General features: G+C 36.9%; 106 protein-coding genes, 1 riboswitch and 2 other annotated features (1 of these 109 only partly in view). Of the genes, 79 read left to right on the forward strand and 27 right to left on the reverse strand.

Annotated features, from left to right (window positions below; genetic code table 11):
- The 5 genes from AB5M32_RS00490 to AB5M32_RS00510 all read left to right on the forward strand — a co-directional run.
- On the forward strand, positions 1–681 hold the 3' portion of the coding sequence (locus AB5M32_RS00490; protein ID WP_010719929.1) for a KDGP aldolase family protein. Its footprint begins 60 nt before the window's first position; the window shows 681 of its 741 coding nt (coding positions 61–741); its start codon lies off the left edge, out of view; it ends in the stop codon at positions 679–681.
- Positions 682–700: 19 nt separating this feature from the next.
- On the forward strand, positions 701–1,705 hold the full coding sequence (locus AB5M32_RS00495) for a sugar kinase (RefSeq protein ID WP_178286703.1): 1,005 nt from the start codon (positions 701–703) through the stop codon (positions 1,703–1,705).
- 1,320 nt (positions 1,706–3,025) lie between these two features.
- Positions 3,026–3,601, forward strand: coding sequence for a TIGR00730 family Rossman fold protein (locus AB5M32_RS00500; RefSeq protein WP_063626655.1), 576 nt, complete (start codon positions 3,026–3,028; stop codon positions 3,599–3,601).
- Complete coding sequence (locus AB5M32_RS00505) at positions 3,601–4,041, forward strand: nucleoside 2-deoxyribosyltransferase (protein ID WP_010719926.1); 441 nt, start codon at positions 3,601–3,603, stop codon at positions 4,039–4,041. The genes AB5M32_RS00500 and AB5M32_RS00505 overlap by 1 nt, the downstream gene beginning before the upstream one ends.
- A gap of 22 nt (positions 4,042–4,063) precedes the next feature.
- Entirely contained in the window at positions 4,064–4,768 is a 705-nt protein-coding gene (locus AB5M32_RS00510; protein WP_010719925.1) for a deoxynucleoside kinase, read from the forward strand.
- A 742-nt stretch (positions 4,769–5,510) separates the two neighbouring features.
- Here AB5M32_RS00510 and AB5M32_RS00515 read toward each other — a convergent pair.
- Entirely contained in the window at positions 5,511–5,936 is a 426-nt protein-coding gene (locus tag AB5M32_RS00515) for a hypothetical protein (RefSeq protein ID WP_178286700.1), read from the reverse strand.
- 396 nt (positions 5,937–6,332) lie between these two features.
- Here AB5M32_RS00515 and AB5M32_RS00520 point away from each other — a divergent pair, with 396 nt between their 5' ends.
- From AB5M32_RS00520 to AB5M32_RS00555, 8 genes are all read left to right on the forward strand, one after another.
- Positions 6,333–7,730 carry a glycoside hydrolase family 1 protein gene (locus AB5M32_RS00520; protein ID WP_178286698.1) on the forward strand — a complete coding sequence of 466 codons (1,398 nt, stop codon included), beginning with the start codon at positions 6,333–6,335 and terminating at the stop codon, positions 7,728–7,730.
- Positions 7,731–8,095: 365 nt separating this feature from the next.
- Positions 8,096–9,172 carry an ABC transporter ATP-binding protein gene (locus AB5M32_RS00525; RefSeq protein ID WP_178286696.1) on the forward strand — a complete coding sequence of 359 codons (1,077 nt, stop codon included), beginning with the start codon at positions 8,096–8,098 and terminating at the stop codon, positions 9,170–9,172.
- Positions 9,172–10,059 carry a carbohydrate ABC transporter permease gene (locus AB5M32_RS00530; protein ID WP_010719920.1) on the forward strand — a complete coding sequence of 296 codons (888 nt, stop codon included), beginning with the start codon at positions 9,172–9,174 and terminating at the stop codon, positions 10,057–10,059. The genes AB5M32_RS00525 and AB5M32_RS00530 overlap by 1 nt, the downstream gene beginning before the upstream one ends.
- Positions 10,056–10,874, forward strand: coding sequence for a carbohydrate ABC transporter permease (locus AB5M32_RS00535; protein WP_178286694.1), 819 nt, complete (start codon positions 10,056–10,058; stop codon positions 10,872–10,874). The genes AB5M32_RS00530 and AB5M32_RS00535 overlap by 4 nt, the downstream gene beginning before the upstream one ends.
- Entirely contained in the window at positions 10,858–12,156 is a 1,299-nt protein-coding gene (locus AB5M32_RS00540) for an MBL fold metallo-hydrolase (RefSeq protein WP_081127816.1), read from the forward strand. The genes AB5M32_RS00535 and AB5M32_RS00540 overlap by 17 nt, the downstream gene beginning before the upstream one ends.
- A 24-nt stretch (positions 12,157–12,180) precedes the next feature.
- Positions 12,181–13,461 carry an extracellular solute-binding protein gene (locus AB5M32_RS00545; protein ID WP_178286692.1) on the forward strand — a complete coding sequence of 427 codons (1,281 nt, stop codon included), beginning with the start codon at positions 12,181–12,183 and terminating at the stop codon, positions 13,459–13,461.
- A 478-nt stretch (positions 13,462–13,939) separates the two neighbouring features.
- Positions 13,940–15,490, forward strand: coding sequence for a bifunctional UDP-sugar hydrolase/5'-nucleotidase (locus tag AB5M32_RS00550; RefSeq protein WP_178286690.1), 1,551 nt, complete (start codon positions 13,940–13,942; stop codon positions 15,488–15,490).
- A gap of 405 nt (positions 15,491–15,895) precedes the next feature.
- Complete coding sequence (locus AB5M32_RS00555; RefSeq protein ID WP_178286688.1) at positions 15,896–16,531, forward strand: hypothetical protein; 636 nt, start codon at positions 15,896–15,898, stop codon at positions 16,529–16,531.
- 63 nt (positions 16,532–16,594) lie between these two features.
- On the opposite strand, the gene AB5M32_RS00560 is transcribed toward AB5M32_RS00555, so the two are convergent.
- On the reverse strand, positions 16,595–16,810 hold the full coding sequence (locus AB5M32_RS00560) for a hypothetical protein (RefSeq protein ID WP_178286687.1): 216 nt from the start codon (positions 16,808–16,810) through the stop codon (positions 16,595–16,597).
- 117 nt (positions 16,811–16,927) lie between these two features.
- Between AB5M32_RS00560 and AB5M32_RS00565 the strand changes: the two genes are divergently transcribed.
- Positions 16,928–19,003 (forward strand): LTA synthase family protein, encoded by a 2,076-nt coding sequence (locus AB5M32_RS00565; protein WP_063626671.1) that lies wholly within the window; start codon positions 16,928–16,930, stop codon positions 19,001–19,003.
- A gap of 502 nt (positions 19,004–19,505) precedes the next feature.
- Positions 19,506–20,417 (forward strand): helix-turn-helix domain-containing protein, encoded by a 912-nt coding sequence (locus tag AB5M32_RS00570; protein WP_010738334.1) that lies wholly within the window; start codon positions 19,506–19,508, stop codon positions 20,415–20,417.
- Between the two features lie 113 nt (positions 20,418–20,530).
- Here AB5M32_RS00570 and ndk read toward each other — a convergent pair whose 3' ends face one another.
- Positions 20,531–20,974 (reverse strand): nucleoside-diphosphate kinase, encoded by a 444-nt coding sequence (gene ndk, locus AB5M32_RS00575; protein ID WP_010719910.1) that lies wholly within the window; start codon positions 20,972–20,974, stop codon positions 20,531–20,533.
- A 219-nt stretch (positions 20,975–21,193) separates the two neighbouring features.
- A riboswitch (M-box (ykoK) riboswitch) is annotated at positions 21,194–21,368 on the forward strand.
- A 346-nt stretch (positions 21,369–21,714) separates the two neighbouring features.
- Between ndk and mgtA the strand changes: the two genes are divergently transcribed.
- From mgtA to nhaC, 7 genes are all read left to right on the forward strand, one after another.
- The gene (gene mgtA / locus AB5M32_RS00580) at positions 21,715–24,363 is read left to right on the forward strand and encodes a magnesium-translocating P-type ATPase (protein WP_178286685.1); all 2,649 of its coding nucleotides are present in this window, start codon (positions 21,715–21,717) and stop codon (positions 24,361–24,363) included.
- Between the two features lie 314 nt (positions 24,364–24,677).
- Entirely contained in the window at positions 24,678–25,349 is a 672-nt protein-coding gene (locus tag AB5M32_RS00585; RefSeq protein WP_178286683.1) for an HAD family phosphatase, read from the forward strand.
- Positions 25,350–25,426: 77 nt separating this feature from the next.
- Positions 25,427–25,662, forward strand: a binding site (T-box leader).
- Positions 25,663–25,700: 38 nt separating this feature from the next.
- Positions 25,701–25,938: a binding site (T-box leader), on the forward strand.
- Positions 25,939–26,000: 62 nt separating this feature from the next.
- Entirely contained in the window at positions 26,001–27,074 is a 1,074-nt protein-coding gene (locus AB5M32_RS00590; protein WP_178286681.1) for a methionine ABC transporter ATP-binding protein, read from the forward strand.
- 1 nt (position 27,075) lies between these two features.
- Positions 27,076–27,756, forward strand: coding sequence for a methionine ABC transporter permease (locus AB5M32_RS00595; RefSeq protein ID WP_368024228.1), 681 nt, complete (start codon positions 27,076–27,078; stop codon positions 27,754–27,756).
- A 13-nt stretch (positions 27,757–27,769) separates the two neighbouring features.
- Positions 27,770–28,606 carry a MetQ/NlpA family ABC transporter substrate-binding protein gene (locus AB5M32_RS00600; protein WP_178286677.1) on the forward strand — a complete coding sequence of 279 codons (837 nt, stop codon included), beginning with the start codon at positions 27,770–27,772 and terminating at the stop codon, positions 28,604–28,606.
- 74 nt (positions 28,607–28,680) lie between these two features.
- Positions 28,681–29,916 carry a M20 family metallopeptidase gene (locus tag AB5M32_RS00605; protein ID WP_368024229.1) on the forward strand — a complete coding sequence of 412 codons (1,236 nt, stop codon included), beginning with the start codon at positions 28,681–28,683 and terminating at the stop codon, positions 29,914–29,916.
- A 372-nt stretch (positions 29,917–30,288) separates the two neighbouring features.
- Complete coding sequence (gene nhaC / locus AB5M32_RS00610; RefSeq protein WP_368024230.1) at positions 30,289–31,701, forward strand: Na+/H+ antiporter NhaC; 1,413 nt, start codon at positions 30,289–30,291, stop codon at positions 31,699–31,701.
- Between the two features lie 69 nt (positions 31,702–31,770).
- On the opposite strand, the gene AB5M32_RS00615 is transcribed toward nhaC, so the two are convergent.
- Complete coding sequence (locus AB5M32_RS00615; protein ID WP_034699754.1) at positions 31,771–32,214, reverse strand: DUF305 domain-containing protein; 444 nt, start codon at positions 32,212–32,214, stop codon at positions 31,771–31,773.
- A 131-nt stretch (positions 32,215–32,345) separates the two neighbouring features.
- The gene (locus tag AB5M32_RS00620; RefSeq protein WP_010719900.1) at positions 32,346–33,683 is read right to left on the reverse strand and encodes an amino acid permease; all 1,338 of its coding nucleotides are present in this window, start codon (positions 33,681–33,683) and stop codon (positions 32,346–32,348) included.
- Between the two features lie 348 nt (positions 33,684–34,031).
- Between AB5M32_RS00620 and AB5M32_RS00625 the strand changes: the two genes are divergently transcribed.
- From AB5M32_RS00625 to AB5M32_RS00680, 12 genes are all read left to right on the forward strand, one after another.
- Positions 34,032–34,919 carry a hypothetical protein gene (locus tag AB5M32_RS00625; protein WP_010738325.1) on the forward strand — a complete coding sequence of 296 codons (888 nt, stop codon included), beginning with the start codon at positions 34,032–34,034 and terminating at the stop codon, positions 34,917–34,919.
- A gap of 270 nt (positions 34,920–35,189) precedes the next feature.
- Positions 35,190–35,783, forward strand: coding sequence for a YitT family protein (locus AB5M32_RS00630; protein ID WP_010719897.1), 594 nt, complete (start codon positions 35,190–35,192; stop codon positions 35,781–35,783).
- 403 nt (positions 35,784–36,186) lie between these two features.
- A complete protein-coding gene (locus AB5M32_RS00635) occupies positions 36,187–37,395 on the forward strand; it encodes an ammonium transporter (RefSeq protein WP_178286674.1) in 1,209 nt (402 codons plus the stop codon).
- A gap of 29 nt (positions 37,396–37,424) precedes the next feature.
- Positions 37,425–38,855: an amino acid permease gene (locus AB5M32_RS00640; RefSeq protein WP_010738322.1), complete on the forward strand. Its 1,431-nt coding sequence runs from the start codon at positions 37,425–37,427 to the stop codon at positions 38,853–38,855.
- Positions 38,856–38,877: 22 nt separating this feature from the next.
- Positions 38,878–39,804, forward strand: a complete 927-nt coding sequence (gene glsA / locus AB5M32_RS00645) for a glutaminase A (protein WP_010738321.1) — start codon at positions 38,878–38,880, stop codon at positions 39,802–39,804.
- 262 nt (positions 39,805–40,066) lie between these two features.
- Positions 40,067–41,515, forward strand: coding sequence for a hypothetical protein (locus AB5M32_RS00650; RefSeq protein ID WP_178286673.1), 1,449 nt, complete (start codon positions 40,067–40,069; stop codon positions 41,513–41,515).
- Between the two features lie 213 nt (positions 41,516–41,728).
- Positions 41,729–42,850 (forward strand): glycerate kinase, encoded by a 1,122-nt coding sequence (locus AB5M32_RS00655; protein WP_053766158.1) that lies wholly within the window; start codon positions 41,729–41,731, stop codon positions 42,848–42,850.
- Positions 42,851–43,199: 349 nt separating this feature from the next.
- Entirely contained in the window at positions 43,200–44,696 is a 1,497-nt protein-coding gene (locus AB5M32_RS00660; protein WP_178286671.1) for an Lsa family ABC-F type ribosomal protection protein, read from the forward strand.
- Between the two features lie 86 nt (positions 44,697–44,782).
- A complete protein-coding gene (locus AB5M32_RS00665; RefSeq protein ID WP_010738316.1) occupies positions 44,783–45,340 on the forward strand; it encodes a histidine phosphatase family protein in 558 nt (185 codons plus the stop codon).
- 440 nt (positions 45,341–45,780) lie between these two features.
- Complete coding sequence (locus tag AB5M32_RS00670; protein WP_178286669.1) at positions 45,781–46,857, forward strand: DUF871 domain-containing protein; 1,077 nt, start codon at positions 45,781–45,783, stop codon at positions 46,855–46,857.
- Positions 46,844–47,740 carry an N-acetylmuramic acid 6-phosphate etherase gene (murQ, locus tag AB5M32_RS00675; protein WP_010738315.1) on the forward strand — a complete coding sequence of 299 codons (897 nt, stop codon included), beginning with the start codon at positions 46,844–46,846 and terminating at the stop codon, positions 47,738–47,740. The genes AB5M32_RS00670 and murQ overlap by 14 nt, the downstream gene beginning before the upstream one ends.
- 13 nt (positions 47,741–47,753) lie before the next feature.
- The gene (locus AB5M32_RS00680) at positions 47,754–49,742 is read left to right on the forward strand and encodes a glucose PTS transporter subunit IIA (RefSeq protein WP_053766156.1); all 1,989 of its coding nucleotides are present in this window, start codon (positions 47,754–47,756) and stop codon (positions 49,740–49,742) included.
- Between the two features lie 687 nt (positions 49,743–50,429).
- Here AB5M32_RS00680 and nrdI read toward each other — a convergent pair.
- Entirely contained in the window at positions 50,430–50,879 is a 450-nt protein-coding gene (gene nrdI / locus AB5M32_RS00685; protein WP_010719884.1) for a class Ib ribonucleoside-diphosphate reductase assembly flavoprotein NrdI, read from the reverse strand.
- A 208-nt stretch (positions 50,880–51,087) separates the two neighbouring features.
- Between nrdI and AB5M32_RS00690 the strand changes: the two genes are divergently transcribed.
- The gene (locus AB5M32_RS00690; RefSeq protein WP_010738312.1) at positions 51,088–52,512 is read left to right on the forward strand and encodes a basic amino acid/polyamine antiporter; all 1,425 of its coding nucleotides are present in this window, start codon (positions 51,088–51,090) and stop codon (positions 52,510–52,512) included.
- A gap of 162 nt (positions 52,513–52,674) precedes the next feature.
- Here AB5M32_RS00690 and AB5M32_RS00695 read toward each other — a convergent pair whose 3' ends face one another.
- Complete coding sequence (locus AB5M32_RS00695; RefSeq protein ID WP_010719882.1) at positions 52,675–52,995, reverse strand: multidrug efflux SMR transporter; 321 nt, start codon at positions 52,993–52,995, stop codon at positions 52,675–52,677.
- Between the two features lie 471 nt (positions 52,996–53,466).
- Here AB5M32_RS00695 and AB5M32_RS00700 point away from each other — a divergent pair, with 471 nt between their 5' ends.
- The 4 genes from AB5M32_RS00700 to AB5M32_RS00715 all read left to right on the forward strand — a co-directional run bounded on the left by AB5M32_RS00700 (position 53,467) and on the right by AB5M32_RS00715 (position 57,185).
- Positions 53,467–54,153 carry a DUF969 domain-containing protein gene (locus AB5M32_RS00700; RefSeq protein ID WP_010719881.1) on the forward strand — a complete coding sequence of 229 codons (687 nt, stop codon included), beginning with the start codon at positions 53,467–53,469 and terminating at the stop codon, positions 54,151–54,153.
- A 1-nt stretch (position 54,154) separates the two neighbouring features.
- Positions 54,155–55,099 carry a DUF979 domain-containing protein gene (locus tag AB5M32_RS00705; protein ID WP_010719880.1) on the forward strand — a complete coding sequence of 315 codons (945 nt, stop codon included), beginning with the start codon at positions 54,155–54,157 and terminating at the stop codon, positions 55,097–55,099.
- 55 nt (positions 55,100–55,154) lie between these two features.
- Entirely contained in the window at positions 55,155–55,799 is a 645-nt protein-coding gene (gene pcp / locus AB5M32_RS00710) for a pyroglutamyl-peptidase I (protein ID WP_010738311.1), read from the forward strand.
- Positions 55,800–55,889: 90 nt separating this feature from the next.
- Entirely contained in the window at positions 55,890–57,185 is a 1,296-nt protein-coding gene (locus AB5M32_RS00715) for a hypothetical protein (RefSeq protein ID WP_178286667.1), read from the forward strand.
- 153 nt (positions 57,186–57,338) lie between these two features.
- Here AB5M32_RS00715 and pnuC read toward each other — a convergent pair whose 3' ends face one another.
- Entirely contained in the window at positions 57,339–58,097 is a 759-nt protein-coding gene (gene pnuC, locus AB5M32_RS00720) for a nicotinamide riboside transporter PnuC (RefSeq protein ID WP_010738309.1), read from the reverse strand.
- Between the two features lie 284 nt (positions 58,098–58,381).
- Between pnuC and AB5M32_RS00725 the strand changes: the two genes are divergently transcribed.
- The 5 genes from AB5M32_RS00725 to AB5M32_RS00745 all read left to right on the forward strand — a co-directional run bounded on the left by AB5M32_RS00725 (position 58,382) and on the right by AB5M32_RS00745 (position 62,284).
- Positions 58,382–58,762: a VOC family protein gene (locus AB5M32_RS00725; protein WP_010719876.1), complete on the forward strand. Its 381-nt coding sequence runs from the start codon at positions 58,382–58,384 to the stop codon at positions 58,760–58,762.
- Between the two features lie 92 nt (positions 58,763–58,854).
- Positions 58,855–59,373 carry a hypothetical protein gene (locus AB5M32_RS00730; protein WP_178286665.1) on the forward strand — a complete coding sequence of 173 codons (519 nt, stop codon included), beginning with the start codon at positions 58,855–58,857 and terminating at the stop codon, positions 59,371–59,373.
- 77 nt (positions 59,374–59,450) lie between these two features.
- A complete protein-coding gene (locus AB5M32_RS00735; RefSeq protein ID WP_010738307.1) occupies positions 59,451–59,630 on the forward strand; it encodes a hypothetical protein in 180 nt (59 codons plus the stop codon).
- Positions 59,631–59,682: 52 nt separating this feature from the next.
- A complete protein-coding gene (locus tag AB5M32_RS00740) occupies positions 59,683–60,246 on the forward strand; it encodes a GNAT family N-acetyltransferase (protein WP_178286663.1) in 564 nt (187 codons plus the stop codon).
- Positions 60,247–60,532: 286 nt separating this feature from the next.
- Positions 60,533–62,284, forward strand: coding sequence for a collagen-binding domain-containing protein (locus AB5M32_RS00745; RefSeq protein WP_368024231.1), 1,752 nt, complete (start codon positions 60,533–60,535; stop codon positions 62,282–62,284).
- Positions 62,285–62,449: 165 nt separating this feature from the next.
- On the opposite strand, the gene AB5M32_RS00750 is transcribed toward AB5M32_RS00745, so the two are convergent.
- Together AB5M32_RS00750 and AB5M32_RS00755 are read right to left on the reverse strand one after the other, a co-directional pair.
- Entirely contained in the window at positions 62,450–62,965 is a 516-nt protein-coding gene (locus AB5M32_RS00750) for an LURP-one-related/scramblase family protein (protein ID WP_010719869.1), read from the reverse strand.
- 23 nt (positions 62,966–62,988) lie between these two features.
- On the reverse strand, positions 62,989–63,858 hold the full coding sequence (locus AB5M32_RS00755) for a Cof-type HAD-IIB family hydrolase (RefSeq protein ID WP_010719868.1): 870 nt from the start codon (positions 63,856–63,858) through the stop codon (positions 62,989–62,991).
- A gap of 124 nt (positions 63,859–63,982) precedes the next feature.
- Here AB5M32_RS00755 and AB5M32_RS00760 point away from each other — a divergent pair, with 124 nt between their 5' ends.
- The 4 genes from AB5M32_RS00760 to AB5M32_RS00775 all read left to right on the forward strand — a co-directional run bounded on the left by AB5M32_RS00760 (position 63,983) and on the right by AB5M32_RS00775 (position 67,044).
- Positions 63,983–64,663: a uracil-DNA glycosylase gene (locus AB5M32_RS00760; RefSeq protein WP_010719867.1), complete on the forward strand. Its 681-nt coding sequence runs from the start codon at positions 63,983–63,985 to the stop codon at positions 64,661–64,663.
- 152 nt (positions 64,664–64,815) lie between these two features.
- Positions 64,816–65,796 carry a phosphate acetyltransferase gene (gene pta / locus AB5M32_RS00765; protein ID WP_010719866.1) on the forward strand — a complete coding sequence of 327 codons (981 nt, stop codon included), beginning with the start codon at positions 64,816–64,818 and terminating at the stop codon, positions 65,794–65,796.
- 257 nt (positions 65,797–66,053) lie between these two features.
- Positions 66,054–66,527 carry a tRNA (adenosine(37)-N6)-threonylcarbamoyltransferase complex ATPase subunit type 1 TsaE gene (gene tsaE, locus AB5M32_RS00770; RefSeq protein WP_010719865.1) on the forward strand — a complete coding sequence of 158 codons (474 nt, stop codon included), beginning with the start codon at positions 66,054–66,056 and terminating at the stop codon, positions 66,525–66,527.
- Positions 66,520–67,044: a GNAT family N-acetyltransferase gene (locus tag AB5M32_RS00775; RefSeq protein ID WP_034699781.1), complete on the forward strand. Its 525-nt coding sequence runs from the start codon at positions 66,520–66,522 to the stop codon at positions 67,042–67,044. Before tsaE ends, AB5M32_RS00775 begins: the two co-directional genes overlap by 8 nt.
- A gap of 165 nt (positions 67,045–67,209) precedes the next feature.
- Here the strand turns inward: AB5M32_RS00775 and AB5M32_RS00780 are convergent, their stop codons facing one another.
- Positions 67,210–67,743: a 3'-5' exonuclease gene (locus AB5M32_RS00780; protein WP_010719861.1), complete on the reverse strand. Its 534-nt coding sequence runs from the start codon at positions 67,741–67,743 to the stop codon at positions 67,210–67,212.
- Positions 67,744–67,934: 191 nt separating this feature from the next.
- Positions 67,935–68,687, reverse strand: coding sequence for an exodeoxyribonuclease III (locus AB5M32_RS00785; RefSeq protein ID WP_368024232.1), 753 nt, complete (start codon positions 68,685–68,687; stop codon positions 67,935–67,937).
- Positions 68,688–68,801: 114 nt separating this feature from the next.
- Between AB5M32_RS00785 and AB5M32_RS00790 the strand changes: the two genes are divergently transcribed.
- From AB5M32_RS00790 to AB5M32_RS00805, 4 genes are all read left to right on the forward strand, one after another.
- Complete coding sequence (locus AB5M32_RS00790) at positions 68,802–69,722, forward strand: Gfo/Idh/MocA family protein (protein WP_368024233.1); 921 nt, start codon at positions 68,802–68,804, stop codon at positions 69,720–69,722.
- 71 nt (positions 69,723–69,793) lie between these two features.
- Complete coding sequence (murB, locus tag AB5M32_RS00795; protein ID WP_368024234.1) at positions 69,794–70,714, forward strand: UDP-N-acetylmuramate dehydrogenase; 921 nt, start codon at positions 69,794–69,796, stop codon at positions 70,712–70,714.
- A gap of 107 nt (positions 70,715–70,821) precedes the next feature.
- Entirely contained in the window at positions 70,822–71,406 is a 585-nt protein-coding gene (locus AB5M32_RS00800; protein WP_010719856.1) for an N-acetyltransferase, read from the forward strand.
- A 281-nt stretch (positions 71,407–71,687) separates the two neighbouring features.
- Complete coding sequence (locus tag AB5M32_RS00805; RefSeq protein WP_349700135.1) at positions 71,688–71,990, forward strand: bacteriocin immunity protein; 303 nt, start codon at positions 71,688–71,690, stop codon at positions 71,988–71,990.
- A gap of 223 nt (positions 71,991–72,213) precedes the next feature.
- Here the strand turns inward: AB5M32_RS00805 and AB5M32_RS00810 are convergent, their stop codons facing one another.
- Positions 72,214–73,053: a hypothetical protein gene (locus AB5M32_RS00810; protein WP_010719854.1), complete on the reverse strand. Its 840-nt coding sequence runs from the start codon at positions 73,051–73,053 to the stop codon at positions 72,214–72,216.
- 237 nt (positions 73,054–73,290) lie between these two features.
- Between AB5M32_RS00810 and AB5M32_RS00815 the strand changes: the two genes are divergently transcribed.
- Positions 73,291–74,802: a flavocytochrome c gene (locus AB5M32_RS00815; RefSeq protein ID WP_010719853.1), complete on the forward strand. Its 1,512-nt coding sequence runs from the start codon at positions 73,291–73,293 to the stop codon at positions 74,800–74,802.
- A gap of 210 nt (positions 74,803–75,012) precedes the next feature.
- Positions 75,013–75,546 (forward strand): isoprenylcysteine carboxyl methyltransferase family protein, encoded by a 534-nt coding sequence (locus AB5M32_RS00820; protein WP_178286652.1) that lies wholly within the window; start codon positions 75,013–75,015, stop codon positions 75,544–75,546.
- Positions 75,547–75,649: 103 nt separating this feature from the next.
- Here the strand turns inward: AB5M32_RS00820 and AB5M32_RS00825 are convergent, their stop codons facing one another.
- The 6 genes from AB5M32_RS00825 to AB5M32_RS00850 all read right to left on the reverse strand — a co-directional run bounded on the left by AB5M32_RS00825 (position 75,650) and on the right by AB5M32_RS00850 (position 80,823).
- Positions 75,650–76,633, reverse strand: a complete 984-nt coding sequence (locus tag AB5M32_RS00825) for an NAD(P)H-quinone oxidoreductase (RefSeq protein WP_096709321.1) — start codon at positions 76,631–76,633, stop codon at positions 75,650–75,652.
- Between the two features lie 3 nt (positions 76,634–76,636).
- On the reverse strand, positions 76,637–77,284 hold the full coding sequence (locus tag AB5M32_RS00830) for an SDR family oxidoreductase (protein WP_368024235.1): 648 nt from the start codon (positions 77,282–77,284) through the stop codon (positions 76,637–76,639).
- Positions 77,285–77,804: 520 nt separating this feature from the next.
- The gene (locus AB5M32_RS00835; RefSeq protein WP_010719848.1) at positions 77,805–78,437 is read right to left on the reverse strand and encodes an ECF transporter S component; all 633 of its coding nucleotides are present in this window, start codon (positions 78,435–78,437) and stop codon (positions 77,805–77,807) included.
- Between the two features lie 16 nt (positions 78,438–78,453).
- Positions 78,454–79,005, reverse strand: a complete 552-nt coding sequence (gene coaC, locus AB5M32_RS00840) for a phosphopantothenoylcysteine decarboxylase (protein ID WP_010719847.1) — start codon at positions 79,003–79,005, stop codon at positions 78,454–78,456.
- An 85-nt stretch (positions 79,006–79,090) separates the two neighbouring features.
- Positions 79,091–79,837, reverse strand: coding sequence for a phosphopantothenate--cysteine ligase (locus AB5M32_RS00845; RefSeq protein WP_178286648.1), 747 nt, complete (start codon positions 79,835–79,837; stop codon positions 79,091–79,093).
- Positions 79,834–80,823: an acryloyl-CoA reductase gene (locus AB5M32_RS00850; RefSeq protein WP_178286646.1), complete on the reverse strand. Its 990-nt coding sequence runs from the start codon at positions 80,821–80,823 to the stop codon at positions 79,834–79,836. The genes AB5M32_RS00845 and AB5M32_RS00850 overlap by 4 nt, the downstream gene beginning before the upstream one ends.
- A 240-nt stretch (positions 80,824–81,063) precedes the next feature.
- On the opposite strand from AB5M32_RS00850, the gene AB5M32_RS00855 reads away from it, so the two are divergent.
- From AB5M32_RS00855 to AB5M32_RS00885, 7 genes are all read left to right on the forward strand, one after another.
- Positions 81,064–81,606, forward strand: a complete 543-nt coding sequence (locus AB5M32_RS00855) for a helix-turn-helix domain-containing protein (protein ID WP_010719844.1) — start codon at positions 81,064–81,066, stop codon at positions 81,604–81,606.
- A 17-nt stretch (positions 81,607–81,623) separates the two neighbouring features.
- A complete protein-coding gene (locus AB5M32_RS00860; protein ID WP_010719843.1) occupies positions 81,624–82,709 on the forward strand; it encodes an ABC transporter ATP-binding protein in 1,086 nt (361 codons plus the stop codon).
- Between the two features lie 13 nt (positions 82,710–82,722).
- Positions 82,723–83,529: an ABC transporter permease gene (locus AB5M32_RS00865; RefSeq protein WP_010719842.1), complete on the forward strand. Its 807-nt coding sequence runs from the start codon at positions 82,723–82,725 to the stop codon at positions 83,527–83,529.
- The gene (locus tag AB5M32_RS00870) at positions 83,529–84,356 is read left to right on the forward strand and encodes an ABC transporter permease (RefSeq protein WP_010719841.1); all 828 of its coding nucleotides are present in this window, start codon (positions 83,529–83,531) and stop codon (positions 84,354–84,356) included. The genes AB5M32_RS00865 and AB5M32_RS00870 overlap by 1 nt, the downstream gene beginning before the upstream one ends.
- The gene (locus AB5M32_RS00875) at positions 84,353–85,432 is read left to right on the forward strand and encodes a PotD/PotF family extracellular solute-binding protein (RefSeq protein WP_010719840.1); all 1,080 of its coding nucleotides are present in this window, start codon (positions 84,353–84,355) and stop codon (positions 85,430–85,432) included. Before AB5M32_RS00870 ends, AB5M32_RS00875 begins: the two co-directional genes overlap by 4 nt.
- 398 nt (positions 85,433–85,830) lie before the next feature.
- Entirely contained in the window at positions 85,831–86,181 is a 351-nt protein-coding gene (locus AB5M32_RS00880; RefSeq protein WP_178286644.1) for a hypothetical protein, read from the forward strand.
- Entirely contained in the window at positions 86,178–86,453 is a 276-nt protein-coding gene (locus AB5M32_RS00885) for a hypothetical protein (RefSeq protein ID WP_053766137.1), read from the forward strand. The genes AB5M32_RS00880 and AB5M32_RS00885 overlap by 4 nt, the downstream gene beginning before the upstream one ends.
- A gap of 78 nt (positions 86,454–86,531) precedes the next feature.
- Here the strand turns inward: AB5M32_RS00885 and AB5M32_RS00890 are convergent, their stop codons facing one another.
- From AB5M32_RS00890 to AB5M32_RS00900, 3 genes are all read right to left on the reverse strand, one after another.
- Positions 86,532–86,789 (reverse strand): hypothetical protein, encoded by a 258-nt coding sequence (locus AB5M32_RS00890; protein WP_178286642.1) that lies wholly within the window; start codon positions 86,787–86,789, stop codon positions 86,532–86,534.
- A 444-nt stretch (positions 86,790–87,233) separates the two neighbouring features.
- Entirely contained in the window at positions 87,234–87,338 is a 105-nt protein-coding gene (locus AB5M32_RS00895) for a putative holin-like toxin (protein WP_014834224.1), read from the reverse strand.
- Positions 87,339–87,645: 307 nt separating this feature from the next.
- Positions 87,646–87,750, reverse strand: coding sequence for a putative holin-like toxin (locus AB5M32_RS00900; protein ID WP_014834224.1), 105 nt, complete (start codon positions 87,748–87,750; stop codon positions 87,646–87,648).
- A 333-nt stretch (positions 87,751–88,083) separates the two neighbouring features.
- Between AB5M32_RS00900 and AB5M32_RS00905 the strand changes: the two genes are divergently transcribed.
- Together AB5M32_RS00905 and AB5M32_RS00910 are read left to right on the forward strand one after the other, a co-directional pair.
- On the forward strand, positions 88,084–88,716 hold the full coding sequence (locus AB5M32_RS00905; RefSeq protein ID WP_368024236.1) for a MarR family winged helix-turn-helix transcriptional regulator: 633 nt from the start codon (positions 88,084–88,086) through the stop codon (positions 88,714–88,716).
- On the forward strand, positions 88,716–90,512 hold the full coding sequence (locus AB5M32_RS00910) for an ABC transporter ATP-binding protein (RefSeq protein WP_368024237.1): 1,797 nt from the start codon (positions 88,716–88,718) through the stop codon (positions 90,510–90,512). The genes AB5M32_RS00905 and AB5M32_RS00910 overlap by 1 nt, the downstream gene beginning before the upstream one ends.
- Before the next feature lie 377 nt (positions 90,513–90,889).
- Here AB5M32_RS00910 and AB5M32_RS00915 read toward each other — a convergent pair whose 3' ends face one another.
- Complete coding sequence (locus AB5M32_RS00915) at positions 90,890–92,206, reverse strand: cell wall metabolism sensor histidine kinase WalK (protein WP_034699804.1); 1,317 nt, start codon at positions 92,204–92,206, stop codon at positions 90,890–90,892.
- 4 nt (positions 92,207–92,210) lie between these two features.
- Positions 92,211–92,885, reverse strand: coding sequence for a response regulator transcription factor (locus AB5M32_RS00920; protein ID WP_034699806.1), 675 nt, complete (start codon positions 92,883–92,885; stop codon positions 92,211–92,213).
- Positions 92,886–93,026: 141 nt separating this feature from the next.
- Here AB5M32_RS00920 and AB5M32_RS00925 point away from each other — a divergent pair, with 141 nt between their 5' ends.
- The 3 genes from AB5M32_RS00925 (at position 93,027) to AB5M32_RS00935 (ending at position 96,104) form a co-directional block, all read left to right on the forward strand.
- The gene (locus AB5M32_RS00925; protein WP_010738282.1) at positions 93,027–94,529 is read left to right on the forward strand and encodes an ABC transporter permease; all 1,503 of its coding nucleotides are present in this window, start codon (positions 93,027–93,029) and stop codon (positions 94,527–94,529) included.
- A gap of 18 nt (positions 94,530–94,547) precedes the next feature.
- A complete protein-coding gene (locus AB5M32_RS00930; RefSeq protein ID WP_010738281.1) occupies positions 94,548–95,207 on the forward strand; it encodes an ABC transporter ATP-binding protein in 660 nt (219 codons plus the stop codon).
- Positions 95,208–95,396: 189 nt separating this feature from the next.
- Positions 95,397–96,104 (forward strand): hypothetical protein, encoded by a 708-nt coding sequence (locus tag AB5M32_RS00935; protein WP_368024238.1) that lies wholly within the window; start codon positions 95,397–95,399, stop codon positions 96,102–96,104.
- A 118-nt stretch (positions 96,105–96,222) separates the two neighbouring features.
- Here AB5M32_RS00935 and AB5M32_RS00940 read toward each other — a convergent pair whose 3' ends face one another.
- On the reverse strand, positions 96,223–98,160 hold the full coding sequence (locus AB5M32_RS00940) for an ABC-F family ATP-binding cassette domain-containing protein (RefSeq protein ID WP_034698765.1): 1,938 nt from the start codon (positions 98,158–98,160) through the stop codon (positions 96,223–96,225).
- A 222-nt stretch (positions 98,161–98,382) separates the two neighbouring features.
- Between AB5M32_RS00940 and AB5M32_RS00945 the strand changes: the two genes are divergently transcribed.
- Both AB5M32_RS00945 and dinB read left to right on the forward strand, forming a co-directional pair.
- Complete coding sequence (locus AB5M32_RS00945; protein WP_010719828.1) at positions 98,383–99,039, forward strand: redox-sensing transcriptional repressor Rex; 657 nt, start codon at positions 98,383–98,385, stop codon at positions 99,037–99,039.
- Between the two features lie 194 nt (positions 99,040–99,233).
- Positions 99,234–100,340 carry a DNA polymerase IV gene (gene dinB, locus AB5M32_RS00950; RefSeq protein ID WP_368024239.1) on the forward strand — a complete coding sequence of 369 codons (1,107 nt, stop codon included), beginning with the start codon at positions 99,234–99,236 and terminating at the stop codon, positions 100,338–100,340.
- Between the two features lie 73 nt (positions 100,341–100,413).
- Here the strand turns inward: dinB and nrdG are convergent, their stop codons facing one another.
- Together nrdG and nrdD are read right to left on the reverse strand one after the other, a co-directional pair.
- Complete coding sequence (nrdG, locus tag AB5M32_RS00955) at positions 100,414–101,016, reverse strand: anaerobic ribonucleoside-triphosphate reductase activating protein (protein WP_207430720.1); 603 nt, start codon at positions 101,014–101,016, stop codon at positions 100,414–100,416.
- A 246-nt stretch (positions 101,017–101,262) separates the two neighbouring features.
- The gene (gene nrdD, locus AB5M32_RS00960) at positions 101,263–103,452 is read right to left on the reverse strand and encodes an anaerobic ribonucleoside-triphosphate reductase (protein WP_010719825.1); all 2,190 of its coding nucleotides are present in this window, start codon (positions 103,450–103,452) and stop codon (positions 101,263–101,265) included.
- Between the two features lie 371 nt (positions 103,453–103,823).
- Between nrdD and AB5M32_RS00965 the strand changes: the two genes are divergently transcribed.
- The 11 genes from AB5M32_RS00965 (at position 103,824) to AB5M32_RS01015 (ending at position 115,330) form a co-directional block, all read left to right on the forward strand.
- Positions 103,824–104,591, forward strand: a complete 768-nt coding sequence (locus AB5M32_RS00965) for an ABC transporter ATP-binding protein (protein ID WP_010738276.1) — start codon at positions 103,824–103,826, stop codon at positions 104,589–104,591.
- Positions 104,581–106,644: an ABC transporter permease gene (locus tag AB5M32_RS00970; protein WP_178286626.1), complete on the forward strand. Its 2,064-nt coding sequence runs from the start codon at positions 104,581–104,583 to the stop codon at positions 106,642–106,644. The genes AB5M32_RS00965 and AB5M32_RS00970 overlap by 11 nt, the downstream gene beginning before the upstream one ends.
- A gap of 290 nt (positions 106,645–106,934) precedes the next feature.
- On the forward strand, positions 106,935–107,084 hold the full coding sequence (locus AB5M32_RS00975) for a teichoic acid D-Ala incorporation-associated protein DltX (RefSeq protein WP_178286624.1): 150 nt from the start codon (positions 106,935–106,937) through the stop codon (positions 107,082–107,084).
- A 10-nt stretch (positions 107,085–107,094) separates the two neighbouring features.
- A complete protein-coding gene (gene dltA, locus AB5M32_RS00980) occupies positions 107,095–108,612 on the forward strand; it encodes a D-alanine--poly(phosphoribitol) ligase subunit DltA (protein WP_178286623.1) in 1,518 nt (505 codons plus the stop codon).
- Positions 108,609–109,814: a D-alanyl-lipoteichoic acid biosynthesis protein DltB gene (gene dltB / locus AB5M32_RS00985; RefSeq protein ID WP_010719821.1), complete on the forward strand. Its 1,206-nt coding sequence runs from the start codon at positions 108,609–108,611 to the stop codon at positions 109,812–109,814. Before dltA ends, dltB begins: the two co-directional genes overlap by 4 nt.
- 69 nt (positions 109,815–109,883) lie before the next feature.
- Positions 109,884–110,117 carry a D-alanine--poly(phosphoribitol) ligase subunit DltC gene (gene dltC / locus AB5M32_RS00990; RefSeq protein ID WP_010719820.1) on the forward strand — a complete coding sequence of 78 codons (234 nt, stop codon included), beginning with the start codon at positions 109,884–109,886 and terminating at the stop codon, positions 110,115–110,117.
- Between the two features lie 2 nt (positions 110,118–110,119).
- Complete coding sequence (gene dltD / locus AB5M32_RS00995; RefSeq protein WP_368024240.1) at positions 110,120–111,391, forward strand: D-alanyl-lipoteichoic acid biosynthesis protein DltD; 1,272 nt, start codon at positions 110,120–110,122, stop codon at positions 111,389–111,391.
- Between the two features lie 238 nt (positions 111,392–111,629).
- The gene (locus AB5M32_RS01000) at positions 111,630–112,712 is read left to right on the forward strand and encodes a M42 family metallopeptidase (protein ID WP_010719818.1); all 1,083 of its coding nucleotides are present in this window, start codon (positions 111,630–111,632) and stop codon (positions 112,710–112,712) included.
- Positions 112,712–113,509 (forward strand): DUF975 family protein, encoded by a 798-nt coding sequence (locus AB5M32_RS01005; protein WP_368024241.1) that lies wholly within the window; start codon positions 112,712–112,714, stop codon positions 113,507–113,509. The genes AB5M32_RS01000 and AB5M32_RS01005 overlap by 1 nt, the downstream gene beginning before the upstream one ends.
- 65 nt (positions 113,510–113,574) lie before the next feature.
- Positions 113,575–114,315 carry an MBL fold metallo-hydrolase gene (locus tag AB5M32_RS01010; RefSeq protein ID WP_178286619.1) on the forward strand — a complete coding sequence of 247 codons (741 nt, stop codon included), beginning with the start codon at positions 113,575–113,577 and terminating at the stop codon, positions 114,313–114,315.
- Positions 114,316–114,325: 10 nt separating this feature from the next.
- Positions 114,326–115,330, forward strand: coding sequence for a lipoate--protein ligase (locus tag AB5M32_RS01015; protein ID WP_010719815.1), 1,005 nt, complete (start codon positions 114,326–114,328; stop codon positions 115,328–115,330).
- The last annotated feature ends 13 nt before the right edge of the window (positions 115,331–115,343 follow it).

Here is a 115,343-nt window from a genome sequence, read left to right on the forward strand (position 1 = left end):
GTTGAAAATGCGGTGGAGTGTTATGAAGCAGCTGAAGGACATATTTTGCTGGGGGTGCTTTCAAAAAACTATGAAACAGACGAAGCAGCGATTGCTGACATGAAAAAGTATCAAGCAGCAACGAATAATGCGCTATCAGTTGGCTTGGGAGCAGGTGATCCAAACCAGAGTCAAATGGTGACTCGTTTGGCAAAAGTCTTGCAACCACAACATGTGAACCAAGTATTTACTGGAGTGGGTGCTTCACGAGCTGTGTTAGGTCAAAATGAAACAGTGGTCAATGGATTAGTTTCACCAACAGGTAAAGAAGGGTATGTCAATATTGCAACCGGTCCTTTAAGTTCTCAAGGTACAGCAGGCGTAGTCACGATTGAAACAGCGATTCGCTTACTGCAAGATATGGGAGGAACATCAATCAAGTATTTTCCAATGAAAGGGTTAGCACATCAAAAAGAGTATGAGGCGGTAGCGCAAGCTTGTGCCACTTATGATTTTGCATTAGAACCAACAGGAGGAATTGATTTAACCAACTTTGAAGAGATCCTTCAAATCGCTGTCGATGCCAAGGTGAAAAAGATTATTCCTCATGTCTACAGCTCGATTATTGACCCTGAAACGGGCAATACGAAGCCAGAGGATGTCCGGACATTACTCCAAATCATGAAAAAAGTTGTCAGCTAAGATGAAAAAAGGTGAGAAAATGAAATTTGGGGCATTTGGAGAAGTGATGTTGCGATTGACACCTCCAGAACACTTGATGCTAGAACAAACCCATACATTAAGACTGGCATATACCGGAACAGGTGTGAATCTAGTTGGTAATCTAGCTCATTTTGATATGGAGAGTTATCTATTGACGGCTCTGCCCGATAATCGCTTAGGCAGTGCTGCATTAGCTAACTTAAAAAGTATCGGTGTTGAAACGAAGTATGTAATCCAACAAGAACAACATATCGGTACCTATTTCGCAGAAATGGGGTATGGTGTTCGTCCTACTGAAGTTACTTACCAAAATCGAAAACATAGTTCTTTTGGATTGTCTCAAGAAAATGACTATGAATTACAGGCGTTTATTGAAACAGTAGATCTTGTGCATATTTGCGGGATCAGTTTGAGTTTGTCTGATCAGTGTGCCGAAACAGCGATTTCTCTTGCCAAGAAAGCTCATGCTCAGGGAAAAAAAGTATGTTTTGATTTCAACTTTCGGCCAACATTGAACCAGGAACAAGATCAAAGAAACATCTTGAAACAACGCTATGAGGAAATTTTACCTTATTGTACGATTTTATTTGGCTCGATCCGTGATTTGACGGAATTATTAGAATGGCGAACAAGCGATTCAACGAAAAATCCTATCGCCTATATCCAATCCTTTTTAGCTTATTATGACATCGAATGGTTTGCTGGTACGAAACGAACTAGCAATGAAGGAAGAAAACAATTAAAAGGATATTTGATCACCGTCACAGAAGACGTTGAAACACCTTTTTACGAGTTATTTGTTTTAGACCGAATTGGTGCAGGGGATGCTTTTGCGGCTGGGATATTATTAGGATATGCGGAAAACTGGTCATTGACTAGAACCGTCGAGTTTGCAACAGGAAATGCTCGTTTGGCTCATGCAATCCAAGGAGATGTTCCGCTCACAACTAGAAAACAGGTTCAACAATTACTAGATGCGCCAGATGTCGATTTGATTCGCTAAGAAATAGTCTTGCGATGAATGGACGAAATAAAATGCATCGGAGCGTTAAAAAAGTCTTGAAACGGGAATCAGTGTTTCAAGACTTTTTGACATCGTCTGAAATATTAAAAGTTAGCTTTTAGTAGATAGCGGATCAGCCAAGAGTTGAATAAGCTGATGGTAAAAATCCAGAAATGATTGGATAGAGTTGCAACTGTAGCGGTCGTTTTAGATCGCTAACTTTCTCTGTTGTTTTTAGGGTCTAAAAGAAGGAGAAATATTTTTGACAAAAATCTGGGAGAAAAACAGTACAGTTTTTTGTAGGTTTTCGTTTTCTCTTGACTACCACGTAAGCGATCAGTATTATAAGGAACAGATAGAAACAGCCAAATAAAAAAAGGCACCTCCATTTCTAGTGGCAGCCAGAAACAGAGGTCTTGAAAAAGTCAACCACATTGACCAATCAAGTTTGCCATAGTCAATGGAAACCATCAACTTCGTTTATTGTATCGAATCTCAAAGGAGAAATCTACCTTTTTTGATGAGAAAAATAGATGAACTACATGTGTTTTATTTACTGTGCCATAAATGGATTGGATACGATGTGTCCAGTCCATTTTTTTATCCAAAAACATACACCTGAGGATAACGAGTAAAATGAAGATAGCAAGTGCAACAAATAGGGGAGAGTTTACTTGGGCGAGTAAAGTGTGTCAATGTTGGTTTTGGCTTTTTCAAGGAACATAAAAAAGCACATGTTTTAGAATAAAAGCATTTGGCTGTTTCTATCGTTTTTCAAGATCAGAACAATAATTAAGTGAGCCGTCGTACCATGAGATAAAACCGATATATTGAAGGAATGTAGATTTTCTTTCAAGTATTGGCTTATTTTTTTGCTATTAGATAAAAAGTTGGTCTTTCTTATTGGTTGTCAAAATGTGATGAATATCAGAAAATAGAACAATTCAAGAAAGCATTTGATTGGGGAGTTCATATACATAAAATTTTTAGCGAAACATTTACAGATAATGAAACATAACAATTATTTTATCAAATTTTTTGCGAGAAAAGAATGATGCTAGATTCTCGTTAAATGAGTGAATGTTATTGTCAGAACACGATGAAAGCAAGCTTTCTTAATTAAGAAAGTCGTTTCAAATTTAAACATTTATGTTATTTAATATTTTTTTAAAATAAAAAAGATTAAAAAAGTTTTCGCCAACAAACACTAGATATAGTGTTTTTTTCTTATATACCACTAAAAAATCACAAAATCTAGTCTTTTATTTTAAAAAAACAAGTGTAAAATGAAGTTAGACTTTTGAGTTGGGATGTGTTTTTTTGAAACTAACAGTTTTTTGTGGCTCCCGTTTTGGTAATAAAGAAAGCTATAAATTTATTGCCCAAACGTTAGGAAAATATATGGCTCAAGAAGAGATTGAGCTGGTTTATGGTGGATCAGAATCGGGTATCATGGGAGTTTTCAGTCAGACTTTACTAGAAAACAATGGGAAAGTCACTGGTATCTATCCAACAGGGCTTTTTGATTCTGAGTTACCGAATACAAATGTAACAACTTTTATTCCTACCGAGACAATCGACGAACGAAAAGTATTGTTATTTGAACAAGGAGATGCTGTTTTGATCTTTCCTGGAGGATTGGGAACCTTAGAAGAGTTTTCTCAACTTTTATCTTGGATGGCCATTGATTTAACAGCGAAGAAACCAATTGGTATTTTAGATATCGGAGGATATTATGAAGGTTTAAAGACGTTATTAGAAACGTTTGCCAAAGAAGAATTTATGGATGCCAAATGGCTGGATTACGTCTTTTTTTCAAATAACCCATTAGAACTAGTCGATTTATTACGCGCAGAAGTAAGTGAAACACAACAATTATTAGAGGAGGCAAATTAATGAGTCAAATTTATTTAGCAGGTCCATTCTTTTCAGAGGAGCAAGTCGAGCGTGTTGCTCGTATCGAAAAAGCATTGGAAGAAAATCCAACGGTGACTGGTTTTTATTCGCCAAGACATCATCAAGAAAGTAATTATGAAATGTTTAGTGCAGGTTGGGCACAAGAAGTTTATGAAAAAGATATGGCAGAATTAACAGCAGCTGATTACGTAGTAGCTATTTTAGATTATGAACATCAAATCATTGATCCAGGGACAGCTTATGAATTAGGGGCAGCGACAATGATGAAAAAACCAATGATTGTTTTCCAAGAAGAGACTGTTCCAACTAATTTGATGATTACTCAAAGTTTGCATACTTATTTAAAAACAGTTGACGAAGTACGTGACTACGATTTTAAAACATTACCAGTAACGAAATACGTAGGCGAGTACTTATAGAAATAGAAAGAGGAAGGATTGCATGTCAGTGATATTAATTTCAGGAACGATTGGTGCAGGAAAAAGCAGTTTGACAGATATGCTTGCGAAAGAAATCGACTCAAAACCATTTTATGAAAGTGTTGAGGACAATGAAGTGTTACCACTTTTTTATTCAAATCCAGAACAGTATGCTTTTTTATTGCAAATTTTCTTTTTGAATAAACGATTTTTAGCGATGAAAAATGCTTTAGTGGATGATGATAACGTGTTAGACCGTTCGATCTATGAAGATAGCCTGCTATTTCATTTAAATGCAGATCTAGGTCGAGTGACCGATATTGAAGTGCAACAATATGATAATTTATTAGATACGATGCTTAACGAGTTAGACGATGTTGCGCCTAAGAAACGTCCAGACTTGATGGTTCATATCAAAGTGTCCTTGGATACAATGTTGGATCGCATCAAAAAACGGGGTCGTGATTATGAACAGCTGGAAAGTGATGAGACACTTTATGACTATTATCGCTCTTTAAACCAACGTTATGATCAATGGTATGAAGATTTTGATGTTTGTCCGAAGATTCAAATCGATGGTGACCGCTTCGATTTTGTTGAGAAGCCAGAACATGCAAAAGAGGTCATTGAACAAATCCAACAAAAATTAGCAGAATTAAGCGATGTAGAGGCAGGGAAATACTTTACTGAGAATCAACATGCAAAAGGACAAGGACTGGGTCAGTAAACAGTCATAATGTTCCATTTTAAAAAGATGATGACATCGTTCATTTTAAGAAACAAGCTGGAAAACCTCCAAGATAGTCGAAACGATTTGGCGGTTTTTCAGCTTGTTTTTGATAGAGCGGTTCCTGAAAAGACATGATTCGAAAGAACACAGTTCGATAGTAATCAATTTATCAAGGAAAAAGCTGTTTTTGGCTAAGTGAAAAAGATAGTAAAAATAGATCAAAAGATTTGAACGTGTCTTTTGACATCTTCAAATCTTTTGACCTATTGGTATCCTGCCATACTTATACAAAATAAGGCCGAGACTTTATTTAACAGTTAAAACATCCACATGTCTTTCTTTCGTATAGGATTCAAATGACTTAAATGAATCTTTTACAGTTTTATGACAGTGATCGCAAATACTTAAGCTTCCTTGATCACTAAATTCGGTATGAATATTTTTACTGGTTGTACAAGTACAATAATCATGACTATCAAATATACTCATTTTTTTCTCCTTTATCACATTGTGCTTACCCAATATACCAGAAAGAAATGGCAGAAACAAAAAAATTAAGAGAAATTAACAATTTCTCTTAATTCCGGTTAATTCCTAGCGAGTGAGCCATGTCAGCTCTCGTTTTTTTGTACGAAGTGACAAGAAAACAGCCAGAACAGTTGCAAGTTTTTTCAAAAATAAAAGCTGTTCTAAAAGTTTTTCCTTTACTGATCAGGTCAAGTCGGTCTTTTTAGGTCTTTTACAAACTATAAATATTTCCGTCCTGATCTTCGATTCGGTAGTTTCCGATCTTTTTGAAGGTAACGGATACTTCTTTACCATCTTCTTTACCAGAGATGGTATAAGTGTCTGCTTCGGTCTTGATCTTGATATCATTAAGTACTGTTTTTTCTTGAGAAGTACTTGCGGTATCTTTTTCAGTTCCTGTATAGATACGTGTCCATTCCATTTTATGATCGCTAAAAATGATTTGCCCACTGACTAAATTCATGTCTTTGCGGACTTTTAATGAATAGTTACTGTTACTGATATCCTCTTTTTCAGCTTGTAGAGTCGATGAATCTGTCGTTTGGTCTGCTGAGTTACCAGATCTACCGAATAGGCTGCATCCTGATAAAGTAAAACAGCTGACAAGCGAAAGAACCATGATGACTAATTTCTTCAAAATATTTCCTCCATTGTATGATACAGCTTTAACTACAAACGGTGTGAATCCGCTAGTCAACCAAGTTGGCTGGGTTTCTGTCGTTGCGTTTACTGTGACTAATAAATTAGTATAGCTTCTATTATAAGATTTAGGAATACTAGCTTTTGTCTATTCCATTGAAAAAAGGTGTTTATGTCTCTTCTATTCAATCTCATTTCTTTACAGATGTCAACTCCCCTTCAAAAGGACTGGTTTGCTTAGTACAGCAAATGAAGTAGGGGTGTACGAGTCGTTTCAACTAAATAAAACGTTTGCTAAATTAACTTGTAACTGGTGTAAACGTTTGCTATATTGAGTAGGGAACAAGTATTATTTAGCAAATAAACTGAACTCTTTAATAGAAGGTGTGAGTGGATGACAAATTATCAATTTCCAAGTAATTTTTGGTGGGGATCAGCCGCAAGTGGCCCGCAAACAGAAGGTCGTGTTGCTGGCGATGGTAAAGGAGAGAATATTTTTGATTATTGGTTTAGCCAAGAACCAGAAAAGTTCTTTGATCAAGTAGGTCCTGAAAAAACATCACAAGTGTACACGAAGTATAAAGAAGACGTTCAATTAATGAAACAAACTGGACACAATAGTTTTCGTACTTCGATCCAATGGAGTCGCCTGATTCCTGAAGGGACTGGCGAAGTGAACCAACAAGCTGTTGATTTTTACCATGCGTATTTCGATGAATTGATCGCTAATGGCATTGAACCATTTGTGAATTTATATCATTTTGATATGCCGATGCCTTTGCAAGAAAAAGGCGGATGGCTCAATCGGGAAACGGTTGAAGCGTATGAAAGGTATGCTAAGATTTGTTTTGAATTATTTGGGACGAAAATCAAAAAATGGTTTACACATAATGAGCCAATCGTGCCAGTTGAAGCTGGGTATCTTTACCGTTGGCATTACCCGGAAGAGTCCGATATGAAAAAGGCGATCCAAGTAGGCTATCATGAAGCGCTGGCTTCTGCATTAGCCGTCAAAGCATATCATTCCATGGCATTAGATGGCTCAATCGGAATCATTTTGAATCTAACACCAAGCTATCCTCGGGATGAAAACAACCCAGAAGATGTCAAAGCAGCTAAATTAGCTGATGCCTTTTTTAATCGTTCGTTTCTTGATCCAGCAGTTAAAGGTGAGTTCCCACCAGAATTGATCGCCATTGTGAAAGAATTAGACATGGTACCAGCGATGCAAGAAGATGACTTAGCGATCATTAAAGAAAATACCATTGACTTATTAGGGATCAATTATTACCAACCAAGAAGAGTCAAAGCGAAAGAAACACCGATTGATCATGAAAATGGACCAATGCCAGAAGATTATTTTGATAATTATGAAATGCCAAATCGTAAAATGAATCCTTATCGTGGTTGGGAAATTTATGAAAAGGGAATTTATGATATCTTAATCAATGTTCGAGACCATTATGGTAATATTGACTGTTTCATTTCTGAAAACGGTATGGGTGTTGAAAATGAAGCACGTTTTATCGAAGAAGATGGGATGATCCACGATGATTATCGCATTGAATTTGTCCAAGAACATCTAAAATATGTTCATCAAGCAATCGAAGAAGGTGCTAATTGCTTGGGGTATCATATGTGGACGTGTATGGATAACTGGTCGTGGACCAATGCTTACAAAAATCGTTATGGATTTATTTCCGTTGATTTAGCGAATGATGGTAAACGGACGATCAAAAAATCTGGTCACTGGTTTAAAAAACTATCTGATACCAACCAATTTACAATATAAAAAAGTCAACGTTCCTCTTGCTCCGTTTAATAAACGGTCAAGAGGAATATTTTTGTTTGTTTGAAAAATTAGAATACAATGAAAACGCTTTTGAATGTATATAAATAAAGAATGTTATTTGATATCTTTATAAAGTAAGTATGCTTTTTAAGTGATTTTTTTAGTTTTTATCAATTGTAACCGTTTCTATATGGTTAAAATACGAACGTTATCTTTTTTGGAGGAAGTGTAAGCAGATGGTTTTCTTTTCAAGATATTTACACAGAATTAAATCAATCTACACATAGAAGCGTTAGCATTGATTATAAGGTAGAAATTATTAACACCTGTAAAAAGAAATTTTATTACGTGAGGGGCTATGAAAAATGATTGAGGTTATCAATCTGAAGAAAGTATTCGATAATGGGTTTGAAGCACTGAAGTCTGTTGATTTTCAAATCGAAAAAGGGGATTTGGTTTGTTTGCTTGGCCCTAGTGGTTGTGGAAAATCAACGATTTTGAATTTGATTGCGGGGTTATTAAGCCCTAGTCATGGGGACATTCGTTTTAGTGGAGAGTCGGTGGTACGAACGGAACCGAAAGATCGGAATATTGGTTTTGTATTTCAAAATTATGCTTTATACCCGCATATGACTGTGGTTGAGAATATTATGTTTCCATTGACGGTTGGCGAAAATAAAATCAAAAAAGCAGAAGCTAAAAAAATATCACAGGAATATATGAAACTAACGAATATCGAAGAACTCCAAGATAAAAAACCAGGGACTTTATCAGGTGGACAACAACAACGTGTGGCTATTACACGAGCCTTAGTCCAGAAACCAGAAGTTTTATTATTAGACGAGCCCTTAAGTAATTTGGATGCACGCTTGCGATTAAAGATACGAGAAGAAATTCGTCGTTTGGTAAAAGAAGTTGGAATCACTACGATTTTTGTGACGCATGATCAAGAAGAAGCACTTTCGATTAGTGACAAAATCATTTTACTGAATGAAGGTGTGATTCAACAAAATGATATTCCGCAGAATTTATACTTAGACCCGGCTAACCTGTTTGTTGCCAATTTTATCGGTAACCCGATCATCAATACGTTACCGGTCGAGGTCAATGTTCGTGAAGGGAAAATCAGCCATACGGATTTTCAAATTCCTCTGACGAAACTGGAATCCGCTCAATTAAGAAAACCATTAGTGGATGGAAAATATATCTTAGGGATTCGACCAGAAGACGTTTTTCCAACGACTAACGGATTGTTCGAAGTACAAGTTTCTGGAGTTGAATTGATCGGACGTGAACAGATTTTGAATTTTTCGCTCGCTGCGAAACATCTGAAATCGATCGTTAGTATTGAAAAGCTCATCGAAGAAGATACGGTACTCTCTTTTGATTTCCAGTACCATAAAATGTTTCTTTTCGATGAAGAAGGGGAGCGGGTGTACTAATGTTCAAAAAAGCATATGATCCAGAAAATCAACCGAAAGCTTGGTTCTTCTTACTGCCATCATTGGTCATTATTGTTTTGTTCAGTATTTATCCGTTGTTCCGTTCACTAGCGATGAGCTTTCAAAAAGGCTCCTTAATCAATCAACAATTTGCAGGAATTGAGAATTATCAGCGTGTGTTGTCAGACCCAGTCTTTATCAAAGCATTAAGAAACACCGCATTGTTTGCTTTTACAGTTGTTCCTATTTCATTGCTCCTTTCACTGGGAATCGCTTGGGTGATCTTTGAAAAAGTGAAACATAAGACTTTTTTTGAAACGATTTTTTTCATGCCTTATGTGACAAGTACGATTGCTATCGGGATCGTCTTTCGCTATTTTTTCAACGGGTCCTATGGGCTCATTAATTATTTGCTGAATTTTTTAGGATTTGAATCAATCAATTGGTTAGATAATGTTTCGATGAGTATGACAACGTTGATCATCTTTGGGGTTTGGACCAGTCTCGCATTCAATATCATTATCTTATTGGCTGGTTTAAGAAATATTGACGAAGAGCATTATAAAATCGCTCGAATGTTTGGAGCAGATGCTTGGGAGATTTTTAGTCGGATCACGTTTCCTCAATTGATCCCAACGATCACCTTCTTGTTGACTGTCAATATCATCGGAGCGTTTAAAGTCTATACTCAAGTCTATGCTTTGTTTGGTGGGCAGCCAGGGATCGCCAAAAGTGCTACGACAGCGGTCTTTTATATTTACGATAAATTCCACATCGCTGGTCGACCAGGGATCGCTATGGCGGCGACGGTCATTTTGTTCCTCGTCATTTTACTGATCACATTTATTCAAAATAAATTGTTGAAGAAAGTAGGGAGAAGAGGATGAAAAAAGTTGTTACAGGACTCTCATTGCTATTTATCGGAATTTTAGGGATCGTAACGATTTTTCCATTTATTTATATGATTTTAGCTGGGTTGATGACATATAGTGAGGCAACGAGTATTCCACCAACCTTACTGCCAACATCATTTCAATGGGGAAATTATACGGAGGTATTTGAAAAAGCACCATTTTTACGTTATTTCTTCAATACCGTCTTTGTTTCGTTAGTAACTACGATCGCTACAGTCATCACATCTGTTTTAGCGGCTTTTGCGTTAACAAGTCTGGAATTTCGTTTTAAAAAATTGATTATCGGGATCATGATCTCATTACTAATGGTTCCTTATGAGTCCATTATTTTTACGAATTATAATACGATTTCACGAATGGGATTACTAAACAGCTATGGTGCATTGATCATTCCTTTCTTGACCAGTATTTTTTATATTTATTATTTGAACGGGTATTTAAAGAGTATTTCCAGTACCTTTTATAAAGCAGCTAAAATCGATGGTGCCAGTGATCTAGAGTATATTTGGAAAATTTTAGTGCCGATGTCTAAACCAGCATTAGTCACGGTGGGTATCTTGACGTTTATTTCAAGTTGGAATTCATTTTTATGGCCACTGCTTGTGACGAACGAGAAAAAATTCCGCCTGTTAAATAATGGTTTAGCTGCTTTTACCTCTGAAAGTGGGAGTGACGTTCATTTACAAATGGCGGCGGCGACGTTAACAGTTATCCCGATTTTGATTATTTATTTGATTTTTAGAAAAGAAATTATACGAGGAGTGGCGAAAAATGGAATCAAAGGATAAAACAGTGATTACTTTCCATAGTGGAATCTTAACGATCGGTGGAACGATCATTGAAGTTGCCTACCGCGATTCACACATCTTTTTTGATTTTGGCACAGAGTACCGTCCAGAATTAGACTTAGCTGATGAATCTTTAAATACATTGCTTGAACATCGATTGATTCCTGACTTGAATGGATTATATGATCCAAGGCTGTTTGATCAAGTACAGCACATACAAGCAGGAGAAAGAGAGCCGTATCAGCATACAGCCGTTTTCTTATCTCACGCTCATTTGGATCATTCAAAAATGATCAATTATCTTGATCCAGCAATTCCTTTATACACTTTAAATGAAACGAAGCAAATCTTACATTCCCTTCATCGAAACAATGATTTCTTGATTCCTTCTCCTTTTGAAAAAGAAGGGTTTGTACGTGAAATGAATGGGTTATCTCCTTATGAAACTGTTCAGATTGGAGAAATCAGTGTGGAGATTCTACCAGTCGATCATGATGCGTATGGTGCAGCTGCTTTACTAATCAAAACGCCTGACCGATTCTTGACTTACACTGGTGACTTGCGTCTTCATGGATATGACCGGCAAATGACAGAAACGTTTTGTCAAAAATCATTTCAGACTGACTTATTGATGATGGAAGGCGTCAGCATCAGTTTTCCTGACCGAGAAATAAGCGAACAAACGCCAATTGCTACGGAAGAAGAGCTAGTTCAGCGCTTTTGTGAACTGGTCGATCAATATCCTAATCGTCAAATTACTTTCAATGGGTACCCAGCAAACCTTAAACGCTTTGAAATGCTGGTGAAACAATCCCCGCGAACGATGGTTTTAGAAGCGAATATGGCTGCATTAATGAAAGAAGTTCTAGGAATGGATGTGCCCTATTACTATTTAACGGATAGTCCAGTCATTCCGATTCTTCAGTCAGAATTAGAATATCCCTACGAAGTTTTACGCAACGATGAAACAACTTTTGTTTGGCAAGTCGTTGATAATATAGAAAACTTGCAAGGAGGAGGTTTATACATTCATAGTGATGCCCAACCATTGGGAGATTTTGATCCACAATATGCTGTCTTTTTAAAGATTTTAGCTGAAAAGCAAGTTGAATTTGTTCGATTATCGCTGTCTGGACACGCATTTCCAGCTGATTTAGCTGAAATCATCGACAAGATACAACCAAAAGTGTTAGTGCCGATCCATACGTTAAAACCCGAGAAATTAGTCAATCCTTATGGAGAAAGAATTTTGCCAAAACGTGGCGAACAAATTATTTTATAAGAGAAAAGGGAGAGTAAAAAGAAGATGAAAATGAAAAAATGGGCTTCTGTGTTTGTGGCTGCAGCAGCAGTATTTGCGTTAAGTGCTTGTGGAAAGAATGAAAAGGTAGATAGTTCAAGTGAGGATATCGTAACAGAAATCAATGAAAAGACAACGATCAACTTCTGGCATGCGATGAATGGTGCGCAAGAAGAAGCATTAACTAAACTTACAGATGACTTCATGAAAGAAAATCCTAATATAAAGGTAGAGTTGCAAAATCAATCGCAATATTCGGATCTTCAAGCAAAAATCAATTCGACATTACCTTCACCTAAGGATCTGCCGACAATCACTCAAGCTTATCCAGGATGGCTATGGAATGCTGCTCAAGATGAGATGTTGGTTGATTTAAACCCATATATCGAAAATGATACGATTGGCTGGAAGGATCAGGAAGAAATCCGTGATTCATTATTAGAAGGTGCTAAAATTGATGACAAACAATATGGTATCCCTTTTAACAAATCAACGGAAATGCTTTTCTACAATGCAGATCTATTAAAACAATATAACGTTGAAGTGCCGACGACACTAGCAGAATTAAAAGAAGCTTCAAAAACGATCTATGAAAAATCAGATGGGCAAGTGGTGGGTGCTGGGTTTGATTCATTGAATAACTACTATGCGATTGGTATGAAAAATCAAGGTGTTGATTTTGACAAAGACTTAGCTTTAGATGGGAAAGAATCACAAAAAGTGATCGATTACTATGCTGAGGGCGTCAAAGATGGTTATTTCCGAATTGCTGGATCGGATAAGTACTTGTCAGGTCCTTTTGCAAATGAACAAGTGGCAATGTTTGTTGGCTCGATTGCTGGAGAAGGTTATGTGAAAAAAGATACTGAAGGAAAATTTGAGTATGGCGTTGCGCCACGTCCTGAAAAAATCAATTTGCAACAAGGAACGGATATCTATATGTTCAGTAGTGCCAGTGCTGAAAAACGCACAGCTGCTTTTGAATATATGAAATTTTTAGCGCAACCGGAAAACCAACTGTATTGGGCAAATATGACTGGTTATATGCCAATCGTTGAATCGGTTCTTGAAAGTAATGAATACAAGAATTCTACAGAAACAAAAGTACCACAATATTTAGAAGCAGCTACTTCTGATCTATTCTCGATCCCTGTGATTGAAAACGCAGATCCTGCTTATAATGAGGTACGTTCGATCATGGAAAACATTTTATCGAATACGAATCAAGATACGAAAAAACTGATAAAAGATTCTGTTCCTCAATTGGAAGATGCTTGGAATCAATAAACAATCGAACGAAAGAACGTTCAGAACGTTAGCTTGTTTGCTTTAGGCGGTTGAGACAAAAGTGTTTAACATCAAGAAATAAGAAGGAGTTTCCGAAATTTTCTTCTCAAATTTTGGGTCAATTTCGGCTTATTTTTCGAAGATGCTGCTTTTGTCTCGCTGTGAACAAGAGGCTGTGAGAGAAGCGTTTAGCTCCGAGCGAATAAGAGAGGATTTTTTAAAATAGTTCCTCATATTTTAGAAAATCATCGCTTATTGTTGAGGAGTTGCTTCTTGAACGCCGTTTAGCAAGAGGTCGTGAAAACATCGGGTAGCTCTGATGACAATAAGAAAGAATTTTTTGAAACAGCTTCTCATGTTTTGAAAAATTCAGGCTTATTTCAAGGAGCTGATGTTTGAACACCGTTTATTCGTTTTTAGAGATACTAAAAGAGACTGAGGCAAGTTTTGGTTCAGTCGCATGAAATGGGAGACAAGTATGAAAATAACATTGTTAGCAACTAGTGACGTCCATGGGTATATCTATCCAACGAACTATGCGACGGATCAAGAACAACCTTATGGCTATGCAAAAATTGCCAGTAGGATCAAACAAATCAGAGAAACTAGCCCAGACCCTCTTTATGTCATTGATAACGGTGACTTCATTCAGGGGTCACCTTTTAGTTACTACTTAGCAAAACAACAAGATCACCACGTCTCAGAATTAACGAATGTCTTAAATGAAATGGATGTGGATGCTAGTATATTAGGAAATCATGAATTTAATTATGGCTTATCTTACTTAGAACAAGCTATCGCTAGTTATCATCATCCTGTCTTATCTGCTAATATTTTAACGAGCAAAGGCGATCCTTATTTTGGACAGCCCTATGTGATTATTGAAAAACAAGGGATCAAAGTGGCGATTTTAGGGTTGACCACGCAATATATCCCCCATTGGGAACAACCTGAAACAATTAAAGACCTACAATTTGTTTCTGCAGTTGAAGCAGCGAAACAGTATGTACCTAAACTTAGAGAATTAGCAGATATAGTGGTTGTAGCTTATCATGGTGGATTCGAGAAAGATTTAGAGACTGGCGAACCCACTGAAGCATTGACTGGCGAAAATGAAGGCTTCCAACTACTCCAAGAAGTAGCTGGGATGGATGCGTTGATTACTGGGCACCAACATCGAGTGATTGCTGCGAAGGTAAATGGTGTGCCGATTATCCAACCGGGCTATCGTGGCGAATTTTTAGGTAAAATCGAATTATCCTTGGAACGAACGGTTAATGGTTATCGTGTTTCGGACGGAAAAGCAGAACTGATTTCCTTAGTAACTGACGAGGCAGATGAAGACATTCTTTCACTTGTTCAAAAAACAGAAAATGAATTGCAAACATGGCTTGATCAACCAGTGGGAGAGGTACAAGGAGACATGAAAATCACTGATCCGATGCAAGCACGAATCGTGGAACATCCTTATATTGAGTTTATTAATCGGGTGCAAATGGCTGCCAGCGGAGTATCGATTTCTGGAACGGCTCTGTTCAACAATGAAGGTCAAGGATTCAATGAAACTATTACAATGAGAGAAATTATTACCAATTATATTTATCCTAATACTTTAACAGTTCTTAAAATTACAGGGCAGGATCTAAGAGATGCCTTAGAACAAACAGCAAACTTCTTGGCAATAGAATCAGGCGAGATCGTATTTAATCCTGCGTTCATTGAACCTAAACCACAGTATTATAATTATGACATGTATGAGGGCATTGATTATGAGATCGATTTACGTCAACCAGTAGGGCAAAGGATCACTAAATTAGCCAGAGCAGGCAAACCGATTCATCCTGAGGAAGAGCTGGAAGTAGTCATGAATCAGTACAGAGCGGTCGGTGGTGGGAATTATCACATGTTCTCTGCCGATAAAATCATTCGTGAAATCCAAATCGATATGACTGAACTGATTGCTGATTATTTAAGAAAACATCAACAAATTCATGCTGAAGTAAATCATAACTTTCGGGTAATCAAGTAAACAAGGGGGACAGAAATTAGTGAAATCTGTCTATTCAAGTCTATTCAAGAAAAGAGCAAGCCAAAACGAAGGTAAATAAATCGAAGCATGCAATTAACAAAATTGTTTATCAAAACTAATCCAAAAGGTAATTGTTGTAAATGATTAACAGTCTCAAGTGTTGTAAGTTTCAGGTTATTTTCAATGTACTTATAACGTTTTTTTGGTGAAAGTATGTTCTTAGAAACCTTCTAAATTTGCTTTACTATAAATTTAGTTACAACTTTTTTTATAAAACGATCCATCAGTATGGGTTATTTATAAAAAAAATTCCGTTATTTAATATCTTTTTTTACTTTTTTGTCTTTACTCTTCATTTTTTGTATATAATGGAATAGGCAAATTTGAATGGGAGTGGAGAAAGGTATGAGAAAAAAACGTCCTTTTCTTCTCTTTTGGTTAGTTGGTTTTTTCTTACTGCTTTTTTTATCAGCCGCAGTTTCAGGAAAAATGACAGCAGATATCGCTCAACTAGAAACAGAAAAAATCATTGCAAGTAAAGAATCAGTAGATAAATTTAAAAAAGAATTTTCTACTTATTGGTGGAAGGATTACAAGATAGTAGCCAACTATGATAAGGGAGAATTAGAGCTTTATTTGCCAAAAGACAAGGAAAGTAATCAGTTTATCAATATTGATGATGTCTTAAGTGCTATTTCGTTAAGACAATATCAATTCAACGATAAACATTTGACCGTCTTACTTTTAACCAATGACGGAGAAAAACTAGCTCGATTAAAGAACGGAAAAGTAATAACCAGCTATTCAGATAAGGTGAATCGTGAGGTTGTTAGTACCCGTCTGAAAGATTGGATAAAAATGAATAAAGAAGTCAAAGAAAATTCTGATACGACTCAGGTTGAGCCGACTCAGGAAAGTTCTTCTGAACGTTCGGAAACAATTCAAAGTACGACCCAAAGTAAGTCCAAGACGCAATCGAGTCGTACAACTAAAAATAGCACAAAAAACGGCAAAGCAAGTCAGCAACAGAAGGCAAAGTAACACGAGTATTTTAGTAAGAGTACGCAAACTGTGAAATAGATGGGGCAACACGTCTTTTCCAGCTCAAGTACTGAAAGGTGCATGATAGTCATTCGTTTGAAATGATGGAAGTTCATTTGTTTTTACTAAGTTACTGTTTTTTGCTGAATCTTTGACTGATTGTTCTTGCTTCATTCGATAACTAGAACTATTGTAGTTCAGGTTAACCAAAACAAAAACAGCTAACAAAAACTCCTCAGGATGGACATATTTAGTCTGAGGGGTTCTTTTTTTTGGCATAGATATCCATAATTGCTCCCTTCATTTCTAAAAAAAATCTTAAAATAACCCTTTTTTTAGGAAATTTTCATTTTTTAGGAGCAGAATAAAAAAAAATAAAAGAGAGAAGTGATACTTGTGACACATTTGAAAAAATTGTGCCAAAATCGTTTGCTGATTGTTTTGACAGCTAGTTTTTTCTTTTGGCTGAAAACGATCTTTGCCTATTACGTTGATTTTTCATTGGGCGTTGAAGGCAGCATCCAATACTTTATTCTGTGGATTAATCCAATTGCAACGACATTGTTGTTTTTTGGTTTAGCATTATATATAAAAAAATTGAAACCCGCATTGATTGTTCTTTTAATCATTGATATTTTAAATACGCTTTTGCTTTATTTGAATATTATTTTTTATCGAGAATTTACAGATTTCGTGACCGTAAAGTCTATTCTAGGCTTTTCTAAAGTTTCACAAGGTTTATCAGGAAGTTCCTTTGCATTAATGAGACCTCATGACATTTTGTATTGGTTGGATATATTAGTATTTGTAGGACTCATCATCTGGATGTTTGTTAAAAAAATACCAGTAAAAAGTCCTGCAGTCTCTAAACCAGTGGCGATCGCAGTTACTTGTCTGTCAGCGTTGATTTTTTCAGGAAATTTAGCGCTTAGTGAAGCAAATCGTCCCCAATTGTTGCAACGGACGTTTGACCGTTCTTACATCGTCAAATATTTGGGAATCGATGCCTATACTATTTACGATGCTATCAAAACAGGGATGACAAGTAGTGTTCGTGCGCATGCAAGTAGTAATGGTGTGGAAGAAGTGAGAAAATACACCGAAAATCATTATGCTGCTCCTAATCCAGCAACATTTGGCGTGGCTAAAGGGAAAAACATCATTGTCCTGCATTTAGAAAGCTTCCAACAATTTCTAATCAATATGAAGGTAGATGGTCAAGAAGTAACGCCATTCTTAAATAGTATCTATAAGAATCAATCAACGATCAGCTTTGACAATTTCTTCCATGAAGTTGGACAAGGAAAAACAAGTGATGCAGAAAATATGTTAGAGACGGGAACTTTTGGTTTACCACAAGGTTCTTTGTTTACCGAGCTAGGTTCAGATAACACGTTCCAAGCTGCTCCAGCAATCTTGGCGCAACAGCAAGGCTATACGAGCGCGGTTTTCCATGGGAATGTCGGGAGCTTCTGGAACCGAGATCATGTGTATAAAAATTTAGGCTATGACAACTTCTTTGATCGTTCTTATTTCAATAGTTCAGATGAAACGTTGGGATATGGTATTTTAGATAAGGACTTATTCAGAGAATCAGCTAAATATTTGGAACATTTACAACAACCGTTCTATACTAAGTTTCTTTCGGTAACTAATCATACGCCATACTATACAGACGATAAACATTTTAATTTCCCATCATTGAAGACTGGCAATAGCAGAGTAGATGATTACGTCCGGACAGCTCATTATTTAGATCAATCGTTGGAACAATTCTTTACGTATTTGAAAAAATCCGGTATCTATCAAAATTCGATGTTTGTCATCTACGGAGATCATTTTGGAATATCCAATACGGATAATAAAGACTTGGCGAAAGCCTTAGGAAAAGACCCTACTACTTGGGATGATTTTGATAATGCTCAAATGCAGCGAGTGCCATTGATGTTCCACATTCCAGGTTATAAAAAAGGTGAGATCAATCATGAATATGGTGGCGAAATTGATGTGTTACCTACCCTGTTACACTTAGTAGGAATCAATGATAAAGACTATATCCATTTTGGTACAGATTTGCTTTCACCACAGCATGATCAGTTGGTTGCCTTTAGAAATGGTAATTTTGTGACACCTAAATATACCGTTTTAGATGGAAAAACTTATGATAACCAAACAGGGGAAATCATTGATCCTAAAAAAGCTGGTATCCAAAAAGAAGTGGAAAAAGATCAGAATCAAGTCAAAACGGCTTTAAGTTTATCTGATAAGTTGAATCAAGAGAATCTATTACGTTTCTATGTACCAGATAACTTTAAAACGATTGATCCTAAAAAGTATGATTATAAAAATGATGCAGAGAAAAATGAAACCATTGAAAAACAAAAAGGAAGCAAGTCCACGAGTGTTTATTCTAAAAATGGAAATAAAACAACGACTAACCTTTACCCTGCAGAAACAGATGAGAATAATTAAATGAATAGTTGATAAAACTTCCAAAAAAGTCGATTTGTTTTCACTTTTTTGGAAGTTTTTTTTATATAATTCGTAAACTTTTTTATTTTAGCGTATGTAATTAGTGAAGGAAACAAATTTTTTACAGCGATTCTTTTGGAAGTGAAAAATCCGAGGAAATTTGGATAGGTGTAAAAAATGATGGCTGAATTCAGTTGAATCAAATAAAAATAGAAAAGGAAAACAGGATAAACTTGTCAGCTATAGGTTGACCGAAGAATAAAAATCAGAAACAACAAGGAGGGGAAACGTTTAATCAAAACAACAACTGGCAATGAACGAACATGTACATATAGAAGCACAGATCCAAGCAGCTAATTTATTTTTCAACACTTTGGCTAAACATTTCTTATCATACAAACGGTCATGTGATACGTGTTGTAGAAGTGTTACAAGAAGGATGAAAGATCAACTGTTTCGTACATGGCACTCACTCAGTTATTGGTTTTGGTAACGATCAATTATGTATGATGGAGAATTAATCAAGCAACTTCGAGTGAATCGAAAGTTGACACAAACACAGTTAGCAAAGGGAATCTGTTCCAAAACATCTCTAGTAGGAATCGAAAATCATACCGTAAAGAAGATCTCTTTTTGTACACTAAAAGCCTTCTTGGAACGCTTAAATATTTCTTTGGCCGAATATGAATGGTTACGTAATCAGCTTGAAGAACCCAAAAAAACGAAGAAAAGTCGGCATCTTTTAAATAAAATCCAAGAAGAGAACTTTGATCCTTATAAGGAAATCGCCAACAACCGAAAGCAATATAAAAAAACAGCTGATTTATACTATTTAATGTTAAATCTACAGATGTTTTGGCAGACGAATGGAAAAATGGAGTTGCAATTAGAATTTCTAGGATATGAGTGTCGTACGATTGAAGAATACTTTATGAAAATCAGGGAATATGGTCATTTTGAGTTAGACATTCTTTCCAAGTATCCCTATATTTTCAGTGATTCATTTCTAGACAATCATTACTTGAAAATCAAAAAAAGAATGCGACAAATGACCGATTCTTTGAATGAAGACTATTTATTTACATTTTTAATGAATCTCACGCTTTATTATATCGATAAAAAACGTTTCAAAAAAGCGCGTAGTATCAACCTTGATATGTCTCGCAGTTTGGCACACAAAGAAAAATCAACAATCATTTATGAAAGTTTGATGACAGAATACTACAGAAAGCTGATTGCACAAGCCTTAGGTGAGCCACTTTCAAAAGAGCTGAATACTTTTTTTACGGTCATCGAATATACCCTAGGCAAGAAAGAGCGCAAACGTCTTGAAGAGAAACTCTTGGAAGTGATAAAAGAGGAAGAGAAAAAAATGATGCTGTTTGAACAGATTGCCAAGATAGAACAAGAATAAGTAAGACAAGTGAATAAGAGTAGAAAAGACCTTGCAACAATCATTGACTAAACGAACTGTCAGGTACTTTTCTGCTCTTTCACTCAACTATCAGTAGGAGCAAATCTGTTTGGTCATTCAGGATGAACGATCTCAGATTTTTGCTTTTTTGTATCGAATAATGGGAAAAAACGATTGATTTCATTGGTTGCAGCATCTCTTGAATCAGATGCATGAATGATATTTTCAGTTCCAGGTAAGGCATAATCTCCACGAATCGTTCCAGGAACAGCATCTACAGCTTTAGTTGCACCGACCATCTTACGGACGATATCGATGACATCCTCTCCAGCTAAAACAAGATAGACTACTGGTCCCGAGGTCATATAATCAATCAATTCATCGAAAAAGCTCCGACCGCTTAAGTGATGATAATGCTCTTGTGCGAGTTCTTTTGTCATTGTTGCAAACTTCATTTCAGTAATTGCTAATCCTTTTTCTTCAAATCGTTGGATGATCCGCCCAATTAAATGACGTCTGACACCATCCGGTTTGATAATGACCAATGTACGTTCCATCTGATACACCCCTTTTTTTGTTATACCTTTATTATACTGGTGTCTGAGTAAACCCACAATCAAAGTGAAAAAGCTGATCAACATGCGGGCTATTAAGTACAATAAGAATTTTCTAACCCCATCAAGCAAAAACAATTTATTTACCATAAATGTTTGGAAAAAGCAAAAAATAAGTTTGACAATCGGTGCATAAGTTGTTATATTTACGAAGGAAAACTAAATAGGATTTGTTAGGTGAGGCTCCTATACAAACACAGGCTACTGCCCAAAAACGTCGAGAGACGCCAATGGGTAGAACAGGAATTGTCGAGACAAGGCTTTTCATAAGGTAGCTAAAAGCAAGGAATTGCTTTTTACGTTGTACAGTGTCAAAACTCAACGATGAGATCAAAGAAGCTTTTTTTATGTGCTTTTTCGACCTTTCGCTGAATTTTTGATGAAAGGTCTTTTTGTGTTGAAACAATCCTAACAAACAAAAAATGGAGGTGGTTTCGTTGGGAAGTTGATGCTTTTAAAACGAAAGAGAAACAAGAACAATTCTATCAAGTTAAAGGAGATGAGAACAAATGGATGACAGTCCTGCGAAGAAAATAATGCGAGAGAAATTGCTGGCTGAGGCTATTATCTATCTGTTTTCAGCCCCTTTAAATACAGCATTTTCTCCATTACTCAACTAACTAAAAATAACCCAGCTTAAATAAGTGTTGCTTATATTTACTGGGTCTAAGGAGAAAAATGAGATGGAAAAAAAGAGAGATACACAAAAAATGTATGCTGCATTTGCAGGAAAGACAAAACAAGAATTATTGAACTTCTTTCATTCGACTGATCAAGGAATGAAAGACGAACAAATTGAAGAATCAAGAGAAAAATATGGTGAAAATTCAATCTCTTATGGGAAGAAAACACCTTTTATTGTAGAAGCTTTAAAAGCTTATATTACACCATTCACCTTGGTATTGATTGCACTCGGAGTGATTTCATTTATCACAGAATACGTGTTAGCCGCTCCTGGGGATAAAGATTTATTTGGAGTAATTATCATCTTTACGATGGTCATCGTCAGTGGAACGATGACGTTGGTTCAATCTGTTCGCTCTAACCAAGCCGCAGAAAAATTAAAATCATTGGTAAAAGTAACCGCAGCAGTTAAACGTAACGGTGATTATACTGAGATTCCAATGGAAGAAATCGTTTGTGGAGACCTTGTTCGATTATCAGCAGGTGATATGATTCCTGCAGATATGCGTCTGTTGTCAGCCAAAGATTTATTTATTTCACAAGCTGCCTTAACTGGTGAAAGTTACCCTGTCGAAAAGCAAGCGATTGTTTACGATGATGAGACTTTGAGTGAAACTAGTTATGAAAATTTGGCTTTTATGGGAAGTAACGTTATCAGCGGGAGTGCTGAAGGTATTATTGTATCTGTTGGTAATGAAACATTATTTGGACATGTGGCTCAAACGCTCTCTGAAAAACCGATCAAATCAAGCTTCGAAATTGGTATTCATAAAACATCCATGTTATTGATCAAATTCATGGCTTTAATGGCACCAACAGTTATCGTTATCAATGGGTTGACTAAAGGGGATTGGCTGGAAGCTTTTCTATTCGGTTTATCTGTAGCAGTCGGTCTTACACCTGAAATGTTACCAATGATTGTTACTACGAACTTAGTTAAAGGTGCTAGCGTGATGGCGAAAAAAGGAACGGTCATCAAAAATTTGAATGCGATCCAAAACTTTGGTGCGATCGACGTGTTATGTACGGATAAAACTGGGACATTGACTCAAGATAAAATCATTTTAGAATACCACATGGATTGTTCAGGTAAAGAAGATGATCGTGTTTTACGCCATGCGTATTTAAATAGTTACTATCAAACAGGATTAAAAAATCTGTTGGATGTAGCAATTATTGATGAAGCCAAACAAACGTTAGCAACCGATAAAATCAATTACCGCAAAGTGGATGAAATTCCATTTGACTTTGAACGTCGTCGGATGAGTGTCGTTGTAGAGGACACCGCAGGTAAAACACAAATGATTACCAAAGGTGCGATCGAAGAGATGTTGAGTATCTCTAATTACATCGATATTGATGGGATCGTTAGTCCATTAACCAATGAAAAAAGAGAATCAGTTCTTGCAAAAGTGAGAGATTTAAATGAAGATGGTCTACGTGTAATCGGGGTGGCCCAAAAAACAAACCCAAGCGTAGTTGGCGAATTTTCAGTGAAAGATGAGTCAGATATGGTATTGATTGGATACCTTGCTTTCCTTGATCCTCCAAAAGAAACGACGAAACAAGCACTAAAAGCATTGAAAGATCATGGTGTCGCAGTCAAAGTCTTAACTGGTGATAATGAATTAGTCACTCGTTCGGTTTGTCGTCAAGTGGGTCTGGAAATTAATGAATTGATCACTGGCGAAAAGATTTCAGAAATGGATGATCGCGAATTAGCACAAGTTGCTGAAAATCATGAAGTATTTGTTAAATTGAATCCTCAACAAAAGGCTCGTTTAACGACAGCTTTACGTCAAAATGGCCATACCGTGGGCTTTTTAGGTGATGGTATCAATGATGCACCGGCAATGAAAGTAGCGGATATCGGTATTTCGGTTGATACAGCAGTAGATATCGCAAAAGAATCAGCCGATGTGATCTTACTAGAAAAAGATTTAACGATTTTAGAAAGAGGTCTTTTATCTGGTCGAGAAACATTTGGGAACATCATGAAATACATCAAGGCAACTGCAAGTTCAAACTTTGGGAATATGTTCTCTGTCTTAGTTGCCAGCACATTCTTACCATTCTTACCAATGTTGCCACTGCAAATTCTCTTTTTGAATTTGATTTACGATGTGTCTTGTATCTCACTTCCATGGGATAAAATGGATAAAGAATATCTACATGAGCCTAAAAAATGGGAAGCATCAAGCATTGGGAAATTTATGGTGTATTTTGGACCTACGAGTTCGATTTTTGATATCACTACCTACTTATTGATGTACTTTATCATTTGTCCAGCAGTTGTAGGTGGAGATTTCCATACATTAGATGCACAACAAAAGATCATATTTATTGCGTTGTTCCATGCAGGTTGGTTCGTTGAATCATTATGGTCACAAACATTAGTCCTACACGCACTACGGACACCAAAGATTCCATTTATCCAAAGCAATGCGACATTTGCGATGTTTACGATTACGACATTAGGAATCGTTGTAGGTTCGATTCTGCCATTTACAGGCTTTGGTGCAGAACTAGGTTTGATGCCGTTACCAGGAACTTACTGGACTTGGTTAGTCGTAACGATTTTAGCTTACTTGACATTAGTGACAATGGTCAAAAAATTCTATATTAAAAAATTCGGCGAACTATTGTAATGGTTGATGAATACCATTTAAAAAGAGGTTGTGAAGTCATCGGGTAGCTCCGAAGACAATAAGAAAGAATTTTTTGAAACAGTTTCTCATGTTTTGAAAAATTCAGGCTTATTGCAAGGAGTTGATGAATGAACACCGTTTACCCATCCGTTCTCACCTCTAATCATGAGTTCGGGGCACTTCAAAAGTGCCTCGGGCTCATTTTTTTCTATACCTTTCATTTTATTATGAAAGGAAAATATGATTCGTTCTGTGCAAATAACAATGAAACATGCTAAACTATGGATATTGTTTTCTGAAAGGAATAGTGAAAAATGAAAGGCGCAATATTTGATTTAGATGGACTATTAGTTGACACGGAGAAAACCTATCGTGATGGTTGGTTATGGGGATTCCAACAGTATGATTTAGCGATTCCCAAAGAAGTAGTAGATGCTTGGGGAGGTAAAAACTGGAAGCAAAGTTTTGACATTTTAGTGAAAGCAGCTGGAAGCCCTGAAAAAGTTCAAGAAGTTCGTGCTAAGCGTGAAGAATATTTTTATCAACAGCTTCATAACGGTGGGATACAATTAAAACCCTATGCGAAAGAAGTTTTAGCTGAATTAAAAAAACGTGACTTACGACTTGGATTAGCGACAACGACAATTACTAAAAGAGCGACTGATATCTTAGCCCAATTTGATTTGGCTAATTATTTTGATACGATGACATTCGGTGATGAAGTAAGTGAAAACAAGCCTTCACCTGTTCCTTACTTAACCGCTTTAGAAAGAACAAAATTAGTTGCTTCAGAAGCATTTGCAGTGGAAGATTCTTTAGTTGGAGCTACTTCTGCTTCCCGAGCTGGGATGGGCGTTGTTTTAATTCCAGATACTAGTTTTGAACGAAATTATACAGCAGAAGAAAAAGAAAAATTAAATTTACTTGCTGAAGGAAACGACTTACGAACTGTTATTGAAATGTTAGATAAAAAAACAACAAAATAATTCAATCATTTTTTTTGTAAACTTCTTCCTTGACTTTTAATTATGAGTACGGTAAATTATTCGCAACAACTAAATAAGTATATTCGTTGATAAGGAAAGTAAACTTGAACGATTTCTTAGAGAGGCTCTGTTTGGTGAAAAGAGTCAAATCCGCAAAGTTGAAAATGGCCTTGGAGAATAATTTGTCGATAAGTAGATAAATTCGGTCGTCGTTCAACCGTTAAACTGAACCCCAATCTCTCAGGAATGAGACGTTGGCTAGAGGGAAGGAAACTTCCGAATAAAGGTGGTACCACGATTCGTCGTCCTTTTACTAACATTTTTTGTTGGTAAGAGGATTTTTTTATATATTTTTTTGCAATGATGTAGTAAGTACAGTTGGAAATCTTTTAACAGAGAGCTTCGGGAGCTGAGAAGAAGCAAAGAGGAACGATTGGAAAATGGCTACTGAGCATTTTACCCCAAGCATTTTGTGAGGCGGTAACGGCTGCGACCGGTATCTCGCTAGAGTATGTTTGTACTTGAAGAGGAGCGACATGTGAATGTGGCTTGAATATGAGGTGGTAACACGCAAAAAGGCGTCCTCAAGGAAATGATTGAGTTCATTTTCTTGAGGATGCCTTTTTTATTATACAACAAGGAGGAGAACGAATGATTGAGTTAAAAAATATCAGTGTCCATTTTGAACAAAAAGGAAAAAACATTCCAGCTGTCAATGAAGTGAATTTATCGGTGTCCCAAGGAGATATCTATGGCATTGTGGGCTATTCTGGGGCAGGAAAAAGCACATTAGTTCGTGTGATGAATTTCTTACAGAAACCAACGAAGGGGGAAGTAATCATCCAACAGACGAATTTAAGTGATCTCACACCAAGAGAATTAAGAAAAGAACGGAAAATGATTGGTATGATTTTTCAACATTTCAACTTAATGGAAAGTCGCACAATTTTTGATAACGTTGATTTCTCCTTAAAGTATACTGGGAAATCAAAACAGGAACGTCGTCAGAAAGTAAGTGACTTACTGGATTTAGTAGGGTTAAAGGAAAAAGCTTCTGCCTATCCCAGCCAATTATCTGGTGGACAGAAACAACGAGTAGCGATTGCGAGAGCTTTAGCAAATGATCCCAAAATATTGCTTTGTGATGAAGCGACGAGTGCCCTTGACCCAAAAACGACTCATCAAATTCTAGCTCTGCTCAAAAAATTAAATCGCCAATTAGGATTAACGATCGTCTTGATCACCCACGAAATGCAAGTAGTGAAAGAAATTTGTAATAAAGTGGCGGTGATGGAAGCTGGACGAATTATCGAAAGTGGAAGTAGTGTTCAAATTTTTAGTCATCCAAAAGAAGAACTAACGAAAGATTTTATACGTACAGCGACTCACTTAGATCAAGCATTGGAAAAGATTACTGGACAGCAAGGCTTTGCAGAAGAGCTTACGGATAAATGGCTAGTTGAACTGAGTTATGTGGGGAGCCAAACGAATGAACCATTGATTGCCCAGTTGTATAGCAAATACCAAGTAACAGCAAACATTCTTTATGGCAATATCGAATGGCTGCAAGAAACACCGATAGGTAGCTTGGTGGTAACTTTAGCGGGAGATAGCATTCAAAAACAAAAAGCTCTAGATTATTTGATCCAATTAGGTATCAAAGTCAATCTCTTACAAAAACATGAAACACAAGAAAGAATCAAACTCGTTGAAGGAGGCGTTTAAGATGAACGAATGGCTCAAAAGCTATCTGCCAAATGTTTATTTGATCCCAGATGAATTCATTGAAGCGACAAAGCAAACACTATATATGACTTTCTGGTCTGCTTTGATTGGGGGAATCTTGGGCATTATATTAGGGGTGGTTTTAGTCGTTACCCGCCCTAAAGGATTAATTGAAAACCGCTTATGTTTTGAACTTTTTGATAAGGTGATCAATATCGTACGATCCATTCCATTTATCATTTTACTCTCTTTACTTGCATTGACGACTCGTTTTATTGTCGGAACAACAATTGGAGCAACGGCAGCACTAGTTCCTTTGATTGTCGGCATCGTTCCTTTTTTTGCTCGACAAATCGAAAATGCCTTGCTTGAAGTTGATCCCGGTGTTATCGAAGCTGCACAAGCAATGGGAACGAGTCCATTGGGTATCATTTTTCGTGTTTATTTACTGGAAGGACTACCTAGTATCATTCGTGTCTCAGCTTTAACGATCATCAATGTTATTGGCTTAACCGCAATGGCAGGTGCTGTAGGAGCTGGTGGTTTAGGAAATTTAGCTATTTCTCGGGGCTATAATCGATTTCAAACAGACGTAACGGTTGTTGCGACATTATTGATTTTGGTATTGGTGTTTTTAAGTCAATTTATCAGTAATTTTTTAATTAAAAAAATATCACATTAATGGAGGAGAAAAAATGAAAAAAGTGATTCGATTTGCTGTAGTGACATTCGTCGCATTATTTTGGTTGGCAGGCTGTAGTCAAGGAAAGGCAGATACAAAAACAAAAGAAACAACTGTCAAATTAGGGGTGATTGGTGAAGATACAGATGTTTGGGACGATGTAAAAGCACGTCTAAAAAAGGAGAATATTGAATTAGAATATGTAAAGTTTACCGATTATAATCAACCAAATGCGGCCTTAGATGATGGCTCAATTGATTTGAATGCCTTTCAACACCAGTTCTTTTTAGATAACTATAATGAAGAACATGGCACAAATCTAGTTTCAATCGGAAACACCGTAAATGCCCCATTAGGAATCTATTCCAATACGATCAAAAAGATTGAGGAAGTAAAAGAAGGTGCAAAAGTAGCCATCCCTAATGATGTAACCAATGGGGGACGCGCTTTACTTCTTCTTCAATCAGCGGGGCTGATCAAAGTTGATCCATCGAAGGGACAGACTCCGACGATTTCTGATGTGACAGAAAACGATAAAAAACTTAAGCTCACAGAATTGGATGCTTCGCAAACAGCACGTGCGCTAAACGATGTGAGTCTTTCGGTCATCAATAGTGGGGTAGCAGTCGATGCAGGGTTCACACCAACGAAAGATGCAATTTTCTTAGAACCAGTGGATGATCGTGCCCGCCCTTATGTCAACATCATTGTTGCCCGAAAAGAAGATGAAACAAACCGTACGTATCAAAAAATCGTTGATACTTATCAAACTGAAGCAACTGCTAAAGTCATTGAAGAAACGTCAAAAGGTTCGAGTGTTCCAGCATGGAAAACCTTTGGTCGTAAATGAGCATCATCAGAAAGTACAGCTCAAATTAACTAGAAATTTTTATCGGAAGCCAGCATACAAGGAGGAATTTTTTTATGACTACATCAACTATTTCAACGAATCGATCCAGTTTATTGAAAGAAGCGATCCAAGAAAGATTACCAGAATATCAAGCACTTGCCTTGGATATCCATCAACATCCAGAAGTGAGCAATTACGAATTTTATTCATCTGCTGCATTGATTCGCCAGTTAGAAAAAGAAGGCTTTACAGTTGAAAAGGAGGTCGCTGGACACCGTACAGGATTTGCTGCTAGCTATCGCTCAGATAAACCAGGTCCGACGATTGCATTTTTAGCTGAATTTGATGCACTTCCTGGAATTGGACATGCGTGTGGACATAATCTTTTTGGAACGTATTCCGTATTAGCCGCGAGTATCATTAAGAAACAAATTGACGAAATTGGTGGTGAGATCCGAGTGTATGGAACACCAGGGGAAGAAGGAGGAGAGAATGGTTCAGCGAAAGGGAGCTTTGTTCGTGAGGGATTATTTGACGATGTGGCGGCTGCTTTATGTGCTCATCCAGCTTACCGTTACGGAAAAACAACCGAATCGCTAGCTAATGATCCAGTTGATATCAAATTTTATGGAGTTGCTTCTCACGCTGCTGCAGCACCCGAAAAGGGAGTAAACGCATTAGAAGCACTGATCCAAGTTTTTAATGGTATCAACGCACTACGATTACAATTACCTAAAGATGTCAATATCCATGGGATCATCACTAACGGCGGAGTTGCTGCTAACGTCATCCCTGAATATGCTGCAGGACGTTTTTATTTACGTGCTGGCAATCGCCAAACATTAGATATAGTCTTTAAAAAAGTGGAACAAATCGTGAAAGGGGCTGCGTTAAGTACGGGCACAAGCTATGAATTTGGTTTGTTTCAAAATGCGGTAGATCATATGATTCCGACACCTTCTTTCGATGAGTTGTTTTTTACACATGCAAAAGCAGCTGGAGTTCCAGAAACGGAAATCGATGTAACAGAAAAGACCAGCTTAGGGTCCTCTGATGTAGGGAATGTCAGTCAAGCGATTCCGACGATTCAACCAACTATTTCGATTTCAGATGAGTATATCGCTGGACATTCGGAAGAGTTTAAAGCAGCCGCAAAAAGTGAAAAAGGGTTGGCATCGATCGCCATTGCAGCAGAACTATTAGCGGCTACCGCTTTAGATTTATTAGAACAACCAGCTTTATTGACAAAGATTCAGGAAGAACACCAACAACTTTTAGAAAAAAGTCAGTTAACTGGTTCGACTTTTTAAATAAATAATGATTTATGATTTGAAAAAAATAGTCATTTTGTATTGACAAAAAATCTCGCAGAAGGTAAACTTCATGAAAGTCAACTTTTCACATAGTAGCGTTTCAGGTGTTTTGTTCAGAAAGTCGGTGGTAGCTGCGAACCGATCAAGCCGAAATGTCGAATTACATGAAAAGGAATAAAAACTAAATAGTTAAATCAAAGTGAAAAACAGAACTGTTTTTAATTAAGGTGGTACCGCGGAGTCATTCGTCCTTAGTTGAAAATAGTTCTTTTTGTTTGATTAGAGGGGGAAATGCCCATGAATTGTGGCGGAGTCATTCGATATCTATTCTTTTTTAGTACTTCGATTAACTAAAAAAGGAGAATGATTATGAAGAAAAAAGGAAAACCGAGTTTTAAAGAAGCTGTATTTGTCTTATTGGTGATTGTGGCAAGTATAGCAATTGGGGTTGTCGGATTAAAATTATCACCAAACATTACGATCTTAGCAGCAATTGGAATGATCATGCTTTACGCTGTAGTGAAAAGATACCCAACAGAGTGGTTACATGAAGGAATTATCAATGGAATCAAACCGGGAATCATTCCGATTTTTATCTTTATATTAGTCGGCGCACTGATTGCGGTGTGGATCCAAGCAGGAATTATCCCGACACTTATGGTTATTGGTTTTAAATTGATAAGTGTCAAGTGGTTTGTTCTTTCTGTATTTGTTGTTTGTGCTATCGTCGGTAGTGCAGTAGGGAGTGCTTTTACTGTCATGTCAACGATTGGGATCGCATTTTTCGGTATTGGTACGACATTAGGAATTAATCCAGCGTTAGTCGTGGGATCAATTGTTTCAGGTGCTGTTTTTGGAGATAAAATGTCTCCTTTGTCAGAGTCAACCAATCTAGCCGCAGCAATCGTTGATGCCGATCTATTCAAGCACATCAAACATATGATGTGGTCTACGGTTCCAGCTTTTGTCGTTTCCTTCTTTTTGTTCATGGTTCTTGGACACACAAATAGAGAAACTAGTCTAACGGCTATCCGAGAAGTCACTGATATCCTGGAAGCAAACTTTACAATTTCTTTTTGGTCGTTGATTCCCTTGTTCTTAATGTTATTATGTGCTTGGAAAAAAGTACCAGCTATCTTGACTATTCTGTTAAATATAGCTGTGGCGGTGGGGATGATCTTTATTCAGAATCCGCAAACCTCTCTTAGTAGTTTAGCGACAGTGATTGAATCTGGATTCGTTGCAACTACTGGCAATCAACAAATTGATTCATTACTTAGTCGTGGTGGGATCGAAAGTATGATGCCAACTGTTTCTTTGATCATTTTAACATTATCACTTGGTGGATTACTCATTGAATTCGGTTTGATTTCAACTGTTATGGATGTCGTTTCTAAGAAAATGACCAATACACCAAAATTGATTTTCACCACATTGATGACAAGTATTGGTGTCAATCTCTTTATTGGAGAACAATTTTTATCAGTTATCTTACCTGGGAATGCGTTCAAAGAGACTTACCAGAAAGCTGGGTTTGACCCAACTGTTTTAGGTAGAACGTTAGAAGATGGTGGCACAGTGATCAATTACCTTGTACCTTGGGGAATTGCGGGCAGCTTTGTAGCTAGTACCTTTGGGATTCCAACCCTCACATACTTACCATTTGTCTTTTTCAGTTTACTCTCACCAGTTTTTTCAATGGTTAGCGCCTTTACTGGATTAGGGATCGAAAAAATAGACGAAAAGCCGAATGGAACGCTTGGTATCGATACAAACGAATAAACTCTCGGAATATTTGAATCAAAAAAACGCTCAAAACAGCAATGTTTCGGGCGTTTTTTTACGATATACTTATTTTTGTTCTTCAATCAACTTCTTCATTTGTTCGATTTCTTTTTCTTGCGCTTCGATGATGTCGTTTGCTAATTTCTTGACTTCAGGATCTTTCAAATTGGCACGTTTACTGGTTAAAATAGCAATCGAATGATGAGGGATCATGGCTTTCATCCAAGCGACATCACTGACTGTTGTTTGACTACGGACCATAAACAAAGAACCGGCAAATACTAAGACACTTACCCCTAAAATGATTTTGTTCAATGTTTTATTCTCATACATTTTCCACATAAATAAGAGCATGATGATCGCCATTACAGCGCCCATCATCAATGCCATGAACACCCGTGTACGACTAAAGAAAAGATGATCGATCGAGTAGACATTCAAATACATCATACCAAACATGATGACGGTCGATACCCCAATCATTAATAAAAATTTCCAATACTTTTTCATTTAAAAACACTCCTTTTATTTTTTCCCCAACTTTTATCTTCTCAGCTTACAAAAAAACAAGCAACTAAATTGTTTGGTACAACTTAGTTGCTTGTTTTTAGCTTAAGGAACTCAAGCTATTTATAGGGCTATTAAGCAAAGATATCATTTTTCTTGCGGTAGCTAAAGAAAATCACCAAGTAAAGAAGGGCAGTCAATAATGTCACACCAATTGAATTAGTGAAGAAGATTCCCACAAAGATCAATCCTAAAACTACGATTGCTAATAAGTTTACCCCTTTTTCAAAAAGAGAACCTTTCTTTAATGCAAGGATAAAGGCTGCAATACTGATCATAAGCCAGATGACTAAGACAGTGTAGGAAAGAGAACCAGCCAAATAGCCAAATAGTTTGTCACCAACAAAGTAAGAAAGAACAACGCCTAAATATAAAACACTTGCGCAAAATAATACGGAACGTTGTGGAACATGGTGTTTATTCAAAACAGATAGTTTTTTTGCTGCACCTTTTTTGTCTTTTAAACGGAAATACAGCAAACGTGAAGAAGCATATACACCTGAGTTGATGGAAGAAAAGAGCGCTAAGATGATCACAAAGTTTACAAGATCAGCGGCAAATGGAATATGCATTTTTTCAAATACCATCACAAATGGGCTAGCAGATGAGTTTGCCAAGGTATCCCAAGGGAAAATGATTAACAACAAGAACAATGGAATGATATAAAATGAAATGATTCGTCCCATTACTCCACGAATTGCCTTAGGAATCGCTTTTTTGGGATTGTCTGCTTCACTTACTGTGATCGCAATCAATTCTGAACCACCATAAGAATAAATAACTACGAGTAACGAGTTGACGATTCCTTTCATACCATGAGGGGCAAAGCCACCATGATCCGTAATACTGTTTAGTGTAGGAAAGACCCCAATGTCAAACATTTGATGACCTACTAGGTATATCCCGAAAATAATCAACAATATGATTACGCTGATTTTAGCAAATGCCAACCAATACTCAGTTTCAGCAAATAACCGCACAGAATATAAATTAATCAACGTTGTCAACACGGCTAGAATTAAGACAAAGGTCCAAGGTGGAATCGTTGGAAACCATAATTGTAAGAAGGATGCTGCCGCTACAGCTTCGGCAATAATATTGATCGTCCATAATGAATAGTAAACCCAGTCGATAAAGTCAGCAGAATGGGCACCTAAAAAAGGTCGAACAAGCCCCGATAATCCATGCTGGGTATCCCCGTCATCTAAAACTAATTTACCAAGACCATTCATTACGATGAATAAAACAGCCCCACCAATCAAAAAAGCAATCAAGACACCAGGACCGGCAATCCCAATAGCTTCGCCACTTCCTTTAAATAGTCCCGCACCAATAGCACCCCCCAGTGCTAGCATCGTGATGTGTCTGGAACTTAGTTGTTTTTTTAGTTTGTTTGTTTCAGTTTTCTCCATAAGCAACCCCTTTTCTAAGACTAAACTATTGACGACGAAACAATCGTAGTCAAATGATTGATAACTATATTAAGTAGAAAAATAACTTTTTATATCATAGCAAATTATCTGACAATTTCAACAATTCTGTAAATAAAAATTTCTACTTTAATGAAAACATCATATGTTTGTCATAAATTTCCTATGTAAGCGTAAAACTTGATAGTAGGAGCAAACCCTAATAAGAGAGCGTTTTGTTTGTCTTTTCCTAAGGGAAGAAATTATGATAGCAAAAAATCACTAATTTTCATGTTACTATTGAATTAATCAAATGAACCATAATGGTCATAGGAAAGTGAGGAAACCAGAATGTCAAAATTGCCTATCTTATTGGTTGCAAAAGATAAAGCGTTGTATTTTTTACCCTCGATTGATTCATTAGATGTCATTTCGGGAAAAGATTTATTAGATCCAGTGTATTTTAATTTTTTCCACCCCAAATTGAAAGAATATGAATTGATCGTTTTTTTAGATTATGGATTCGAAACGGAAATAGCTGCGAAGATCCGCCCTTATACAACAGCTAAAATCGTTTTATACTTTTGGAATCATTTGAAAGAAGAGGAACACTTTCGAATGCTTCAACAAGCACAAAACGAATCGGCCGTCGATGAAATATACCATTTTGACCGGATAGAGGCGCAAAAACTTGGATTACGCCACAATAGTTCATTTTATTCTAAAAAGATGAAGATTCCTCAGGTGGAAGTCACTTCTGATTTGTTTTTTGGTGCCACTGATAATGGTCGTAAGGAGCTAGCAGAGAGCTATCGCAAGGAATTTGAACAGCGTGGACTTACAACCAATTATTATATTTTACCTTCACGAGGAAATGAGCAGGCGAATTATCTTTCTTACGCAGATTATTTAGCATTGACCGCACAATCACAAGGAATTTTAGAACTCATGAGAGCAGGACAAAAAGGAGTCACTTTACGAACTTTTGAATCTAGTTTTTTTGAGAAAAAGTTAGTGACTGACAATGAAGCAATTAAAAGCTACTATTTTTATAATCCTCAAAATATCTTTTTACTTCAGGAACGAAATTTGGATGAATTGCCGGAATTCCTGCATTCACCTTTTCAGCCAGTTGATCCGAACATTTTAAACTTTTTTGATGTCAATAATTGGGCTCAAAGGTTCTTATGGCTAGATAAAGTAGACTTTGAAAAATATGAGTATCATAAAGAAGATTAAGAATGTATGGGTGAAAAAGCTGGAAAAATTTTTTAGAAAAACATTCGTTCTTTTAACGATGTAAACCTTTTCTCATTATACCAGATAAATCGCTTCCTTTTACGTTAATTATTTCAGTGGTAGCCGTAATAGTTGATAGTTATTTCTTCCTATTTAATAGTAAAATAGGCTCCATAGGTTTAGTTGGCGTATCAGATATGATAAATGTATCGTCATTTGTTTAATATCTGATCGTTAAACAAGCGGATCTTTTGGTTTGATGGAGGAAAAATGAATAGATTAGAACGAAAAAAAATAATACAAGTGATTTTAGGGACAAGTATGATTGCATTAGCGATCACATTATTGATCACTGCACATAAAGGCGCAGATACGATCAGTGTTTTTTTATTAGGAATGTTGACGTTGATCGATATTCCCTTTTGGGTAGCTAGTTTGTTGTTTAATGCAGTAGTGTTAGGAATCGTTGCTATCTTCAATCGAAAAGAATTAGGGATCGGTAGTTTAATCAATGGTTTTGGATTGGGATTACTGATTGGACAGATTGAACCATGGCTAAATAAACTTTCAGTTAACATGACTGGCTATTCGATCATGGCAGTTCTTTTAGCTCCTATTTTATTTGGGGTTGGAGCGGGATTATATGTTTCTTCAAATAAAGGATCTGCCGCACTAGAAGCACTGACTCAATTGCTTTATAAATTTACGGGATTCAGTTTAACTTTTATTCGGATCGGTTTAGATGCACTAATGGTCGTTGTAGGCGTATTATTAGGTGCCCCTATTGGTATCGGAACACTTCTATGTGTACTAGCGATTGGACCAATCTTTGGATTAACACTAAAGCAATTGAATAGAGTTTAAACGTGTGAAGCAATTCTGTGCAAATCGAACATCATATTTATATGTATTACATAGAAAGAGTCGGATTGATATCCAGACTCTTTTTTGTTTTGTTTACTAATGATTCAGTTTAATGAAAAAAATAAAGAGAAAGTTTATTTTTGTTCAAAAAGTTGAACGATAACAAAATAAAAAAACAAAAAACAGCATTATTTTTGTGCGAATTTTCTCTGGAAATCCATCAGACAGCTAGATAAAGTGATTAAAAAAACGGATACATATTAAATAAGGTAAGACTTTTAAGAAGTAATTAGACCAATATTTTAGTTTATTTCGGATTTGACGATACAAAACGCAAAAAGATAAACAAAAAACAGATGTTAAAATTTCTTATACTCAAACCATAGAAAAGAGGTGAAAACGAATGAATCATTTACCTATCAATACAGGTGATACAGCATTTATGATTTTATGTACCGCAATGGTTTGCTTGATGACTCCTGGCTTGGCATTTTTTTATGGCGGGCTGGCACGGAAAAATAACATCACAACCATTATGGCACAGTCGTTTCTTTCAGTAGGAATAACAACTTTGATGTGGATATTTGGTGGTTTTGGATTAGCTTTCGGTAGAGATATCGGTGGACTAATTGGTAATCCAGCTGACTTTTTTTTAATGAAGCATGTCTCTAACGCACCTAATTTATTACATGGAGCAACGATTCCTTTTTTGATGTTCTTTTTATATCAATTGATGTTCATCGTAATCACCGTTCCATTGATGACGGGGGCCTTTGCTGGAAGATTGAATCTTAAAGGTTATGTTTTGCTTTTGATTTTTTGGAATCTTCTGATTTATTTCCCTGTTTGTCACTGGATATGGGGAGGCGGATTTTTAGCACAATTAGGCTTCCGAGATTTTGCTGGTGGTGCTGTCATCCATACAACTGCAGGTTTCGGCTCGCTGGCATGTATTTTGACACTTGGACAAAGAAAGATCCCTACTTCTGAACGATCAGGACATAGTAGTTTGATGGCAGCAGCTATTGGAACAGGTCTTCTTTGGTTTGGTTGGTTTGGATTTAATGCTGGAGGGGCACTCCGAGCAGATTACCAAGCGGTCAATGCTTTTGGTTCAACTTTTGTTGCGTTGGCATTTGCGATGATGACGTGGTTGATCTTAGCGAAAATCAGAGGGAATGGTTTTGATTTTGTCGACATTTTAACTGGTTCTGTCGCTGGACTTGCAACAGTTACACCGTGTGCAGGCTATATCAATCCAAGAAGTGCCATCATCATCGGAATCATTGCCGGAATTGTTTGTCAGTATGCTGTTGCATTTCGTAAGAAGAAAAATTGGGATGATGCACTTGATGTATGGGGTGTACATGGCATGGGTGGTTTTACTGGAACCATCTTAATTGGGCTTTTTGCTACAAATGCTCATTTGCTCTCTGATTCACACAGCTGGTTCCTATTAGGTGTTCAAATCATCGGTGTTTGTCTAGTTGCCTTATACGCTTATGCGCTCACAGCAGGTATCTTAAAGAGCATCATGTGTCTAACGATCATCACGACGACGAAAGAAGAACAAGAAGAAGGATTAGATTTCACGTTTTTTGAAAATAAATAAATTAAATATAGTAGAAAAGAGGAAGTTTCATGCAAGAAAGCAAAGCGAAAATTCCTGCGAAGAAATTAACATTTTTTGGCTTTTTAGCCATGACGATCTCAATGGTTGTTTCACTTTATGAGTACCCAACATTTGCGACATCGGGCTTTAGTTTGGTTTTCTTCCTGTTGTTAGGCGGTTTGTTATGGTTTATTCCGGTAGCATTATGCGCGGCTGAAATGGCAACTGTTAAAGGCTGGGAAAAAGGCGGTGTCTACACTTGGGTAAGTCGCACGCTAGGTAAAAGATTTGGATTTGCTGCTATCTTTTTCCAATGGTTTGAAATCACAGTTGGTTACTTAACGATGCTGTATTTCCTGACAGGAGCATTATCTTATGCAACAGGAATCTCTGCTATCCAAAATAATAAGTTTTTGAAATTAGCGATTCTTTTAATTATTTTTTGGGCTATTTTATTGTCTCAATTAAGAGGGACAAAATATACTTCATTGATTGCTCGGATCGGGTTTATTGCAGGGATCTTGTTACCAGCACTAGTTCTATTCGGATTAGGTATCCACTATGTGGCTTCTGGCGCACCCTTACAAACGACACTATCAATGAAAACATTGATACCTGATTTTTCAAAATTACCAACATTAGTCGTTTTTGTTTCATTTATTTTAGCGTATATGGGGGTAGAAACTTCTGCTAGTCATGCAAATGAAATGGAAAATCCTAAAAAGAATTATCCACTAGCGATGTTCGTATTAGTTATATTAGCGATTATTTTGGATACATTTGGTGGATTGACAGTGGCAACAACTGTTCCTCAACAAGGATTATCACTCAATACAGGGGTTATTCAATCTCTTGAATTTTTATTGCGACACATTGATCCCAGTCTTGCTTGGATTGCAAAAATTCTTGCTATCTTAGTGTGCTTAGGGGTTATTGGAGAAATTGCATCATGGGTCACTTCACCATCTAAAGCCTTACATGTGGCTGCCGAAGAAGGTTTATTACCCGCACATTTTGCGAAAGAAAATGCTTATGGTGTACCGGCAAACTTAATGATTGCTAATGGGATCGTTGCATCCATTTGGGCAACTGTCTTTACATTAAGTGGTGGCGGAAATAATTTATCGTTCCTTGCAGCTATGTCACTAACAGTAGTTATCTATTTGATGCTGTATTTTATGTTTTTTATTGGCTATTTAAAATTAGTTTACAAAGATGATTCATTAGAACGGGCTTATCAAGTGCCAGGTGGAAAAGTTGTCAAAACCATTGTCGCTTGTTTAGGATTATTGACTTCACTATTTGCTTTTTGTATTTCTTTTGTACCACCTTCAAGTATTGCTGCAGGCCAACATGGAATCTATGAAACGATTTTAGTCATTTCATATCTCATTGTTGCAGTTATTCCTTTTACGATTTATGCATGTCGTCATAAATTTCAACATGCAAATAATAAATAAAAATTGAAAGCTGGTTATTAAAATGGATGTCAAAGAATTAGAACAATTGATTGGGAAAAATTTCCACTACTATCAAACAGGACATGTAGCAGATTATATCCCAGCGCTTGCGCAAGTAAATCCGGAACAATTAGGAATGGCAATTTATGATTTGAAGAAAAATCAATTAATCGAAGCGGGTGATTCGCAAGTTCGTTTTGCGATTGAAAGCATGTCAAAAGTACCCGTATTATTATTAGCCATCCAAGATAATGGCATCGATAAAGTCTTTCAAACGATCAATACAGAACCAACAGGTTTTGCTTTTAACTCGATTTTGAATATGGAACTCAATCATCGTCATCATCCAATGAATCCATTTGTGAATGCTGGTGCGATTGCAACCACTTCTTTGATTGCCGGAAAAGATCCAGAGGACAAATTCAATCGTATTTTAGCTTTTATGAAAGAAATTTGTGATGATCCTCAAATTACATTGAACGAAGAAATTTATCATTCTGAATCAAGAACTGGGGATATTAATCGCTCCTTGGCTTATTACATGAAAGGTAATCAAATGATCGACGGAGATGTATCAGAAATCCTCGATGTGTATTTTAAACAATGTTCAGTAAATGTGACTGCTAAAGGGATTGCCAAGTTAGGCGCTGTCTTAGCGAATAAAGGTATTGCTCCTTGGAGTGGACAACAAATCATTACAGAAGAAAGCGCAACGATTGTCAAATCAATTATGACAACTGCAGGATTGTACGATGAATCAGGGGAATTTTCTGTTCATGTCGGTGTTCCAGCTAAAAGTGGTGTCGGTGGGGGCCTAATGGTAGCTGTTCCTAATTATTATGGCATGGGTGTTTTCAGCCCAGCATTAGATGCTTTTGGTAATAGCGCAGCTGGAATCCAACTTTTAAAAGATGTTGTCGAAAAACTCGATGTTGATATTTTTGACTAAAATTAGCGAGAAAGTATTAAGCAGAATGATGAAAGACAGATTCCTCCTTAGTTGAATCTTTTTTACTCGATGCAAAAAATGCTTCACTGTCATTTATTTATAGTTAATGATTGGTTTGTTCGGGCTGGGAAGAAGCTTTTTCCCAGCTCAGACTTTTTTATTTTGTTTTTGTAAACGTTTTCCTTTTAAGGAAATAAAAAAAATGGGTTTTAAGTAATATGTTTAAATAAGTATATATATAAATTAGAGGAGCGAAAAAGGCATGTTGGAAAATTACATTGAGCGGAATATTTCGAGAAAAGTCTATCTTTGTGAGCAATTATTTGAATTTCAAGAAATAGATATCGAATATATTGCCAAAATGTTAGGTGTGACAATGCCTACTGTGTTACACGATCTTGAAAGTATCACCGAATGTTTAGAATATTGTATCGAAGACATTAAGCGAGAAAAGCATATCTATAGAGTCATATTTAAACATGGTATTATATTATCAGAGTTAACACAGTTTTTATATGGACAATCGTATTTTTTAAAATTTTTAAGTTATTATTTTAGAGGGCAATTCACTAGTACGGAATTATCAGATCTTGAGTTTATCTCTTTAAGTAAAGTTTATACGATCAAAAAGACAGTCTTAGATTTCTTTAAAGCTAATTCCTATTTAAGAAATAAACAAATTATCATTCCTGAATTTGACGTGCGAAATCTTTTACTTTCCTTAGTGAGATACATTAATTGGGAAGGGTATGAAAATAAAAATCATCAAGTAATAGATGCTTGTCACCAATTGATTGATTTTGTCGAAACACATTTTTTCAAACGAAGATATTCTGAGGAAGATAGATTTTTGATTGTTCGAGGAATTGAAATAGCGATTGGACGTAAAGAATATCCTCTTTATTTTGATGAAGAAGATAAAAAGTCAGCTGAAAAAAAGCCTTTATTTCATATTGTTAGCCAAGGGGTAGCTGAACAAAAAGAACATTTAGATATACAAGAAGAAGACGTGTATTATATTTTTTCGTTATTTAACACACGAAATTATACGAACGAAAATATGGAATTATTGAAAAAAGATTTTGAAGTTGTTTATACCAGTTTCATTGAAAACACGCCTTGTCTCCATGAGCTAATCGAAAAAATTGTAACTAGAATTGACAAAAATTGTAAAAATGATTTTATTTTAAAAAAATCATTTTTACAGTTTATTCGTACGATCTGGGCAGATGGTCAAGTATTTCTCCCTGATCAAATCTATTTATTAACTACTGCAGAAAAAAAACTGTATGAGGATATCATAGTTATTCTCAATGATTGGAAGGAAACATACTATCCAAAAGTAAGATGGAATCACAACTTGATCAGAAAATTTGTCAAAAGTATGACATTGATTACAGACGAAAAAGAAGAACAACCTACTGAAATTTTCATTGTGGCTCCTAGTGTTGTAAAGCAAATTTTTTATCGTGAACTACTCATGTCCGAAATGAATGAATATACTGAACTGAATCCAATGATTTATCATTCGTTAGAAGAATTACCAGATGAATGCTTGTATTTTACGCACAGAATCGTGTATTGTGATTATACTGTATATCAATGTGGATTTGACACTGAAAACACGAGGGTGATACCAATTTCTTTGAACAGGAAATATGAGCATCTTAATACCACATGGTCGGTTGTTTCAAATAAAAAGCACTTATAAACAGCAAGAATCAAATAGCAATAATCGAAAGTGGGCGTTCAAGAAGGAAGTGAATTCTTGAACGTCACTTTTCTGTTTTTAGAAAACAACATCAATGGTTTCTAAGTTCCATCCGAGTATTGTTTTTTGCAAATTTTCAACTTGTATTGGTTGTCAAAAAAAGAGAAACATGTCTTACTAGTAATGAGAGCAACATACAGAGGAGGAACGACAATGACGATCTTAGCAGCCATTGATTCATTTAAAGGAAGTGCCTCATCGTTTGAATTAAATCAAGCAGCTTTGAATGGCTGGTTTTCAAAAAAAGGAGAAAAAATCAATCGCCCGATTGCTGATGGAGGAGAAGGAACAGCAGAGGCGATCTATCATGCTTTAGGTGGTCAATGGCGCGTCATCGAAGGGGTAGATCTGCTTTTTCGAAAAGTAAGTTGCAGATATTTACTCACGGTTTATGCGGGAAAACGCCTGGCAGTGATTGAATCAACTGAAGTAATCGGTCTTGATTTATTAAAGGAGCCAACTGATCAAACGATTCGATCAGCTTCTAGCTTTGGCTTGGGAGAACTTTTGAAAGATGCTTTGACACAAGAGGTTGATCAGGTGATTGTCACATTAGGTGGGAGTGGCTGTTCAGATGGTGGCTTAGGTCTGTTGCAGTCGCTAGGAGCCAAGTTAGTTGGGGCTACAGAGGGAAATCCACTGCTGACGACGAAACGAATCGAGTGGGGCAAAAGCCGTGAAAAATTCAAAAAGGTTCAATTGCTAGTTGCTGCTGATGTGACAAGTTTTTACAGTGGCCCACAAGGAGCAGCTCAAATTTACGGTAAGCAAAAAGGTGGTACAAAAACAACTTTAGCATTTCTTGACAAACAGGCAACGAATTTAACCGAACAGATAAAACAAACGACTAATATTGATTTAAATGCTGTTTCTGGAAGTGGGGCTGCTGGTGGCATCGGTGGAGCGTTATTGCTTGTCGGTGGTAAAATGGTTTCTGGTTTTTCACTTGTTGCTCAACTGATTGGTTTAGAAGAAGCCATCAAACAAGCAGATCTCGTGATCACAGGTGAGGGACGAATCGATCAGCAGACGATCAATGGGAAAGTACCATATGGTGTAGCTAAACTGGCAAAGAAACATGGGAAAAAAGTTATTGCGTTATGTGGCAGTCGCGAAAAAAATCTTGGACGATTAGATGAATTTCTGCCAAGTGTTTTTAGTATCCAGCTAGGACCGATTGAATTGAAAAAAGCCTTAGATCGTCAAGAAACCCTCGAAAAAGTAGCGATTATGACACATAATCTCAGCCGATTAGTGGAAGATGATTTATCTTAGTTGACAGTTTAAAAATAATTATGTTAACCTAATGACAAATAAAACGAAGTGAGGGATCTTGCCATTGAAAAACTAAGTCAATGATTGAAAGCTGCATTAAGGCTATTTTATTAATGAGAAAAGTGCATAAATTACATTAATCACGATGTTTGAGTGAAGAGAAACGGTCTAACGATTGCCCGTTGAAGCTTGCTCACGCAGAATTTAATGTTAAAAACACTTACTCAATAAAAAATAGCAGGCAGATTTTCAGAATTGGCGAGTTTTCATTGGTGGGGTCTCTTTTTGTATCCCTTCTTTGGCGACCAGTTCTGAAAATAGGACTGGTCTTTTTTATAGGAGGATATAAATGTCGAAGATAGAAATTAAAAATTTAACTTTTGGTTATGACAATCAAGTGCTACCCTTATTTGATCAAGCGACGTTGAATTTTGATACCACTTGGAAATTAGGATTGATCGGTCGGAATGGACGTGGAAAAACGACATTATTGAACATTTTACAAGATAAACTACCTTATCAAGGACAGATTATCCATCAGCAAGAATTTAACTATTTCCCTCAAGAAATTGGAGAAGAAGCACAATTTACTTATGATGCGTTGAATGAGATAGCTGATGTCGAACTTTGGGAAATCGAAAGAGAACTACAATTAATGGAAACTGACCCAGAGATTTTGTGGCGACCATTTCACACACTGTCTGGTGGTGAAAAAACAAAAGTACTCTTAGCACTGCTTTTTGTTGATGATCAGCATTTTCCTTTGATCGATGAGCCGACAAATCATTTGGATTTAGTCGGAAGAAAACAAGTAGCTAATTACTTGCAGAAAAAAAATCAAGGATTTATCGTGATCAGCCATGATCGCGGATTTATCGATGAAGTGGTCGATCATGTATTAGTAATTGAAAAAAGCCAATTAGAACTGTATCAGGGGAACTTTTCAGTATATGAAGAGCAAAAGCAGTTAAAAAATGAGTTTGAGATTGCCCAAAATGAAAAAATCAAAAAAGAAGTCACGCGCTTGAAGAAAACTGCAGCAGAAAAAGCAGAGTGGTCCCGCTCTCGTGAGGGAGATAAGACGAAAAAAAGCGTTGGGTTTATCGATACTGAAAATCGTAGAGTGAATCGTGGTGCAATTGGTGCGGATGCCGCTCGAACGATGAAACGCTCGAAAGCAATCGTGAATCGGATGGAAACGCAAATCGGGGAAAAAGAAAAATTATTGAAGGATATCGAATATGTAGAGCCTTTGACAATGAATGTCAAAAAAACACATCATAAACGATTGCTGACTGTGGAGAATTTACAACTGGGGTATCAACAGCTGCTTTTTTCGCCCGTTAATTTTACGATTGACCAAAACGAATGTGTGGCGTTGACAGGGGCAAACGGTATAGGGAAATCTACGATCATCCATTATCTTTTAGACGATTTTGATGGAATAACTGCAGGTACGATCCATAAGCCTAATCAACTAACGATCAGTTACGTGCGTCAGAATTATGAAGATAATCGCGGTACGCTCAGTGAATTTGCAGAAAAGCAAAAAGTTGATTATCAAACATTTTTAAATAATCTCCGCAAGTTAGGGATGGAAAGAGAAGTCTTTCATAACCGAATTGAACAGATGAGTATGGGGCAACGCAAAAAAGTTGAACTAGCCAAGTCGCTTTCTCAAGAAGCGGAATTATATATTTGGGATGAACCGTTGAACTATTTAGATGTCTTCAATCAAGTCCAGTTGGAGCAACTGATTTTATCGTTTAAACCTGCAATGTTGGTTGTGGATCATGACCAAGTCTTCTTAAATAAAATAGCTGATCGACTCATTTCACTCAAATAACTCATTGTCATCAATAAGTAGTGAAACTTGTTTTGCTCATTGGTTATGTTACAATCGAGCCAGAACAAACAAAGGAGCGTTGAATAATGTTATATGTAACTAGACATGGCGAGACAACTTGGAATGCAGCAGAACGGGTCTGCGGGAGAGCGGATGCCCCGTTAACAGAAAAAGGGCAAAAACAAGCGGAGAAATTAGCTGAAAAAGTTTCAGAATTACAAATCCCAGTCACGAAGATTATCCATTCCCCTTTACAACGTGCAAAAGATACAGCGCAAGCTGTTGCCGATAAACTTCACTTGCCAATGGAAGTAGATGAACGGTTAATCGAAATGGATTTTGGGGAATACGACGGGATGCCAAGTCATGAAACAATCTTTCAAGAAGCACGACAAGAATTTGCGGTGCGTTTTCCAAATGGTGAATCAGTGTTAGATGTTTATGCTCGAGTTGTTCCATTGATCGAAGAATGTCTTGCTGATGAAGAGAATGTCTACCTATTAGTTTGTCATAATGCGTTGATTCGTATCATGAACGCTTATTTCCATCCTATGCCAAATGAGACATTCTTTGATTTTTTTGTTGAAAATACGGAATTAGTTACTTTTCCTAGTAAACATGAGCTGAACACTATAAAGTCTTAACTCATTTTTGGCGGGTAGCAGCGGAGTCAAACATTCGTATCATGAATCAAAAAAATAGTTGATTTCTGAAACCGATAAGCGGAAGAATCCAAAAATAGTTTTTGCTATTTTTGTCATTCTTCCGTTTATTTACGTGGCTTTTTGTCAATAAGGACTGATGAGTTGTATAAAATCAAATAGAGGTCAGAATGAACCAATGATTGATGCGTATTTTTTTTCTGTCATTCAGCGCATGAAACACTTTTTAGTCGGTGTGTCGTTCTTTCTTTAGTTATATAATTAGCCATTAATCTTTGAAATCGCCTATCATTATCAATCAACGAAAACGCTTTTAGAAATAAAATTAATTTATTTTTATAAAAATGTTGAAATTTTATTTCACAAGAGGTATACTCTGTTCATAGAAATGAATACGGATACATCGCGTGAGGGGGAGACAGATGTTTGGTTTTTCGATCTTTATGAATGAAGCTTTAACGATAGAAAAAAAAGCTTATATCCAAAAGATGGCAAAGAATGGGTTTGATGGGATATTTACTTCTATGCATATTCCTGAAGATGATGCTAGTTTATATAAAAAACGGTTAACAGAACTAGGCGAATGTGCCAAAGAAAATCAATTGGATCTAATGGTAGATATTTCTGGAGATGCTTTAAAATATGCTGGGTTTTCGATGGCAGATTTAGAGCCATTAAAAAAGATTGGCGTTACTGGGTTACGAATGGATTATCATCTTTCAAATGAACAAATTGCGAATTGGAGCCATCAAATCAAAATCAGTTTAAACGCCAGCACGATCACTCCACAAGATGTCACAGAATTACAAGTCGCTAATGCAGATTTTTCTCAACTTGAAGCATGGCATAATTACTATCCGCGTCCCGAAACTGGATTAGATCGGAAATGGTATCAAGAAAAAAATCATTGGCTAAAAGAACAAGGCTTTACAATCCAAGGTTTTGTGGCAGGGGACGAAGCCTTACGTGGTCCGTTATATCAAGGTTTACCTACTTTAGAAAGTCATCGACATGTCCATCCTTTAGCTGCTGCGCTAGATTTGATGTCATGCGATACAGATTTGATTTATATCGGTGATGGCGGACTTTCAGAAGAAGTTCAAGAACAATTTGCCATGTATCAAAGAGAACAAACAATTTTACTACATGCTGAAGTAATTGATGCCCAGTTTTACGAGTATATTTTAGGAAACCATATGAATCGGCAAGATGAGGCAAGAGATGTTATCCGCAGTGCGGATGCACGGTTTAGAAACATCCCTCAAATTCCTCCTCGTGATACGAAAGAACGAGCAAAAGGAACGATTACTTTAGATAATGAACGATATCTTCGTTACATGGGGGAGATTCAAATTACTAAAAAGGATTTACCAGCAGATGAAAAAGTGAATCGAGTCGCTCAAATAAGCGAAGCCGAGTTACCGCTACTTGAGCAAATCCGTGCAGGGGTAAATTTTAAAATAATTAGAAGAGAAGGAAAAACAAATGAAGCAAATTAATTTAGAAAATCTAACAACAGAGCGACGAAATCAACAAACATTTGGACTTGATGAAATGAGTGTTACCCAAGCAGTTCAGCTAATGAACCAAGAAGATCATAAAGTAGCCGAAGCCGTTTCAAAAGAATTGGCTAGCATCGAACCAGTGATCCAACAGACGATTAAATCTTTCCAACAAGGTGGTCGATTGATCTACATGGGTGCCGGTACAAGTGGTCGTTTAGGTGTGCTAGATGCTGCAGAGTGTGTACCAACATTTGGTGTAGAACCTGAGATGGTCATTGGCTTGATTGCTGGTGGTGAAGCAGCCATGACAGTTGCGGTTGAAGGAGCAGAAGACTCTTTAGAGTTAGGGAAAGAAGATTTAGTAAACTTAGGATTAACTGAAAATGATATGGTCATCGGGATTGCCGCAAGTGGTCGTACACCGTATGTGATTGGCGGTTTAGATTATGCTCGTACAATCGGTGCGACTACTGCTACAATTTCTTGTAATAAAAATGCTGAAATCAGTCAACATGCCGATTATCCGATCGAAGTTGATGCAGGACCTGAGTTTCTAACCGGTTCAACTCGCCTAAAATCTGGTACAGCACAAAAATTGATTTTGAATATGATCTCAACAATTAGTATGATCGGGATTGGCAAAGTATTCAATAACTTGATGGTCGATGTGAAACCGACCAACGAAAAATTGATTGAGCGTTCAAAACGAATCATTATGCAAGCAACAGAGGTTGACTATCAAACCGCTGAGAAGTATTTTAATGAAGCAGATAAAAATGTGAAATTAGCGATCGTGATGATTTTAACCAATAGTGATAAAGCGACAGCAGAAGAAAAATTAGTTGAAGCAAACGGCTTTGTAAAAGGAACCTTATGAGGGGGAAGAACCAATGGCTAAAAATGAATTGACTTTAGAAGAATTAGCAACGCGGATCTATGCTGGTGTAGGCGGAATGGGCAATGTCGAAAGCATTGTCCACTGCATGACCCGTGTTCGAATGAAGATCATTAATGATGAGCTTGTCGATGTTGCAAAATTGAAAGCGATACCTGGTGTATTAGGCGTTGTTGAGGACGAACAACTGCAAGTGATCATCGGTCCTGGTAAAGTGAACAAAGTAGCACAAACGATGGTAGATCAAGCAGGTGTAAAATTAGGAGAACAGATTTCTTCAGGAAATAGAGCTTCTGATAAGTCGTCAGCCTCAGGAAAAGATTTGGTAAATGAGAGAGCGCAAGCGATGAAAGCTGCTCAAAAAAATAAACAAAAACCATCAAAAATCAAATCAATCTTGAAAGATATTTCGAACATTTTCGTCCCTATGATTCCAGCATTTGTCGGTACTGGGATCGTGGCAGGGATTGCTGCGGTACTAGCAAACTTAGTGACAGCGGGTACATTAGATGCAGCAACTTGGCAACAATACATTGATATCATGAACATTCTAAAAAATGGTATGTTCAGTTTCTTAGTGATTTATACAGGGATCAATGCAGCTCAAGTTTTTGGTGCAACACCAACTCTTGGTGGTGTTATCGGTGCGGTAGTCTTATTAACAGGCATGAATCCAGAAGCGCCACTTAAAAACTTATTCACTGGTGAAGCATTAGCTGCAGGTCAAGGTGGGATTTTAGGAGTTATTTTTGCTGTCTGGTTATTAGCAATCGTTGAAAAGAAATTGCATAAAGTTGTACCAGATTCCATTGATATTATTGTTACCCCTACATTATCATTGATTGCTATTGGCTTAGTCGAAATTTTCTTCATCATGCCACTCGCTGGTTTCATCTCAGATGGAATGGTTGGCGGAATCAACTGGGTATTAGGTGTAGGTGGTGCCTTTTCAGGATTTGTCTTGGGGACACTATTCTTACCGATGGTTATGTTCGGATTGCATCAAATCTTAACACCGATCCATGTCCAAATGATTGATGAAACAGGAAAAACACTATTATTACCTATTTTAGCGATGGCTGGTGCCGGACAAGTCGGAGCAGCATTAGCATTGTGGGTTCGTTGTAAAAAAGATAAAGAATTGACTGAAATGATCAAAGGTGCGTTACCCGTAGGAATCTTAGGAATCGGTGAACCATTAATCTACGGTGTGACACTGCCGTTAGGACGTCCGTTCATTACCGCTTGTATCGGTGGTGGTATTGGTGGTGCTGTTGTTGGGATGATTGGAAATGTAGGTGCTATTGCGATCGGGCCTTCTGGTGCTGCTTTGATCCCATTGATTTCAGATGGAAAATGGTTAGGGTATGTCTTAGGGTTACTCGCTGCTTACGCAGGTGGTTTCCTAGCAACATTCTTCTTTGGTATTCCTAAAGAGCAATTGGAGAAAGAAGAATTAGCTGAAGAAACAACAACTGAAATGACACCAATGACGGAAAATACAGGAGCAGTCAGCACAAGTGAAATTTCATTAGCTGCTGTAGCTGATGGAGTAGTTGAATCACTTGAAAAGGCAAGTGATCCCGTATTTGCTCAAAAAATGATGGGAGAAGGTTACTTTGTTGAGCCAATCAATGGTCAGATCTATTCACCAGTAAGTGGAACGATCAGTTCAGTGTTCCCCACTAAACACGCGATTGGCATCACAACCGCTAACGGATTAGAAGTGTTACTCCATATGGGGATCAATACAGTTGACCTTGGTGGTGCACCATTTGAGGTGAAGGTAACAGAAGGTCAGCTGGTGACACCCGATACACTTGTTGCTCAAGTCGATTTAGCAGCAATCAAAGCTGCCGGTAAAGAAACTTCGATGATGGTTTTAATTACCAATATGGAGAAAGTAAAAAATTTCGTTTTAGAAAAAACAGGTGAGACAAAAGCCAAAGCGAAGGTCATGACTGTTGAAGCTACAAAAAATTGAACGAAGTAAAAGCAGATAAAGAATAGAGAAAATTCGAGCCTGGGACCAAGTGCGGTCTCAGGCTCTTTTCTATGATTAATAAGAGGGAAAAATAATTGTAAGAGAAACAGTTTGATTCATTTAAGACGATAAATCACTGGTGAACCAAGCTAAAAGTTCAATTGGAGAAATTAGAAGAAATACACGAAGACAAAGTGGCTAGAATAGTAAAATAAGCCCGATTTTGATGGTATGTACTAAAAGTAAAATCAGGCTTATTTCATTTTTGGTAGATGATTGTCCCAACATCGCCTATCTATTTAGCAACAAGTAATAAATGATTTTTCAAACTATCTAGTTCGTTTTCTTTCTCTTTTCCAATCATGAATTCCTCTTTGTCTATAGTTACCTTATTTACTTTTGAAATCTGAATCTCTTGTACAACATTATTGTTTTTATAAAACTTTATTTGATAGTTGAATCTTTTTTGCTTTGATGTCAGTTTCATATCATAACGTTGAGCATGTTGATCCGATTTATTAAACAGAACATTAAGGTTTCCTATTAATGTTTTTAAAAAATTGGGGTCTGTAGCTTTCCAACTTTTGGATTACTGAATGAGTATAAAGCCTAAAAAAGAAAAATAGAGAGGAAACTTACCAACTAAGTTTCCTCTCTGTTCTCTGTTTTGATCGAATTTTTTAGAAATTATTGGTTAGCTGTTTCGACTAACTTTTGATATACTCGCTCAACATCTGCTGGGGTTCCCCGTAATTCATAGTCGGCGAGGAAAGGGAAGCCAAATTGGCTGGCGTATTGTTTAGCTGTTAAGCAATATTGATTATTAAAATTTTTGTTTCCACTCCCTACGACACCCAGACAAAGCGTATGATTGTCTTCGTATTCCAGATATTCACGCATGGTTTCTGTTAAAATTTCTGTATCACCGTTATCTAACCCATTTCCTCCATCTAAGTAAGTGGGTACAAAAGTGAAGAAAGGTTCACTCTCTTGTTGAAAGTCACTATTTTCATGAATTTCTTTTAGCGTGATTTCTGGTAATTGAGGATTTAACTCATGTTGGTTCGCAGCATATTCAGCAAGTTTTTTAGCGAAAGCTCGTGTGTTTCCAGAGATCGATATATATAGAATGTTCATTACATTTCCTCCAATTCTTGTCTCCAGTATAGCATTTTTTTATCAATTTTTGGAAAAGGTTTTCCCTAAATGAATATGCAAGATTCTTGTATAATTAGAAAAAAATAGTTACAATTATATTTCTATTAGAATTTTTATGAATAAAGTAAAACAGGTGAAGATTTGTTATACTTTTGGTAAAAGCGGTTTATTTTGGAGGATGCTTAAAATGGATACAGAGCAACAGAACAAAGGAATAGGGTTGTTTCCACTAGCGGCCTTAGTGATTGGGTCAGCGATAGGAGGTGGCGTATTTGGTATTATGACGGACATCTCCGGATCGGCTGGTGCCCCAGCTATTTTTAGTTGGGTACTAGTTGGAACAGCTATGTTGATGCTCTCGTTATCAATCAATAATATCAATAAAAAACGTCCAGAGCTGGAAGGTGGTATTTTCAGCTATGCAGAAGCTGGTTTCGGACGTTTTGCTGGATTTATCAGTGGTTGGGGTTATTGGCTTACTTGTTGGTTGGGGAACGTAGCCTTTGCTACGTTGCTAATGAGTGCTTTAGGTTACTTTTTCCCAGTATTCGACGGAGGTCAGAATATCGCTTCGATCGTTATGAGCACTTTGTTTTTATGGGGATATGCTTGGCTAGTCAATCGTGGGGTCGAAAATGCAAGTTATGTGAACGCTATTGTAACGATCTGTAAACTTGTCCCACTATTTTTATTTATTGTTGTAGCAATCAGTACCTTTTCACTGCAACAATTTATCGATAATTTTTCTAGTGATATCATATTGAGTGCGAATGGCCAGCCCGTGCCATTTTCTAGTCAGATATTGAGCTGTATCATGGTGATGTTATGGGTGTTTGTTGGGATCGAAGGAGCTTCTGTGGTTGGTTCTCGTGCAAAGAAAAAATCAGATGTAGGGAAAGCAACGATCCTTGGTATTTTTGGTTTAATCATCATTTATGTTTTAGTTTCGATGTTACCTTATGGGACAATGTCAATGAAAGAATTGCAAGGAATCCAAACACAGCCAGCGATGGGCTATGTGTTTGAAATGATGGTAGGAAAATGGGGAGCAATCTTGATCAACGGTGGTTTGATCATTTCGCTTGTCGGTGTCTGGTTATCTTGGACGATTTTACCGATTGAAACCATGAGGAATATGGCAGATGCTAACTTATTACCGAAACGCTGGGGTCAAGTCAATAAAAAAGGTGCGCCAACATATGCTATTGTCTTAACGACGATTTGTACTAATGTTTTCTTACTTTCTTTATTGTTCACGGATAGTGCGTATAATTTTGCTTACACACTTGGGACAGCAGCGATATTCTTTACTTGGTTATTCTTAGGTCTTTATCAGATGAAACTATCTTATCAAAGAAAAGAATGGGGGCAATTCTTTATCGGCTTTTTAGCCAGTGCATTTCAAGTCTGGGCAATGCTCGTGGTTGCTTTCAATGAAGTGATGTTAGTGTTAGTACTCTTCTTACCTGGGATCTTCTTTTATTTAAGAGCCCGGAAAGAACAAAATGAGCCAATCCCTCATCTTCACTTAGATAAATTTTTATTAGTCGGTGTCACAATGATCGGACTAACAGCAATGATTCTATTTGCTACAGGCGTTTTACATGTTTAAATACACAAATATGTTAAATTAAGTCATTAAAAAAGCCAAATAAACGGTAATTCATGATTCTAATAAAAGAATCGTTAGCAAAACCGGTTATCTGGCTTTTTTTGATGTGTTCATGCACCTACTATTGTTTTGGTCTGATCAACCATTCCTGATAATGTAGGATCAATGTCCACTGGTTATTTTGATTCCGACCAGACTAATCAATAATAAGCCAACGAAAAACCAAGTGGCTAATGTCAGTTTATCATGAAACAAGACGACACCAATGATCACTGAACCAACGGCACCAATTCCGGTCCAAATAGGATAGGATAAACTCATTGGTAACTGTTTGATCGCCTTTGATAAGAGATAAAAGCTGGCGATCATGCCAATGACTGTGTAGAAAGAATAATTCAATTTAGAAAAACCATCACTCCATTTCATCATCGTAGACCAAAAAACTTCCAAGATTCCCGCTAAGATTAATTCAAACCATGCCATATTAATCACTCCATTTACACAAAAAAGAGGAGTAGCATTCCTCCAAAGACCTAATGGAATGCTTATCCTCTTAATACTACCCGGCGATAGTTGTGTCATTATTTTGTTAATTGAAAGGATAACACAGAATAAAAAATAAGGGTAGTGATAAGCTAAAACGTGAACCAATTTGAATCGGCTATTCGATTTAGAAGTCGTTTTTTGAAGGAAAACACTTACGCTAAAGTGTTATTTTAGATAATGAAGCACGTTTTTGTTTGTTTTTTGTTCATTTGTTAGTTAACAAAAATAAGATCTCAAAAAATTTGAACTGTAAACGAGTTGTTTCAATCGTAAGTGATTTTTCTAATTTTTTTATTGAATTGACTGAATTTTTAAAAAATACAATGAGATAATTGGATTTTATCTATATTTTCATGGCTTTTTGATTTATAATAAAAAAATATCTTGTAATTTTAAGGAGGAAGTCAAATGGAGAACTATCTTAGTCTTTTAGGTGTCTTGATCGTCATTATCGGTTTTGCACTAAAATTAGATTCAATTTTGATCGTAATGGTCGCACTGATCGTCACCGCATTGACAGGCGGTTTAGGAATTGAAGGAATGTTAGAAACTTTAGGAACAAGTTTTGTCAATAATCGAGGAATGGCTATTTTTATCATTATTATGTTGGCAACAGGTACACTGGAACGTAATGGTTTGAAAGAATCAGCAGCTTCGCTTATTAAGCGCTTTAAGAAAGTTTCAGCTGGGATGATCATTGATATCTATGGGGTCTTCCGTATGATCTTTGCAGCGTTCAATGTCAGCTTTGGTGGAGTTGCCGGTTTTGTTCGCCCAATCATCATGCCAATGGCTTTAGGAACAGTCGAATCAAAAGGCCTGGAAATTGATCCACAACATGAGGAAGAACTAAAAGGCATGTCTTCTGCGATGGAAAATATTTGTTGGTTCTTTGGTCAAGTATTATTCGTTGGTGGAGCAGGTGCGTTGTTAGTTCAATCGACTTTAAAAGGTCTGGGTTATGAAGTGACACTAGGACAACTTGCTTTGGTTGAAGTACCAGTTGCTGTCGTTGCACTGATTGTTGCAAGTATTTATTTCTACTTAAGAGAGAAAAAATTAGCGAAAAAATATTATTCAGGAAAGGGGCAATAATATGAGCTTTTTTACAGATCCTGAAATTTTATTAGGGGATAAATTATTAGAAATATTATATATCATCATGGGGTTAGTTCTGATTTATACAGGAATCAGAAATATTAACGATAAAACGAATCCTCATCGATACGGTTCTGCTTTTTTCTGGACAGTATTAGGAATCGTAATTGCTGGTGGAAGATGGTTACCTGCGATCGTCAACGGTCTTTTGATTTTTGCCATGACAGTTCCAGCGATTGCCAAGAAAGTCAGTAAAGGAGAAAGTCGCTTACCTTCTAAACAATACATGGAAAAAATGTCTGATAAATTAGGAATGAAAATCTTTATTCCGGCATTGAGTATTGGGATCTTTGCAATCTTGTTCGCACTCTTTACTAAGCTTGGCGCATTAGTTGGTGTTGGTGTCGGTGTTTTTGCCGCAATGGTGATCATGATGTTCTTCTCACGAGACAATCGACCAACTACTTTCTTAGATGATGCTGCAGATATGCTAGGAACAGTAGGACCTTTAAGTATGTTACCAATGCTCTTGGCATCATTAGGAGCGGTTTTTACAAGTGCAGGAGTAGGGACAGTTATTTCTAATGCAGTCGGGCAAATCGTTCCCGAAGGTAATGTGAATGTCGGTATTATTATCTATGCATTGGGTATGGTTATCTTCACGGTGATCATGGGGAACGCCTTTGCGGCGATTACGGTAATGACTGTAGGGATCGGTGCACCGTTTGTATTCAGTCACGGCGCAAATCCAGCACTAGTGGGAATGGTTGCTCTGACCTGTGGGTTCTGTGGAACCTTGTTAACACCGATGGCTGCAAACTTCAATGTCGTGCCTGTGGCAATGTTAGAGATGAAAGACAAATACGGCGTGATCAAGAACCAATTATTCGTAGCGATCTTCATGTTAGTGTTCCAAATCGTTTATATGATTTTATTTAAATAAGAAAAAACTCTATAATAATAGTTAGTTTATATTGAGAATAATGGAGGAATGTAAAATGAAAGTACTAGTAACTGGTTTTGATCCATTTGGTGGAGATAAAGTGAATCCTGCTTATGAAGCAGTGAAAAAAATGCCTGATGAAATTGCTGGAGCACAAATTATCAAAGTGGAAGTCCCAACGGTTTTTGCTAAAAGCAGCCAAGTTGTGGAAAAAGCAATCGAAGAACATCAACCGGAAATCGTCATCTGTGTTGGACAAGCTGGTGGACGTTCAGCTGTTTCGTTCGAACGAGTAGCAATCAATTTAGCAGAAGCTAGAATTGCTGACAACGAAGGAAACCAACCTTTTGATACAGCGTTAGAACCAGATGGACCAGCTGCTTATTTCACTTCTTTACCGATTAAAGCAATGACAAAAAATGTCCATGAACATGGATTACCTGCTTACATTTCGTATACAGCTGGTACCTTTGTTTGCAACGACATCATGTATCGTTTGCTTCACTTGATTGAGACAAAATTCCCGACGATTCGTGGCGGATTTATCCATGTGCCATTTTCACCTGATCAAGTGATTGATCGTCCAGTAGGCACACCATCAATGTCATTAGATGATATTGCCGCTTCTTTGACTTATGCAGTAGAAGCAGCCGTAACAAATGATCATGACATTGCTGGCAATGCAGGAACAACTCACTAATTTTTACAAATAATGTAGTGAAAAACAAATCATTGTGTCGACTGGTCGAATCAGATCAGTCGATTCTTTTTTTGAAAGGAAACATAAGTAATGAACGACTGGCAAAAGGTATTTAAAGAATGGTATCCCAAAGAAATCAATCAAGTCTATCCAATTAAGATATCAAAACAGTATACAAGTAATCAGCGTTGGGAAATCTATGAAAAGTTGACGACGAAACAACGTCAATTAGTTGATCAACATCGACGCTACTTGATCAATTCCCAATTTATAGAAGAAAATTATTTAGCAGCGACTGATTGGGTCTTTTCCGATTTTAAAATCAATCCTTTTTTTCGTACCAAACGGCGACAACAAAAATTATATTGCGAATGCGGTCGTGAATTAAAAGTGCAATATATCGTTCATTCACCAAAGACCGGTAAGAGCCTTTCTTTAGGGATCAATCACTTTGCTGAACATTTACACGTAAGCCCGAAAATCGCAACATCTATCAATCAAGGGATGACTAAAGTCGATTTAGCACTAGACGAATTATTGTGGCTGAAACAGCAAAACGTGGCGTTTCCAGAAGATTTATGGCAAGAATATTGTTTTATGCTCTACCAAAATCGAAAATTAAAAAATCCCTATTTGCCTGATCAAAAACTAGTTGCCAGGGTTGTGGATTTTCGTGAAGCAGATATGCCAATTTATCTTGCTGATTATCAAGCGCTGAAACAAGAGATCTCACGCATTGCAACGCAATTAGAGGGAACCCCTAAAAAAATTCGTGGGAAGAAAGAACTATTTGAAGATTTTTCAGAAGAATTAGTGAAAGATGTCGAGACTTTTTTAACGAATTACCGAACTTTTTTGCAAAAAGATTGGACGTTGATCGCTGTTGACGGGGGTGAACAACTATCATTGACCTTCTTTGAAACATTCATCCAGCAATTAAGAGCAACTGGACGCCAACAAACTCCAGAACAACAGAGTAAAATGACCGAATATGCACGCAAGCAGCGATTTATCCAATCCGAGGTGTATCTTTTCATCTGGCAGCAATATTGTCGTTATGGTTTCACAGAAGGCTTCTTTGATAGTATTCCTAGAGTCATGAGAAATGGTTTCTTGAAGGTCTTACGAAAAGAAAAAGAAATGAAGCAAACAGTGATAGCCAACGAAAATGTGTCACAGAAAAAGGTAGTCACCGAGGAAGTATGGGATAAAATTGCTGTTGAGTTGAAAACGAAAAAAGTGAGGACCATTTTAACAGAACTAAATGAAAATGACTATTCCTTATCGAAAGAACAACAACATGCGTTACAATATTTCCAACAATTAGAAAAAGTTTTGCAAACAGAAAATTCAAAAACTAAGCAATTATTAAAAAGACTATTGTGAAAGTCGATAGGGTAAAAATAAGCTAGCTACCACCAATCAATTGTTGGCGGCAGCTAGCTTATTTAGATAAGTACCAAGAAAAAGGGAACATCGAAACATGCTTTACCAGAAGACTGTCGATTATATTCAGATCAAAATGATCATGGCACGGTCTTAAATCAGCACACTCTTTTCATGCTCTTGATCATATTCTTTTTCCATTTTTAGCATTCGTTCACGTTCTTTTTGGTTATACCAAGGAGAAACTGTGAAAGCCAAGACATCATTCAATAGGTAAACGGAACTATTGACAAACATAGCTAAACTAGCTGAACCATGTCTAAATGAGATGTACCACAGAACCATCTGTGCTAATCCTGAAGCCAACCACCAATAATATTGGTTATTGTAACGCAAGAAACTGATCACACCAGCTGTCAAACTGATTGAAAAGGCAATAGCATCGATCCAAGGACGTGGATCGTCTGTTAAGCGCCCAATCAAGAAACCTGAAATAGCATAAACCAGGATCGTAGCAAAAATTGCGACTAACCATGTTTTTCCATTGAACTTACGGATTTTTGCTGCCATGTTATGATTCCATTCTTTACTTAATAAAACAGGGATATCTAAGGTGATCATATAGGCGATTTGTTCGCCGATACTCAAGTAATTTTTAGCAGAAAAACCAACGATGATGAAACAAATAGCTGATAAAATTCCTAAAATACCATTAACAGATTTCGCTGCATTGATTGATAAGATACACAAGACACCAAGTGTAGTACCGATAAAAGTGATCACCGCTAACCAAGTAATAGGGCTATTCACAAGGGTCATAATCTGACACCCAAGACTAAAAAAGAAAAGATAGTAATTTTGTTGAGGCCAACCTTTGAGTTGGTGTGCTAAAAAGCGAAAATAATTTATCATTGATAAAAGCTCCTTTAAACACTAAATATAGTATGTGTTCGATTTGTTGACACAACCTATTGTATTACTTTCAAAAAATATTTCTAGTCTTTCAATTTAAAATAATATGTGTTATGATACTTTTTGCTTTGTTTTCTGGAAACATGAAAACTTTACATTGAATTGATGAAAGAATGGGAAGTCAACCGACGTAGGTGAACTTTCCATTTTTTTCTTTATAAAAAACTTTTGACCAAAGAAAATGTTAAAATATGAAAAAGAATAAAAGATTAAAGGAGTAAAAAATGAATTTATCTGCTATCCATCATGTCGCAATTATTGTATCTGACTATCAAAAATCACGGGAATTTTACGTTGATAAGTTAGGCTTTGAAGTAATCCGTGAAAATTATCGTGCGGAAAGAGAAGATTATAAATTAGATTTAAAGCTTGGAACAGCTGAATTAGAAATATTCGGGGTAGCTAATGCGCCTAAACGTCCAAGTTATCCAGAAGCATGTGGATTAAGACATCTGGCTTTTAAAGTGGAACAGATTGAATCTGTCATTGAAGAGCTTCGTTTAAAAGGGATCGAAACTGAGCCAATTCGAATCGATACATTTACTGGGAAAAAAATGACTTTTTTCTTTGATCCAGATGGCTTGCCGTTAGAATTACATGAATAAGTAACAAAATTGTCACTTTTTCTTTCTGTCATTCGATTTTTTTTAATAAAAAATCTTGGTATGCTAGTAAAAAAAGGAAAAGGGAGACACTGATGAAGATGAAAAAAATTTTATTTGGGTCAGCTATTCTCATACTTATTGGGCTAACGGCTTCGTTAGGATTATTGACTGCTACGTTTCGTTATGATGATATTAGTGAACAAGAATATCAAATCTCACTGAAAAAAGCAGTGGGAATCTTTAAAAAAGAAACAAATAAAACAAAAGTTCAGATGGTTCAGTTTGTACCAAAAGAGGATGTCCAACAACAAACAAACAATACCTTTCAATATCTTTTCGTAGATTCTGAACAAACGCTTGTTGTCAATCCTACAACCGGAAAGCCAGCTGTTCGTTCGAGTAAATTAACCGAAAACCAACCATTCTTTGACATCAAAAAGATCTACTCAAGCAAATCTCCTCAAAAGGCAATGAAAGAAGCTGTTAAACAAAGTGGAAAGCGCAATGCTAAAGTAAGAAGTTGGGTTTTGCTAATGAAAAGCGACAAATTATACTATGAGATCAAATTAGCAGAGGATAATGAAGAATCTGTTTTGTTGATTCGTGCCTAAAAATCAATAGCTATCATTTTTCTTTTTTACAATATAAGAGTAAGCTAAATGTGTAAAAAAGAAAGGAAGTCATTGCTATGGAAAAGATGAAATGCCCAAATTGTGGGAAAAAGTTTACTTATGAAGAAGTCAACAATGTAGTTGAACATGTTGATAAAGAAATGCCGATCGTTTGTCCTTATTGCCGGACAGAAGCTGCTCGCATCGTTTCACATGGTTATTTTGTTACCCAAAAAATCGAGGATTATTTAAAATAACTCTTTTGATCTTTATTTTTCAGTGATAGAATGAAAAAAAGGAGAGAATGAAATGATTCGTTTTGCAAAAAAAGAGGATGCTCGAGAGATTGCTCCGCTTATTTTAGTTATTTTAAATGATATGGAATTACCTTTTTTACAAAAGTATGGGAAAGAAAAAACAATTGAAATCTTAGAAGAAGCCATTATGGATCCCGATTATCGTTACAGTTATACAAGAGGAATTGTTGAAGAAATTGATGGCAAGATAGCTGGTGTAGCATTTGGCTACACAGATGAAGAAGAGCCATTTATCGATAAACCCTTAGAAGTAATTTTAGAAAAACATGGAATTACAGATAAGGAACAATTATTTGTAGATCAAGAAACATTTCCTAAAGAATGGTATTTGGATTCCATTTCCGTTTCGGAAGCTTTTAGAGGACAAGGAATAGGTTCACACTTACTTGAAGCTTTACCTAAATTAGCTAAAAAAACTGGGCGAAATGTTATTGGTTTAAGTGTAGATGAACAAAATCCTAACGCCAAAAGATTGTATGAACGTCACGGATTTAAAGTAGTAGGCAAAAGGATAATCAGTGATCATCTCTATGATCACATGCAAAAGGAAATTTAATGGTTTCTTAATCAAACCAAACTTATTATTTTTTAATAAAGACATTTAAATTGTTGTAACTATTATTTGATAAAATGTTGAGTGAAAACAAGGTTTTTCACTCTTTTTTTGTTTTGTTTTCATAAATGTCAGTTGTATATATTAAATGATAGTTGTTATAATCTCTTTTTTATGAAAATATTTTTCATTTATTTTCAATTATTCTGTAATGACGGGTCTTTTTTTAAGTATTAAAATATGCTCTATCGCTCGTCACTGGGCTTGGAGACAGGAAAGGACCGTTGAAATGTTAAGAAGTAAAATTGGGAATATATTTGGTGTTATGCTATTATTTTTAAATCTCTTTGTTGCTCTACCTGCAATAGCGGAAACTTATACGCCTCAAGATTCTGGTAGCATCTATGATGATTTAACTGGTGATTATGGAATATTAGGGATTGCTTCTCAATTCCATATATTCGCAAAAGAAAAAACGACGATAAACGCGCATACAAATGGTAATGTTGCAACAAAAGAGCTAGATGCAAACAATAATTTTGGGACAGATATCATCACGGGTGACCTCCAACTAGAAATCAACTATGTTCAAGCAACTGATTCTTTGATTGGCTCATCCTTTACTTCGGGAGATAGTAACCGAGTAAATAAATTTGTTGTAGGTTCTTCAATTAGTACAGGGATCGAAAATGATCAGGCAGTGGTAAATGGCTCAAGGATCGACCATTTATCTGCTTCAGAACTTTATCAAGATCGACCTGGGAATACTTATATTGATTTTGACACGGAATTTGCAAAATTAGAAGGAGCTTCGGAAAGTTTGATGTCGATTACTCCTGCTAAAACCTATCTTTCAAGTGATTTTCCTGATATGAATAATCGAACGATTGATGTAACAGGAATGGGAAGTTCAGATGTTGTAATCATCAATGTGGATGCTTCAGTGTTATCATTGAATACACCACTGAATATTGTAAATTCTGAAAATAAAATTTTGGTTATGAATGTCATCAATGCACCAGCTGATTTCACGATCCAGTCACAAATTCATTACAATAATCGAGCAAATCATGAAACGGAAGATTTTTCTGACGCAAATATTTCATGGAATTTCCCAAGTAATGTAACGAACTTGGCGATAAATGCACCTTTTCAAGGTACCATTATTGCGCCACGAGCAGATGTCACAGCCAATCAAAATATGGATGGAACAATCATCGGAAAAAATGTTACGCTAAATGCAGCAACCAATCGTTGGGACCCTAACGAAATTTTCCTTGCTGATAATTCAGATAATTCTGGATCAAGCGATAGCAGTACAGATACGACAAGCAGTGATAGTAGTACGGATACGACAAGCAGTGACAGCAGTACGGACACGACAAGCAGTGACAGTGATACCGATACGACAAGCAGTGACAGCAGTACGGATACGACAAGCAGTGACAGCAGTACGGACACGACAAGCAGTGACAGTAGCACTAACCCAACAAGTGGTGACAGTGATACCGATACGACAAGCAGTGACAGCAGTACGGACACAACAAGCAGTGATAGCAGTACTAACCCAACAAGTGGTGACAGTGATACCGATACGACAAGCAGTGATAGCAGTACAGATACGACAAGCAGTGATAGCAGTACTAACCCAACAAGTGGTGACAGCAGTAGCAACCCAACAAATGGTAATAGTGATACTGACACGCCAACTCCATTTCATATTGATCCAAGTATGAGCGGAGAGGATACCAATCAGGTGTATCCTAATAATAATGATAAAACTAATCAATCAAATGGAATGAATAGCACCATCCCACAACAAGGGAAGGGTACTGATTTAGATAGAAATGAGTTTAACAGTTCTACAAATGAAACAACTAACGTAACCGATGAATCGCGGTCAATGGATTTTCAAGATCAAGATTCGCAAGTTTTGCCAAAAACAAATAGTGCTTCCAATAAATGGTTAGCAATTGTTGGTGGAATGATTATTGTGTTAGTTGTTATTGTGGGATTTATGAGAAGAAAGAAGCATAAATAAGAAGAATAAATAAAGGCTCATCAAGTGTTTGACTGAGCCAACTAAAAATAAGCCTTCCTACATGAAGCGTATCTGCTAAGTTCGTTTGCTCTGACTAGCGGGTCTTGTTTCCTAGAGGATGGCTTATTTTTTCTTGAAGTTATTCTGATTATAAGAAGGAGCAAGTTAATTTGTGTCTAATCGGTAAGAAAGAGGTGTATCTTTGTCATGGTTTTTACGGTATAACCAGTAGTCTAATACAGCTGCGATACAGATACAGATAGGCGCATTTTCTTCCATTGGAATATCAAGTACATAATAATCTCCAGAAAAAAGCGTTGCTTTATCCATTTTCATGATTCGTTGATTAAAATGATGGATTTGATATTGATGGTTATAGATATCTCCTTGAACTGTCCAATGAAGACGACGTACATAGTAAAAATCCCCGGGCCAGTTAAAGATTTTTTGCATCGTTCCTACTTTTTTAAAATCCTTATAAAGTTCAAAACGGGTTCCGAAAGTTAGACTCGTTTGTTTAATATGTGCCACAAGATTTCCGTTCATTGCATAAAGAGACAAAGCATCTCCTTTTGTTCCCCAACGACCAACCATTAAGAAGATGGATTTACCAGATTCATTTTTAACAACAGTCCTCGTGACACGACTGAGATGCTTTTCTTGAATGAAAAATTCTGACATCTTTCTCCCTCTTTTCTCGAAAATTATAGATTTTCGGAAATTGCCCGTAAGATTGCCTTGCCGACCCCAGACTCCAGGTTAGTATCAGTGACAAATTTTGCGTAATCTTTGACTTCGATTTCAGCATTTCCCATCGCAAAACTAACACCAGCCACTTGTAACATACTAACGTCATTAAAATTATCCCCAATCGCCATGACATCGTCTAATTCGATTCCTCGGTCATGTGCGACATGAGCCACAGCAATTCCTTTTTGGGCATTTTTGTGATTGACCTCGATATTGTTTTGACCAGACGAAGTAACAGCTAAGTCACCCAGTTCACTGATTTCTTTTCCAACTGGACCCAATACTCGCGGACCTTCCGTATGGAAACAAATCACTTTTAATACCTCTAATGTTTCGTCTTGGAGCAAGTCACGAATACTATCAACATAATTGATATGCAAAAGTTCAAGGTTGGCTGAAGCCATCGCAATCGCCATTTTATATGTTAAATGGGGGAGATGACTACCAATCATTGAGGCAAAGCTTTCAATTCTTTTGGCTTGGCTTTCAGAATAAAGCCCTCGATTGGTCGATACTTCATAATAAATCTCATTTTGATCAAGGATATCTAAGACAGTTGCAGTTTTTAGAGTCGGTATTGGAACAGTGAACAAGGAGTTTCCTGTTTTGTCGAAAACTTGCGCACCATTTAGCGTAATCATGGCACAATCAATGCCAACTTCATCTAAAGCCGCACGTGCTTCTTGATAATTGCGACCAGTCGCAACCATAAATTCAATCCCTGCATCATTGGCAAAGCGGATCGCTTCGGCATTTTCGGGTGATATACTCATATGGGCATCTAATAAAGTACCGTCCATATCTGATGCGATTAATTTGATCATAACTCTCATCGTTCCTTTCTTTCTCTTCTTCTTAGTTTACCATATCCAGATGACACTGCGTGCGAAGATTGCCCCTTGTTAAGAAAGAATTTGTGAGTTATCCTGATTGTTGGAGGTGGAACGATTGAAAGAAATCATTCATAACAGTTGGCAAACGATTTTAACAGATGAGTTTGAAAAAGAATACTACCAAAAGTTAAGAAACTTTTTAAAAAAAGAATATACGACTCAGAAAATTCATCCAGATATGTATCATATTTATGAAGCGTTGGAATTGACTCCTTACGAAAAAGTAAAGGTTGTGATTTTAGGTCAAGACCCTTACCATGGTGTCAATCAAGCACATGGCTTATCTTTTTCTGTGCAACCAGGGGTTAAAATTCCACCATCATTAAACAATATCTATAAAGAATTGCAAAGTGATTTAGGTATTTCGCCGGTCAAACATGGCAATTTAGTTTCTTGGGCTAAGCAAGGCGTTTTACTATTAAATACGGTACTAACGGTCCGAGAAGGTCAAGCTTACTCACATCGTGGCAAAGGTTGGGAAATATTGACGGATAAAATCATTGAAAAATTAAACGAACGAGAAAAACCAATCGTTTTTATTTTATGGGGGAAACCAGCTCAAGAAAAAATGAAAATGATTGATAAAAGTCGGCATATCATTTTAACATCTGCTCATCCTAGTCCATTATCAGCTCATCGAGGATTCCTAGGCTCTAAACCTTTTTCTAAGACCAATGATGCACTGATGGCATTAGGGGAAACACCGATCGATTGGCAATTACCTGAAACAGTGTAGTAAGACAGCGTTTTCCTGTTATATGTCAGATTGTATGTTATGTGAAAGACTTCATTACTAATGGTTTTTTGACTGATACAGATAAAATAAACTGTTCTTTTTTTTGGGAATAGTGTATGATGGATACATAGAAAATATCTGGAGGTCATCTTGTGGAATTGTTTGATAGTTTGAGATTCAAAATTGTACGTCGCAGCATTAAAATCGTTTTTCCTGAAGCAACTGATGCAAGAATTTTAGGTGCAGCAGCTCGTTTGAAAGCGGAAGAATTAGTGGAACCTATTTTGATTGGTAGCGAAGAAGAAATCACAGCTGCTGCTCATGCTCGTGGAATTAAAACTTCAAGTTTTACGATCATTGATCCAAATCGTTATGATAAATGGGATGAAATGGTTGAAGCTTTTGTGGAACGTCGTAATGGAAAGGCATCCAAGGAACAAGCAGAAAGCATCTTAAAAGATGTCAATTACTTTGGTACGATGTTGACATATATGGGAATTGCTGACGGGATGGTTTCTGGTGCGATTCACTCAACTGGAGATACTGTTCGTCCAGCGTTACAAATCATCAAAACAAAACCAGGCGTCAGCCGAACAAGTGGTGCGATGATCATGGTACGTGGACGTGACCAAGAAAAATATGTCTTTTCAGATTGTGCTATCAATGTCAATCCCAATGCCCAAGAATTAGCAGAAATCGCTGTAGAATCAGCAAAGACTGCTGAATTATTCGATATTGATCCTAAAGTAGCATTAATGAGTTTTTCAACTAAAGGATCTGCGAAAGCACCAGAAGTGGATAAAGTGGTCGAAGCAACTAAAATTGCTAAAAAATTAGCGCCTCAATATGTAATTGATGGCGAATTACAATTTGATGCTTCTTATGTTCCTTCAGTGGCTCAACTAAAAGCACCTGATTCTGATGTAGCTGGACAAGCAACTGTCTTTGTTTTCCCAGAATTGCAATCTGGAAACATTGGTTACAAAATTGCTCAACGTTTTGGTAACTTTGAAGCGATCGGACCGATCTTACAAGGATTGAATAAACCAGTTTCTGATTTATCTCGTGGAGCAAACGAAGAAGATGTGTATAAATTAGCGATCATTACTGCAGCCCAAACATTATTAGATTAAGATCTAAGACTCAATGAATAATAGTTCGTGAAAGAAGCGATCAGCTCCGAGCGTATAAGCGCAGATTTTTTGAAACAGTTCTCATGTTTTGAAAAATTTAGACTTATTGCAAGGAGCTGATGATTGAAAAATATTTATTCATTTTGACACATATGAAAAAGCTCGGGACGACCTTTGTCCCAAGCTTTTTTTTGCTTTAAAAAATTTTCCATCCACGATATACTGTCACAAAAGGCTAGATGAAGGAGTAAGTTAGAATGATTGAATTAAGTGGTTTAGATAAGACAGAAGAATTGGCAAAAGTCATCGGTGAAGTGGCACTGCCTGGGGATAATTTAGTATTAACTGGTGACTTAGGAGCCGGAAAAACAACGCTGACCAAAGGGATTGCTCGCGGATTAGGAATCGAACAAATGATCAAGAGCCCCACTTATACAATTATTCGGGAATATGATCAAGGTAGATTGCCACTTTATCATATGGATATTTATCGTGTAGCAGCTAGCGGCGCGGATCTTGGTTTAGATGAGTATTTTGAAGGAGAGGGTTTATCTGTCATTGAATGGGGGAATCTTTTAGAAGAAGCCTTACCAGAAGACTATTTGGAACTGATTTTAGAAAAAAGTGATACAGATTTAGAATATAGATATGTGAAATTGCAAGCATATGGGGAGCAAAGTGAAGCTTTCAAACAGCGGATCGTGGAAAAATGGAGACAAAACAATGAGTGAAGAGATCTCATTGACCATTCGAGAAGCTCAGCCAAATGATGCCAGTGAATTATTAGCAATGATGCAACAAGTAGAGGAAGAGACTGACTTTTTGGTTATGGATGAACAAGGAATGGAGCTAACACCTGAAGCCTTAGCTTTATCCATCGAATATCTACAAGACAGCAACAATAATCTTTTACTTTTAGCTTGTATGGGTCAAAAAATCATCGGGGTTGTTTCTGTTAAAGCAGGCGAACAATACCGCATCTCTCATGTGGGAGAGGTTGGGATCAGCATCTTAAAGGACTATTGGGGTTTGGGCTTAGGAACGATGTTGCTTGAAGAAGTATTGATTTGGGTGAAAGAAAATGGTGTACTTTTTAGACTGGAATTAGATGTGCAAACTCGAAATGAACGAGCGGTTCACTTGTATCAAAAAATGGGTTTTGAAATCGAAGCGCTTATGAAAAGAGGGGCCCGAACAGATGATGGGGACTTTTTGGATGTCTATAGGATGTCTTTATTGATTGACTGATCTTAGATTTAGGAGGACATCTTTTCAAATAATCAGAAAAAATTGGTGAATGGTTGGAATGAAGGGGATAAAGGTTCTTGAAAAGGTTAAAAAAGGCGATCAAAAAATCCATGGTTACCTGTAAAAAGCAACCATGGATTTTTTGTCTACCTGTTTTTTAGTAGCTCATTTTAGGGTAACTAATTTTTTCAAAGGATCTGTTCCAAAGTGTTTTTCTTGATAAAGTAAAATCTCTGCACAGGCACGACTGTCTTCTAATGCATCATGGTGATTCGCTAAAGTGATATTTAAATTTTCACAGACAGTATTCAATCGATGATTTGGCATCTCTGGAAATAAACGACGACTGGTTTTTACCGTACATAAAGATAAATAATGAGGTTGGAGCAAATTGTAATAATCTAAACAACCAGCTAGAACTTTCGTATCAAAAGCTGCGTTATGAGCGACGACTAAGCGGTTTTTTTGGAAATAATGTTGAATCGTTTGCCAAACTTCAGGAAATTTGGGTGCGGTACGAACATCTTCTTGATGAATACCGTGAATTTGAACATTTCTCCAGAAAAAAGGTGTTTCTGGCTGGATGAGTGTGTAATATTCATCAACAATTTGGCTATTTTGGACCATAACCAATGCTAATGAACAAGCACTGTGGGATTGATGGTTGGCTGTTTCAAAGTCCATTGCAACAAAATTCATGTGCATAAAACCTCCTTAAAAAATAAACACTAACATAAAAAGTGAAGAAAAGAAAGTGATGGATATGTAAAAAAAATCAATCAAATGAAGAAAGACCACGCTCAAAAAAGAAGCATCTTTGCTGATCTTTCTTCATTCTTTTTAATAAAAATATTCAGCCCTGCCTAGGATGATGATGGCTAACAATGAGATTATTTCAAGTCTAGTTCTACGGGACAATGATCGCTTCCCATAATCGAGGTATGGATTTTTGCATCCACCAAGCGTGGCTTCAACTCGTCACTAGTTAAGAAATAGTCGATACGCCAACCTGCGTTGTTTTTTCTAGCATTGAAACGATAACTCCACCAAGAATAAATACCAGTTTGTTCAGGATAGAAATAGCGGAAGGTATCAATAAAGCCATTTGCTAACAAGTGTGAGAAGGCAGTTCGTTCTTCCATCGTAAAGCCAGCATTTTTTTGATTGGTTTTCCAATTTTTCAAATCAATTTCCTGGTGGGCAACGTTTAAGTCGCCGCACACAATGACTGGTTTTTGTTTTTTTAGTTCTTCTAAGTAATGGTAAAAGGCTTCTTCCCATTGTAAACGGTAGTCCAAGCGTTTTAATTCATTTTGGGAATTAGGTGTATAACAAGTAACTAGAAAGAATTCAGGGTATTCAAGTGTGATCAAACGTCCTTCTTGATCATGTAAATCAATGCCCATTCCATAAGAGACATTTAGTGCGGGTTCTTTGGCAAAGATCGCTGTGCCTGAATAGCCTTTTCTTTCTGCATAATTCCAATATTGATGATAGCCAGGTAAGTCTAATTCGATTTGACCGGCTTGTAGTTTGGTTTCTTGAAGACAGAAAAAGTCGGCATCTAATTCATTAAAGACGTCTAAAAAATTTTTATTGACGATTGCACGTAGGCCATTCACATTCCAGGAGATAAATTTCAATTAAATACGCATCCTTTCTTTTGGATCTTAGATTAGCATTTGTGGTTCTATTGTACCTTATTTTACTAAAAAATAGTGTAAGATAAGAGTAATGAATGGATTGGAGGAACGAACATGCGAATTGGTGTGATTGGTGTGGGTAATATTGCAGAAAAAGCGTATTTACCTACTTATGCAAAAAATCAAGGAAAGATTGATTTCTACTTTGCGACTAGAAACAAAGAAACGAAAAAACGAATCCATGAAATGTATGGATTTGACCATCTATATGAATCAATTGATGAACTACTGTCTCAGGATATCAAGGCTTGTATGATTCATGCAGCCACAAAGGTACATTATGAATTAGCCAAAAAATGTCTTGAAAATCAGGTGCATGTGTATATCGATAAACCACTCAGTGTTGACCTTAATGAAATCAACGAATTACAAGAACTGGCAGATAAAAATCAAGTTGTCTTAATGGTTGGATTCAATCGACGTTTTGCTCCAATGGTCGAACGTTTGAAACAAGTCCCCGAGAAGCGGCTCATCCAGTTACAAAAAAATCGAATTGCCGCTAAGGAAACAACGGAATTTGTGATCTATGATTTGTTTTTACATCTTGTTGATACGGCGGTATATCTTTTGGACGAACCGATCTTGCGTACGAAATATCAGATCCGTGAAACAAAAGAATTTTTGGAATTTGCCGTATTACAATTGGAAACAGCCCATCAAACAGCAATTTTAACAATGGATCTTTTAAGTGGAGCAAATAGCGAGAACTATCAGATCACTAGTAAAAGTGGCACTTATGAAGTGGCGGAATTAACGGATATGACAATCCAACGAGCATCAGGCGTCGAAATAGAAAAATTTGGCGATTGGGAAAGTACGTTAGTCAAACGCGGTTTTGAGCCAATGATTCAAACATTTTTCGCAGAGATTAGCAAAGAAAAACCTTCAATGGAAGGATTGAAGCAACAAGGGATCATGCAAAGTCATGCACTTTGTGAAGAAATGCTACGTAAACATACAAGACAACAAATGTGAGGGAAACTGGCAAGTTTGTTTTAAGCGTGATAGAATAATGGGGATGTTTGATATAGAAAGGAAAATCCTCAGTGAATAAAGAAGACTTAGTTAAAAATTTACCAGCACTCAATCTATTGTTTGATGAACCATTGATGAATTACACGTTTACCAAAACGGGCGGTCCAGCGGATGTTCTCGTTTTCCCAAAAACACAAAATGAAGTAAAAGAAGTAGTGGATTATTGCCGAACCCATGATGTACCTTGGATGGTTTTAGGTAATGCCAGTAATTTGATTGTTCAAGATGGTGGGATTCGTGGTATGGTGATCATGTTGACTGAGATGAAACAAATCCGAGTTTCTGGGACGATGGTTACAGCTGAAGCTGGAGCAAAATTGATCGATACGACCTATGCGGCGTTAGATACTTCTTTAACCGGGTTTGAGTTTGCTTGTGGCATTCCTGGAAGTATCGGAGGCGCTGTTTATATGAATGCAGGTGCCTATGGCGGTGAAATCAAAGACGTATTAGCAGAAGTGGATGTTTTATTAGCAGATGGTACGTTGAAAACTCTAACCAACGAAGAAATGGCGTTTTCTTATCGACATAGTAAAATCCAAGAAATGGATGCAGTCGTTTTAGAAGCACGTTTCCAATTAACTGCAGGAGAGCATGAAGTAATCAAAGGGCGGATGGACGAGCTGACTGAATTACGTCAATCGAAACAACCATTGGAATATCCTTCTTGTGGGAGTGTATTCAAACGTCCTGTGGGGCATTTTACTGGTCAATTGATCCAAGAAGCTGGATTACAAGGCTTAAAATGGGGTGGCGCTCAAATCTCTGAAAAACATGCTGGCTTTATTGTCAATATTGATCATGCGACCGCTACGGATTATACAGAATTGATCGCGCATATCCAAGAAGTGATCAAAGAAAAATTTGATGTGTCTTTGGAAACAGAAGTACGGATCATTGGCGAAGCAAAAACAGTGGATGCAAACATGTAACCATTGCTAGTTGAATGAACTAGCCATCAATGACTACAGTGAGATGTTCAAACTTTTGTGATAAAACAGATAGAAAGAGCTATTCTGTTTAGAAAGGAAGTTAGCTTATGCTAGATAAACATGTTCCTTATGCCGAGATTTGGATGACTCGTCCATTAAGTGACAGTCTCCCTACGCAATCTTTAGCGACTGGGTATCATTTTGAGTACTACCGTCTAGGCGATGAAACCGAATGGGCAAGAATCGAACAATCAGTCGGAGAGTTCGCAACAGAAACAGAAGCACTTGCTTACTTTCAGAGAGCTTTTTTACCTTATCAAGAAGAACTTCAGCAACGAATGCTTTTCGTTGTAACTGATACAGGTGAAAAAATCGCGACTTGTACCGCTTGGTTCAAAAAACGGAAGGATGGAAGCTATCCGCTTTTTCATTGGCTGGCAGTAGATCCGAGGCATCAAGGAAAAGGGATTGCCAAAGCATTAACGATCGAAGTACTGCGTATTTTCCAAAAGCTGGCATCTCATGGACCAGTGTATCTGCATACGCAAACTTGGAGTCATCCTGCCATTCAACTATACCAAAAGCTAGGGTTTACGATTATCGCTGAGAATTTTGATGGACGTCCGAATAGCGAGTATCCCTTAGCAATGGACACTTTGGAAAAATTGAATATAAAAGCTAAAAAAGACTAACATTCTTTTTGTGGAATAACCGTGATAATGGAAAGTAGAATCAGCTATTTTCTGTGATCATGGTTATTTCGGCTTTCTTTTTTCCGACCTACTGGTTTCATTTCAAATAGGTTTAGGCTGAAATGTAAGAATGTATATATAACTATAGGATACAATTATGAATGGAAAACAGTTATTTAGGAAATGAATGACCTGAAGAGGTAAATCTAGACTATAATACATTTAATATTTATTAAAGCTTTGAGAAAGATGTGCCAAATGATATTAAAGGGAGCGATATCATGAAGAAAACAGAAGAAATCAATCAAATTATAGTAGAATTATACGACTTGATTCTTAATAAAGAAGTCAAAGAAAGGGAAAGAGTATCATTAATCGAGGCTAAAAACAAACTAGAAAAACAAGAATATTTTCCAAGAGTAATGAAAGATCTGGAATATCAACTACGCCCTTTAGCGATCAAGAGTCAATTGACACCACCAGTCGCAGCTTTTTATTTAAAAATTTCGACGATGGGACGCTTTGAACAAGAATTAGGTCGAGGATTAGCTTCGACACCCATCACTTTTGGCCCATTTTTTTAATAAATATCCCCTGAAGCGTGGAAACACTGCTAGCTGGTTTATCTGATCTCTTTAATAAGTGTAAGTAGTACAATTCCTGAACACACTTTATTTGTTTTTATACTCATCAAAAAAGCCTAGGACGTCCTTGCCCCAGGCTTTTAATAGTAGACAATTTTTCTTATACTAGTTTCTAAAGTTATCGATAGAATCACATAAAGAATAATTGATAATAAAATTTTGTTTATTTCGAAGGTGCTTTTCTTCTTTCAGTTCGTGATTCTCTCTTTTTTCTGGGGATGAAGTTACGGATAAAAGTAAACTTCCGATAATCATTCTGACTATAAAGATATCCAAAGATACTAAACGTCAAGGCTCCAATAAAATTGACGAATAGGTCTTTCATCGTGTCAATAATCCCTATGTCAAGATAACCACCAGAAATCACATATTTTTCTGTATTTCCAGCTGAATCTTTATATTCCACGATGGTTTGCTCGATATTAGGGATCGAGTGGACAGTATTGCCATCTTTACTTAACTCCACACTGTTGATTTGTTGGACAAGGCTATCTTTTTGCATGTCCAGTTGAAATATATGATCAGCTGAAAATTCAACAAATTCCCACATCACACCGACTGTCATTGAAAAACAAAATGAAACGATAGCTAACAATAATGGTGTTAGATTCATTGTTTTCGTGTTTTTGTTCAGTAAGTAGACAAGTGAAAAACCAACCCCACCAGCTAAAAAACCAGTTAAAGCATGTAAGATAGTATCCCACATTGAGAAATACCCGTAGAAGTCACTTAATTCTCCTAAAACAGTTGAACTAAAAATGAATGAAATAATAATGATTTCTAACATATTCGGGATTTCGATCTTTAACATTTTTTCTAGAAGATAAGGAATTTCAAATAAAACTAGAGTTAGCAATAAGAGAAAAGTATTTCCCATGTTTTGCTGAAAAATTTGATCGACTAACATTACTGTAACGATGACCCGTAGAAGAATATAAAACGCATGGGTAATTCTTCCAGCGGTTTTGGTACCATTCATAAAAAACATTTTCAGATAATTCATAAAATAACTCCTTTATCTATAGTAAAGATTATACTAGGGTAAAAGCGCAAACCAAAATTATTTGTACCAAAACGCCTAAATGAATAAGAAAACAGCCAACAAAAAATAGCAAAAATAGTTATCTAGAGATGCTAGATGGAAAAGTCATTGTTTATTGATAAAAAGAATAAAAAAATAGTTGGAATTGTGAATTTTTTCACTTAAAATAAAGGAGTACTAAAATTTAGGAGGAAAAGAATGAAAAAAGTGCTAAAAAGTTTGGTGGTTTTTACATCAGTTTTAACAATGGGAGCTTGTAGTGCAGATTCAAAAGAAAAAACGACGACAAGCACGAAATCATCTGAAAAAACAGAGGTATCTTCAGGTGCATCGGAACAAACGTATACCAACCCAGCTGAAATGAAAGACTCTTATGATATTATCATTGTTGGTGCAGGTGGAGCAGGGATGACAGCAGCGATTGAAGCAAAAGATGCTGGATTGAACCCAGTCATCTTTGAAAAAATGCCAGTAGCAGGTGGGAATACCTTAAAATCTTCAAGTGGAATGAATGCATCAGCCACTAAATTCCAACAAGCTGACGGAATCAATGACTCCAATGAAGCGTTCTACGAAGAAACATTAAAAGGCGGAGGTGGCACCAATGATCAAGAATTACTCCACTACTTCGTTGATCATTCAGCCGCTGCGATTGATTGGTTGGATCAAAATGGAATCAAATTGGATAATTTAACAATTACTGGGGGAATGAGTGAAAAAAGAACCCACCGACCTTCAGATGGCTCAGCTATCGGTGGTTACTTAGTTGACGGATTGTTAAAAAATGTACATGAACGTAAAATTCCTATTTTTGTGAATACAGATGTAACTGATATCAAAGAAAATAGTGGTAAAGTCAATGAGGTGACTGTACAAGTCCAAGGCGAAGAGCCAAAGGAAATCAAAGGGAACGCAATTGTAGTGACAACTGGCGGGTATGGTGCCAATCAAGAAGTGATTGAAAAATACCGTCCTGATTTAGCAGGCTATGTCACTACTAACCAAGTAGGCTCAACTGGTGATGGAATCACGATGATTGAAAAATTAGGTGGTCAAACGGTCGACATGGATAAAATCCAGATACATCCAACAGTCCAACAAGATGAAGGTGTCTTAATCGGTGAAGCTGTTCGAGGTGAGGGGGCTATTTTAGTCAACCAAGAAGGACAACGATTTGTGAATGAATTAGATACAAGAGACAAAGTTTCCGCAGCTATTACAGCTTTACCGGAAAAATCTGCTTATTTGATTTTTGATCAAGGAGTAAGAGATCGAGCAAAAGCAATTGATTTCTATGAGCAAAAGGGTTACGTGACTTCAGGAGATGATCTGGCAGAATTAGCTGAAAAAGTAAATGTGCCTGCAGACAATTTGGCTCAAACACTTGAATCCTGGAATAAAGCAGTCGATGCTCAAAAGGATGACGCTTTTAATCGGACGACAGCGATGGATAATGGGCTGACAGAACCTAAATACTATGCGATCAAAATTGCCCCAGGTATCCACTACACAATGGGTGGCGTGAAAATCAATACGAAGACAGAAGTGTTGAATAAAGAAAATCAACCGATCACTGGTTTGTATGCTGCTGGTGAAGTAACTGGGGGGCTACACGGGAACAATCGGATTGGTGGTAATTCGGTTGCTGAAATTATTATCTTTGGACGACAAGCTGGACAACAGGCAGCAAAATTCGTCAGTGAAAATTAAGAACGTAAATATAAAGTAAATGGACGGTCAATTAGGAGAAAACTAGCATGTCAAAAGTTAGTTTTCTCCTATACTTTTATCAAACTGTGAAGAACATGCGATCATGGTTCTACTCCTTTACTTTGAATAAATGATTATTTGATAGAAAATAAGTGACTTTTGCAGGTCGTTCCAGATGATAATAAATAAAAATAGAAACGAGTGAAACGAATGAGTCAACAATTATATTATTTCTTTTTGATAATCGCATTCGTACGATTGTATGTATTAAAAATTTCAAGTAAGCATGCGAACCAATTATTACATGAAGGAGCGATTGAGAATGGAAAAACAACTACGAAATGGTTAGCTATATTACATACGCTGTTTTATTTTTCTGCTTTCTTTGAGGGAAGCATTCAAAAAACACAAATTAATTGGGTCAGCTGGATTGGATTTTGTCTCATCCTATTTTCGTTTATCATGCTCTTTTGGGTCATGAAATTATTAGGAAAATATTGGTCAGTGAAATTGATCTTTGAACCAGATCATCAATTGATTGAACATTGGTTGTTCCAACGGGTCAAGCACCCCAATTATTTTTTAAATATTTTACCTGAATTGATTGGAGTCGTGCTTCTTTTTCACGCCTATGTGACACTCATTATTTTTATTCTTCCTTATAGTCTCTGTCTCTATCTACGAATAAAAAAGGAAAATCAATTAGTCGCATCTATTAAACAGAAAGAAATAAAGCAGTCATAATAAACTAGCTAAATAAAAAAAGCCGTAGAATCCAAAAATAGTTGCTCCTATTTTTGAGATTCTACGGCTTATTTTTTGATTGCTATTTGCATTTAAAAGTTGGTTATTCTGTTATCGTCAAAATAATCTTTCCAATATTCTTATTCGCTTCCATATATTCATGTGCTTCTTGGACTTGTGCCAATGTAAAGGTACGATCAATAATTGGTTTGACTCGTTGGTCAGCTAGATAAGGTCCAACTACTTGCATAAATTCTTGAGTCAATTGAGCTTTGTACTGATCACTTCGAGGAGTCAACAAAGTGCCGATCAATTGGATTCGTTTGGTGATCAAGGTAGCTAAATCAATCTCTGGTACAATTGTTCCACCTAACATTCCGATCAATACCCAACGTCCATCAATAGCAATAGAAGCTAAATTTTTCTCCCAATAAGAAGCTCCGATGAAATCTAAGATGACGTCGACACCTTTTCCATTGGTAATTCTTGCTACTTCGGTTGAAAAATCCTGTGTTTTGTAATTGATCTGTTCATCTGCACCAAGTTTTTGACAAAAAGCTAGTTTTTCTGATGAACCAGCAGTGACGATGACGGTTGCCTTAGTAAGTTGTTTTGCTAGTTGGATGGCTGCCGTTCCCACACCGCTCGCTCCAGCGTGGATCAAAACAGTTTCACCTTCTTGTAAATTTCCTAGCCAATAGAGTGTTTGGTAAGCTGTTAGAAAAACTTCTGCAATACCAGCCGCTGCAACATTATCCAATGTATCGGGCAGTAAAATTGCACGGTCAGCTGGCATCACTGCGTACTCGGCATAACCGCCTAAATTGACTAACCCACATACTCTTGTACCTGGTACAAAAGCTGGGTTATCACTTCGGTTTTCAACAACTTCTCCAGCTACTTCTACGCCAAGAATTGGGTAAGGAGTCTGTTGATTCGTTGTTTCTCGCCGCATGATGTCCGTTCGATTGATTGCCGCTGTGTGAACTTTTATGAGTAATTGTCCTTTTTTCGCTATTGGTTTTGGTGCATCGATCTCTTGTAGTACTTCGGCAGAACCGGGATGTTTGATCGTGATGGCTCGCATTTCTTATTCCTCCTCGACTATTTGCTGCAACGCAGTTGAAATTTCCTGCGTTCCTTCAGATAGTACTAGCGTTGTTTTAGTTATAGTTGGTTGTTCCACTAAAGCTGTCAAAACAGCAGCTACCGTTTGACGAGAGACGGTTTTAGCAGTGGCTTCTGTTGGTTTTGCCAGTTGGACTGTAGTGACTTCTTCATTTGTTAATGACACTGGCTGGATGATTACATAATCTAAAGTTGTTTGTTGTTTCAGCCACTCATCAGCATAATGTTTCGTAATGTAGTAATCAATCTTAGAATCTGGCCATTTGCTGCGATCCTCGGCAAAAACAGCACTAATCATAAAGTAGCGAGAAACATGTGCTGATTCGGCCGCTATCATTGTCTTGATCGCACCGTCTAAGTCGATCTGCAATAAGTTTTTCCCTTGCGAACCCGCAACAAAAATAACGAGATCACAACCTTTAAAAGCATCTGCCATTTCTTCAATTGTCCAAGTCAGATCGAAAGAAACATAAGTGACATTATCTTTTTTTACTAAAGATTGTGTTGCAACCTCGCGTACACCTGCTGTCACTTGATGTTTAGTAGTTGCAAGTTCTTTGATTAAATGCCGACCAATTTGGCCATTAGCACCTACAACAAAAATTTTCATTTTAATCATCCTTTCTTATAATAATCACTATCAATCATAACACTAAACAAAAAAAATGCGAGAAAGAGGTTATGAAAGCATCGATAGCTCCGAAGACAATAAGAAAGAATTTTTTAAAATAGCTTCACATATTTTGAAAAATTCAGGCTTATTTCAAGGAGCTGATGCTTGAATACTGATTATAAATAAGGTCGTGAACAGAGCGTTCTGACCTGAGCACTCACCAAGTAGAAACTGCGACGAGTAATCGCAGGAGCAACAAGGAGGAAAATCTCGAAACAGCTTTTCATGTTTTGAGATTTTTCGACTTATTGCCGAAGGTCAGCTCTGAGAACGCCGTGGATAGGATAATAAACAGCATGGGGAACTTAGATGGGACAAATTCAGGCTTGCTCCAAGGAGTAGAAGCTTTCATACTATTGATGATTTTTAAGTAAAAAACATCCATCTACCAATTTCAAAAAAATTGGGATGGATGTTTTGATTCAAAGAAAATCATGTTTGCTATCAGCTAATTGTCTTATTTAGGTTGAGGTGTCGCATGCATCAAACGAAGCAAGACACTACCAACAGCGACTGTAGCAATTCCAGCGATGATCCCTTCTGGAACACCACTCGTAAAGATAACAGCTAAAATAGCAGTATATAACGCATGGATACTTTTTCCGACCACTTGAGCATAATCTTGTTGGAATAAGAAATAGATCATATTCATCACTAGGATCGTATTCACGAAAGAACCAGCTAAGCCTGCTAGAAACAAAGAAACACCTTGAAACTTGTTTTTACTTAGCCGTAGTATTCCTTTATAGACAAAATAGGGAACAACACCAATCAATATCCTTGGAATAAAAGCAATCAATAATGCTTTCAAACTTCCGTGGTCTGTGCCAATCACTGGGATGAATGGGGAGAAGACGAATGACAAAGGCGTTTGAATGACCGTACTACGAATCATACTAATCAAGCCGAATGTCCCTCCTAGAAAGCCACCTAAACGTGGGCCTAAAACGATTGATGCAATGATCACTGGGATGTGCATGGTCGTAGCGTTGATTGGACCAATAGGAATAAACCCAAGCGGTGTGACCGCTAATAAAATCATGATTGCTAAAAACATAGCAGTCAAAGCAAAAGTACGTGTGTTTTTCATAATGACTCCTTTTATATTAAGCGTTTCTTTCATTAATCAGTTGTACCGTTTGATCAATGATTATTTGGGTATCAGCTAAAGCACCTTTGCCAAAATCACCACAAGCCAACAACGATTCTCTTGGCTCGATTTCTTGATAGCCGATTGATTTTAACGTATTTAAATTCCTTTGATTGAGCGGATGTTGATACATATTTGTATTCATTGCAGGAGCAATCAACTTCGGAGTATCTGCAGGGAGTGCCATTGCGACTGTTGAGAGCAGATCATCTGCTAATCCATTTGCTAATTTACCGATAATATTAGCCGTAGCAGGAGCAATCAAGAACAAGTCTGCTTGTTTTGCCAGTTCGATGTGATTAATCACTGAAGGTTCTTTTTCTTGCATGACATCGGTATGAACGGCACGTTTTGATAAGGATTGTAACGTAAGTGGCGTGATGAAGTGAGTGCTGCTTTCTGTCATGATTACGTCTACTTGGTAGCCAAGTTTCACGAGTTGGTTGGTAATATCCGCACTTTTATAAGCAGAGATACTGCCAGTAACCCCCAATAGAATTTTTTTCATAATTGTTTACTCCTTTCATTCCCTGCTAAAATCAAGCTTAACTTTTGTGTTTTAAGAAATAAATCAGAGAATTCTTTTCAGCGTTTCATTGGTTAAAGGAAACTGGTTCTATTATAACCGATGCTAATAATTTAGCAATTTCTTCCTTGGATTGTGCTTCTTTGATTGTTCCGTCTGCCCCTAATAGATAGCCGTGATGGTTTGTTCCGTCGATTTGTGTCAGATCATTCGCGAGGATGTAGTCTACCTGATTCTTCATGATGCTTTTTTTGGCGACTGCTAAAAGTTCTGTTTTTGAAACATCGACTAATAACTTAAAGCCGATGATGGTTGCTTCTGGTTGCCATTTTCTTAGATAGCCGATGATCTTAGGCGTTTTTTTCAAGGCAATTAACAAGTGTTCTGTGTCAGAAGAGATTTTTTCAGCTTTATTAGGATTTATTTCATGGTCTCGGAACCATGAAGAAAGGTGTTCTGGCGTTAGCGGTGTTTGGTCAATGCTCTGTGACAATTGTTCTTCAGATAGGCTAAAAGCAGGAGTGAAATCGCTCACTGCCATACTATGGATGATGGCATCATAAGAGTCACTTGTCAGTAATCTTTCCAAAGTTTCAAATAAATCTTGAGTGGACTCGATTAGATGAAAGCGAATATTGTCCTGTGACGTTGGCTTGACAGCACTGTTTGTCGTGACATAGTCGATCGTTACTGTTGAATCAGTTACCAATGTTTCAGCAATCTTTTTACCTAACTGCCCAGTCGAATGATTTGTGATTGAACGGACTTGATCAATTTTTTCGCTTGTGCCACCAGCCGTAATCAATATCTTCATTTCATTTCACCTACATTAACTAGTGTTCTTCCCTGATGTTGCCCAGCTAACAATCCTTGAATCACTTCGGGCAATTCCTCCAAGGCGATTTCTTTAACGAAAAGATCATCAGCAATAGCAAGATCAGCTAATTGTTGCCATAAGGAGAAACGTTTTTCATGCGGAACATTGACTGAATCGATACCGATCAACTGGATATTGCGCAAAATAAACGGTAATACAGTAGTGGTCAATTGGATTCCTCCAGCATTTCCACATAATGCCGCAGCACCATCATAGGCGATCAAAGGAAGGAGTTGGGTCAATAAGTCCCCACCAACCGTATCAATGACATAATCGATTTGTTGCTTTCCTAAAGGTTTTGTCTTTTCAGGAAGAAATTCATTTGGGGATAGGACTTCATTCGCCCCTAATTTTTTCAGCCATTCCACCGATTCTTTTTTGCGTGAAAGAGCGATGATCGAAGTAAAACCCAATTTTTTTAAAATTGCCACAGCGGTACTGCCTACTCCGCCAGATGCTCCGGTTACAACAATACGGTCACTCGTCTTCATCCCTTTTGTTATGAGGGCGTTCACACATAAAAGTGCAGTAAAGCCAGCAGTTCCTAATACCATTGCCTGACGAAGTGACAAGGTTTTCGGAAGGGGAATCAACCAATCACCAGAAACTTTCTGGTACTGGCTATAGCCTCCAGGTTGAGTGACGCCCAAGCCATAACCAGTTAGGAGAACAGAATCATCTGTTTTGAAACGCTCATCTCGACTTTCGACAACGATTCCTGAAAGATCAATCCCAGGTGTCATAGGGTAAGAGCGGATGACGCCACCAGATTCACTACTAGCTAGTGCATCTTTATAATTAACATCAGAATAAGCAACTTTGACCAACACTTCGTTCGCTGATAAAAGAGGCATTTCCTGGTCAATGATCGAAGTATGAAAATGCGGAACATTATTTACTTGAAACGCTTTAAATTTATTCATGTAAAAACAGAACTCCTCTCAAAATTTTTCTTTTATCATACCATAAATCAATCTATTTTATGGTGATTCGCTGATGATTAGTGACTAAAAAAAGTGAAACTTATTCTTTCAAATAAAAAAGATGTTTTTCGTGAAATTTAAAATAAAAAGGGTTGTTTTTTTAATCAAAATTTGTATACTAGTACGAGTGAGAGTAAACTTGATGTTTACTATTAGAAAACTTTATGGAGGAGGAATGAGATGGAAATAGGTGAGAAGTTAAGAAATTTACGTATCCAGAAAAATTTGACACAAGAAGAATTAGGTGAACGTACGGATTTATCAAAAGGCTATATCTCTCAATTAGAACGTGACTTGAGTTCGCCATCCATGGAAACATTTTTTTCGATTCTTGAAGTATTAGGTGTTTCCCCTGAAGAATTTTTCCATCAAGAAACAGTGAATCTACAAGTTGTTTATTCTAAAGAAGATCATACCGTTTATTTAGATGAAGAAAATGGTTATCAACTTGAATGGTTGGTCTCTGATTCGAATGAAAAAGAAATGGAACCTGTTTTACTGACATTCAACGAAGCAGGAGAGTATAAATTATTTGAACCTTCTTTATCAGAAACGTTTATTTTTGTGTTAGAGGGGGAATTAGAGTTAAGCTTAGGTGAAGAGCGATATATTGCCAAAGCAGGTCAATCGATCTATTACCAAGCAACAAAGCACCACCAATTGAAGAATCATCAATCAAAACGTACGAGGGCATTGATTGTTGCTACTGAATCGTACTTGTAATTTTAGGGGGTTAAAAAGTGGGAAAACCAATTATTTCATTTGATCAGGTGGTCAAACGCTATGATGATGAAACGATTTTGAAAAAAGTGAGTTTTGAGATCGAACAAGGGAAATTTTATACCTTATTAGGTCCTTCGGGTTGTGGAAAAACAACGATTTTACGAATTATTGCTGGTTTCACAGATGCTACTGAAGGCGAAATGTATTTTGAGGGAAAACGATTAAATGATGTGCCAGCTAATAAACGGCAAGTAAATACGGTTTTCCAAGATTACGCCTTATTTCCTCATATGAATGTATTCGACAATGTCGCTTTTGGATTGAAAATCAAAAAAATGAATAAAGTCGATATTGAGAAAAAAGTCAAAGATGCACTTCGCATGGTGCAACTTCCTGGGTACGAAAATCGAGAAATTAGCGAAATGTCTGGTGGACAAAGACAACGTGTGGCTATCGCGCGGGCTATCGTTAATGAACCTAAAGTATTGTTGTTAGATGAACCTCTATCTGCGCTGGATCTAAAGCTGCGAACGGATATGCAGTATGAATTAAGAGAGCTGCAACAACGTTTGGGAATTACATTTATTTTTGTGACACATGACCAAGAAGAAGCTTTAGCAATGAGCGATGAAATCTTTGTGATGAATAAGGGGAAAATCGTGCAGAGTGGAACACCTGTCGATATCTACGATGAACCGATCAATCATTTTGTGGCTGATTTTGTGGGTGAAAGCAATATCGTTGATGGTGTGATGATCGACGATAATCTTGTAGAGTTTGTTGGCAAACGATTTGAATGTGTTGATGGTGGAATGCGTCCCAATGAACCAGTTGAAGTCGTCTTGCGCCCTGAAGATTTAACGATTACTACCCCTGATAAGGGAAAACTGGTTGTGACTGTTGATACGCAGCTGTTTCGTGGGGTCCACTATGAAATTGTCTGTTACGATGAGCAACAAAATGAATGGACGGTTCATTCAACGAAAAAAGCAAAAGAGGGTAGCAAAGTTGGTCTAGCCTTTGATCCAGAAGATATCCATGTCATGCGTTTTAATGAATCAGAAGAAGAATTTGATGCACGACTTGATAGTTATGAAGAGTAAGGAGGAATAGTCAATGAAAGCAATGCGTAGAATCTACTCTGTTCCTTATGTACTCTGGCTTGGTCTATTCGTGATCGCACCAGTTTTGATGATCATTTACCAATCTTTTTTTGATATGAATGGACACTTTACTTTAAATAATTATGCTACTTTTTTGACGTCTAGAACGAATCTTTTCATGGCGTTAAATTCTGTTTGGTATGCCTTTTTGATCACCTTTTTTACATTAATCATCAGCTATCCGACTGCTTATTTTTTAACTAAATTAAAACATAAACAGTTGTGGTTGATGCTGATCATCTTACCAACATGGGTGAATTTATTACTAAAAGCTTATGCGTTTATTGGTATTTTTAGTATCCATGGAAGTGTGAATCAATTTTTTGAATTTTTAGGGATTGCTCCAAGACAAATTTTGTTTACCGATTTTAGTTTTTTATTTGTGGCAACTTATATCGAGATTCCATTTATGATTATGCCGATATTCAATGCATTGGAAGAAATGAATCCGTCATTAATCAGTGCTAGCCGTGATCTAGGAGCTAATAATTTTGAAACATTTCGCCGAGTGGTATTCCCATTGTCATTGAATGGTGTAAAAAGTGGGATTCAAGCAGTGTTTATTCCTTCACTGTCATTGTTCATGTTGACACGACTGATTGGTGGAAATCGTGTGATCACTTTAGGAACAGCAATTGAACAACATTTTCTCGTGACTCAAAATTGGGGGATGGGTTCGACGATCGGAGTTATTTTGATTATTGCAATGTTTATTGTGATGTTGCTGACAGGTGAGAAGAAGAAGGGAGGCCGCGCATGATGAAAAAATTTAAGTGGTCTTACCTTTACCTCTTTATTGTTTTTCTACTATTATATTTGCCTATCTTTTATTTGATTTTCTACTCCTTTAATGACGGTGGTACCATGAACAACTTTACCGGTTTTACTTGGGACCATTATCAGGCAGTTTTTGAAGATACACGATTGATCATTATTGTATTGAACACCTTTATGTTAGCCTTTTTATCGGCACTGATCGCAACGATTATCGGAACGTTTGGGGCAATGGGGATTTACTATACTAAAAAACGTCAAGCAAGAACGACATTACTAAGTATGAATAATATTTTATTAGTTTCACCAGATGTAATTATTGGTGCCAGTTTCTTGATTTTCTTTACTTTTTTAGGCTTTGGATTAGGTTTCCAAAGTGTTTTGCTTTCTCATATTGCTTTTAGTATCCCAATCGTTGTATTGATGGTATTACCTAAATTACAAGAAATGAATGATTCGATGGTTGATGCCGCTAGAGACCTTGGTGCAAATAATTTTCAAGTCGTAAAAAATATCATTTTACCTTTCTTGTCTCCTGGCATCATTGCAGGCTACTTTATGGCATTTACTTATTCATTAGACGATTTTGCGGTGACCTTTTTCGTGACAGGGAATGGATTCACTACGTTGTCAGTAGAAATCTATTCTCGTGCTCGTCAAGGAATCAGTTTAGAAATCAATGCGTTAAGTGCATTAGTGTTCCTATTTTCGATGGTTTTAGTGATCGGTTATTATTTTATTAGTAAAGAAAATCGTTCCAAAAAACTGAGAAAAAATCGCCGAGGACGTGAGGAGGTCGCACGCTTACGATGAAAAAATTACAATCACTGTTTGTGGGTATCGTTGTGATCATCTTGATCTTGCTCTTTGGTGTACGGCAATTAGAACAAGCAAGTGGAATGAGTGGAGCAAAAATCGTTACGATCTATAATTGGGGCGATTACGTTGATCCTAGCTTGATCACAAAATTTGAAAAAGAATATGGGTATAAGGTCAATTATGAAACGTTTGATTCCAACGAAGCCATGTTTACTAAGATCCAACAAGGTGGCACAAATTATGATATAGCCATTCCTAGTGAATACATGATCCAAAAGATGATCAAAGAAAAATTAGTGCTTCCTTTAGACCATTCCAAGATCAAAGGATTAGCGAACATTGATGAGCGCTTTTTGGATTTAGACTTTGATCCCCAAAATACCTATTCGATTCCATATTTTTGGGGAACCTTGGGGATCGTATATAATGATAAAGTTTTCAATAAAGAGGAAATCCAGCACTGGAATGATCTTTGGAAACCGAAATTAAGAGATAGTTTGATGTTGATCGATGGTGCCAGAGAAGTGATGGGGCTATCGTTGAACAGTTTGGGCTATTCACTGAACAGCAAAGAGATGGATCAATTGAATGCAGCTGCAGATAAACTGAACAAACTAACCCCTAATGTCAAAGCGATCGTAGCGGATGAAATCAAAATGTATATGATCAATGAAGAAGCATCCGTCGCAGTAACTTTTTCTGGAGAAGCAGCAGATATGATGTCTGAAAATGAACATCTTCATTATGTGATCCCTTCAGAAGGTTCGAATTTATGGTTTGATAATATTGTGATGCCGAAAACAGCCAAGAACAAAGAAGGTGCGTATGATTTCATCAACTTTATGTTGAAACCAGAAAATGCTGCCCAAAATGCTGAATACATTGGCTACTCAACACCTAACAAAAAAGCGAAAGCTCTTTTACCAAAAGAAATTTCCCAAGATGAACAATTCTATCCCTCTGATGAAACCATCTCTCATCTAGAAGTTTATGAAGACCTTGGACCTAAATTTTTAGGAATCTATAACGACTTGTTCTTAGAGTTCAAGATGTATCGGAAAAGCTGGTAAGACTCAATAAAATTGGGGGAAAATCAAGCTTAAAATAGCCAATTTCACGTACTTTCTGATACTCAGTTTTCCAATTTTCTACCAAAAGCGTCTTTTTAGGCGCTTTTTTTGTGTTATTTTATCTTTTCTACCAGATGAAATAGACGAAATAGTGATGCAACAAGTATGATATGTTTTTGATAGGCATTGGTTGGATTAGTCTAATTCCTGTAAGGTAACTTACAAATAAAAGCCTATTTTTCAGTCGCCTTTTGGTGGCTATTTTTTATAGTTGTTATAATGAATGCGAATAGAAATAGGTTGTTTTATCAACTATAATTATATTGTGATGTATGAGACATTTTATTGTATTTGTATTCTATCCTTTACATAAATCATCTAACAAAGAAGGTATAGTTATGTACTCTGTAGAATTAAGCCAGCAATTTTCCGATGTATTTTCTGAGAATCAATCAAAAAAATACCAAGAAATAATCGTATATAAAGTGAATGAGTATTTGACACATAATTTTTATCGCATCAAACCTGTCCATTCATCTGCAAAATACTCTATTTATGAAATGAAAATCCATTTAGGAAAGGAAGATTTTCGAATTGCTTTTAGAATAGATGGCAAAAAGGTGCAAGTTTTTTATATTAGTCGAACGTTGAAAAAATTTTTATTTGATAAGGAAGTAAATAAGTTGGTTAATCGATTCAACAAAAATCAATGGCTAGTCGATGAAGAAAGTAGAAGTGCCGTAAAATGAACATGATTTATAAAAAGCAATTAAAACAATATTTGAAAAAAACATTTAAGTCAAAGAACTGTTTCGCTTTAAAAATTCTTACATTCAAAAAAGATCGCTATGTATTTATTTGTTATGACCAAGAACGATACACGATAGTTGAAGATGGATTCGAAAAGAACAGGTACCATTTTGGCTCTTCAGATGAAGCAATGAAAAAAGTAATGAAAATAGCAGATATTGAATTTAAAAATAGCTATAGACTTTATATACAAACTAAACTTAAACAATGACTCTCATTTGTTTTATCTTCTTGAAAGGAATGCTTTATTATAAATAAAAAACGACTCAAAATGAGTCGTATAAATCAATTATTGTAATAAATCATTAATTTCTTTAAATTCTTTATCAAGTTCTTTTTCATCATATTTCTCATATTTACCAGCTTCATGAAGGATTTTTTTAATTTCATGAATCGCTTTTCGTTCAACTAACCATTTTTTTAGGTTATGTTTTTTTTCTGGATTTTCAGATAACATATCAAGTTCGTCTAATTCTTTATCCAGTTTATTAACCGTAGCAATAATTTTGTCTAAAGCTTTTTCTTCTTTATGTTCTAAATTTGACATTTATCTTCACGTCCTTTTTATTTGATAATTCAAGTATAAAATGTCAATATATTTTTTTCAAATAAAACTCTTTAGATATGTTTTATTGCATAAGTAAGTAGAACTAGTTCCCTCTATCACACTATACGATAAATCAATTTAGTTAAAAATATCCTCTTTGACTATCGTACTACTGTGATCAGTTAGGGTTTGCTAGTAAGCTATTTACTCAAAAATGCCTTGATATCAGAATTTTTGGTGTTTATATGAATTGATAGAAGTCAATTTTAATCTTTAATCAAGATGCTAGAAATTAACATTGAACAGAAGAATAGAGTCATGCTATAATAATCGTGCAAAAAGGAACTGCGTCAACAGTTCCCTTTTGACAGCACCGCTAAAGACGGTGGCAATTAAACTAAATATTTCAAAAAGAAATAGCCAGTCTTCTCGCTAAAGTGACGGCTATTTCTTTTTGTCATGTTTAAGCATAGATACAACCAAGCCAATCAAAGAAATGGTAAACATACCAAATCCAAGAATGGTTTGAATTGTCTCGTATGCGGACAAAAAGGCATCTCCTTTCTCTAAAGTGTGAGATTATGTGCATAAGCACCACCTCGCTTTCAGAATGGAAAGCCACCGTCATTAAACTTTACTGTCATAAAGGATCGTAGCATATAGACTTAGGGATCATTGCTTTTAAAAAAACAATCGTTCTTTTGTTTTTTATTGAATAGAAGAATAGAGGTATGCTATAATAAATACGAAAAAAGGAACTGCGTCAACAGTTCCCTTTTGACAGCACCGCTAAAGACGGTGGCGAATTCAATGGTATTTCAAAAAGAAATAGCCAGTCGTCTCGCTAAAGTGACGGCTATTTCTTTTTGTCATGTTTAAGCATAGATACAACCAAGCCAATCAAAGAAATGGTAAACATACCAAACCCAAGAATGGTTTGAATTGTCTCATATGCGGACAAAAAGGCATCTCCTTTCTCTAAAGTGTGGGATTATGTGCATAAGCACCACCTCGCTTTCAGAATGGAAAGCCACCGTCATTAAACTTTACTGTCATAAAGGATTATAGCATATAGACTTAGTTATTTTCTTGAAAATAAAAAAATAGAAGGGATAATGCGTATTGAAAAAAACAAACCAACTCACTTATCAAGTGTTAGTCAATTTTAGATTTTTTTGGCTAACTATTTTTTTAACTATTTAATTAGTTTAGTTGTTGACAAACAAAATAAATAGTTTATCATTTATTTTGTTGATATCGATATAAACTAAGTAAATATTTTGGAGGTCATCTTATGAATAATCATGAAATTTTAGAAAATCTGTTAGAGATTGCGCATCAACCGTTTTTGATTTTTGCTTATCAAGTGGAAGAAAAGACAGACAATGCTTTTGAAACATTAAAAATTTTAGTGGCTGAGGACGATGTGACGGCAGGACGATTAGCTGAAGTGCTAGATATTAAACCGTCTAGTGTGACACAAATCATCAAAAAATTAGAAGAGGCTGGGACGGTCATGCGGGAAAAATCAGCAACGGATTCCCGAGTGACTTTGGTCAAGATTACTGATAAAGGTCGAGAAAGTCTGCAAGAGCGTGGTTCAATCAGTACAACATTAAAAGATGTCTTATTTAAAGGTTTTGCAGAAGAAGAGTTAGAACAATTGAATACCTACCTTGAACGAATGAATGAAAATATCAATCGTCCTGAATTTCAAGAAAAATTAGCTGAAGTTTTCGGCGATGATCAACGTTGGGAACGATTCAATAAGATGAGTGCGCATTTTGGCAGAGCACGTGAACAGATGATGGATCGCAGTGGGTTCGGTGGTTTTGGTCGAGGTGGCTTTGATCGAGATGCCTTCGATGGACGATTTGATAGACATTACGGTGGCTTTGAAGGATGGAAGAAAGGGCGTAGAAAATAATGGCACAAGGTGGAGGCGGAAGACCCGTTAGTATCTCGATGAAACAAACGAACACAAGATTTTCTTTGAAAGAATTTCTTGGTTTAATCAAACAAACAAAACCGCGCTATCCCTTACTGGCGATGGGCATGATCTTATTAGCAGGTTCATCAGCTGTGCAAGTTTATGTTCCTAAATTGGCGGCTAATTTAGTTAATCATTTTCAAGAGGGGATCGATTATGCTTTATTAGGAAGAGTCGTGGGGATGTTCATTTTTTCAGCTGTAATTTCAGCGATTGGTGGGACGGTTTTAGGAATTTTTGGCGAAAACGTCATTCAAAATATGCGAAAACGTTTATGGAATAAATTAACGATACTGAAAGTCACCTATTTTGATTCGGTGAAGGCGGGTGAGATGTCCAGCCGAGTAACGAATGATACGACCCAGGTAAAACAACTGTTGGCTGTGACGTTTCCACAAACGATTGCGAGCATCATTACCGTGATTGGGACTGTTTATATGATGATCCGAATGGACTGGCATATGTCGCTAGCCATGGTTATTGCTGTTCCCGTCGTTATCCTATTGATGATTCCTGTGATGACATTTGGTTCAAAGATCAGTCATATCCGTCAAGATGCTATGAGTCATTTCAATGGAATCGCAACAGAAACGTTGTCAGAAATTCGTTTAGTAAAAACGTCGAATGCCGAACAACAAGCACAAGAGCGGGCAGCAAATGAAGTCGATCGTTTGTTTCGCGTTGGTAAAAAAGAAGCAGTCTTTGATGCTGCAATGCAACCAATCATGATGATGGTTTTTATGAGTATGGTCTTTGGTTTGTTAGCTTATGGAATGCATCGTATTGCGATTGGTGCGATGACGATCGGGGTATTGATGAGTTTTCTCATGTATCTCTTCAATCTGATCGGCGCGATGCCAACGATTGCCACGTTGTTTTCTGAAATGGCAAAAGCTGCTGGTTCGACACGCCGTGTACAAGAATTATTGAATGAAGTACCTGAAGACTTTGAATCTGGTGAAGAAGTGGATTTATCGAACAAAACATTGTGTGTTTCTAACGTGGACTTTGCTTATAGTGATGCACCTGAGGAACCGATTTTAACGAATGTGTCTTTTGAAGCTAAACCTAACGAGATCATTGCTTTTGCGGGTCCTTCTGGTGGAGGGAAATCGACTACATTCAGTTTATTAGAACGTTTTTATGAGCCAACAGCAGGTACGATCAAATTTGGCACAACGGAGATCCAAAAGATCAAGTTGTCCAATTATCGTAGTCAAATTGGCTATGTTTCCCAAGATTCTGCTATTATGGCAGGAACGATCCGTTATAATTTAACTTATGGATTAGCGGATACTTACACAGATGAGCAGCTTTGGGAAGTGTTAGAATTAGCCTATGCACGTCAATTTGTGGAAGAGATGCCCAATGGTTTAGATACAGAAGTGGGCGAGCGTGGTACGAAAATTTCTGGAGGCCAACGGCAACGACTGGCAATCGCTCGAGCGTTCTTAAGAGATCCAAAGGTCTTGATGTTGGATGAAGCAACAGCAAGTCTTGATTCTGAATCAGAAGCAAAAGTCCAACAAGCCTTGACAAATCTGATGAAAGGTCGGACAACATTAGTGATCGCACATCGTCTATCAACGATCGTGGATGCTGATAAAATCTACTTTATCGAAAAAGGAAAAGTAACCGGTTCAGGAAAACACTCTGAGCTTGTTCAAAAACACAAAACCTATGCCAAATACGTAGACGAACAATTTAAAGTTGATACATTGCAAATTGCCTAAGTGTTAAAAAGCTGAATCCTTTTATCTTACTGAAAGAATGCGAAGAATCTAAGAGAAAGAAGAAATACTTTTTTCTGTTCTTTTTATTTGGTTAAACAATTTTCCGCGAAATAGATAATCAGGTTTAGAATGTTTAGGATATGTTTGATAAACTGAGTATAAGACATCTTGAATCCTCCTATGAATTGGTTCGTCGAACTAGTTCTAAAGGATTTCAAGGTGTCTTTTTTCTCAACGTTTATTCGTTTTTAGAGATACTAGAAGAGACTGAGACAAGTTTTGGCTCAGTCACAAAAAGTATAGAAACAAAAGAGAAAGAGTTATAAACAGGTATAAAAAAATCTATCATCTGATCGCAATTTTAGTCGTTTTGTCATCTATTTCATTGGCAATTGTATTTGAAAAACGACTCCTCTAGGTTCCCAGTCTCTTACGGACAGTTTGCCTTTATGCTGAGTGATGATCTGTTTGGCAATTGCAAGACCAAGACCATAGCCACCAGTTTCTTTAGAACGAGAGCGGTCTTCGCGGTAGAAGCGTTCAAAAATTCGTCTTTTGTCTTCATCGCTAATAGATGGCCCGTTGTTTTTGACTTCAATCAGCCAATTATCGTTGGAGATTTCAGATTGCAGGACAATTTTTTCTTTAGCTTCTGTGTATTTTAGCGCATTGTCCAGCAGAATAACTAGAACTTGGTGGATACGTTTTTCGTCGACTATTACTGGTTGATCGGCAAAGTTTTCCAAGACAAAATATTGATCGTTTATTTCTGCGATTTCCTGGAAGGGCTGGGCTAATTGACGAATAAATTCTTTGGGATTAACTGATTCTTTCTGCAGAAGCAACTGATTGGAATCACTGCGTGCCAAGGTTAGCAGGTCTTCAGTCAGGCTTTTCATTCGCCGTGTTTCATTCAGGGCTTGGGCAATTGGTTCAGACTCTTCCAAGATGGTGTGATTGGGTCGGGTGAACAATTGCTGCAGGCTGTTTTGAATGATTGCTAGTGGCGTGCGTAATTCGTGAGAGGCATTTTCAACAAATTCCTGTTGTTTGCGCCATGAGAGCATGATGGGTTGCATATTCATTTTTGAAATGTAAAAGCTTATTCCAATCGAAATCAGCCAAAAAACGACCATACAGATAATCAGTGTTGTCTTGAAGGTTTTCATGGAGTCTGCGATTTGATTGGTATTGGCTAAAAATTGAATATAGGCGATGTCTCCTCCTTTATCTGCTTTGATTGTATACGAATGAAAGGAAAGTTTTTGGCTAGAATAGCCTGCATTTTTTAAACTTAATGCTTGAACAGAATCGAGATTTTTCTTATCTAAGGTTAAATTTTCCAGTTCAGTGAACCGTCCACCAATCGTGTCTTTGTTGAGAATCGTTCCTTCTTTTGACCATAAAATGATCTGAGTATTGAACTGATTATTGCCTTCTGGTCCATTCTCTCTCAGCTGATCGCCCGGCATTTGTGCCAGAAAGGGATTGCTTTGTTGGTACCGGTTGATTTCCATCTGAATAAGATGTTCATTTTCCGCCATTTGAGTTAGTGACAGGTCTGTTTGGCGGTAGGCCGAGCTTTGCAGCAACTGTAGAGTTATAAATCCTAATAATAGGAAGATACCTGCAAAAGCGGCTACATTTAAGAAGAAAAATTTTAGTCGTTGTTTTCTTGATATTTCGGTATTCATAGCATTAATCCTTTTGTAAGATGTAGCCGACATTTCTCAGTGTTTTAAAGAACTGATCTGCACCTGACGGCTTCAAATGTTTTCTTAAGTGACTCATATATACTTCTACAACTGTAATGGTCGTATCGGAATCAAATCCCCAAATCCGATCGAAGATTTGCTCCTTTGTTAAAATCACGCCCTTATTTTGGATGAAATAAACCAAGAGATCAAATTCTTTTCCTTGAATTGATAGGATCTCATCGTCGATGGTTACTTCTTTCGTCGCAAGGTTGCAGGTAATATTTTTATAGACGATTTGATTCTCAGAAAACAATCCTAACGAACGCTTCAATAACGCTTTTACCCGCATAATCAGTTCTTCACGATAAAAAGGTTTCGTCAAATAATCGTCTGCACCTTTTTGAAATCCATTGATTTTGTCTTCTAGGCCATCTTTGGCAGTTAGAATCAGCACAGGGGTTTGGATATTTTTTTTTCGTAATTCTGCTAAGATTTCGTAGCCGTTTTTTCCTGGCAGCATCAGGTCCAGCAATATTAGATCATAAACACCAGTTTCTGCTTCAAATAAGCCTTCTTCCCCATCATAGATCTGTGTGATCTCACCTAAATCCGACAAGATTTCTTTTATATTATCTGAAAGTGTCGCTTCATCTTCTACTATTAAAAGGTTTATCATTGATTTTCTCCTTTTTCATCTATTACTTACTCAGTTTACCACGCTTTCCTAAAACAACCTTAAAAACTTTTTTGTCACGTTTAAGCTTCGGTTAAGCCAATTTGCCTATTCTATAAACAGACAAATGAAGGAGGAACCAAAATGAATTATATCAAACGGGCGATTCAAAGCCTTTGGGCCAAAAAAGGACGCAGCATCATTATGATCACCGTCTTTTCCGCCATATTAATTTTTGTATTAGCGGGGTTAACGATCCGCAGCGGCGCTGAACTGGCGACCACGAATGCGAAAAAAAGTGTCGGGGCGACCGTCACCTTATCAACGAACCGAGAGGCAATGTTCAAACAGCAATCAAATTCAGATTCAGATGATGAAAGCAGTCGCCCAGATCCAGGTAGCTTTGAACAGACACCCGTCAACTTGAGTGATGCAAAAAAAATCGCAGAATTAGCGAATGTTAAATCGTATTCATTTGAAGCAAGTACTTCAGCGGATAAAGGCACAGGGATTACACCGATCTCGAGTGATAGTGACAGTGAAGAGGAATCTTCGGATGAACAAGCTGTTGGATTTGGTGGACAGAAAGCACCTGGTGGGATGAGTCAAGGGGATTTCCAAATTAAAGGTGTTTCCGAAAGTAATTCTTACAGTGATTTTTCATCAGGAACAGCTAGCCTAGTTGAAGGAAAGGCAATCACTTCGGATGATGAAGGGACGAATAATGTACTGATCGAGCAAAGTTTAGCGGAAGCAAACGATCTAAGTGTCGGGGACAAATTTAAGATTAAAGATACCGATGATAAAGATGTTGAAGTTACTATTAAAGGTATTTACAAAACAAGTGATTCTGGCAACAGTATGAGTGCTCGCTTCAACTTTATGAATCCAGCGAACACGATTTTTTCTTCTTATACACTGGTTAACACCTTAACTGGATCGGAAGGAAAAACGATCGATTCGGCAGTTTATAACTTAGATGATCCCAAAGACATGGACAGCTTTGTAGAAGCAGCGAATAAATTGATCGATACGGATACATTCAGCTTAGAAACCAATGATCAAATGTATCAGCAAATGCTTCAACCATTGAATAATGTATCAAGCTTTGCGAAGAATATCGTGATTTTAGTAGCAGTAGCCGGAGTCATTATTTTGACATTGATTATTATGCTGTCGATTCGTGAACGTAAATATGAGATCGGTGTATTACTTTCATTAGGTGAATCACGGGTCAAAGTTATTTCACAATTTTTCGTTGAGATTTTTGTCTGCATGATCTTCGCTTTAGGGATCGCTGCAGCTAGCGGAAATGTTGTTGGCAATGCAGTCGGCAATCAGTTGTTGAGTCAGCAAACAACTTCGCAAAATGCAGATGGACAAGAAGCGAATACGGCAGGAAACGGCGGTCCAAATCAAGGTAACCAAGGACAAGCACCTGGTGGCGGAAACGGTGGTCCTAGTGGTGGTCAAATGGGAAGCAATCCATTTACACAATCAAAAGAAATTCAAGAACTAAATATTTCAATGCAGCCAACCGAGATTTTAAGTCTTGCAGGAATTGGGCTGGGGATTAGTTTATTCTCAATTGTCCTTTCATCAGCAGGAATTCTACGACTGAATCCGAAGAAAATATTGATTTCCTAATTAAAGGAGGAATTTTTAATGACACTATCAACAAAAGATTTAGGTTACTGGTATGAAGACAACCGACGATTATTCGAAAATGTTAATTTAACTTTTGAAAAAGGCAAAATGTATGCAATTTTAGGTACGAGCGGTTCAGGGAAAACGACTTTTTTATCCCTGATCGCAGGATTAGATACACCAAAAAGCGGAGAAATTCTCTATGACGACAAATCGTTGAAAAAAATTGGATTGCGGGAATATCGTCGTAAAGATGTATCAATTGTGTTCCAAGCCTATAATCTACTGCCGTATTTATCGGCAGTAGACAATGTGGTAACAGCGATGGAGATTGCTCAAAGCCAACAGACAGATAAAAAAGCCTACGCCTTAGCGAACTTGGAAAAAGTCGGAATCACTAAGGATTTAGCAGATAAAAAAGTTACGATGCTATCTGGTGGTCAGCAACAACGAGTAGCAATCACTAGAGCCCTATGCTGTGAACACGATCTAATCGTTGCGGATGAACCGACTGGAAACTTGGATGAAGCAACTTCCAGCGAGATCGTTAAACTTTTCCAAGAGATTGCACATGAGCAAAAGAAATGTATTATTTTAGTCACCCACGAACAGGATGTTGCTAAAGGCTGCGATGTGGTGTATGAACTGAAAAATCAAGAATTCAATCAAGTATCTTAAACAAACAGAATTTCGGTTCAGCTAGTATGAATGAGTAGGAAATGAATAGAGGAGACTGAGAAAATTTTTGCTCAGTCTCTCTTTTAGTAATAGTCGTTTTTTTTAGGTTGAAAGGAATAAAGTGACCTATTAATAAAAAGAATAACAGATATAATTCTTGTAAAAGAGCGATAGATAGGAGTGTTTAGAATGGGATTGTCCCAATGGCTTAGAAAAAAATTTTCAAATAATCAAGATAAAGAAGTCAATGAAATGCTACTTAAGCTAAATAAAAAAATTCATGAACCGAAAGACTTTTGTCCGGCGACTACAGCATTAATCCGCTTGTATGACCGAGAAAAAAATGCAAAAGAAATAAATAAAGGTGAAACCAGTTATGAATCTCATACTGAAGCCTTTCATAAAGAAATACAAGTCCATAGTCAAGAAAAGATTTATCTAACAGATTATTTAAATATCTGGCTACAAATAAATGAAGCAAAATTACAGGAATATAAGTTGGATACAATGTTCGAGAAAGGAAATTTAAAGGAAATCAAAGAAGAACTAGCGAAGGATATAAAGATAAAAAGTGAAATTTTATTGCGGTGTTTGGGAGGGGAAATTACTAATTATCGGCTAAATCAACAAGCTTATCAAGAAATGTTCGGGCGAATAAATCCTAAAGGCTGTCAAAGAAACAAAGTGGTAATTGATTTTCAAGTAACAAAGAAGATCAATGATTTCTCATTGAATAAGGGGAGGGATCAGATGGAGAGTCAGACAAAACAAAAAACTCAAACGAATGGATGCCAAACGATGGAAAGTATAACTGATAAAATAAAGGAACCCAGTTTAATCGAAACAAAGGCACAATCTAGTGAGACAAAAGTTCAAGAAAATTTAGGTAGAGAATAAACAAGCACTTTGAGATTGCTTTGATAGTGTGCGTTGTGATAAGTGAAACGCCCTCGAAACAGAGGGTACTGTTTTGAGAGCGTTTCTAGTGCAGAAATGAATATTCATTTATCTGTTTTTATTCATTTTCATATTCTTCAAGCTCAATACTCAAATCTTCCCATTCAGAAAGTTTTGTTTCTTGAGATTGGCGAGTTGCTTCGAGTGTTTGATTCAATTCATTTAATTTGAGATGGTCATCCAAATTCTCTGGGGACACCATTTGCTGTTCTAGTGACTCGATCTGTTCATCTAAAATAGCTAATTCTTCTTCAATTTGAGTGATTTTACGTTGCAAACTACGTATCAGCTTTTGTTGCTCTTTACTTTGGAAATAGGTTTTCTTGTTCGTAGAAATATGCTCTTCTTCTGGTGTTTTTTCAGCTAACAGCTCTGCTATCTCCGCTTCTTCTTGTTTCTTTTCTAAATAATAATCATAGTCACCTAAATAAACTTTACTACCGTTTTCCGATAATTCGATGACTTTTGTGGCAATCCGATTGATGAAATAACGGTCATGAGAGACAAACAACAAAGTACCATCATAATCAATCAAGGCATTTTCTAATACTTCTTTATTATCAATGTCCAGGTGGTTGGTTGGTTCGTCTAAAATCAAAAAGTTTTCTTGATTCATTGCGAGTTTTGCAAGGGCGACTCGGGCTTTTTCACCACCGCTTAGCAAGGGGATGGTCTTTTCTACATCTTCACCAGAAAATAGAAAGGCACCCAAAACGCTACGAATTTCTTTTTCGGGAGTCGTTGGATGTTCATCCCATAATTCAGCTAAAATTGTTTTGTTGGTGTGTAAGTCTGCTTGACCTTGATCGTAGTAGCCGATCGTCACATTGGTTCCTAAATGTTCTTTTCCACGGATAAAAGGCAACTGATGGATGATCGATTTTAAAAGCGTGGATTTACCAATACCATTGGGGCCGACCAGTGCAATGGCTTCTTGACGCCGAATATCAAGATTGATCGGTTCAGACAAAACTTCATTATGATAACCAATCGCAGCATCTTCGATTTGTAATACAACATTTCCTGATGGCTTTGCTACATTGAAAAGAAAGTGAGCTTGTTTTTCGTCTCCTTGAGGACGGTCAATCCGATCCATTTTCTCAAGGACTTTTCTGCGACTTTGGGCTCTTTTCGTCGTAGAAGCGCGTACCAAGTTGCGTGCGACAAAATCTTCCAATTTATGGATCTCAGTTTGTTGTTTTTCATAAGCTTTCCATTCAGTTGCTAATTGTTCAGCTTTCATGTCAAGATACTTCGAATAATTCCCTTTATAGTGGCGCATTTTTTTTCGACTTAATTCGTAAACTTCTGTTGCGACTTTATCTAAGAAATATCGGTCATGGGAGACGATCAGTAAGGCACCAGTATAACTTTGCAGGTAGCCTTCTAACCAAGAGAGAGTCTCAATATCTAAATGGTTGGTTGGTTCGTCTAAAATCAGTATATCTGGATGTTGGAGCAACATTCTTGCTAACGCTAAGCGAGTGCGTTGTCCGCCAGACAATTCATTGATTTTTTGATCATAAAAAGACGGATCAAATTTAAAGCCATGCAAAACAGAGCGTATTTCATTTTCGTAGCCATAACCGTTTCTATCTGAAAAATCGTGTTGTAATTTATCGTATTCTTTCAAAAGTGACTCATAGGAAGGTGTATCAGGTGTTCCTTCACTAATCAAGATTTCAAGTTCGCGCATTCGATTTTCCATTTGACGGATTGTTTCGAATGATTTAAGCATTTCATTCCAGACTGTTTCTGCTGAATCTAACCCAGTATCTTGTGCCAGATAGCCTAAAGTAGCAGCTTTATTTTTAGCAATTGTTCCTTCATCGGGGCGTTCGATTCCAGCAAGGATCTTCAAAAGTGTTGATTTTCCTGCTCCGTTACGGCCGACTAATGCGATCCGAGCCCCTGTGCTGATTTCTAAATGGATATTCTCAAATAAGATCTCTGCACCGAAGTGACGAGCAATTTGATTGGCTTGTAATAATATCATGGAATCCTCTTTTCTACTTTGTGAATTCTCTAAGAATAAATCTCTTTTTCAACTAGTAGTCTACCATAAATTCCTTGATACTGCGAGGTTCAAAGAAATGATAAAAAAATGAATAAAGAATAAAATTTCACAATATCCAAGCAATCAAATTGATTTTTTCCTATATATACTGATATGATGGATAAATCAAAGTAAACTTAAAGTAAAAGTGGAGGTAATTAAGTGAAAGATCATGTTATTCCAAAGGCAACAGCCAAACGGCTACCTTTGTATTACCGTTATTTACGAATCTTAAATAATGCTGGTAAGAAAAAAGTATCATCAACTGAATTAAGTGAGGCTGTTCAAGTTGACAGTGCAACGATTCGCCGTGATTTTTCATATTTTGGAGAATTAGGAAAACGAGGCTATGGCTACGATGTTGAAGACCTCATGCATTTTTTCGCAAAAACATTGAATGATGATCAATTGACTAATGTGGCGTTGATCGGTGTCGGTAATTTGGGAAGTGCCCTTTTAAAATATAAATTCCATCAAAGTAACAGTATCCGTGTAAGTTGTGCATTTGATGTCAACGAAGCAATCGTTGGACGGATCGTGGATGGGATTCCCGTTTACCCTATGGAAGATATGTTTGAGCAAATCAAGATCCAACAAATCGAAGTAGCAATATTGACGATACCAGCTGAGCGAGCACAAGAAGTAGTTAATCGGTTGACTGAAGCGGGCATTAAAGGTATCTTGAATTTTACTTCTGCTCGATTAAATGCGCCAGCAGACGTGTTGATTCAAAATGTTGATTTAACGAATGAATTACAAACGTTGATTTATTTTCTTCATTCTGATGCATCCTTGCAAGCGACTGAAGAAACTGAGTAACGAATGATTCAGATGACCTGGTTGGTTTACTAAACAGTCTCAAGTGATGAATGATCATTTTAGAAGTCGTGATTTCCGAAATTGATGTCTCAGTTTTTGTGAAATTTCGGCTCTTTTTTGTGGTCCGTTCGGTGGTAACCATCTTCTTGTCACCGAACAAAAGTTCCTATATAATCATGATAGGGGTGAGTGAGATGGAATTACAGTTTCCTTTACATAATGATACATCTAGAAAAATCATTCATATCGATATGGATGCTTTTTTTGCCTCTGTCGAAGAACGGGATCATCCAGAATTTAGAGGGAAACCCTTAGTTATTGCCAGACATCCGAGTGACACTGGTGGTCGAGGAGTGGTTACTACAGCGAATTATGAAGCAAGAAAGTATGGCATCCATTCAGCGATGAGTGCGCAAAAAGCATATGAATTATGTCCGCAAGCCATTTTTAAACCAGGCGATCATCAAAAATATAGTGAGATCTCACAAATTGTTCGTGAGATTTTTTACCGATATACGGATATCGTTGAGCCTGTCAGTATTGATGAAGCCTATCTTGATGTGACGAACAATAAACGCAATTGTAAATCAGCAATCAAAATTGCTCGTTTGATCCAAAGAGACATTTGGGAAGAGGTAAAACTGACCTGCTCGGCAGGTGTGAGCTATAATAAGTTTTTAGCGAAATTAGCCTCAGATTTTCAAAAACCTCAAGGCATTACTATCGTTGCACCTCAAGACGCATTGACGTTCCTTAAGGCATTACCTATTGATAAATTTCATGGGGTAGGAAAAAAAACCGTCCCTAAGATGCATGAACTTGGTATTTTCACTGGAGAAGATCTTTATAATTGTACAGAGATGATGTTGATCCAACAATTTGGAAAGATGGGCTATTCGCTTTATCGAAAAGTAAGAGGTGTCCATGATGCACCAGTCAATGTGACAAGAGAAAGAAAATCTGTAGGAAAAGAGCATACTTATGGTCAGCCACTACAAACGGAAGAAGCGGTATTAGCACAATTACGACAATTAGCTGAGAAAGTCGAAGAGTCGTTGAAAAGAGTCCAGAAACATGGAAAAACCGTAGTGCTAAAAGTGAGATATACGGATTATACGACAGTCACGAAAAGAGTCACTTTACCTGAGTATATCTATAAGAAAGAAGCGCTCTTTTATCAAGCAAGTTTGATTTGGGAAGAAATTTTAGGGATTGAACAAGGCATACGTCTCTTGGGGATCACGTTAACGAATTTAGATCCCATGACTTATGAGAATATTGTGTTACCTTTGTGGGAATGAAAAAACAGTAGAAAACGTGTTGGAAATCAACATACGTTTCTACTGTTTTTTATTTAATAAGGAGTGGGAGGACCTAAATGAACTCCTGTTTTTTGATTTGTTCATACGATTCTGTAGCATCGCTGCATTTTTCCCAAATCACTACTCTATTTTCGGCTAGCGATTTTTTGACATCGATGATGCGTTGATTACTACTACCGCGAAACTGTAGTTTTAAATCCTTTTTACTTAGTTCAAAACGTCCATCAACTAAGATATCGATTTTTGTTAAAAGAGCTAACTTGTCTTCGGAGTCTTGAAGTAGTTCGTCAAAAGTATAACCGGTCCACGACCAGATATCTTTGGTCTGACCAAATTCTTTTCGGATACGCTCAACGACTTGGAGACAGACGTCCGTGTTTAGAAAAGGTTCCCCGCCTAAAAGGGTCAGTCCTTGAACGTAATCATGGCGGAGATCGGTAATGATTTGTTCTTCCAGCTCTGGTGTGAAAGGTTTACCATAGCGGAAGTTTTGCGCTGCTTTATTGAAACATCCTTCACAAGCAAATAAGCAGCCACTCACATAAAGACTATTTCTTACACCTTCGCCATCCACAAAGTTAAATGGTTTGTAATCAGCAATGTAATTTTGGCTGTAATCTTGTGCCAGCCATTCTTTAGGTTTAGGATTTCGCATAACAAAACTTCTTTCTAACATCAAAGTATGAAAAATTTACTTAAAACTCAAACCAGTTTCACAGCAAGCAGTCTCAGAAAAGATAATGGACTAGCCTCAAAAAAATGCAAATAAATCGAACGGTCACGGTTCACACACCGTTCGATTTATCGTAGTCACGCTGTGAAAGGGGATTGTTTTCTAAGGAATAACTGATCGCTCTATCTTTTTTCTTAGAGTAAATTAGAACGAAATAGTAGAGAAAGATTACTTCATATGTTTGACACGTGAAGAGATCTCCTTGTGACGACCGTGAACCATTGGACGTGCTTGTGGGTTACCTAAATAGCCACAGGTTCTTTTAACGACGTCACAAGTTTTTGGATCATGATTGCCGCATTCGGGACATTCAAAGCCACGTTCGGTTGGTTTGAAGTCACCTTCAAAGCCACATTTGTAGCAATGATCAATTGGTGTATTCGTTCCTAAATAGCCAACTTTATCGTAAGCATAATCCCAAACGGCTTCTAATGCTTTCGGGTTTTGTTGAAGCATTGGGTACTCACAGTAATGGATAAAACCACCAGAACAATACTTCGGATAATCTTTTTCAAAATCTAGTTTTTCAAACGGAGTTGGGTTTTTACGAACGTCATAATGGAAACTATTCGTGTAATATTCTTTATCAGTGATGTTTTCGACTTCGCCAAATTTTTCTGTATCTAAACGGCAGAAACGATCAGTTAAGCTCTCACTAGGTGTAGAGTAAACGCTGAAATGATATCCATATTCGTCACCCCAAGCATCTGCTTTGGCTTTTAATTCCTTCACGATATCAAGGGTAAAATCTTTTGCTTCGGGATTGTTTTCCCATTCCCCACCATAAAAAGCAGAAGCCACTTCGTAAAGACCGATATAACCTAAAGAAACCGTTGCACGACGATTTTTGAATAATTCATCGACAGCATCTGTTTTTGAGAGACGTTTACCGAATGCACCATACATATATAAGATTGGTGCGTTAGCAGGGATCGCTTCTTTACAACGATCGACACGATAAACTAAAGCATCTTTCATGATGGCTAAGCGCTCAGAGAGGATTTGCCAGAATTTTTCCTGATCACCTTTCGCTTCGATGGCAATACGAGGTAAGTTTAGTGTGACCACACCAAGATTCATTCGACCAACGTTCACTTCTTGGCCATTTTCATCTTTCCAACCTTGTAAAAATGAACGACAACCCATAGGTACTTTGAAACTACCGGTTAATTCAACGATTTTGTCGTAGTTTAAAATATCAGGATACATCCGCTTAGTTGCACATTCCAAAGCTAATTGTTTAATGTCATAATTAGGATCAGTTGGGTTCAAGTTTATGCCATCTTTTAATGTGAAAATCAATTTAGGGAAGATAGCTGTCCGCTTTTCGCTACCTAAGCCATTGATCCGATTTTGTAAGATTGCTTTTTGAATTTCTCGCTCAAACCAGTTTTTTCCTAAACCAAAGCCAAGAGAAGTAAATGGTGTTTGACCATTTGAAGTAAAAAGAGTATTGATTTCATATTCTAGACTTTGCATCGCATCAAAAATATCTTTTTTGGTTTTTGATTTCGCATACTCTACTCGACGTTCAGGTGTTTCGATCCATTCTTCTGCATCCGCTAAATGTTTTTGATAATTCAGTTCAGCGAAAGGAGCAAGTAATTCATCTGTTCGGTCAGCAGAACAACCACCATATTGACTGGAAGCTACATTTGCAATAATCTGTGAAATTTGAGCAGTAGCAGTTTGAATTGATTTTGGTGATTCCACTTCAGCATTTCCAATTTTGAATCCGTTGTTCAACATTCCTTTGAAATCGATCAAACAACAGTTTGTCATTGGTGTGTATGGATGATAATCTAAATCATGGTAATGGATGTCGCCTTTTTGATGTGCATTTGCGATATGTGGGGGCAACATTTTCAAACCGATGGATTTTCCAACGATACCAGCGGTTAAATCTCTTTGAGTATTGAAGACATTACTATCTTTATTTGCATTCTCATTGACAACTGTTTGGTCTTTATTGATCAATTTTTTGATCGAAAAATTGATATCTGTCGCTTTACTTCTGGCAAAATCACGTTTTGTGCGGTAATTGATATATTCTTCTGCTAATTCATATTCGTTTTTTTCTAAAAGAATGTGTTCAACGATATTTTGGATCTCATATATTTTAACGTTGTCGGTAAAGCGTCGTTTGATTTCTTGAACGACTAAATCCACGATCGTTTGAATTTTTTCATAAGTAAGTGGAGACAATGAGCCATGAATTTTCTTTTCAGCTTTGACTAAAGCCTCATTGATTTTTGTTTCATCAAATTCGACACGTCGACCATCTCGTTTAATGATTGTTATGTTTGATACTTCTGAATGAAGGGGATCTGTTACTTTTTCTTCAATTTGTACACTCATTTTATTCAACTCCTGCTAAATTCTTCTTGTCTATCATAAAACAAAATCCACGAAGGAGCAACTAAATACTAGCTATATATAGTATGCAAACAGGTGTATAAACGGACAACTATACTATATGTTGTATATATTTCTTTGTGAAAAAAAGTGAAAACGTAAGTTTATAGGATTTTTATTTTGAATATACCGCTTTCGTGAATAAAATAGATGAATAAAAATTTTTTTAAAAAAAGGTTATGTCTGTGAAATGATAAAAATCTAAAAAGAAATGCTCAAATGCTGTAAAGATCAGAGAAAAAAACCAAAGAATATGCTAATATGCTGGTAAGTGTGTCAGTGTGGCGAGTAAGCAAAACCCAAGGAGGAAAGCCATGGATAAAATGATCGAGGTAAAACATGTAAGTAAAAGCTATGGAAATAAGCTTTCGCCGGTAAAAGTACTTGATAATATCTCTTTTACAGTAGAAAAAGGAGAATTTGTTGGCATCATGGGTCCGAGTGGTGCTGGAAAGACGACTTTGATGAATATTCTTTCGACGATCAATCTACCAACGATGGGAAGTGTGTTGATCCAAGGAAATGAGATCACTAAAATGAAAAATAATGAATTGAGTGACTTCCGTCGCAAAAAATTAGGATTTATTTTTCAAGAATTTAATTTGATCGATACATTGAATGCGAAGGACAATATCTTACTACCATTAGCGGTGGAACGAATCTCGAAAGAAGAGATGGAAAAAAGTGTGTTGCATGTTGCTCAATTATTAGGGATCGAAGAAATCTTAAAACGTTATCCAGATGAATTATCAGTTAGTCAGAGACAACGGATTGCGGCTGCTAGAGCATTAGTTATTCAACCACAAGTCATTTTTGCTGATGAGCCAACCGGGTCTCTGGACTCGAAATCAGCCACCGAGTTACTAAATTATTTAACAACGATGAACCGAGTAGAAAAATCAACTATCTTATTAGTAACACATGATCCGTATACAGCCAGTTATTGTGATCGGATTTTATTTATCAAAGATGGGGTGATTTTCTCTGAAGTAGTTCGCAGAGGTTCAAGAAACGAATTTTTTGAACGGGTGATTGATATGCAGGCGACCATTGGGGGAGGTGGAAAACTCAATGCTTTATAAGTTGGCTGCGAAAAGTTTTCTGCGACAGTCAAGAGGGTATCTCGTTTACTTTTTTAGTCTAACGTTATCAACGATGATCTACTATTCTTTTAGTACGATTTCTTATGATCAATTATTGAACCGAAGGACACAGCAAGATTCTTTATTCAATGTTTTTTTTGGTATTGGTAGTTGGATTATCTTAATCGTATTACTTTTTTTTGTTATTAGTGCAAATCGTTTTTTCTTTAACCGCAGACAAAGAGAGATTGGGATCTATCAGTTGTTTGGTGTGAAGAAAACCCAAATCTCACTGATCTATGTATTGGAAACAATGGCTATTGGATTATTCGCCTGTACAGCAGGGATTATTTTAGGAATCATTTTCTCAAAATTATTTTCTATGATCTTGATTCGCATGATGAACTTGCAAATCACGAGTCTTTTCTTCATTTCCGTGCCATCGATTTTTGAAACATTTCTGTTATTTTTTTTGATTTTATCTGTTGTTTCTTTGTATTCATTATGGAAAATCTGGCGCTATCCGACGATTCGAAATTTTGGCGAATACGATCATTTGGAAAGTAGCAAGTTAAGAGTTCGGACACGCCATCGTTTTTTAGGAACACTGGGTTTATTGCTGATCTCTAGTGGTTATTTCTTTGCGGTCCACTATCGGGAATTTGCTGCTAAACTTTTTATTTTTACGCAAGATCTTCGCTTTCCTTTCTTATTATTTGTTCTGATCCTGCTGTTTTGTGTGATCGGGACATATCTGTTCTTTTGTTTTTCCCTACGTGTGTTAATCGATTTGGTGAGTCGTTCTCGAATTAAGTATCGAGGGATCAACTTCTTGCTGATCGGCAATACGCAGATCCATCTGCTGAAAAGCTGGCGGATCAATTCGTTGATCACACTGATCATGGCTCTAGCTTTAACGATGATTGGCGCAATGATGAGTGCGACTGTCATCATGTCTCGAAATGTGGAGATGGTCTCACCGGTATCTTATCAAATGGATAAGGCAACAGCTGACAAGCTGCGACCGCTTCTTGCAAGTGAAGGGCAAACGATCACAAAAGAAATGACGATCAATTACAAAGTAATTGGAAGTTACTATAATGATAAGTTAGACGGGATTTCTGAGGAAAAAGTATTTCAATTGGTAAATTTGATTCCAGAAAAAGAATATCATGCCTTTCGACAATTCAATCCTAAAATGCCTAAAATTGATTTAACATCGGATAACAGCACTGTGGTATTAGATAGTATGAAAAATATCTTTAGAAATTTTTCAATGTATGATTCAACATTCTACTTGCCCGATCAAACTTTAGATATTCAAGCAACCTTACCTAATTTTTTAGGAGATGGTTCGTTGAGGTATTTCGGTCCGACACTCGTTGTCAGTGATGATTATTTTGCTAAAGCATCTGGACTAAACTATCAAGTGGTCAATTGGAATGTGCAAGGGGGAGATCAGGAAAAAATCATTGAACGTATTTCCAAAGAGATTCCTACAAGTTATGAGAACATCATTTATTATGATTATGAGATCAAAGGAGAGGCTATAACTGGAACGATTCATAAAAATGAATCGCACCAAGAAAAAGCAGCTTCAGATCAATCTTCTGATGAATACAATAATGAAGATTCACGTCTTAACTTTTCTGCACGTTTCCCATTTAAACGGACAGTTGAACAAGGAATTGGTTTAATGTCGTATGTTTCGATCTTTATTGGAATAATTGTTATTGTCACGACTGGAAGCATGCTGATGGTTCGTCAATTAGCAGAAGCAGAAGAAGAACGAGAGAATTATCAATTATTAACGAAATTAGGGATTTCTCGAAAAAAAGTGAAGCGAGTCATCTTTGGGCAAAATGCGATCATGTTTTTCCCACCAATTATTTTGGGGAGTATGCATACCTTTTTTGCCATTGAAGTATTTACTCAATATGTCGATACAGCAAATTATGGGTTAGCATATCTGATTTGTGGCTCACTTGTCTTGATCTATATCTTGTTTTATTACATCACAAGTGTCTTATATTGCAGGATTATTGAGGAGTAAATCAAGCTATATTTAAATGAGCAAAAGGTTAGTACTCTGTTTTTTTTATTTGAATGAAGAAAGACTTAAACGATTGGTTACATAGATCGTTTAAGTCTTTTTAGCTTTTTAAAAAAAAATCTTTATTTATTTGAGGTGATGCTTATATTATAATAACCGTCTTTTTGTAGTTAATCTAAATTGTGACAAAATTGTTAGCAGAAAAGCGATTACTGTTAGGAAAACAAATGTTGTTTTTTAAAAAGAATGGGTAAAATTGTTTTGAGATTCGATTAGGAGGGAAATATAAATTGAAAAATTGGTGGAATAATCCTCAATTTAGGTACTGGGGCACGGTTGTGGTACGAACATTATTGTATAGTGCAATTATTTTTATGTTGATTTATTTGTACCATTATAAAAATGTCCAAGGCGGATCTTTTATCTATAATGAATTTTAGGAGGAAGACGATGGATATTCAAACAATCGTTGAATCAATTGATTTTTTTGGTCAAACGGAACCAGATCGGGTCGTTTATCAGACAGAAACCACAGAGCATACCTATGGGGAGCTAAAAAGAAAGTCCGATGCTTTAGCAGCTTATTTAGACAGAAATCTACAGAAACAGGGACCAATCGTGGTTTTTGGAAATCTAGAGTTTGAAATGATCGTTTCTTTTCTGGGTGCCACCAAAGCTGGTCATGCCTATCTTCCGATTGAAGAGCATACGCCGAATGAGCGAATTGAATCAATTCTTCGAGTAGCAAAACCAGTTTTGATCATTAGTGTCGGTGACTGGCAGATGGAAACAGATGGTATCCCAGTGATTTCTCGGGAAGAATTAGCAACGATCACGAAAAAAGAGAGTCAATACGAAACAACACATCCAGTTAAAGGTGACGAAAATTATTACATTATTTTTACCTCTGGTACTACAGGTGAGCCCAAGGGTGTGCAAATCAGTCATGATAACTTATTGAGCTTTGTTCGTTGGACGATCCAGGAATTTCATCTTGAACAGGGTCTACGTTTCTTAGCACAAGCACCATTTTCGTTTGACTTATCGGTTTTTTCGATTTATCCAGCACTTGTGACAGGAGGAATGTTAAAACCCTTAGAAAAAGCGGTTATTCAAGACTTTAGACAATTATTTTCTACTTTAGCAAAGTTGAAATTAGATGTCTGGGTGTCAACTCCTTCATTTATCGATATCTGTTTGATGGAACCCACTTTTGATGCGGAACATGTACCAGATCTAGCCACTTTCTTGTTCTGTGGGGAAGAATTAACCAAAAAAACAGCGCAAGAATTATTGAAACGATTCCCTGAAGCCCGTATTTATAATACGTATGGACCAACGGAAGCCACGGTTGCTATTTCAAGTATCCAAATCACTCAAGGTATTTTAGATCGCTATGAACGTTTACCGATTGGTTATATCAAAGAAGATACCGAGGTTCAGATTGTGAATGATCAAAAAGTGCAACCGGTCAATCAAACAGGTGAAATTATTATCTTGGGTCCTAGTGTCTCCAAGGGGTATCTGAATAATCCAGAAAAAACCAAAGCTGCTTTTTTCAAGAAACAGGATCAACAAAGTTATCATACTGGCGATGCTGGGTTTCTTAATGAGGAAGGTCTTTTGTTCTATGAGGGACGAATGGATCAACAGATAAAACTTCATGGGTATCGTATCGAATTAGGAGATATCGAACACGGGCTTTTGTTAGATGAACGGATTAAACAAGCGATAGTTGTTCCAAAATACCAAGGAACTAAAGTTCAACAACTAGTTGCTTTTATTGTATTAGAAGAAAATTCGCCAGAACCAAGTTTTAAACTCTCTAAATCAATTAAGGAAAAATTGGCACATTCGGTCATGGATTACATGGTCCCTCAAAAAATCAATTACATTGATCTTTTACCACAAACGGTGAACGGGAAAATCGATCGGAAAAAATTAATAGCTGAGGTGAATCCTCAATGACCTTTCCACATATGATCCCGTACGCAGAACCTTATTATTTTCTGCTGTTAATCATCGGTTTAGTACCGATCGTGCTATCATTGTTGATTCGAGGGAAAAGATTGCCAATTTATCAAACACTCATCACCTTGCTTTTCTTATTCATCAGTTTTGGTGGTGTCTATTGGCAACAAGGTGTAGCCTTGATTGCATATGTTGTTTGGCAGACATTATTAGTTTGGGCTTACTTCGTTTACCGTCAAAAGAAAAATCAAGGTATTTGGTTTTACTTAGCGGTGATCCTAGCGATTTTCCCATTATTTTTAACAAAAGTCACACCGTTTTTTGCCCATGGGAAAGAATCTTTTCTAGCTTTTCTAGGGATCTCCTATCTAACCTTTAAATCTGTTCAGATGATCATGGAAATTAGGGATGGATTGATCAAGAACTATCAGCCTTTTCGTTATATTCAATTTTTACTCTTTTTTCCAACGATTTCATCTGGACCAATCGATCGCTATAGAAGATTTGAAAAGGATCAATGTCAGCCGCCTGCAACTGAGAAATATCTGACATTATTAGAAAAAGGTATCCAAAATATTTTTCTAGGTTTTTTATACAAATTTATTATTGGCTATTATTTGGGTCAAGTGTTGTTACCAATCGTTTCCAAAGCTGCCTTGCAACATGGTGGTTTTTCTTGGTCATTAGTAGGATATACCTATGTGTATAGTTTATATCTGTTTTTTGACTTTGCAGGCTATAGTTTGTTTGCGGTGGGAACGAGTTACTTGATGGGGTACCAAACACCAATCAACTTTAACAAACCATTCTTGTCTTGGAATATCAAAGAATTTTGGAATCGTTGGCACATGACGTTATCATTTTGGTTTCGAGATTATGTTTATATGCGCTTGATGTTTTTCTTGATGAAGAAAAAATGGTTCAAAAGTAAAATTGTAACCTCGAATATTGGTTATTATGCATTATTCCTATTGATGGGAATCTGGCATGGTCTAACTTGGTATTACATCGTGTATGGGTTGTATCATGCTACTTTGATTTGCTTAACCGACGTTTGGCTACGATTCAAGAAAAAACATAAAAAACAACTACCATCCAATTGGTTTACTCACGCTTTTGCTGTCTTTATGACTTTCCAAGCAGTTTGTTTTAGTTTATTGATATTTTCGGGCTTTTTAGACCAACTTTTGTTTAAGTAAAGCAGATGATTATCTAAGACTTAAAAATGATTTATTTTACATTATGATTATTTAAGGAGAGATTATATTATGGAAGAACAAATTTTAACTATTTTAGAAGACATTACGGGAACAGATGAAATAAGAGAAAATCGAGAGCTTGATTTGTTTGGTGAAGGATTGCTGGATTCACTTGCTTCTGTTCAATTATTAGTCGAATTAGATGGACAATTAGATGTTCAAGTCCCTGTTTCTGAATTTGATCGTGAACAGTGGGGCACACCGAATAAAATCATTGCACAAGTACAAGAATTGAAGGGATGAGAATGAAAAAGAAATTATTTGCTATTTTCGGTCCAATCCTTTTAGCCTTTGGATTGATAGCAGTTTTTTTCACTTCTTCGTATCGTGTGGATCTAACCGACCCAACAATCATAAAAAAAGCTTCTACATCCATGTCCGAAAATGTGTTAAAAGGAGATACCATCAAAAACGAAGCCTTAGCTGAAAAAAAATATGTTCCTTTTTTTGGTTCAAGTGAACTCAGTCGGATCAGTCCATTTCACCCATCCGTCTTGGCGGAGAAATACCATCGTGATTATCGTCCCTTCTTATTAGGGGCACCTGGGACACAATCATTAAGTCAGTATATGATGATGCGCTCTGCAGGAGATGATTTGAAAAATAAGAAAATCGTTTTTATCATTTCTCCACAATGGTTTGTCAAAGATGGCGTAAAAAAAGATTATTTTGATACGTATTATTCACAGTTACAAACCCTTGACTGGCTGTTCTCATTGAAAAAAATCACTCCTGCTGACCGTTATTTAGCTAGAAGACTTTTACATTTTTCTATCGTTAAAAAAGATGAAAAATTGACGGAAATGTTACAAATGATCAAAAAAGGTCAACTTCCTTCTGTTGAAAAACGAAATCAATTGCGCTTGAACTGGAATATTTTAAAAAGAGAAGATGAAATGTTCAGCAATATTGGTCTGAAAAGTAAACAAGGCAAAATTGATCAGGCAATGAAGCCGTTGCCTGCTAATTATCAAGAAAAAGTTCTGGCAAACCTAGCGGAAAATATTGGGAGAAAAAGTACAAGCGACAATTCTTTTGAGTTAAAAAATGATTTTTATAAAGAGCGCATTCGTCACCACTTAAAAGAGCTGAAAAATTCTCAAAAAAATTGGGATTATCGTTTTTCACCTGAATTTTCAGATTTTCAATTAGTCCTACAGCAATTAGCCCAAGAACAGGCAGAAGCATTATTCATCATTCCACCTGTGAATCAAAAATGGAGTGATTATACTGGGTTATCTCAAGAAATGCTTCAAGGATTTGCAAAGAAAATCAAATTTCAATTGCAGAGTCAAGGCTTTGATCGGATCGCAGATTTTACAAAAATGGCTGATCAACCTTATTTCATGGAAGACACCATTCATTTAGGTTGGAAAGGGTGGCTAGCAGCAGATCAACGGATTAGACCGTTTTTAGAAAACCAACAACAACCAAGTCACTATCAATTGGATCCATCATTTTATAGTAAAGACTGGCAAAAACATTCACCAAATGATTTAAAAGAAAACCAACAGTAATGGAGTTTCGAACACGAAGTGCATAAAAGAAACGCTCGTTTACTGCTGTCAGTCCATTTAAGAGAAAATAGCGATTGCTATCGTATGCATTATGCAAAAAAGCCAGGATTATTGAAAGTTATTCGGTAAACTTTCGAGGAATCCTGGCTTTTTTCTAACTGAAAAAATCGTTCTGCTGAAAAGCACACCTAATAAATGGTATAATCTAGCTATCAATACGAGAAATGAGGGAGACGTTTTGGATAAAAAAGAAGAACAGTTATTGATTGATCTGACTTCAGCCAAAGGAGTACCAGGCAATGAAGAAGAAGTGAGACAAGTCTATAAAAAGTATGCAAAAGACTTTGCGGAAGATATTTTTTATGATGGTTTAGGTAGTATTATCGCCAAACATGGTTCTGGTGGTGGACCTAAGATTTTTATTTCCGGTCATATGGATGAAGTGGGATTTATGGTGACTAAGATCACTGATAAAGGTTTTTTGGAATTTCAAACATTAGGTGGTTGGTGGGGACAAGTGATGTTAGCCCAACAAGTGGAAATCAAAACGCAAGCTGGGAAAGTGATCCATGGCGTGATTGGTTCGAAACCGCCACATGTTTTAACCCCACAAGTAAGAAATAAACCGTATGATATCAAGGATATGTTTATTGATATTGGAGCGACAAGCGATAAAGAAGCAAAAGAATGGGGTATTCGCCCTGGCGATATGGTAACCCCATATATTGAGTATAAACGGTTGAATGGCGGTAAATTTTTACTAGCTAAGGCTTGGGACAATCGCATCGGTACAGCTGTTTCATTACGAGTTCTTGAGAATTTAGCAAAAGAAGGACATCCCAATGTTTTATTCGCAGGGAGCGATGTGCAAGAAGAAGTTGGCCTTAGAGGGGCACGCACAAGTACACACTTAGTGAATCCAGATATCGCCTTTGCTTTAGATACAGGAACAGCTGGAGATACACCGGGGATGACGCCAAAAGAAGCGGATTCGATTTTGGGTAAAGGTCCACAAATCTTGATTTTTGATGCTTCAATGATTCCACATAAAAAACTGTTGAATTTTGTGATTGATGTGGCGGAAGAAATGGATATACCATTCCAATACACCGTCATTACTGGTGGTGGGACAGACGCAGGACAGATGCATTTGACAAGAGATGGGGTACCGTCTGTGGCGATTACTGTTCCGGTACGGTATTTGCATTCACATACTTCAGTGATCCATGAAGATGATTATTTGAATACTGTGAAATTAGTGACGGAATTAGTGAAGCGATTAGACCACAAAACAGTTGAAAAGATTAGGAGTTATGATTAATGGAAACAAAGTTATCACTTTCAGATTATCGCAAAAAAGCTCGAGCTAGCCTTGCGCAACAATGGGGAATCAATGCTTGGCTAGTCTTTCTTTCGATGTTTGTTGCGGGTTTGATCCAAATGTTTTTTGAGGGATTTTTTTTCGTAGATAGCACGCAACAACAAATAGTTAGCTTTTTACTAGAGAATTTCCTTTTATTTGCTTTTTCATATGCCTTATATTACATTGCGCTGGTAGTCGTTCGTGGTGGCAGAGCAAAAAGTAATTTATTGTTTGCCGTCTTTCAAAAAAAATATTTTGGACCTATTTTAGTGATTAATTTGATCAATGTTGTGATCAATTGGATCATTAATGCCCTTGTTTTATTACCAGGTTTTTTGATTGGTGGTGTCAATACTTATACACAATTACTATTTAATTCAAACACAATTTCAACAGATGTGTTATCAGGGAATGCTTTGGACATTAGTTACGTTTTGACCACCCTGCTCATGACCTTTGTTTCTCTTTTGTTGATGAGTATTGTAGGCGGATTGTTTCAATTTGCGGCTTGGACTAAATTTGATTACCCAGAACTTTCAATCATCCAGTGTTTGCAATACGCGTGGTATTTATTAAAAGATCGTTTAGGTACTTATATCCTATTACAACTTTCATTTATCGGGTGGTACCTTGTTGGAGCCCTAGCCTTGTTCTTTGGTTTATTGTGGATTATCGCCTATGTCAATGTGACTATTGCAGGTTTTTACGAGCAAGCAAGACTTGAAAAAGAACCCCCAGCTACTTATTTTTCATAAAACATGAGAGAGGTTTCACAGAAAAAACAGGATTCTATTACATTGATTCTGAAAGGAGAACGATCATGAAATTAACTGTATTAGGTTGCTTAGGAGCCTATCCATATAAAAATCAAGGAACGACTAGCTATTTATTGCAGTCAGCTGGCTTTAACCTACTGATCGATGCTGGTAGCGCCACCTTGATAAAATTACAAGAGCATCTTGAACCGTTAGAACTTGATGCGGTTATCTTGAGCCATTACCATCATGATCACATCGCTGATCTAGGTGTATTGCAATATTATTGGCAACTACATCCTGAAAAAGAACCAGGAGCTATCTTGCCAATCTATGGTCATACTAAAGATACTTTTCATTTTGATGAGTTAACAATGCCGAACGTGTCAGAAGGACGTGGCTATTTTGAGGCAGAAGAATTGAAAGTAGGTCCTTTTTTAATCACGTTTATGGAAACCATCCATCCAGTGGTGTGCTATGCCATGCGGATCGTCGAAGAAGAGACTGGCAAAGTCTTTGTTTTTACAGGTGATTCCGGCTATTTGGAAAGTTTTGTAGAATTTGCTGAAAATGCAGACTTATTTCTAGCAGATACTTATCTGTTTGCTGGTAATGAACGACACAAAGCGCACTTTACGTCAAAAGAAGCGGGGGAACTTGCGAAAGCAGCAAAAGTCAAAAAGCTAGTATTGACCCATTTACCTCAATTTGGGGATCTTACACAATTACAGAACGAAGCGCAACAAGCTGCGGGTGATACAGTAGAAGTAGCACTAGCAAAAGTCGATAAAGTATTTGATATCTAGGAGGAAGACAATGATTTTTGTACCGAATGACAAGCATGATCCACGTATCAATCTAGCAATTGAACAATTTTTACTCCAAGAAATGCCTGTTGATGAACCGATTTTATTGTTTTATATCAATGAACCATCTATCATTATTGGGCGTAATCAAAACACGATCGAAGAAATCAATCGAGATTACGTTGAACAACAGGGCATCCATGTCGTTCGTCGTTTAAGTGGCGGTGGAGCCGTCTATCACGACTTTGGAAATTTAAACTTTAGTTTTATCATGCCTGATGATGGCGATTCTTTCCGTGATTTTGCTAAAGTTACTAAGCCAATTATTCAAGCTCTTCACGAATTAGGGGTATCTGGAGCAGAATTAAAAGGCCGAAATGATTTAGTGATTGATGGTATGAAATTCTCTGGTAATGCGATGTATGCAACGAATGGTCGGATGTTTGCCCATGGAACCATCATGTTTGATTCTGACATCAATGAAGTGGTCAATGCGTTAAAAGTAAAAAAAGATAAAATCGAGTCCAAAGGGATCAAATCGATTCGTTCTCGTGTGACCAATATCAAACCATTTTTACCTAAAGAAAAACAAGAAATGTTAACAGAAGAATTTCGTGATGAAATTCTATTAAAAATATTTGGAGTAGCAACGCTGGCAGAGGTTAATACGTATCAGCTAACAGACAAAGACTGGATCAAAATCAACGAAATCTCTGATCGCTATTATCGTAATTGGGATTGGAATTATGGGAAATCACCTGATTTTAACTTTTCGAGACAAAAGCGGTATCCGATTGGTTCGATCGAAGTCCATCTGAATGTGTCACATGGTTTGATTGATGATGTGAAAATATTTGGTGACTTCTTTGGGTTAGGAGAGATAAAGGACGTCGAAGAGAAACTGATTGGACAAAGATATGATAAATCAGTTTTAAGTGATGTAGTAAAAACGATTGATATCAAAAAGTATTTTGGTGCGATCGAAGCTGAAGATTTTCTTGCTCTTTTATATTGATCGAATGTTAGTC

The organism is Enterococcus sp. C57, from assembly GCF_040887305.1.
GTDB classification, from domain to species: domain Bacteria; phylum Bacillota; class Bacilli; order Lactobacillales; family Enterococcaceae; genus Enterococcus_B; species Enterococcus_B hirae.

What these genes read in the sequence shown, in the direction of transcription:
- AB5M32_RS00495 (WP_178286703.1), top strand. Translation starts at nt 701, where the DNA reads ATGAAATTTGGGGCATTTGGAGAAGTGATGTTGCGATTGACACCTCCA.
- AB5M32_RS00505 (WP_010719926.1), top strand. Translation starts at nt 3,601, where the DNA reads ATGAGTCAAATTTATTTAGCAGGTCCATTCTTTTCAGAGGAGCAAGTC.
- AB5M32_RS00510 (WP_010719925.1), top strand. Translation starts at nt 4,064, where the DNA reads ATGTCAGTGATATTAATTTCAGGAACGATTGGTGCAGGAAAAAGCAGT.
- AB5M32_RS00520 (WP_178286698.1), top strand. Translation starts at nt 6,333, where the DNA reads ATGACAAATTATCAATTTCCAAGTAATTTTTGGTGGGGATCAGCCGCA.
- AB5M32_RS00525 (WP_178286696.1), top strand. Translation starts at nt 8,096, where the DNA reads ATGATTGAGGTTATCAATCTGAAGAAAGTATTCGATAATGGGTTTGAA.
- AB5M32_RS00530 (WP_010719920.1), top strand. Translation starts at nt 9,172, where the DNA reads ATGTTCAAAAAAGCATATGATCCAGAAAATCAACCGAAAGCTTGGTTC.
- AB5M32_RS00535 (WP_178286694.1), top strand. Translation starts at nt 10,056, where the DNA reads ATGAAAAAAGTTGTTACAGGACTCTCATTGCTATTTATCGGAATTTTA.
- AB5M32_RS00540 (WP_081127816.1), top strand. Translation starts at nt 10,858, where the DNA reads ATGGAATCAAAGGATAAAACAGTGATTACTTTCCATAGTGGAATCTTA.
- AB5M32_RS00545 (WP_178286692.1), top strand. Translation starts at nt 12,181, where the DNA reads ATGAAAATGAAAAAATGGGCTTCTGTGTTTGTGGCTGCAGCAGCAGTA.
- AB5M32_RS00550 (WP_178286690.1), top strand. Translation starts at nt 13,940, where the DNA reads ATGAAAATAACATTGTTAGCAACTAGTGACGTCCATGGGTATATCTAT.
- AB5M32_RS00555 (WP_178286688.1), top strand. Translation starts at nt 15,896, where the DNA reads ATGAGAAAAAAACGTCCTTTTCTTCTCTTTTGGTTAGTTGGTTTTTTC.
- AB5M32_RS00560 (WP_178286687.1), bottom strand. Translation starts at nt 16,810, where the DNA reads ATGCCAAAAAAAAGAACCCCTCAGACTAAATATGTCCATCCTGAGGAG.
- AB5M32_RS00570 (WP_010738334.1), top strand. Translation starts at nt 19,506, where the DNA reads ATGTATGATGGAGAATTAATCAAGCAACTTCGAGTGAATCGAAAGTTG.
- ndk (WP_010719910.1), bottom strand. Translation starts at nt 20,974, where the DNA reads ATGGAACGTACATTGGTCATTATCAAACCGGATGGTGTCAGACGTCAT.
- mgtA (WP_178286685.1), top strand. Translation starts at nt 21,715, where the DNA reads ATGGAAAAAAAGAGAGATACACAAAAAATGTATGCTGCATTTGCAGGA.
- AB5M32_RS00585 (WP_178286683.1), top strand. Translation starts at nt 24,678, where the DNA reads ATGAAAGGCGCAATATTTGATTTAGATGGACTATTAGTTGACACGGAG.
- AB5M32_RS00590 (WP_178286681.1), top strand. Translation starts at nt 26,001, where the DNA reads ATGATTGAGTTAAAAAATATCAGTGTCCATTTTGAACAAAAAGGAAAA.
- AB5M32_RS00595 (WP_368024228.1), top strand. Translation starts at nt 27,076, where the DNA reads ATGAACGAATGGCTCAAAAGCTATCTGCCAAATGTTTATTTGATCCCA.
- AB5M32_RS00600 (WP_178286677.1), top strand. Translation starts at nt 27,770, where the DNA reads ATGAAAAAAGTGATTCGATTTGCTGTAGTGACATTCGTCGCATTATTT.
- AB5M32_RS00605 (WP_368024229.1), top strand. Translation starts at nt 28,681, where the DNA reads ATGACTACATCAACTATTTCAACGAATCGATCCAGTTTATTGAAAGAA.
- nhaC (WP_368024230.1), top strand. Translation starts at nt 30,289, where the DNA reads ATGAAGAAAAAAGGAAAACCGAGTTTTAAAGAAGCTGTATTTGTCTTA.
- AB5M32_RS00615 (WP_034699754.1), bottom strand. Translation starts at nt 32,214, where the DNA reads ATGAAAAAGTATTGGAAATTTTTATTAATGATTGGGGTATCGACCGTC.
- AB5M32_RS00620 (WP_010719900.1), bottom strand. Translation starts at nt 33,683, where the DNA reads ATGGAGAAAACTGAAACAAACAAACTAAAAAAACAACTAAGTTCCAGA.
- AB5M32_RS00625 (WP_010738325.1), top strand. Translation starts at nt 34,032, where the DNA reads ATGTCAAAATTGCCTATCTTATTGGTTGCAAAAGATAAAGCGTTGTAT.
- AB5M32_RS00630 (WP_010719897.1), top strand. Translation starts at nt 35,190, where the DNA reads ATGAATAGATTAGAACGAAAAAAAATAATACAAGTGATTTTAGGGACA.
- AB5M32_RS00635 (WP_178286674.1), top strand. Translation starts at nt 36,187, where the DNA reads ATGAATCATTTACCTATCAATACAGGTGATACAGCATTTATGATTTTA.
- AB5M32_RS00640 (WP_010738322.1), top strand. Translation starts at nt 37,425, where the DNA reads ATGCAAGAAAGCAAAGCGAAAATTCCTGCGAAGAAATTAACATTTTTT.
- glsA (WP_010738321.1), top strand. Translation starts at nt 38,878, where the DNA reads ATGGATGTCAAAGAATTAGAACAATTGATTGGGAAAAATTTCCACTAC.
- AB5M32_RS00650 (WP_178286673.1), top strand. Translation starts at nt 40,067, where the DNA reads ATGTTGGAAAATTACATTGAGCGGAATATTTCGAGAAAAGTCTATCTT.
- AB5M32_RS00655 (WP_053766158.1), top strand. Translation starts at nt 41,729, where the DNA reads ATGACGATCTTAGCAGCCATTGATTCATTTAAAGGAAGTGCCTCATCG.
- AB5M32_RS00660 (WP_178286671.1), top strand. Translation starts at nt 43,200, where the DNA reads ATGTCGAAGATAGAAATTAAAAATTTAACTTTTGGTTATGACAATCAA.
- AB5M32_RS00665 (WP_010738316.1), top strand. Translation starts at nt 44,783, where the DNA reads ATGTTATATGTAACTAGACATGGCGAGACAACTTGGAATGCAGCAGAA.
- AB5M32_RS00670 (WP_178286669.1), top strand. Translation starts at nt 45,781, where the DNA reads ATGTTTGGTTTTTCGATCTTTATGAATGAAGCTTTAACGATAGAAAAA.
- murQ (WP_010738315.1), top strand. Translation starts at nt 46,844, where the DNA reads ATGAAGCAAATTAATTTAGAAAATCTAACAACAGAGCGACGAAATCAA.
- AB5M32_RS00680 (WP_053766156.1), top strand. Translation starts at nt 47,754, where the DNA reads ATGGCTAAAAATGAATTGACTTTAGAAGAATTAGCAACGCGGATCTAT.
- nrdI (WP_010719884.1), bottom strand. Translation starts at nt 50,879, where the DNA reads ATGAACATTCTATATATATCGATCTCTGGAAACACACGAGCTTTCGCT.
- AB5M32_RS00690 (WP_010738312.1), top strand. Translation starts at nt 51,088, where the DNA reads ATGGATACAGAGCAACAGAACAAAGGAATAGGGTTGTTTCCACTAGCG.
- AB5M32_RS00695 (WP_010719882.1), bottom strand. Translation starts at nt 52,995, where the DNA reads ATGGCATGGTTTGAATTAATCTTAGCGGGAATCTTGGAAGTTTTTTGG.
- AB5M32_RS00700 (WP_010719881.1), top strand. Translation starts at nt 53,467, where the DNA reads ATGGAGAACTATCTTAGTCTTTTAGGTGTCTTGATCGTCATTATCGGT.
- AB5M32_RS00705 (WP_010719880.1), top strand. Translation starts at nt 54,155, where the DNA reads ATGAGCTTTTTTACAGATCCTGAAATTTTATTAGGGGATAAATTATTA.
- pcp (WP_010738311.1), top strand. Translation starts at nt 55,155, where the DNA reads ATGAAAGTACTAGTAACTGGTTTTGATCCATTTGGTGGAGATAAAGTG.
- AB5M32_RS00715 (WP_178286667.1), top strand. Translation starts at nt 55,890, where the DNA reads ATGAACGACTGGCAAAAGGTATTTAAAGAATGGTATCCCAAAGAAATC.
- pnuC (WP_010738309.1), bottom strand. Translation starts at nt 58,097, where the DNA reads ATGATAAATTATTTTCGCTTTTTAGCACACCAACTCAAAGGTTGGCCT.
- AB5M32_RS00725 (WP_010719876.1), top strand. Translation starts at nt 58,382, where the DNA reads ATGAATTTATCTGCTATCCATCATGTCGCAATTATTGTATCTGACTAT.
- AB5M32_RS00730 (WP_178286665.1), top strand. Translation starts at nt 58,855, where the DNA reads ATGAAGATGAAAAAAATTTTATTTGGGTCAGCTATTCTCATACTTATT.
- AB5M32_RS00735 (WP_010738307.1), top strand. Translation starts at nt 59,451, where the DNA reads ATGGAAAAGATGAAATGCCCAAATTGTGGGAAAAAGTTTACTTATGAA.
- AB5M32_RS00740 (WP_178286663.1), top strand. Translation starts at nt 59,683, where the DNA reads ATGATTCGTTTTGCAAAAAAAGAGGATGCTCGAGAGATTGCTCCGCTT.
- AB5M32_RS00745 (WP_368024231.1), top strand. Translation starts at nt 60,533, where the DNA reads ATGTTAAGAAGTAAAATTGGGAATATATTTGGTGTTATGCTATTATTT.
- AB5M32_RS00750 (WP_010719869.1), bottom strand. Translation starts at nt 62,965, where the DNA reads ATGTCAGAATTTTTCATTCAAGAAAAGCATCTCAGTCGTGTCACGAGG.
- AB5M32_RS00755 (WP_010719868.1), bottom strand. Translation starts at nt 63,858, where the DNA reads ATGATCAAATTAATCGCATCAGATATGGACGGTACTTTATTAGATGCC.
- tsaE (WP_010719865.1), top strand. Translation starts at nt 66,054, where the DNA reads ATGATTGAATTAAGTGGTTTAGATAAGACAGAAGAATTGGCAAAAGTC.
- AB5M32_RS00775 (WP_034699781.1), top strand. Translation starts at nt 66,520, where the DNA reads ATGAGTGAAGAGATCTCATTGACCATTCGAGAAGCTCAGCCAAATGAT.
- AB5M32_RS00780 (WP_010719861.1), bottom strand. Translation starts at nt 67,743, where the DNA reads ATGAATTTTGTTGCAATGGACTTTGAAACAGCCAACCATCAATCCCAC.
- AB5M32_RS00790 (WP_368024233.1), top strand. Translation starts at nt 68,802, where the DNA reads ATGCGAATTGGTGTGATTGGTGTGGGTAATATTGCAGAAAAAGCGTAT.
- AB5M32_RS00800 (WP_010719856.1), top strand. Translation starts at nt 70,822, where the DNA reads ATGCTAGATAAACATGTTCCTTATGCCGAGATTTGGATGACTCGTCCA.
- AB5M32_RS00805 (WP_349700135.1), top strand. Translation starts at nt 71,688, where the DNA reads ATGAAGAAAACAGAAGAAATCAATCAAATTATAGTAGAATTATACGAC.
- AB5M32_RS00810 (WP_010719854.1), bottom strand. Translation starts at nt 73,053, where the DNA reads ATGAATTATCTGAAAATGTTTTTTATGAATGGTACCAAAACCGCTGGA.
- AB5M32_RS00815 (WP_010719853.1), top strand. Translation starts at nt 73,291, where the DNA reads ATGAAAAAAGTGCTAAAAAGTTTGGTGGTTTTTACATCAGTTTTAACA.
- AB5M32_RS00820 (WP_178286652.1), top strand. Translation starts at nt 75,013, where the DNA reads ATGAGTCAACAATTATATTATTTCTTTTTGATAATCGCATTCGTACGA.
- AB5M32_RS00825 (WP_096709321.1), bottom strand. Translation starts at nt 76,633, where the DNA reads ATGCGAGCCATCACGATCAAACATCCCGGTTCTGCCGAAGTACTACAA.
- AB5M32_RS00830 (WP_368024235.1), bottom strand. Translation starts at nt 77,284, where the DNA reads ATGAAAATTTTTGTTGTAGGTGCTAATGGCCAAATTGGTCGGCATTTA.
- AB5M32_RS00835 (WP_010719848.1), bottom strand. Translation starts at nt 78,437, where the DNA reads ATGAAAAACACACGTACTTTTGCTTTGACTGCTATGTTTTTAGCAATC.
- coaC (WP_010719847.1), bottom strand. Translation starts at nt 79,005, where the DNA reads ATGAAAAAAATTCTATTGGGGGTTACTGGCAGTATCTCTGCTTATAAA.
- AB5M32_RS00845 (WP_178286648.1), bottom strand. Translation starts at nt 79,837, where the DNA reads ATGAAGATATTGATTACGGCTGGTGGCACAAGCGAAAAAATTGATCAA.
- AB5M32_RS00850 (WP_178286646.1), bottom strand. Translation starts at nt 80,823, where the DNA reads ATGAATAAATTTAAAGCGTTTCAAGTAAATAATGTTCCGCATTTTCAT.
- AB5M32_RS00855 (WP_010719844.1), top strand. Translation starts at nt 81,064, where the DNA reads ATGGAAATAGGTGAGAAGTTAAGAAATTTACGTATCCAGAAAAATTTG.
- AB5M32_RS00865 (WP_010719842.1), top strand. Translation starts at nt 82,723, where the DNA reads ATGAAAGCAATGCGTAGAATCTACTCTGTTCCTTATGTACTCTGGCTT.
- AB5M32_RS00870 (WP_010719841.1), top strand. Translation starts at nt 83,529, where the DNA reads ATGAAAAAATTTAAGTGGTCTTACCTTTACCTCTTTATTGTTTTTCTA.
- AB5M32_RS00875 (WP_010719840.1), top strand. Translation starts at nt 84,353, where the DNA reads ATGAAAAAATTACAATCACTGTTTGTGGGTATCGTTGTGATCATCTTG.
- AB5M32_RS00880 (WP_178286644.1), top strand. Translation starts at nt 85,831, where the DNA reads ATGTACTCTGTAGAATTAAGCCAGCAATTTTCCGATGTATTTTCTGAG.
- AB5M32_RS00885 (WP_053766137.1), top strand. Translation starts at nt 86,178, where the DNA reads ATGAACATGATTTATAAAAAGCAATTAAAACAATATTTGAAAAAAACA.
- AB5M32_RS00890 (WP_178286642.1), bottom strand. Translation starts at nt 86,789, where the DNA reads ATGTCAAATTTAGAACATAAAGAAGAAAAAGCTTTAGACAAAATTATT.
- AB5M32_RS00905 (WP_368024236.1), top strand. Translation starts at nt 88,084, where the DNA reads ATGAATAATCATGAAATTTTAGAAAATCTGTTAGAGATTGCGCATCAA.
- AB5M32_RS00910 (WP_368024237.1), top strand. Translation starts at nt 88,716, where the DNA reads ATGGCACAAGGTGGAGGCGGAAGACCCGTTAGTATCTCGATGAAACAA.
- AB5M32_RS00915 (WP_034699804.1), bottom strand. Translation starts at nt 92,206, where the DNA reads ATGAATACCGAAATATCAAGAAAACAACGACTAAAATTTTTCTTCTTA.
- AB5M32_RS00920 (WP_034699806.1), bottom strand. Translation starts at nt 92,885, where the DNA reads ATGATAAACCTTTTAATAGTAGAAGATGAAGCGACACTTTCAGATAAT.
- AB5M32_RS00925 (WP_010738282.1), top strand. Translation starts at nt 93,027, where the DNA reads ATGAATTATATCAAACGGGCGATTCAAAGCCTTTGGGCCAAAAAAGGA.
- AB5M32_RS00930 (WP_010738281.1), top strand. Translation starts at nt 94,548, where the DNA reads ATGACACTATCAACAAAAGATTTAGGTTACTGGTATGAAGACAACCGA.
- AB5M32_RS00935 (WP_368024238.1), top strand. Translation starts at nt 95,397, where the DNA reads ATGGGATTGTCCCAATGGCTTAGAAAAAAATTTTCAAATAATCAAGAT.
- AB5M32_RS00940 (WP_034698765.1), bottom strand. Translation starts at nt 98,160, where the DNA reads ATGATATTATTACAAGCCAATCAAATTGCTCGTCACTTCGGTGCAGAG.
- dinB (WP_368024239.1), top strand. Translation starts at nt 99,234, where the DNA reads ATGGAATTACAGTTTCCTTTACATAATGATACATCTAGAAAAATCATT.
- nrdG (WP_207430720.1), bottom strand. Translation starts at nt 101,016, where the DNA reads ATGCGAAATCCTAAACCTAAAGAATGGCTGGCACAAGATTACAGCCAA.
- nrdD (WP_010719825.1), bottom strand. Translation starts at nt 103,452, where the DNA reads ATGAGTGTACAAATTGAAGAAAAAGTAACAGATCCCCTTCATTCAGAA.
- AB5M32_RS00965 (WP_010738276.1), top strand. Translation starts at nt 103,824, where the DNA reads ATGGATAAAATGATCGAGGTAAAACATGTAAGTAAAAGCTATGGAAAT.
- AB5M32_RS00970 (WP_178286626.1), top strand. Translation starts at nt 104,581, where the DNA reads ATGCTTTATAAGTTGGCTGCGAAAAGTTTTCTGCGACAGTCAAGAGGG.
- dltA (WP_178286623.1), top strand. Translation starts at nt 107,095, where the DNA reads ATGGATATTCAAACAATCGTTGAATCAATTGATTTTTTTGGTCAAACG.
- dltB (WP_010719821.1), top strand. Translation starts at nt 108,609, where the DNA reads ATGACCTTTCCACATATGATCCCGTACGCAGAACCTTATTATTTTCTG.
- dltC (WP_010719820.1), top strand. Translation starts at nt 109,884, where the DNA reads ATGGAAGAACAAATTTTAACTATTTTAGAAGACATTACGGGAACAGAT.
- dltD (WP_368024240.1), top strand. Translation starts at nt 110,120, where the DNA reads ATGAAAAAGAAATTATTTGCTATTTTCGGTCCAATCCTTTTAGCCTTT.
- AB5M32_RS01005 (WP_368024241.1), top strand. Translation starts at nt 112,712, where the DNA reads ATGGAAACAAAGTTATCACTTTCAGATTATCGCAAAAAAGCTCGAGCT.
- AB5M32_RS01010 (WP_178286619.1), top strand. Translation starts at nt 113,575, where the DNA reads ATGAAATTAACTGTATTAGGTTGCTTAGGAGCCTATCCATATAAAAAT.
- AB5M32_RS01015 (WP_010719815.1), top strand. Translation starts at nt 114,326, where the DNA reads ATGATTTTTGTACCGAATGACAAGCATGATCCACGTATCAATCTAGCA.